This window comes from Mesorhizobium delmotii, assembly GCF_900149755.1.
Lineage (GTDB): Bacteria > Pseudomonadota > Alphaproteobacteria > Rhizobiales > Rhizobiaceae > Mesorhizobium > Mesorhizobium delmotii.
In genome coordinates, this window is the sequence record NZ_FUIG01000070.1 from 1 (window position 1) to 110,808 (window position 110,808).

The 110,808-nt window shown below is 61.2% G+C and carries 115 protein-coding genes, 1 tRNA gene and 3 pseudogenes; 52 read left to right on the forward strand and 67 right to left on the reverse strand.

All coding sequences use genetic code 11. From position 1 onward, the window contains the following. Positions 1–301: 301 nt before the first annotated feature. The 6 genes from BQ8482_RS32680 to BQ8482_RS32705 are packed head-to-tail and all read right to left on the reverse strand — an operon-like array spanning position 302 to position 5,861. Entirely contained in the window at positions 302–994 is a 693-nt protein-coding gene (locus BQ8482_RS32680; protein ID WP_123151305.1) for an amino acid ABC transporter permease, read from the reverse strand. A 19-nt stretch (positions 995–1,013) separates the two neighbouring features. Next, on the reverse strand, positions 1,014–1,721 hold the full coding sequence (locus BQ8482_RS32685; RefSeq protein ID WP_123151306.1) for an amino acid ABC transporter permease: 708 nt from the start codon (positions 1,719–1,721) through the stop codon (positions 1,014–1,016). A 56-nt stretch (positions 1,722–1,777) separates the two neighbouring features. After that, positions 1,778–2,602, reverse strand: coding sequence for an amino acid ABC transporter substrate-binding protein (locus tag BQ8482_RS32690; RefSeq protein WP_123151507.1), 825 nt, complete (start codon positions 2,600–2,602; stop codon positions 1,778–1,780). A 16-nt stretch (positions 2,603–2,618) separates the two neighbouring features. Next, positions 2,619–3,359 carry an amino acid ABC transporter ATP-binding protein gene (locus BQ8482_RS32695; protein WP_123151307.1) on the reverse strand — a complete coding sequence of 247 codons (741 nt, stop codon included), beginning with the start codon at positions 3,357–3,359 and terminating at the stop codon, positions 2,619–2,621. After that, entirely contained in the window at positions 3,352–4,866 is a 1,515-nt protein-coding gene (locus BQ8482_RS32700; protein WP_123151308.1) for an NAD(P)-binding domain-containing protein, read from the reverse strand. Before BQ8482_RS32700 ends, BQ8482_RS32695 begins: the two co-directional genes overlap by 8 nt. Then, positions 4,863–5,861, reverse strand: coding sequence for a LysR family transcriptional regulator (locus BQ8482_RS32705; RefSeq protein WP_123151309.1), 999 nt, complete (start codon positions 5,859–5,861; stop codon positions 4,863–4,865). Before BQ8482_RS32705 ends, BQ8482_RS32700 begins: the two co-directional genes overlap by 4 nt. Before the next feature lie 161 nt (positions 5,862–6,022). Between BQ8482_RS32705 and BQ8482_RS32710 the strand changes: the two genes are divergently transcribed. Both BQ8482_RS32710 and BQ8482_RS32715 read left to right on the forward strand, forming a co-directional pair. Beyond that, positions 6,023–6,505, forward strand: coding sequence for a CMD domain-containing protein (locus BQ8482_RS32710; protein ID WP_123151310.1), 483 nt, complete (start codon positions 6,023–6,025; stop codon positions 6,503–6,505). Next, the gene (locus BQ8482_RS32715; RefSeq protein WP_123151311.1) at positions 6,502–7,077 is read left to right on the forward strand and encodes a peroxidase-related enzyme; all 576 of its coding nucleotides are present in this window, start codon (positions 6,502–6,504) and stop codon (positions 7,075–7,077) included. The genes BQ8482_RS32710 and BQ8482_RS32715 overlap by 4 nt, the downstream gene beginning before the upstream one ends. Positions 7,078–7,202: 125 nt before the next feature. Here the strand turns inward: BQ8482_RS32715 and BQ8482_RS32720 are convergent, their stop codons facing one another. Then, entirely contained in the window at positions 7,203–7,490 is a 288-nt protein-coding gene (locus tag BQ8482_RS32720) for a pyocin activator PrtN family protein (RefSeq protein ID WP_123151312.1), read from the reverse strand. A 98-nt stretch (positions 7,491–7,588) separates the two neighbouring features. On the opposite strand from BQ8482_RS32720, the gene dusA reads away from it, so the two are divergent. Beyond that, positions 7,589–8,584: a tRNA dihydrouridine(20/20a) synthase DusA gene (gene dusA / locus BQ8482_RS32725; RefSeq protein ID WP_165848810.1), complete on the forward strand. Its 996-nt coding sequence runs from the start codon at positions 7,589–7,591 to the stop codon at positions 8,582–8,584. 97 nt (positions 8,585–8,681) lie between these two features. On the opposite strand, the gene BQ8482_RS32730 is transcribed toward dusA, so the two are convergent. Continuing rightward, positions 8,682–9,617, reverse strand: a complete 936-nt coding sequence (locus tag BQ8482_RS32730) for an AraC family transcriptional regulator (RefSeq protein WP_123151313.1) — start codon at positions 9,615–9,617, stop codon at positions 8,682–8,684. Between the two features lie 260 nt (positions 9,618–9,877). Here BQ8482_RS32730 and BQ8482_RS32740 point away from each other — a divergent pair, with 260 nt between their 5' ends. After that, complete coding sequence (locus BQ8482_RS32740) at positions 9,878–10,621, forward strand: SDR family oxidoreductase (RefSeq protein WP_123151314.1); 744 nt, start codon at positions 9,878–9,880, stop codon at positions 10,619–10,621. A gap of 24 nt (positions 10,622–10,645) precedes the next feature. Here BQ8482_RS32740 and BQ8482_RS32745 read toward each other — a convergent pair whose 3' ends face one another. Beyond that, complete coding sequence (locus BQ8482_RS32745; protein WP_123151315.1) at positions 10,646–11,350, reverse strand: TIGR02281 family clan AA aspartic protease; 705 nt, start codon at positions 11,348–11,350, stop codon at positions 10,646–10,648. A gap of 7 nt (positions 11,351–11,357) precedes the next feature. Next, positions 11,358–11,591, reverse strand: coding sequence for a DUF1289 domain-containing protein (locus BQ8482_RS32750; protein ID WP_123151316.1), 234 nt, complete (start codon positions 11,589–11,591; stop codon positions 11,358–11,360). Between the two features lie 182 nt (positions 11,592–11,773). On the opposite strand from BQ8482_RS32750, the gene BQ8482_RS32755 reads away from it, so the two are divergent. Next, a complete protein-coding gene (locus BQ8482_RS32755; protein ID WP_123151317.1) occupies positions 11,774–12,769 on the forward strand; it encodes a nicotinate-nucleotide--dimethylbenzimidazole phosphoribosyltransferase in 996 nt (331 codons plus the stop codon). A 108-nt stretch (positions 12,770–12,877) separates the two neighbouring features. Here BQ8482_RS32755 and BQ8482_RS32760 read toward each other — a convergent pair whose 3' ends face one another. After that, positions 12,878–14,398 (reverse strand): sensor histidine kinase, encoded by a 1,521-nt coding sequence (locus tag BQ8482_RS32760; protein ID WP_123151318.1) that lies wholly within the window; start codon positions 14,396–14,398, stop codon positions 12,878–12,880. Between the two features lie 75 nt (positions 14,399–14,473). Here BQ8482_RS32760 and BQ8482_RS32765 point away from each other — a divergent pair, with 75 nt between their 5' ends. The 4 genes from BQ8482_RS32765 (at position 14,474) to BQ8482_RS32780 (ending at position 17,105) form a co-directional block, all read left to right on the forward strand. Beyond that, a complete protein-coding gene (locus BQ8482_RS32765) occupies positions 14,474–15,097 on the forward strand; it encodes a thermonuclease family protein (RefSeq protein WP_123151319.1) in 624 nt (207 codons plus the stop codon). Positions 15,098–15,247: 150 nt separating this feature from the next. Next, a complete protein-coding gene (locus tag BQ8482_RS32770; protein ID WP_123151320.1) occupies positions 15,248–15,859 on the forward strand; it encodes a glutathione S-transferase in 612 nt (203 codons plus the stop codon). A 16-nt stretch (positions 15,860–15,875) separates the two neighbouring features. Further along, positions 15,876–16,493 (forward strand): uracil-DNA glycosylase family protein, encoded by a 618-nt coding sequence (locus tag BQ8482_RS32775; RefSeq protein WP_165848811.1) that lies wholly within the window; start codon positions 15,876–15,878, stop codon positions 16,491–16,493. 120 nt (positions 16,494–16,613) lie between these two features. Then, the gene (locus BQ8482_RS32780) at positions 16,614–17,105 is read left to right on the forward strand and encodes an Lrp/AsnC family transcriptional regulator (RefSeq protein ID WP_006333679.1); all 492 of its coding nucleotides are present in this window, start codon (positions 16,614–16,616) and stop codon (positions 17,103–17,105) included. Between the two features lie 11 nt (positions 17,106–17,116). Here BQ8482_RS32780 and BQ8482_RS32785 read toward each other — a convergent pair whose 3' ends face one another. Further along, the gene (locus BQ8482_RS32785) at positions 17,117–17,683 is read right to left on the reverse strand and encodes a DUF3299 domain-containing protein (RefSeq protein ID WP_123151321.1); all 567 of its coding nucleotides are present in this window, start codon (positions 17,681–17,683) and stop codon (positions 17,117–17,119) included. A gap of 437 nt (positions 17,684–18,120) precedes the next feature. Between BQ8482_RS32785 and BQ8482_RS40445 the strand changes: the two genes are divergently transcribed. Both BQ8482_RS40445 and BQ8482_RS40450 read left to right on the forward strand, forming a co-directional pair. After that, complete coding sequence (locus BQ8482_RS40445; protein WP_342211002.1) at positions 18,121–18,984, forward strand: DUF7986 domain-containing protein; 864 nt, start codon at positions 18,121–18,123, stop codon at positions 18,982–18,984. A 110-nt stretch (positions 18,985–19,094) separates the two neighbouring features. Next, positions 19,095–19,358, forward strand: coding sequence for a hypothetical protein (locus tag BQ8482_RS40450; protein WP_342211003.1), 264 nt, complete (start codon positions 19,095–19,097; stop codon positions 19,356–19,358). A gap of 12 nt (positions 19,359–19,370) precedes the next feature. Here the strand turns inward: BQ8482_RS40450 and BQ8482_RS32795 are convergent, their stop codons facing one another. The 10 genes from BQ8482_RS32795 to moaA form a co-directional block, all read right to left on the reverse strand. Further along, on the reverse strand, positions 19,371–19,949 hold the full coding sequence (locus tag BQ8482_RS32795) for a GNAT family N-acetyltransferase (RefSeq protein WP_123151322.1): 579 nt from the start codon (positions 19,947–19,949) through the stop codon (positions 19,371–19,373). After that, positions 19,912–20,613 carry a DNA alkylation repair protein gene (locus BQ8482_RS32800; protein WP_123151323.1) on the reverse strand — a complete coding sequence of 234 codons (702 nt, stop codon included), beginning with the start codon at positions 20,611–20,613 and terminating at the stop codon, positions 19,912–19,914. Before BQ8482_RS32800 ends, BQ8482_RS32795 begins: the two co-directional genes overlap by 38 nt. An 8-nt stretch (positions 20,614–20,621) precedes the next feature. Further along, positions 20,622–21,491: an NAD(P)-dependent oxidoreductase gene (locus tag BQ8482_RS32805; RefSeq protein WP_123151324.1), complete on the reverse strand. Its 870-nt coding sequence runs from the start codon at positions 21,489–21,491 to the stop codon at positions 20,622–20,624. Positions 21,492–21,555: 64 nt separating this feature from the next. Next, positions 21,556–22,389 (reverse strand): ABC transporter permease, encoded by an 834-nt coding sequence (locus tag BQ8482_RS32810; RefSeq protein ID WP_123151325.1) that lies wholly within the window; start codon positions 22,387–22,389, stop codon positions 21,556–21,558. Then, the gene (locus tag BQ8482_RS32815; RefSeq protein ID WP_123151326.1) at positions 22,386–23,099 is read right to left on the reverse strand and encodes an ABC transporter permease; all 714 of its coding nucleotides are present in this window, start codon (positions 23,097–23,099) and stop codon (positions 22,386–22,388) included. Before BQ8482_RS32815 ends, BQ8482_RS32810 begins: the two co-directional genes overlap by 4 nt. A gap of 116 nt (positions 23,100–23,215) precedes the next feature. Next, a complete protein-coding gene (locus BQ8482_RS32820; protein WP_123151327.1) occupies positions 23,216–23,998 on the reverse strand; it encodes an ABC transporter substrate-binding protein in 783 nt (260 codons plus the stop codon). A gap of 215 nt (positions 23,999–24,213) precedes the next feature. After that, positions 24,214–24,723, reverse strand: a complete 510-nt coding sequence (mobB, locus tag BQ8482_RS32825; RefSeq protein ID WP_123151328.1) for a molybdopterin-guanine dinucleotide biosynthesis protein B — start codon at positions 24,721–24,723, stop codon at positions 24,214–24,216. Beyond that, positions 24,720–25,355: a molybdenum cofactor guanylyltransferase MobA gene (mobA, locus tag BQ8482_RS32830; RefSeq protein ID WP_123151329.1), complete on the reverse strand. Its 636-nt coding sequence runs from the start codon at positions 25,353–25,355 to the stop codon at positions 24,720–24,722. The genes mobB and mobA overlap by 4 nt, the downstream gene beginning before the upstream one ends. A gap of 40 nt (positions 25,356–25,395) precedes the next feature. After that, positions 25,396–26,316, reverse strand: a complete 921-nt coding sequence (locus BQ8482_RS32835; protein ID WP_123151509.1) for a DMT family transporter — start codon at positions 26,314–26,316, stop codon at positions 25,396–25,398. A 150-nt stretch (positions 26,317–26,466) separates the two neighbouring features. Next, positions 26,467–27,462: a GTP 3',8-cyclase MoaA gene (moaA, locus tag BQ8482_RS32840; protein ID WP_123151330.1), complete on the reverse strand. Its 996-nt coding sequence runs from the start codon at positions 27,460–27,462 to the stop codon at positions 26,467–26,469. 199 nt (positions 27,463–27,661) lie between these two features. Between moaA and BQ8482_RS32845 the strand changes: the two genes are divergently transcribed. Beyond that, positions 27,662–28,015 carry a gamma-butyrobetaine hydroxylase family protein gene (locus tag BQ8482_RS32845; protein WP_095492986.1) on the forward strand — a complete coding sequence of 118 codons (354 nt, stop codon included), beginning with the start codon at positions 27,662–27,664 and terminating at the stop codon, positions 28,013–28,015. Between the two features lie 69 nt (positions 28,016–28,084). After that, complete coding sequence (locus BQ8482_RS32850; protein ID WP_123151331.1) at positions 28,085–28,696, forward strand: pyridoxamine 5'-phosphate oxidase family protein; 612 nt, start codon at positions 28,085–28,087, stop codon at positions 28,694–28,696. A gap of 84 nt (positions 28,697–28,780) precedes the next feature. Here the strand turns inward: BQ8482_RS32850 and BQ8482_RS32855 are convergent, their stop codons facing one another. Further along, positions 28,781–29,233: a MarR family winged helix-turn-helix transcriptional regulator gene (locus BQ8482_RS32855; protein WP_091590958.1), complete on the reverse strand. Its 453-nt coding sequence runs from the start codon at positions 29,231–29,233 to the stop codon at positions 28,781–28,783. Positions 29,234–29,280: 47 nt separating this feature from the next. Between BQ8482_RS32855 and BQ8482_RS32860 the strand changes: the two genes are divergently transcribed. Continuing rightward, positions 29,281–30,192: an alpha/beta hydrolase gene (locus BQ8482_RS32860; protein WP_123151332.1), complete on the forward strand. Its 912-nt coding sequence runs from the start codon at positions 29,281–29,283 to the stop codon at positions 30,190–30,192. A gap of 63 nt (positions 30,193–30,255) precedes the next feature. On the opposite strand, the gene BQ8482_RS32865 is transcribed toward BQ8482_RS32860, so the two are convergent. Further along, positions 30,256–30,870 carry a TetR/AcrR family transcriptional regulator gene (locus BQ8482_RS32865; RefSeq protein ID WP_123151334.1) on the reverse strand — a complete coding sequence of 205 codons (615 nt, stop codon included), beginning with the start codon at positions 30,868–30,870 and terminating at the stop codon, positions 30,256–30,258. Between the two features lie 99 nt (positions 30,871–30,969). On the opposite strand from BQ8482_RS32865, the gene BQ8482_RS32870 reads away from it, so the two are divergent. Then, positions 30,970–31,716 carry a 3-oxoacyl-ACP reductase family protein gene (locus tag BQ8482_RS32870; RefSeq protein WP_123151336.1) on the forward strand — a complete coding sequence of 249 codons (747 nt, stop codon included), beginning with the start codon at positions 30,970–30,972 and terminating at the stop codon, positions 31,714–31,716. Between the two features lie 213 nt (positions 31,717–31,929). Beyond that, entirely contained in the window at positions 31,930–33,810 is a 1,881-nt protein-coding gene (locus BQ8482_RS32875) for a L,D-transpeptidase family protein (protein ID WP_123151338.1), read from the forward strand. Positions 33,811–33,922: 112 nt separating this feature from the next. Here BQ8482_RS32875 and BQ8482_RS32880 read toward each other — a convergent pair whose 3' ends face one another. The 9 genes from BQ8482_RS32880 to BQ8482_RS32920 all read right to left on the reverse strand — a co-directional run bounded on the left by BQ8482_RS32880 (position 33,923) and on the right by BQ8482_RS32920 (position 40,843). Next, positions 33,923–34,399, reverse strand: a complete 477-nt coding sequence (locus BQ8482_RS32880) for a hypothetical protein (RefSeq protein ID WP_123151340.1) — start codon at positions 34,397–34,399, stop codon at positions 33,923–33,925. Between the two features lie 232 nt (positions 34,400–34,631). Beyond that, positions 34,632–34,889 (reverse strand): PepSY domain-containing protein, encoded by a 258-nt coding sequence (locus tag BQ8482_RS32885; protein WP_123151342.1) that lies wholly within the window; start codon positions 34,887–34,889, stop codon positions 34,632–34,634. A gap of 121 nt (positions 34,890–35,010) precedes the next feature. After that, a complete protein-coding gene (locus BQ8482_RS32890; protein WP_123151343.1) occupies positions 35,011–36,081 on the reverse strand; it encodes an ABC transporter ATP-binding protein in 1,071 nt (356 codons plus the stop codon). Next, on the reverse strand, positions 36,074–36,223 hold the full coding sequence (locus tag BQ8482_RS38525) for a hypothetical protein (protein WP_165848812.1): 150 nt from the start codon (positions 36,221–36,223) through the stop codon (positions 36,074–36,076). The genes BQ8482_RS32890 and BQ8482_RS38525 overlap by 8 nt, the downstream gene beginning before the upstream one ends. Before the next feature lie 4 nt (positions 36,224–36,227). After that, positions 36,228–37,103, reverse strand: coding sequence for a carbohydrate ABC transporter permease (locus BQ8482_RS32895; RefSeq protein WP_123151345.1), 876 nt, complete (start codon positions 37,101–37,103; stop codon positions 36,228–36,230). A gap of 1 nt (position 37,104) precedes the next feature. Further along, positions 37,105–38,172, reverse strand: coding sequence for a carbohydrate ABC transporter permease (locus tag BQ8482_RS32900; RefSeq protein ID WP_123151347.1), 1,068 nt, complete (start codon positions 38,170–38,172; stop codon positions 37,105–37,107). A 69-nt stretch (positions 38,173–38,241) separates the two neighbouring features. Further along, complete coding sequence (locus tag BQ8482_RS32905) at positions 38,242–39,504, reverse strand: ABC transporter substrate-binding protein (protein ID WP_123151349.1); 1,263 nt, start codon at positions 39,502–39,504, stop codon at positions 38,242–38,244. Between the two features lie 454 nt (positions 39,505–39,958). Further along, positions 39,959–40,033 (reverse strand) — tRNA-Val (locus BQ8482_RS32915). Between the two features lie 126 nt (positions 40,034–40,159). Further along, positions 40,160–40,843: a phosphoglycolate phosphatase gene (locus BQ8482_RS32920; protein ID WP_123151353.1), complete on the reverse strand. Its 684-nt coding sequence runs from the start codon at positions 40,841–40,843 to the stop codon at positions 40,160–40,162. Between the two features lie 147 nt (positions 40,844–40,990). On the opposite strand from BQ8482_RS32920, the gene rpiA reads away from it, so the two are divergent. The 3 genes from rpiA (at position 40,991) to gor (ending at position 43,822) form a co-directional block, all read left to right on the forward strand. Then, positions 40,991–41,719 (forward strand): ribose-5-phosphate isomerase RpiA, encoded by a 729-nt coding sequence (gene rpiA / locus BQ8482_RS32925; protein WP_123151354.1) that lies wholly within the window; start codon positions 40,991–40,993, stop codon positions 41,717–41,719. Then, positions 41,706–42,281 (forward strand): DUF2059 domain-containing protein, encoded by a 576-nt coding sequence (locus BQ8482_RS32930; protein WP_123151356.1) that lies wholly within the window; start codon positions 41,706–41,708, stop codon positions 42,279–42,281. Before rpiA ends, BQ8482_RS32930 begins: the two co-directional genes overlap by 14 nt. 152 nt (positions 42,282–42,433) lie before the next feature. Then, positions 42,434–43,822: a glutathione-disulfide reductase gene (gor, locus tag BQ8482_RS32935; RefSeq protein ID WP_123151358.1), complete on the forward strand. Its 1,389-nt coding sequence runs from the start codon at positions 42,434–42,436 to the stop codon at positions 43,820–43,822. 157 nt (positions 43,823–43,979) lie between these two features. On the opposite strand, the gene BQ8482_RS32940 is transcribed toward gor, so the two are convergent. The 3 genes from BQ8482_RS32940 to BQ8482_RS32950 form a co-directional block, all read right to left on the reverse strand. Continuing rightward, complete coding sequence (locus BQ8482_RS32940; RefSeq protein ID WP_165848813.1) at positions 43,980–45,866, reverse strand: ABC transporter ATP-binding protein/permease; 1,887 nt, start codon at positions 45,864–45,866, stop codon at positions 43,980–43,982. A 502-nt stretch (positions 45,867–46,368) separates the two neighbouring features. Next, positions 46,369–47,049: a DsbA family oxidoreductase gene (locus BQ8482_RS32945; RefSeq protein WP_123151511.1), complete on the reverse strand. Its 681-nt coding sequence runs from the start codon at positions 47,047–47,049 to the stop codon at positions 46,369–46,371. A 23-nt stretch (positions 47,050–47,072) separates the two neighbouring features. After that, on the reverse strand, positions 47,073–48,893 hold the full coding sequence (locus BQ8482_RS32950) for an extracellular solute-binding protein (protein ID WP_123151360.1): 1,821 nt from the start codon (positions 48,891–48,893) through the stop codon (positions 47,073–47,075). Positions 48,894–49,124: 231 nt separating this feature from the next. On the opposite strand from BQ8482_RS32950, the gene BQ8482_RS32955 reads away from it, so the two are divergent. Then, the gene (locus BQ8482_RS32955; RefSeq protein WP_095493006.1) at positions 49,125–49,754 is read left to right on the forward strand and encodes an invasion associated locus B family protein; all 630 of its coding nucleotides are present in this window, start codon (positions 49,125–49,127) and stop codon (positions 49,752–49,754) included. A 123-nt stretch (positions 49,755–49,877) separates the two neighbouring features. Here the strand turns inward: BQ8482_RS32955 and hspQ are convergent, their stop codons facing one another. Together hspQ and BQ8482_RS32965 are read right to left on the reverse strand one after the other, a co-directional pair. Further along, the gene (gene hspQ, locus BQ8482_RS32960) at positions 49,878–50,201 is read right to left on the reverse strand and encodes a heat shock protein HspQ (RefSeq protein WP_029352484.1); all 324 of its coding nucleotides are present in this window, start codon (positions 50,199–50,201) and stop codon (positions 49,878–49,880) included. A gap of 228 nt (positions 50,202–50,429) precedes the next feature. Further along, a complete protein-coding gene (locus BQ8482_RS32965; RefSeq protein ID WP_123151363.1) occupies positions 50,430–51,641 on the reverse strand; it encodes a UbiH/UbiF family hydroxylase in 1,212 nt (403 codons plus the stop codon). 104 nt (positions 51,642–51,745) lie between these two features. On the opposite strand from BQ8482_RS32965, the gene BQ8482_RS32970 reads away from it, so the two are divergent. From BQ8482_RS32970 to BQ8482_RS33005, 8 genes are all read left to right on the forward strand, one after another. After that, positions 51,746–52,642 (forward strand): DUF2182 domain-containing protein, encoded by an 897-nt coding sequence (locus BQ8482_RS32970; protein ID WP_165848814.1) that lies wholly within the window; start codon positions 51,746–51,748, stop codon positions 52,640–52,642. A gap of 12 nt (positions 52,643–52,654) precedes the next feature. Then, positions 52,655–53,269, forward strand: a complete 615-nt coding sequence (locus BQ8482_RS32975; protein ID WP_123151365.1) for a DUF1326 domain-containing protein — start codon at positions 52,655–52,657, stop codon at positions 53,267–53,269. A 35-nt stretch (positions 53,270–53,304) separates the two neighbouring features. Then, entirely contained in the window at positions 53,305–54,072 is a 768-nt protein-coding gene (gene pcsA / locus BQ8482_RS32980; protein ID WP_246684285.1) for a phosphatidylcholine synthase, read from the forward strand. A gap of 35 nt (positions 54,073–54,107) precedes the next feature. Beyond that, positions 54,108–55,085: a quinone oxidoreductase family protein gene (locus BQ8482_RS32985; protein WP_123151367.1), complete on the forward strand. Its 978-nt coding sequence runs from the start codon at positions 54,108–54,110 to the stop codon at positions 55,083–55,085. 229 nt (positions 55,086–55,314) lie between these two features. Then, positions 55,315–56,892 carry an ABC transporter ATP-binding protein gene (locus BQ8482_RS32990; protein WP_165848816.1) on the forward strand — a complete coding sequence of 526 codons (1,578 nt, stop codon included), beginning with the start codon at positions 55,315–55,317 and terminating at the stop codon, positions 56,890–56,892. After that, positions 56,889–58,001: an ABC transporter permease gene (locus BQ8482_RS32995; RefSeq protein ID WP_065010037.1), complete on the forward strand. Its 1,113-nt coding sequence runs from the start codon at positions 56,889–56,891 to the stop codon at positions 57,999–58,001. Before BQ8482_RS32990 ends, BQ8482_RS32995 begins: the two co-directional genes overlap by 4 nt. Then, a complete protein-coding gene (locus tag BQ8482_RS33000) occupies positions 58,001–58,921 on the forward strand; it encodes an ABC transporter permease (protein ID WP_029352466.1) in 921 nt (306 codons plus the stop codon). The genes BQ8482_RS32995 and BQ8482_RS33000 overlap by 1 nt, the downstream gene beginning before the upstream one ends. 51 nt (positions 58,922–58,972) lie before the next feature. Continuing rightward, positions 58,973–60,040 carry a BMP family ABC transporter substrate-binding protein gene (locus BQ8482_RS33005; protein ID WP_123151369.1) on the forward strand — a complete coding sequence of 356 codons (1,068 nt, stop codon included), beginning with the start codon at positions 58,973–58,975 and terminating at the stop codon, positions 60,038–60,040. Positions 60,041–60,160: 120 nt separating this feature from the next. On the opposite strand, the gene BQ8482_RS33010 is transcribed toward BQ8482_RS33005, so the two are convergent. Continuing rightward, positions 60,161–61,465, reverse strand: coding sequence for a beta-propeller fold lactonase family protein (locus BQ8482_RS33010; protein ID WP_133254878.1), 1,305 nt, complete (start codon positions 61,463–61,465; stop codon positions 60,161–60,163). 112 nt (positions 61,466–61,577) lie between these two features. On the opposite strand from BQ8482_RS33010, the gene BQ8482_RS33015 reads away from it, so the two are divergent. After that, positions 61,578–62,486 (forward strand): LysR family transcriptional regulator, encoded by a 909-nt coding sequence (locus tag BQ8482_RS33015; RefSeq protein WP_123151373.1) that lies wholly within the window; start codon positions 61,578–61,580, stop codon positions 62,484–62,486. Positions 62,487–62,615: 129 nt separating this feature from the next. On the opposite strand, the gene rimO is transcribed toward BQ8482_RS33015, so the two are convergent. Both rimO and BQ8482_RS33025 read right to left on the reverse strand, forming a co-directional pair. Further along, positions 62,616–63,929: a 30S ribosomal protein S12 methylthiotransferase RimO gene (rimO, locus tag BQ8482_RS33020; protein WP_123151375.1), complete on the reverse strand. Its 1,314-nt coding sequence runs from the start codon at positions 63,927–63,929 to the stop codon at positions 62,616–62,618. A gap of 136 nt (positions 63,930–64,065) precedes the next feature. After that, positions 64,066–64,725: a TerC family protein gene (locus BQ8482_RS33025; protein WP_123151378.1), complete on the reverse strand. Its 660-nt coding sequence runs from the start codon at positions 64,723–64,725 to the stop codon at positions 64,066–64,068. A gap of 403 nt (positions 64,726–65,128) precedes the next feature. On the opposite strand from BQ8482_RS33025, the gene BQ8482_RS33030 reads away from it, so the two are divergent. The 6 genes from BQ8482_RS33030 (at position 65,129) to BQ8482_RS33055 (ending at position 68,756) form a co-directional block, all read left to right on the forward strand. Further along, on the forward strand, positions 65,129–65,926 hold the full coding sequence (locus tag BQ8482_RS33030) for a helix-turn-helix domain-containing protein (protein WP_208867923.1): 798 nt from the start codon (positions 65,129–65,131) through the stop codon (positions 65,924–65,926). Between the two features lie 68 nt (positions 65,927–65,994). Next, positions 65,995–66,393, forward strand: a complete 399-nt coding sequence (locus BQ8482_RS33035) for an SRPBCC family protein (protein ID WP_123151380.1) — start codon at positions 65,995–65,997, stop codon at positions 66,391–66,393. Between the two features lie 29 nt (positions 66,394–66,422). After that, positions 66,423–66,779: a VOC family protein gene (locus BQ8482_RS33040; protein ID WP_123151382.1), complete on the forward strand. Its 357-nt coding sequence runs from the start codon at positions 66,423–66,425 to the stop codon at positions 66,777–66,779. Between the two features lie 242 nt (positions 66,780–67,021). Continuing rightward, complete coding sequence (locus BQ8482_RS33045; RefSeq protein ID WP_133254879.1) at positions 67,022–67,630, forward strand: hypothetical protein; 609 nt, start codon at positions 67,022–67,024, stop codon at positions 67,628–67,630. After that, a complete protein-coding gene (locus BQ8482_RS33050; protein ID WP_123151387.1) occupies positions 67,627–68,220 on the forward strand; it encodes a hypothetical protein in 594 nt (197 codons plus the stop codon). Before BQ8482_RS33045 ends, BQ8482_RS33050 begins: the two co-directional genes overlap by 4 nt. Next, the gene (locus BQ8482_RS33055; protein ID WP_133254880.1) at positions 68,196–68,756 is read left to right on the forward strand and encodes a hypothetical protein; all 561 of its coding nucleotides are present in this window, start codon (positions 68,196–68,198) and stop codon (positions 68,754–68,756) included. Before BQ8482_RS33050 ends, BQ8482_RS33055 begins: the two co-directional genes overlap by 25 nt. 267 nt (positions 68,757–69,023) lie before the next feature. On the opposite strand, the gene BQ8482_RS33060 is transcribed toward BQ8482_RS33055, so the two are convergent. Beyond that, the gene (locus BQ8482_RS33060) at positions 69,024–69,989 is read right to left on the reverse strand and encodes a hypothetical protein (protein WP_244603089.1); all 966 of its coding nucleotides are present in this window, start codon (positions 69,987–69,989) and stop codon (positions 69,024–69,026) included. Between the two features lie 592 nt (positions 69,990–70,581). Between BQ8482_RS33060 and nuoH the strand changes: the two genes are divergently transcribed. The 3 genes from nuoH to BQ8482_RS33075 are packed head-to-tail and all read left to right on the forward strand — an operon-like array spanning position 70,582 to position 72,643. Then, on the forward strand, positions 70,582–71,568 hold the full coding sequence (gene nuoH / locus BQ8482_RS33065; RefSeq protein ID WP_123151391.1) for an NADH-quinone oxidoreductase subunit NuoH: 987 nt from the start codon (positions 70,582–70,584) through the stop codon (positions 71,566–71,568). 28 nt (positions 71,569–71,596) lie between these two features. Further along, positions 71,597–72,163: an NADH-quinone oxidoreductase subunit I gene (locus BQ8482_RS33070; protein ID WP_123151393.1), complete on the forward strand. Its 567-nt coding sequence runs from the start codon at positions 71,597–71,599 to the stop codon at positions 72,161–72,163. A gap of 39 nt (positions 72,164–72,202) precedes the next feature. Then, positions 72,203–72,643: a CBS domain-containing protein gene (locus BQ8482_RS33075; RefSeq protein WP_123151395.1), complete on the forward strand. Its 441-nt coding sequence runs from the start codon at positions 72,203–72,205 to the stop codon at positions 72,641–72,643. 19 nt (positions 72,644–72,662) lie between these two features. Here BQ8482_RS33075 and nuoG read toward each other — a convergent pair whose 3' ends face one another. The 15 genes from nuoG to BQ8482_RS33150 form a co-directional block, all read right to left on the reverse strand. Beyond that, positions 72,663–75,275, reverse strand: a complete 2,613-nt coding sequence (nuoG, locus tag BQ8482_RS33080; RefSeq protein ID WP_123151396.1) for an NADH-quinone oxidoreductase subunit NuoG — start codon at positions 75,273–75,275, stop codon at positions 72,663–72,665. Positions 75,276–75,306: 31 nt separating this feature from the next. Continuing rightward, positions 75,307–76,572 (reverse strand): NADH-quinone oxidoreductase subunit NuoF, encoded by a 1,266-nt coding sequence (gene nuoF, locus BQ8482_RS33085; RefSeq protein WP_123151398.1) that lies wholly within the window; start codon positions 76,570–76,572, stop codon positions 75,307–75,309. A 5-nt stretch (positions 76,573–76,577) separates the two neighbouring features. After that, positions 76,578–77,090 (reverse strand): NADH-quinone oxidoreductase subunit NuoE, encoded by a 513-nt coding sequence (locus BQ8482_RS33090; RefSeq protein ID WP_123151400.1) that lies wholly within the window; start codon positions 77,088–77,090, stop codon positions 76,578–76,580. 18 nt (positions 77,091–77,108) lie between these two features. Further along, complete coding sequence (gene nuoD, locus BQ8482_RS33095) at positions 77,109–78,323, reverse strand: NADH dehydrogenase (quinone) subunit D (protein WP_123151402.1); 1,215 nt, start codon at positions 78,321–78,323, stop codon at positions 77,109–77,111. Positions 78,324–78,351: 28 nt separating this feature from the next. Beyond that, the gene (locus BQ8482_RS33100; RefSeq protein WP_123151404.1) at positions 78,352–78,888 is read right to left on the reverse strand and encodes an NADH-quinone oxidoreductase subunit C; all 537 of its coding nucleotides are present in this window, start codon (positions 78,886–78,888) and stop codon (positions 78,352–78,354) included. Beyond that, a complete protein-coding gene (locus BQ8482_RS33105) occupies positions 78,885–79,388 on the reverse strand; it encodes a NuoB/complex I 20 kDa subunit family protein (protein ID WP_027152448.1) in 504 nt (167 codons plus the stop codon). The genes BQ8482_RS33100 and BQ8482_RS33105 overlap by 4 nt, the downstream gene beginning before the upstream one ends. Continuing rightward, complete coding sequence (locus BQ8482_RS33110; protein ID WP_123151405.1) at positions 79,376–79,741, reverse strand: NADH-quinone oxidoreductase subunit A; 366 nt, start codon at positions 79,739–79,741, stop codon at positions 79,376–79,378. Before BQ8482_RS33110 ends, BQ8482_RS33105 begins: the two co-directional genes overlap by 13 nt. 152 nt (positions 79,742–79,893) lie before the next feature. Next, the gene (locus tag BQ8482_RS33115; RefSeq protein ID WP_123151408.1) at positions 79,894–81,333 is read right to left on the reverse strand and encodes an NADH-quinone oxidoreductase subunit N; all 1,440 of its coding nucleotides are present in this window, start codon (positions 81,331–81,333) and stop codon (positions 79,894–79,896) included. After that, a complete protein-coding gene (locus BQ8482_RS33120) occupies positions 81,330–82,805 on the reverse strand; it encodes an NADH-quinone oxidoreductase subunit M (RefSeq protein ID WP_123151410.1) in 1,476 nt (491 codons plus the stop codon). The genes BQ8482_RS33115 and BQ8482_RS33120 overlap by 4 nt, the downstream gene beginning before the upstream one ends. Positions 82,806–82,812: 7 nt before the next feature. Then, positions 82,813–84,573: a Na(+)/H(+) antiporter subunit D gene (locus tag BQ8482_RS33125; RefSeq protein ID WP_123151412.1), complete on the reverse strand. Its 1,761-nt coding sequence runs from the start codon at positions 84,571–84,573 to the stop codon at positions 82,813–82,815. After that, positions 84,566–84,820 carry a hypothetical protein gene (locus BQ8482_RS33130; protein ID WP_123151415.1) on the reverse strand — a complete coding sequence of 85 codons (255 nt, stop codon included), beginning with the start codon at positions 84,818–84,820 and terminating at the stop codon, positions 84,566–84,568. Before BQ8482_RS33130 ends, BQ8482_RS33125 begins: the two co-directional genes overlap by 8 nt. Continuing rightward, positions 84,817–86,280 (reverse strand): monovalent cation/H+ antiporter subunit D family protein, encoded by a 1,464-nt coding sequence (locus BQ8482_RS33135; protein WP_123151417.1) that lies wholly within the window; start codon positions 86,278–86,280, stop codon positions 84,817–84,819. Before BQ8482_RS33135 ends, BQ8482_RS33130 begins: the two co-directional genes overlap by 4 nt. 4 nt (positions 86,281–86,284) lie before the next feature. Beyond that, positions 86,285–86,587: an NADH-quinone oxidoreductase subunit NuoK gene (nuoK, locus tag BQ8482_RS33140; protein WP_123151419.1), complete on the reverse strand. Its 303-nt coding sequence runs from the start codon at positions 86,585–86,587 to the stop codon at positions 86,285–86,287. Next, a complete protein-coding gene (locus BQ8482_RS33145) occupies positions 86,587–87,087 on the reverse strand; it encodes an NADH-quinone oxidoreductase subunit J family protein (RefSeq protein WP_123151422.1) in 501 nt (166 codons plus the stop codon). The genes nuoK and BQ8482_RS33145 overlap by 1 nt, the downstream gene beginning before the upstream one ends. A 279-nt stretch (positions 87,088–87,366) precedes the next feature. Then, positions 87,367–87,798: a CBS domain-containing protein gene (locus BQ8482_RS33150; RefSeq protein WP_123151424.1), complete on the reverse strand. Its 432-nt coding sequence runs from the start codon at positions 87,796–87,798 to the stop codon at positions 87,367–87,369. A 238-nt stretch (positions 87,799–88,036) separates the two neighbouring features. On the opposite strand from BQ8482_RS33150, the pseudogene BQ8482_RS39835 reads away from it, so the two are divergent. Continuing rightward, positions 88,037–88,234, forward strand: a pseudogene (locus BQ8482_RS39835) (hypothetical protein); the annotation flags it as partial. 210 nt (positions 88,235–88,444) lie between these two features. Here BQ8482_RS39835 and BQ8482_RS33160 read toward each other — a convergent pair. The 6 genes and pseudogenes from BQ8482_RS33160 to BQ8482_RS33180 all read right to left on the reverse strand — a co-directional run bounded on the left by BQ8482_RS33160 (position 88,445) and on the right by BQ8482_RS33180 (position 95,062). Continuing rightward, complete coding sequence (locus tag BQ8482_RS33160; protein WP_123151515.1) at positions 88,445–88,903, reverse strand: recombinase family protein; 459 nt, start codon at positions 88,901–88,903, stop codon at positions 88,445–88,447. Continuing rightward, a complete protein-coding gene (locus BQ8482_RS40455) occupies positions 88,852–89,070 on the reverse strand; it encodes a hypothetical protein (RefSeq protein ID WP_342211007.1) in 219 nt (72 codons plus the stop codon). Before BQ8482_RS40455 ends, BQ8482_RS33160 begins: the two co-directional genes overlap by 52 nt. Positions 89,071–89,318: 248 nt before the next feature. Continuing rightward, positions 89,319–89,762 (reverse strand): hypothetical protein, encoded by a 444-nt coding sequence (locus BQ8482_RS33165; protein ID WP_244603090.1) that lies wholly within the window; start codon positions 89,760–89,762, stop codon positions 89,319–89,321. A gap of 1 nt (position 89,763) precedes the next feature. Next, positions 89,764–90,687 (reverse strand): annotated as a pseudogene (locus tag BQ8482_RS40840) (ParB/Srx family N-terminal domain-containing protein). A 266-nt stretch (positions 90,688–90,953) separates the two neighbouring features. Beyond that, positions 90,954–92,540, reverse strand: a complete 1,587-nt coding sequence (locus BQ8482_RS33175) for an adenylate/guanylate cyclase domain-containing protein (RefSeq protein WP_123151427.1) — start codon at positions 92,538–92,540, stop codon at positions 90,954–90,956. Between the two features lie 476 nt (positions 92,541–93,016). Beyond that, positions 93,017–95,062: a family 16 glycosylhydrolase gene (locus tag BQ8482_RS33180; RefSeq protein WP_123151428.1), complete on the reverse strand. Its 2,046-nt coding sequence runs from the start codon at positions 95,060–95,062 to the stop codon at positions 93,017–93,019. A gap of 196 nt (positions 95,063–95,258) precedes the next feature. Between BQ8482_RS33180 and BQ8482_RS39840 the strand changes: the two genes are divergently transcribed. Together BQ8482_RS39840 and BQ8482_RS37895 are read left to right on the forward strand one after the other, a co-directional pair. Further along, positions 95,259–95,426, forward strand: coding sequence for a hypothetical protein (locus BQ8482_RS39840; protein ID WP_244603091.1), 168 nt, complete (start codon positions 95,259–95,261; stop codon positions 95,424–95,426). Between the two features lie 214 nt (positions 95,427–95,640). Next, complete coding sequence (locus BQ8482_RS37895; protein WP_133254881.1) at positions 95,641–95,970, forward strand: hypothetical protein; 330 nt, start codon at positions 95,641–95,643, stop codon at positions 95,968–95,970. Positions 95,971–96,071: 101 nt separating this feature from the next. Here BQ8482_RS37895 and BQ8482_RS40215 read toward each other — a convergent pair whose 3' ends face one another. From BQ8482_RS40215 to BQ8482_RS37905, 3 genes are all read right to left on the reverse strand, one after another. Further along, positions 96,072–96,197, reverse strand: coding sequence for a hypothetical protein (locus tag BQ8482_RS40215; protein ID WP_280178891.1), 126 nt, complete (start codon positions 96,195–96,197; stop codon positions 96,072–96,074). A gap of 361 nt (positions 96,198–96,558) precedes the next feature. Further along, a complete protein-coding gene (locus tag BQ8482_RS37900; protein ID WP_133254882.1) occupies positions 96,559–96,789 on the reverse strand; it encodes a hypothetical protein in 231 nt (76 codons plus the stop codon). Positions 96,790–96,887: 98 nt separating this feature from the next. Continuing rightward, complete coding sequence (locus BQ8482_RS37905; RefSeq protein ID WP_133254883.1) at positions 96,888–97,178, reverse strand: hypothetical protein; 291 nt, start codon at positions 97,176–97,178, stop codon at positions 96,888–96,890. A 229-nt stretch (positions 97,179–97,407) separates the two neighbouring features. On the opposite strand from BQ8482_RS37905, the gene BQ8482_RS33195 reads away from it, so the two are divergent. The 11 genes from BQ8482_RS33195 (at position 97,408) to BQ8482_RS33245 (ending at position 110,125) form a co-directional block, all read left to right on the forward strand. Further along, entirely contained in the window at positions 97,408–98,550 is a 1,143-nt protein-coding gene (locus BQ8482_RS33195) for a helix-turn-helix domain-containing protein (RefSeq protein ID WP_123151429.1), read from the forward strand. A 285-nt stretch (positions 98,551–98,835) separates the two neighbouring features. Beyond that, positions 98,836–100,578: a putative bifunctional diguanylate cyclase/phosphodiesterase gene (locus BQ8482_RS33200; protein WP_165848817.1), complete on the forward strand. Its 1,743-nt coding sequence runs from the start codon at positions 98,836–98,838 to the stop codon at positions 100,576–100,578. Positions 100,579–100,750: 172 nt separating this feature from the next. Beyond that, a complete protein-coding gene (locus BQ8482_RS33205) occupies positions 100,751–101,272 on the forward strand; it encodes a ubiquinone biosynthesis methyltransferase UbiE (RefSeq protein WP_123151430.1) in 522 nt (173 codons plus the stop codon). Further along, positions 101,269–102,447 carry a class I SAM-dependent methyltransferase gene (locus BQ8482_RS33210; protein WP_077383357.1) on the forward strand — a complete coding sequence of 393 codons (1,179 nt, stop codon included), beginning with the start codon at positions 101,269–101,271 and terminating at the stop codon, positions 102,445–102,447. Before BQ8482_RS33205 ends, BQ8482_RS33210 begins: the two co-directional genes overlap by 4 nt. Next, positions 102,444–104,828: a SpoIIE family protein phosphatase gene (locus BQ8482_RS33215; RefSeq protein WP_123151431.1), complete on the forward strand. Its 2,385-nt coding sequence runs from the start codon at positions 102,444–102,446 to the stop codon at positions 104,826–104,828. Before BQ8482_RS33210 ends, BQ8482_RS33215 begins: the two co-directional genes overlap by 4 nt. Positions 104,829–104,830: 2 nt before the next feature. Beyond that, positions 104,831–105,391, forward strand: coding sequence for a slr1658 superfamily regulator (locus tag BQ8482_RS33220; RefSeq protein WP_165848818.1), 561 nt, complete (start codon positions 104,831–104,833; stop codon positions 105,389–105,391). 18 nt (positions 105,392–105,409) lie between these two features. Next, positions 105,410–105,748 (forward strand): slr1659 superfamily regulator, encoded by a 339-nt coding sequence (locus tag BQ8482_RS33225; protein ID WP_123151433.1) that lies wholly within the window; start codon positions 105,410–105,412, stop codon positions 105,746–105,748. A 376-nt stretch (positions 105,749–106,124) separates the two neighbouring features. Continuing rightward, the gene (locus tag BQ8482_RS33230) at positions 106,125–106,712 is read left to right on the forward strand and encodes an ATP-dependent DNA ligase (protein ID WP_123151434.1); all 588 of its coding nucleotides are present in this window, start codon (positions 106,125–106,127) and stop codon (positions 106,710–106,712) included. A gap of 258 nt (positions 106,713–106,970) precedes the next feature. Then, entirely contained in the window at positions 106,971–107,189 is a 219-nt protein-coding gene (locus BQ8482_RS33235) for a DUF3072 domain-containing protein (RefSeq protein ID WP_123151518.1), read from the forward strand. Between the two features lie 520 nt (positions 107,190–107,709). Beyond that, positions 107,710–109,170 carry a phospholipase D-like domain-containing protein gene (locus BQ8482_RS33240; RefSeq protein ID WP_123151435.1) on the forward strand — a complete coding sequence of 487 codons (1,461 nt, stop codon included), beginning with the start codon at positions 107,710–107,712 and terminating at the stop codon, positions 109,168–109,170. Between the two features lie 154 nt (positions 109,171–109,324). Then, positions 109,325–110,125 carry an endonuclease/exonuclease/phosphatase family protein gene (locus BQ8482_RS33245; protein WP_123151436.1) on the forward strand — a complete coding sequence of 267 codons (801 nt, stop codon included), beginning with the start codon at positions 109,325–109,327 and terminating at the stop codon, positions 110,123–110,125. A gap of 371 nt (positions 110,126–110,496) precedes the next feature. On the opposite strand, the pseudogene BQ8482_RS39845 reads toward BQ8482_RS33245, so the two are convergent. After that, a pseudogene (locus BQ8482_RS39845) lies at positions 110,497–110,714 on the reverse strand (hypothetical protein); the annotation flags it as partial. Positions 110,715–110,808 lie beyond the last annotated feature (94 nt).

The window sequence follows — 110,808 nt, forward strand, 5'->3', positions numbered from 1 at the left end:
GAACTTGACGCACACAACTACAATCAGTCGTCCTGCGCGGCGGAAACCGCAGGAAATGCGGCGGCGGCGCAGACTCCGCGGGACGCCTCCGCGATAGCCGGGCTAAATCCCCTTGATGATAGCAGGCCGCGCTGGGTGGTCAGCTTTCGGATGACCTAGCCTTCTCGCTTTCGTGCACATTCAGGTGACCAATCCGGGCTCAAGCGCCGCTTCTCAGAAGCTTCCGTCGCTGCTAAGCGTGTTTTTGGTAGGATATGGGAACTTTTTTATCGGTCCGTCCAATGGGGCATGCGAGACTCCCTTAAGTTCGGGCCCTAAGGGCTGCTTCCACCCGATCGGCGCCGTGTGTGACGATATAGGCGATCACCATGTAGATGACGACAGCGATCAAGAAGGCTTCGAGGTAGTAGAAATTCAGCGCGGCGGTCAACTGGGACTGCGCAAAGATGTCAACGACCTCGATAGCGAATCCGAGAGAAAGCGCCTTCATGATCACCATGAACGAGTTGGCGAGGTCCGGGATTGCGGCTACGATCACCTGGGGAAGCATGACCCGCCGGAACAATTGGCTGCGTTTGTAGCCCAACGAGTAGGCCGCGTCCGCCTGACCGGTGTCAAAGGAGTTGAGGGCGCCCTTCACGACTTCCGCCTGGAAAGCGGCGACGCAAGCAGTCAACGCAACGATGAGCGTGACCCAGTTAGGCGTCAAGTGACCGTTGAATTCTATTCCAACAAGCGAGACCAGGAACTGGAGTGCGGGGGGAAGGCCGTAGTAGGCGAGGAAGATCACGATCACCATCGGGACGCCCTTGAAGGCGACCTTGTAGGCCACGACGAGTTCCCGCAGCACTGGTACCCGCCGATATTCGACCATCGCAAACAGGCTGCCTACGATCGTAGAGAGGACGAAGATCGCAAGCGCCATGGCGAGCGTCACAGGAACCGCGCCAAGGATGTCCCAGAGATCGGGAAGAAGAACTTCGGAATCGAACATGTGATAACCTCCTCTTCGATCAGACGCTTGCCATCATGGTATCCTTGGCCGGCGTGGCCGTTGGCGTGAACTTCGAGTTCCGCATTTCGAAGAAGCGGACGACGAGCCATGCCACGAGGCACAGCAGCGCATAGATCACTGCCAGCACGAGATAGGTTTCGAACTGGTACTGGTTGTAGTCCCTCTCCATGACCAGATGCGCGGTTGCCATCACGTCCGCCGCCCCGATGTACATGACCAGCGCAACGTTGTGGATCAGGTAGATGATGGAGTTGCCGTAGCCGGGCAACGCGATGTGCACCGCCTGCGGCCCGACGACGCGAAGGATCTTTTGACGGACCGTGTATCCGAGACTGTCTGCGGCGTCATGCTGGCCGCGATCGACGGCCAGGTATGCCGGCCGCATGACCTCAGACAGATAACCTCCGTGGTAGAGGCTGAGCCCCAACATCGCAGCCACGGTGGGCGAGACGAAATCCTCGACCTCGAACAGGTCGACTATCAAGGGAAGTCCGTAGAAGGCGACGAACAACTGGAGGACGACTGGGACGCTCCGGGCATAGGATACGTAGAGGTCGGCCAGGTGACTGATCCCCGGTATTCTGCGCACCCGGAATGTGGTCCCGATCAGCGCCAGGCAGAAGCCGACGATCATGGCCGTGAATGTGATCGCGAGTGTCAGCGGCAATGCCTTGAGCAGCTCGGAGATCATTATGGAAAGGTCCACAGTGGAACACTCCTTCTTTCAGTCTTGGGCCTGATCGCCGGTGTCTCAGCCGGGCGTTACTTCATATACGTGGTGATGTCCTCGCCGAACCATTTCTGCGAGAACTTCGCAAGCGTGCCGTCGGCCTTGAGTTCCTTCAGCGCCTTATCGATGTCTTCGGAGAGGGCCTTGTTCTCCTCAGAGCGGTGGATCAGGACGAAGGTGTTGTTGATAGCGACGGGCTCGCTCGCCTTGATGTCGAGCTTCTGCTGGTCGATGACCGTCTGCTCGCCAAGGTTGGACGGCAGAACCAGCGCGTCGTACTTCCCGTTCTGGACCTCCTTCAGGCGATCCGGGTACGGGATGCCCGCGCTCGATGCGGTGATTTCGATCTGGTAGTCTGGGTTCTGTTCCTGCCACTGGGTAGCGAACTTGTAGATGCCGCCGCCGGCCGTGACGGGCACGATCTTCTTTCCGACGAGATCCTTCATCTCGTTGATGCCGCTGTCCTTGCGGCTATAGATCTTGATCAAGCTGGCGCCAATCGGGCTCTCCGGAATGAGAAACTGCTTTTCGCGAGCGGGCGCACGGTAGTAGCCGCCGGTTGCGATGTCGTACTTGCCAGTGACAAGTCCGGTCTCCTGAGCGATGTCGGCTGCGCCTTCCATCTCGAACTTGTACTGGGGCAGCTTCGCGTTGATGGCCTTGAGGACGTCGGGCTCGTAGCCCTGCGGCTCGACGCCGATCGCACCCCAGGACAGCGGCTTGGATTCGGCTGCCGTCGCGATCTTGATGGTGCGCACATCCTGGGCGTGGGATACGCCAGCCGTTGCGAGGGCGAATGCGACGCCGGCTACGGCGAGGGCGAAAGTACGGCGGGAAGTTGACTTAATAGAAGGCATGTCAGGCATCCTTTCTCTACTGGATTGTAAGCTCGGAATTGAGGAATTGGGCAAGGCGTGGATTCGACGGCGCGTCGAAGATCTCGGTCGGGCTGCCGTCGGCGGCGACGACGCCCCGATCCATGAAGACGATGCGGTTCGAGATGTTCTTTGCGAACTGCATCTCGTGGGTGACGAGCAGCGAGGTGATCCCCGATGACGTGACGTCCTTGATTACCCTAAGAACTTCGCCAACGAGTTCGGGATCGAGCGACGACGTGGGTTCGTCGAAGAGCATCACGTCTGGTTTGATCGCGAGCGCCCGCGCGATGCCGGTCCGCTGGAGCTGGCCACCGGAGAGCTGGGACGGGTAGCTGTCCAACTTGTCGGAGAGGCCTACCCGATTGAGCTCCTTCAGGGCGATCGCCCGCGCCTCGTCCTTTGACTTGCGCTGCACGACCATCAGCGGATCCATCACGTTCTGAATGACCGTCATGTTCTTGAAGACGTTGAACTGCTGGAAGACCATGGCCGTCCGGAGCCGGATCGCCTGTATCGCCGTGTTGTCCGGGCGCTGGTAGTCCATCTTGAGCTTATCGAACGCGATAGTGCCGGACGCCGGCTTTACCAGGTAGTTGATACACTTCAGCAGCGTGGTCTTGCCGGTGCCGCTGGGGCCGATGATCGACACCACGTCCCCGCGCTTCACAGAGAGATCGACGCCGTTCAGAACCTGCGTGCTTCCGTAGGACAGCTTTAAATCTTTGAGCTCAAGCATTTCTGGTCGGTGTCCTTTCGGGAGATGGTTCGGGAAGCGTCAGGCAATCGCTCGCCTCGTCCGTCGCGGTTTCGTCATCTGCCCATTCGTCTCCGAGGAGTTCGAGCGTGTGGAAGGCTTGCAGATCGGCGAAATGGCGCTCGCGGTCGGCGACGAAGAGCGCCCTGACGATGCCACGCGCTAGCCGGTCGGCGCCTTCGCTGATGGCAGGAATGTCACCCGTGAGTTTGCCGTGGCTCAGCGTAGCTGGGAAGTTGAAGCAGTGTATCCGGGAGAGCGCCGGGCAGGCACCCGGCTCTGTTTCGAGGAATTCAAACGCGTTTCCAAGATCGGGCGAGGCTTCGAGTTCGCCGTTCGGCATGTCAGCCGGTACGGGGAAGCGGTCACGCCACTGGCGGATGTAGGGTGCGACGGCAGCGAATTCCGGCCTGCTTGTCAGATCGATCTTGAAGCCCGTGCCGAAGACCAGGAAGTCGACTGGATATCTGCCTTTCGGCGTCGTCACCACGAGGTGATCGCCGTCCTGCTCCAGCCCGGTAATTGGGCTTCCCAAGTGTAGATGAGCCTGCGGGAACGCGCTGACGCGCAGAACGCTGGGGCGGGGTGGCGGCGTCTGTGCCCGCATGGCGTAGTCGAGAAAGCGCCACTTCCATTCGTCGGGTAAGCCGGCGAAACCGTGCACCACGCCCTGGCTGCCGATGCCGGTGAACTTGTTGATCTGTGGCAAGTCTGTGCGGCGCACGAACATGTCGAGCCGAGCCGCCCCGGCCTCGAGAGCGGTGGCGGCGTTATCCATCGCAGAAGCGCCGGCTCCTACGACGCCGATCCGCTTGCCGCGTAGCGACGCGAAATCGATAACGTCGGCGGTGTGAGCCCAGTACTTGCGCTCGATGTCGTCGGCGATGGGAGGAACGAAGGGGCCGCCCAGGCCGTCGCGGCCCGTCGCGAGCACCACGTGGCGGGCGATCATCGTTTTGGTGCGGCCGTCCTGACGGCATACGATGTCGAGCATGTCGTCCGGGCGCGGGAGGATAGCGTCGACAGTTGTCGCGTTGCGCACCGGGAGGTCGAGCACACGGCGGTACCATACCAGGTAGTCCATCCACGTCTCGCGCGGCGCCCTGTCGAGCGCCACCCAGGCGTCGCGCCCATGCAAGGCTTCGTAGTAGGCGCGGAACGTCAGCGCCGGCAGCCCCATCGCAGGCCCTGTCAGTTGCTTCGGGGAGCGAAGAGTTCGCATCCGTGCGAAGGTGACCCATGGACCCTCTCGACCGGCGGGTGCCTTGTCGAGGACGATGTGGTTGGCGACACCGAGCCGCTTCAGCATGGCTGAGGCGACAAGCCCAGCCATGCCGGCGCCGATGATCACCACATCGATTACACGTTGTCCGTCGACGACGCGGGTCGGAACCCAGGCCTTGGCCGGCAGTTCCAGCCAAGCGAGGTCCTGCTGCAGGCGCGCCTCAAGAGCGTCGAGACTGCTCGGAAACGCTGACATGTCGCTCACGATGGCGCTTCCTCGGATAGCAAAGTTTGCCCGTAGACGGTGTCGGCCAATGCGTCGTCGCCGGACGAGTCGTGCAGGCGGCAGCCAGGCATCGCCAAGGCAACCGTGCGCGCCGCATCGATCACGGCGGCGACGGTCGGCGTCATCGGCAGTGCGGCAGGTGAAATTGCGCCGAACAGGAAGGGGATCGTGTGGTCAAGCACGCGCATTATGATACCCTCGAGTGGAACGCCGCAGACGGTCGCCGGCTCGACGATCGCGACCCCCAGTCCAGCGCGGGCCATCGTGAGGGCCGTCATCGAGGCGTTGACGTCGATGATCCGCTGCGGCGTGACGCCTGCACGTTCGAGTGCCTCGTCGACGCGGTGCCGCAAGCGGTAGGGGTTCGCCAGGGTGATGATGCGGCGGTCCGCGAGATCGGCAAGGCGCACCACGTCGTTTCCGGCAAGCCGATCGCTCACGGCGAGAGCGACGACGCATGGGGCGTCGGCGACCCAGTGGACTTCAAGGCCGGGGTGTTCCAGCGGAAGGCTTGCGATCCCGAAGTCCGCCGAACGGGCAAGCACGGCCTGCACCACGTTCTCGGCCGCCAGCGCCTGCACATGAAGATGACGCGGAAGCAGGTCTGGCGCGACGGCCGCGATCGCCTGGGGTAGAACGCCGGCCGCAAGTGAAGGCGTGGCCGCGATCGTCAGCGAAGCCGGCTCATCGAGACCGATAGCGTTTGCCCGTTCGCGGATGTGGGCTAGGCTGGCGAGATGGCGCTCTACCTCGGCGTGGAAGAGTAGACCGCGCGCGGTCGGGCTGATTCGCGGTCCGCTTCGATGCAGCAGCGCATAGCCGATATCGGATTCTAGATCCTGGATAAGCCGAGTGACCGCCGGCTGAGATCGGCCAAGCAGCCGTGCCGCTCCGGTCACGCTACCGGCGGACATCACGGCTGCGAACGCTTCAAGTTGTCGGATATCGAAAGAGTTAGAATGCATACTGGACATCAACCACTCTCTGTCATGTCATTAAAGCATGACATTTCCCAATTGACGATGGGTAATAGATAAATTTTCTGCATTGAAGGCCAGATATCATTCTTATTTGACATAGTGGCCCGTCGCGCCTACCTAGATCGCATGCCTGCTGACGTACCGAGGGGCTTGCTTTGAGACTCATCGAAAACCTTGCCCCCGCAGGGCCGGGTTCCGCGCTTGCGGAAGCCATGGAGAAACGTTCGGAGATTTTGCGCCTCAGCGAAGCGGCCCACGATGCCGTGCTACTGCCGCGCGAACCCGGCGGCCTGTCTCATGGCCTCAGGGCCGCGCTCGCCGCCCGGATGGCGCGCCTCAATCGCACCCCGGCGCTCGCAGGCCACTACGACACCCTGGTCGCCCGCGCCGACGAACCGACGACAGCCTCGCTCGTCAACCCCGGCACGAACGTGACGGACCGGCGTACCGCGGAGATAGTCCGTCACGCCGATCGGCTCACGCTCGCGCCACGCGAGGCCACGCGCGCCCATGTGGACGCGTTGCGCGAGGTTGGCGTAGCCGACGCTGATATAGTCCGGCTCTCGGAGCTCGCGGCCTTCGTCAACTACCAGGTGCGCGTCATTGCGGGTATCACGCTGATCGGAGGAATGCGTTGAGCGAGGTCGTCCACACTTTCACCACCACGATACCGCGCTGGCAACCCTATGTGGTTCCAGTCGATCTCGCGACTGCTACCGACGAGCAGCGTGCGGCGATGCAGGTGACGCCGTCCAGCAAGGGCATCTCCCCCTATGTGCTCACGCTTGCGCATGACCCAGAGTCGCTCGCGGTCCGCTCGCCCCTATTTAATCTGATCATGTACGGGCGCGACGGCCTGGCGGGCAGCGAGCGCGAGCTGGGCGCCGTCGCCGCTTCCGTCGTCAACCGCTGCGTATACTGCGCCGCGGTGCACGCCTCGCGGTTCAACCACCTGACGAAGCGCACGGACGTCATCGAGGCTGTCTTCGCCGATGGTCTTGAGGCAACGCTCGACGAGCACCTCCAGGCAATCTTCGACTTCTCGGCACGCCTGTCGACCACGCCGCCCGAGGCGACCGTCGCCGACGCGCAGGCGCTTGCCGACGTCGGGCTCAATGAGCTGGAGTGTCTCGACTTGGTCCTGTCCGCTGCCATCTTCGGCTGGGCGAACCGCTTGATGCATACGCTCGGCGAGCCGATGATGGATTGAATACTACAGACGGCCCCAGATTGAAGGCATGCAATCGATCATCTGCCACGATCGATCAAGCGCCTCCAACGCCGCCTCGCAGTGCCGGCAATGGCACAGCCGACCAGCGATGGGGGAGGAAAACTCTACCGGACTGGATAGGGACAAAAGCCGTGCAACGGCCTGCATTCCCGGGCTGCAGCTGCTTGCCGCTTGTCGATATAGCCGGCCAAGTCCTGCAGATGGATGCCTTTAGCACATTTCTGACTATTCTCGATCCGTACGACTGGTAGAGCGATGTCGCCTGAGCCGAGCTTCCTAAGCATCTTCTGTAGTGTCAAATGGGAGAAGATGTCGCGCCGGACATCTTCAAGCGGAATGATGACTTTGCAACTATATTGCGCCATGAGTAGGAAAGCAGTGTTTGGCGACATCTCGGTTTACCTTTGAAATTCGGCCAAATGCGCCACATATCATAAAAGTCAGCTATGTCGATCCGCCTGATAAGCTATAAGTTAGAAAGTATGTATAAGTGATTGATAATGCAAGTAAATTTGCCATTGCACCTATGATGGATTGGACGGACCGGCATTGCCGGTTCCTCCATCGCCAGTTGACGCGCCGGGCATTGCTCTACACCGAGATGGTCGTCGCCGACGCGGTCATCCACGGCGAGCGCGAGCGCTTGCTCGGCTTCGATGGTACGGAACATCCGGTGGCGTTGCAGCTCGGCGGCTCCGATCCGCAGAAGCTTGCCGAGGCGGCGCGCATCGGCGAGGCCTTCGGCTATGACGAGATCAACCTCAATGTCGGCTGCCCATCCGACCGCGTCCAGTCGGGTACGTTCGGCGCCTGCCTGATGAAAGCACCGGTTCTGGTCGCCGATTGCGTCACGGCGATGAAAGCCTCTGTCGGCATCCCCGTCACCGTCAAATGCCGCATCGGCGTCGACGAGCAGGATCCTGAGCCGGCGCTCGATGCGCTGGCGGACGGGGTTTTCGCGGCCGGCGCAGACGCGCTGTGGGTGCATGCCCGCAAGGCGTGGCTGGAAGGGCTGAGCCCTAGGGAAAACCGCGACATCCCGCCGCTCGACTACAACAGGGTGTATCGGCTGAAGGCCAAAAATCCAAACAAATTCATCGGCATCAACGGCGGCATTCAATCCCTTGAAGAGGCGCTCGACCACATTGATCATGTCGACGGCGCCATGCTCGGCCGCGCCGCTTATCATACGCCGGGCATTCTGGCAGGCGTCGACGCGGCGTTTTACGGCGACAAACCCAAAACGTTCGATTTTGCCGCGCTGATCGATGCCATGGCGGATTATGCGGCACGCCATATCGAGCGGGGCGGGCGGCTTGGCCATGTCACCCGTCACATGGTCGGCCTGTTCCACGGTCTGCCCGGTGCGCGCCGTTACCGGCAGATCCTTTCGACCGATGCGACAAGGCCCGGCGCCGGACCGGATGTGCTGAAGGCGGCTTTCGCTGCAGTCGATTTTAGCGGGACGGACGCAGAAGCAGCGTGACAGTCCAATCGCGCAGATCATGCGGTCGCTTGCGTGTCTTCCGCGGTCTGTTCAGCAAACCAGAGGACCGTCGATAGCTCGGGCAAACCTAGTCAAGCTAAGCAGCGCTCGCCCGCTCGGCGTCCTGCATTTCTTCTTTGATCGCGTGCGACATGGATCGAGTGCGCAGCGCATCGCGCTTCGGCGGCGCCTGGAATGTGCGGCGATATTCGTGGGTGAATTGCGAGATGCTCTCGTAGCCCACCTCGAACCCGGCGCTGGTTGCCGAAAAGCCTTCATCGAGCATGAGGCGGCGTGCTTCGATCAGACGAAGCCGCTTATGGTATTGTCCCGGCGTCAGCGATGTCATGTGCTTGAAGTGCTTGTGGAAGGCGGTGAGGCTCATCGCCGCTGCCGCCGCCAAGCGCTCGACGGGAATACGCGATCGATACTCGGCTCTAAGAATCGCGATGGCCGCAGCGAGACGGCTCGCGTGGCCGTCCGGATCCGCAAGCGACCGCAGAGCAGCGCCATGCTGACCGGAGAGGAGCCAATAATGCAGCTCGTGCATAATTCCGGGGCGCAGGAGCGAGGTAGCATCCGGTCGGTCCAGCAAGCGCATCAGCCGCACTGCGCAATCCAGAATTGCGGCATTGGTGTCTTCAGCGAACAAGGTGCGTGTCTCTGACGGGCGCTGCGCACGCACGCTGCCCAACTGCGCCGCGACCTCGCGCAGGAGCGTCATCTCGAGTTCGACCGCGACGGCCAGATAGGGCTCGCGTTGGCTTGCCTGCACAATCCGTCCGACGACCGGCATGTCCGCGCTCACGATCAAGGATTGCCCGGCGGTGAAGACTTGCTGTTCCCTGCCAACAGTCATGAGCTTGGCACCCTGCAGAACCAGACAAACCAGCGGCCGATAGATCGAATGCAAGTCGCCATGTGGTGACTCGACGCACATCATCCGCAGGCCCGGCACTGGCGTCAGCGCCAGGCCGTCCCGGTTTGCGTGGCGGGCGGCATAGGTGTGAACGGCATGTTTGAGGATGTCCATGCAATGTCTCCTGCAGCGGCGCGATGCTGACGATCCTAGCATGCGGGCGGACAAACATCACGTGGGCTGCAGGATCGAGCAAGTTTTGCGCATGCGTTGGCAAGCCGTCGACCGCATAGCTCGGTATGAAATGTCCGACATTGCCGACGCAATCGCGGCGCTCTGCAGCGGGGACGGTGCCTGGGTCAACGGGCAGACGGTATTCGCAAACGGCGGGATCGTTTGACCCCGATTGGCTGGAATAGATGGAGCACAGAACGATGAAAATGACCGGAAATACGATCCTCATCACCGGCGGCGGGTCCGGGATCGGGCGGGAACTGGCGCTGCGCTTCCATGCGCTTGGAAACACTGTGATCGTTGCGGGACGGCGCAAGGAGGCGCTCGAGCGGACGATCGCCGGGCGTGAAGGCATGCACTCCATGGTCGGGAATGTTGAAGATCCGGAAGCAATCGCAGCATTTGCCAACCGCGTAGTCGCCGAGCACCCGGCGCTCAACGTGCTCATCAACAATGCCGGCGTCATGCGCCGCGAAGATCTGACCAGAACCCGCGATCTGCGCGACGCGGAGGAGACGATCGTCACCAATCTGTTCGGGCCGATCCGCCTCACCAACGCGCTGATCGACCATCTGGCGGCCCGGCAAAATGCTGTGATCGTCAACGTCTCGTCAGGCCTGGCCTTCGTGCCGCTGAGTGGCACGCCGACCTATAATGCCAGCAAGGCGGCGATCCATTCCTATACGGTGTCGTTGCGCGAGCAACTCAGGGGCAGGGTCGAAGTGATCGAGCTTGCGCCACCCGCGGTTCGCACTGAACTCACGCCCGGCCAGTCGATGCGCGACGAGTATATGCCGCTCGATGCGTTCATTGACGAGACGATGGCGTTGTTCAGCCGGGAGCCGACGCCCAAGGAGATACTGGTGGAGCGCGTGGGGTTCCTGCGCTGGGCGGAGCGGGACGGCCGGTTTGATCAAGCGGTCGAGATGCTCAACGCTCATTGAGCAGCGCCGAAGCAGCCCGACTGTTCAATCGCGCAAGATCATGCGGTCGCCGCGCACGTCGAAACCGGACAGTGAGCCGATGAAATTCATGCCGAGCAGGCTCTGGCCGAGCATGCCGGGCGCGGCGATCATCACCGGCATGTCCTTGCGCACGATCCCGCCGATCGCCAATTCGTCGGTTCTGACGGCGGCGGCGCGCGCCATGCCGTTGGCGGTGGAAACCGGGATGGTGAAATTGAGAACGGCTGGATTGAACCCGGCCGCTTGCGCGTCCTGCGCGGTCAGCACGGTGCTGGTTGCGCCGGTATCGACCACGGCCCGGACCGGCGTGCCGTTGACCATGATGCGCGCTTCGAAATGGCCATTGCCGGCCTTGTCCAGGGTCACCGTGGCATGGCCGTCCTCAAGGCCCAATGCCAGCGGACTGCCGGGAACAAGGCCCGCCGTTACCCGGCTGGCGAAATCCTGCAATTCATAACGGTATTGGTAGCCGGCGATCAGTGCGAGCACGATGACGGCCCAGGTGCCCAGATTGCGGGCCATCGTGCCCAAGGGTCTGCCTGATCTGAGCAGGCCGGCGCCGATGAGCGCGACCAATGCGCCAAGCCAGATCAGCCGGCTAAAATCGTAATTCTCGACGCCGAATGTGCTGCCGGCGGAATCGTTGAGCATGAGCAGGGCCACACCTACCCCGATCAGGATCATCAAAACCCAGAAAAACCGGTTCATATGTGGCTCACGAGAGAGCGTCGCGTTCGCGCGCGAGGCGGGTTCGGCGGGTTTCCCGGCGCGGTCTGCGTTCAACTGTTTCCAGCCGGGCCGGCAGCTCGGCCATCACGTTGCGGCGGATTTCAGGGGTCATCTCGATCCAGGCGCCGATTTCCTCGCGCGTGCGGCCGCAACCGAAGCAGAAGCCGGTTTTCATATCGATCGAACAGACCAGGATGCATGGGGATTCGATGGCCGTCATAATATTCTCTCAGGGTTCCGTCAGGAATCCCTTGTCTCGCTTCCACATGGTGTAACGGCAAGGCCAATGCAAGCCCTCCGGAATGCGCCGCCGGCAACCGCTTTCGCGTCAATGCAGGCAGTTGTGCCGGCCGAGCAAGGCGGCTATGCCGCTCACCAAATCTGGAAACGATCACCAACGACATGACCAGCGCGCTGCCCTTCGACGATTTTCGCAATCTTCTGGCGACCCTGCCGCCGGCCGACACGGCGGCCGAAGCCCGCGTCCGTGCGCTGTTTGCCAAGGCCGACAAACCCACAGGTTCGCTCGGCCGCATCGAGGACATCGCCGCGTGGCTCGCTGCCTGGAGCGGCCGTGCGCCGCCGACAGTGAACCGGCCCCTGGTGGCGATCTTCGCCGGCAATCACGGCGTCGCTCGGCACGGCATTTCGCCACGGCCTGTCGCTGCCACGGCGAACGCCGTCGAGCTTTGCGCGGCCGGGGGTGCGGCGGTCAACCAGATCTGCATCACCAATGATCTCGGGCTGAAAGTGTTCGATCTAGCGCTGCACATTCCGACCGCCGACATCACCGAGGACGCAGCACTTGACGAGCGCGGCTGCGCCGCCACCATGGCCTTCGGCATGGAGGCGATCGCCGGCGGCACCGATCTGCTTTGCCTTGGCGACCTCGGCGTCGGCAATTCCACCGTTGCAGCGACTTTGTGTGCCGCACTGTTTGGCGGCAAGGGCGCCGATTGGGTCGGATCCGGATCGGGCGCCGATGCATCGATGCGGGCGCGCAAGGCGGAAGTGGTCGATGCCGCGCTAGCCTTCCACGGCACAGGTCTCAGGGACCCGCTGGAAGCGTTGCGCCGGGTTGGCGGCCGTGAATTCGCGGCGATCGCCGGCGCCATCCTCGCCGCCCGGATGCAGAAGATTCCCGCCCTGCTCGATGGGCTAGTTGCGACTGCCGCCGCCGCGACGCTGCATGCTGCCAACCCCGCCGCGCTCAACCATTGCCTGCTTGCCAGCCTGTCGCCAGAGCCTGCGCATGCTCGGGTCGCGGAGCGGCTCGGCTTGCGCCCGCTGCTTGATCTCGGCGTGAGCCACGGCGAGGGGGCAGGAGCGGCCCTTGCGGCGGGCCTGGTCAAAGCCGCTGCGCTCACCAGTTCGGGCATGGCGGCGGCGGTTCATTAAAGCGCGTCGCGTTCGACCCGCCTCATGCGACGCGCTTTAGGTTGTTGTTTTTACGCATGTCGTTATCGCAAAACCGCTGCACACTTTTGCGCGACATGCATTAAGCGTCTATCGCCGGCGCGCAGCAACGGCTTTAGTCGGCAGCGCCGGCAATTCCTCCATAACCCGGCTCAACGGGAAGATGGCGATAGCCTCGGTGCCTTCGCGCAGTTTGGAATGGAGTTCGAACTCGCCGCCATGCATGGCGAGCAGGCTCTGGACGATCGGCAGGCCAAGCCCGGTGCCTTGTTCGGCGCTCTTGATGGCGATCGAGCCCTGGCCGAAGGCGGACAGCACGACCGGAATCTCGTCTTCCGGTATGCCAGGCCCGTTGTCCTTGACGGAGAGGTATTGGCCGCCGCCCACCGTCCAGCCGACGCGCACGCGGATCTCGCCGCCAGTCCCGGTGAACTTGATGGCGTTCGACAAAAGATTGAGCGCGATCTGTCGCACCGCGCGTTCGTCGGCGAACAGGCGCGGCAAGGCGTTTTCGAAATCCTGGACGATCCGGATATCCTTGTTGCGCGCCTTCAGCTCCATCATGTGACAGCAATCCTCGACGACGGACAGCAGCATCATCGGCTCTTCGTTGAGCTGGTAGCGGCCGGCTTCGATGCGCGACAGGTCGAGGATTTCGTTGATCAGGTCGAGCAGATGCTGGCCAGAGTCGTGGACATCGCGAGCATAGTCGCGATAGGTCGGGTTGCTCATCGGGCCGAGCACCTCGTTCGCCATCACCTCGGAGAAACCGAGAATGGCGTTGAGCGGCGTCCGCAACTCGTGGCTCATCGAGGCCAAAAACCGCGACTTTGCCAGGTTGGCGTCCTCCGCCCGTCGCCGCGCTTCGTCCGACATCGATTTCGCGGTGTCCAATTCGGCGATCAGCGCATCCTTTTCGGAGCGGAACGACAGCAACATCAAGGACGAGCGATTCAGCTGGCGCGCCACATAGACGAAGAAGGGCAGCGAGACGATCAGCAACCCGGCCATGATCAGTTCGACCGGCATCCACTGCCTGGCGCCGGCATAGGCATAGGCCGCGACAGGAACGGCGAAGGTCGCCAGCAGTGCACCGCGCAGCGATGACGCCGTGATCGCGGTCGCCGCCATGGCAAGCAGCAGCACCACCGCCTTGATCAGCTGAAACTGGTCGACCTGGCAAGCATCGCAACCGAGCCAGGCGAACCAGGCCCAGCCCAGGCCGCAAAGGAAATGGCCGATCAGGAAATCACCGTGCGTTTGCAGCGGGTTGAGTTCGGCAGCTTCCGTTAGGTCGACGCGCCTCGCCATGAACACGACGATCGTGTAGCAGATGAGTGTAAAAAGGGCCCAGACGCCAATTTCCTGACCGACGCCAGCAAACAGACCGGTCGCGGCGGTCGCCAGGACGAGAAGCGGAACTATGATCGCGCCGCCTATCATCGCACCGGCGTGGAGTTTCAACAGCTCGCGGTCGAAATCAGGATTTCCGGCCTGCTGCGAAAGACGGTCGCGCGTCTTGCGCACCGCGCGCGCCACATCGCTGTTGCGATGGGGTTTCCGGCGGTCCACAATAAACTTGTCCGCTGTGGTCGAGCGTTGCGAGGGCATGGAGACTTCAATTTATGCGGGCAGCGGTTTCAAATTGTTAAGCTACGTTCGAATGATTAACCAACGGTTTGCCATATGAGCCGATCGTGGTCGCGGCGACCGCGACAGCGATACGTCCCGCCGCGGCCGCGAAGCCTTTGGCGCCGGCTGGTGGACTACGCACTGGCCGTGCTTGTCCTCGGTCTGCTGATCCTTCTGGCGGCGCGGCTTGATCGGATCGAGACCCGCAAGACCGAGGGTGCCGCCGTCGTCAATGACGGCGATACGATCACGCTCGGTATCGAGCGCATCCGTATGCGCGGCATTGACGCGCCCGAATATTCGCAGGTCTGCCGCAAGGGCGGCGCCGGCTATCCCTGCGGCAAGCTGGCGCGGCAGTCGCTGGTGCGTCTGATATCAGGCAAACCCGTCTCCTGCACCGGCTGGCAGCGTGATCGCTACGGCCGGCTGCTCGGCGACTGCAACGCCGGCGGCAAGGATCTCAACCGCGCCCAGGTCGAGGCTGGCTGGGCAGTTGCCTATGGCGATTTCGAAACCGAAGAAGCCACTGCCCGCTCCGGCAAGGCCGGCATCTGGGCCGGCACTTTCGACGAGCCGCACGATTGGCGCGAGAGCCACGATCACGAAGTGACCGAAAGGAAGCACGGCACTCTGGCTTCGATTGGCGATGCCTTGCGAGAAATTTTTCGCTTCCGGTGATGGTCAACCCTATAGTTTGTTGCAACAGACCTGGTCAGAGCGACGTGCGTCCATTCGGACGCACAAGGCATGCGCTGGGATTCTTGATTCGCATCGTGCTTTCCGGAAATCGGTTCCGGGTTTTCGGGCCGATCCGATAGGAGGAATGGAATGAAACTCTTCGACGGCGGCCGGGCGCCCAATCCACGGCGGGTTCGCGTCTTCCTTGCCGAAAAGGGGCTTGAGGTTCCTCTGGTGCCCGTCGACATGGGCGCGCTGGAGCACAGAAAGCAGCCGGTCAGTTCGCGCAACCCGCTGCAGCGCCTGCCGGTGCTCGAACTGGACGACGGCACCGTCATCACCGAATCCGTCGCCATCTGCCGCTATTTTGAGGAACTGCATCCGGAACCGGCTTTGTTCGGCCGCGGCGCGCTCGGCAAAGCGCTGGTCGAGATGTGGCAAAGACGCATGGAGCTCAACTTGCTCGGTTGCGTCACTGCCGCGTTCCGGCACATCCATCCGGCGATGAAGGAATGGGAGATTCCACAAATCCCCGAATGGGGCGAGGCCAACAAGCCGAAAGCCGTCGGATTCCTGAAACTCCTCGACGACGAGTTGGCGAACCGGGAATTCGTCGCCGGCGACGCCTATTCGATCGCCGACATCACCGGGCTGATTGCCATCGACTTCATGAAGCCGGCGCGTATCAAGGTGCCGGAAGACTGTGCCAACGTGCTGCGCTGGCATCAGGCGATCTCCAGCCGGCCGAGCGCTGCCGCCTGAGAATGAGTTCCCGAGAATGAGCGAAGAGCTGGAAAACTTCGCGGCGAGGGTACGCGCCTGCCGTATCTGCGTCGAAAACCCGGTCGGCCGCCCGTTGCCGCACGAGCCGCGCCCGGTGCTCAGGCCGTCATCGAGCGCCCGCATCCTGATTGCCAGCCAGGCACCGGGCACCAAGGTGCATATGTCAGGCATGCCGTTCACCGACGCTTCCGGCGATCGGTTGCGGAACTGGCTGGGCGTCAGCAGCGACGAATTCTACGACACGACAAAATTCGCCATCGTGCCGATGGGCTTTTGCTTTCCCGGCCATGACGCCAAGGGCGGCGACCTGCCGCCGCGCCGCGAATGTGCACCGGCCTGGCGTGCGCCGCTGATGGCGCTAATGCCGCATATCGACCTGGTGCTGACGATCGGCAGCTATGCACAAACCTGGCACATGGGCGCCGCGCGCCGGCCCTCGCTGACGGAGACGGTGAAGGATTGGCGCACCATCTGGGGTGCGCCCAGCAACCCGAAAGTGCTGCCGCTACCGCATCCGTCGTGGCGCAACACCGGCTGGTTGAACCGCAATCCGTGGTTTGAAATGGATTTGCTGCCGTTTCTGAGATCGGAAATCCGCTATCGCCTCGGCTGAAGCGTAAGCAAGAAATCACTCGCTTTTGCGCCATCTGGCAGAATTTCTTTCTTGTGAATGGCCTAAATAAGAAGGACTATAGCCAATCTATTCCTAGTCTATCCCCGTGGGAGCACCGAAATGGACCGCCTTGACAGAAAAATCCTCCGCCTCTTGCAGGAGGACGCGACGCTTGCGGTCGCCGATGTCGCCAAGAAAGTCGGACTGTCAACCACGCCCTGCTGGCGGCGCATCCAGAAGCTGGAGGAGGAAGGCGTCATCAAGCGGCGCGTCGCCATCCTCGATCATGAAAAGGTCAATGTGCGCGTCACCGTATTTGTGTCGATCCGCACCAATTCGCACAGCCATGAATGGCTGCGGCGCTTTTCGGAGGTCATCCAGGAATTTCCGGAAGTGGTCGAGTTCTACCGCATGAGCGGTGACGTCGACTATCTCCTGCGCGTGGTAGTGCCCGATATCGCTGCTTACGACGCCTTCTACAAGCGGCTGATCGCCAAGATAGAGATCCGCGACGTCTCGTCGTCGTTTGCCATGGAGCAGATCAAGTACACCACCGAAATGCCGCTGGACTACATGGTTCTGGACAAGGAATCGGGCGCCAACGCTGCCTGAGGATTTTTTGCTTAATTCTTCTTTTTGTTGAGGAAGCTCCAGGGCGAGTTTGCCGGTTGGGTGATGGTGTCCGGCACCACATCGACATCCACCATTTCCGCCTTGCGCACCGCGTAGCCCGATTGGATGACGCTGGCGCCGTCGAGGATGAAGAGCTGACTTTTCTCCATGCCCGGCTCTAGGACGCCGGTCACAGAAACCGGCTGATAGGCTTCCGACATCCTATAGGGGCGGGCGGGCGTGACGAGGACGATCTGATTGGGCGGCGGCGTCGGCATGTGGCTGCACGCACCTGTCCACGGCACCAGCAGGAACTGATAGACGAGATCGCCGTCCCGATCGAGCGGCAGTGCGTATCCCGCCAGTTGGACGGCCTTGTCTCGCAAATTGAGAGACAGCGTCTCGCCACGGTCAGGCATTTTTGCCGCGACCATCGGCAATCCGACACTTTCGGCAGCGGGCTGGTTCGCCGGGCGCAGGTCCTTCCAGAATATGCGCGTGGTTTCGGCGGAAGCGGTGGCAATGGAGAGGCCCAGTGCCACAGCCAAGGCCGAGCCTGATTTGAGACGATTGTTCATTGGCGTCATCCTTCGCCAGTCCGTGGCTGGATCGGGTAAACCCGTCGTGAAGTATCGGTAACGGAGTGATCCACTTGTTATTGCAGAATGCAACATCGAGTGCCATGCCCGTGGGGCTAACCGGGGCAAACCGTCGTTGAGGCTGCCGCCCACACTGAAGGGCGCGGCGGCGCCGGCGCGGGGAGTGCGGTCCGAAGAAAGGCGAGGAAATCGCCGAAAAAGTCTTGCCCAGTCGCCTCAGCGGCGCAGAATAACCCGACCCAGCGATGCCAGACGACAGAAACCCTATCTTCGAATATCGCCTGAACCTGGAGAATTCAATGCCGACCAGCCATGATCTCAACGGGCTGATGAAATTCCTCAGCCGTGACGAATGGAGCGAATGTTTCGCGGAAGTGTTCGACGATCATTTCGGCCCGATCCTCGGCGACGGGGACATGGAATTCGAAGAACTCGCCGAGGTCCTGGGTGACGACAGAGTAATGAATCTTTGGGGCTGCGCCTTCGAGGATTTCCTGACCCAGGATTTCGAGGGCGAACCCAGCAACATCGTCGATGAGTATCTCAAACGCAGAGGCTGGAAGGAAAATGCGCAAACGAGAGCCTATATAGGCGCGTTGCGTACCTCCGTCATGAGCTTGTATGAGGTAAGCGACGTCGTTCCGGGACAATCGCCCATGGCTCGCGATCTTCTCCGCGGTGGCGAACCGATCGCCGTCAAAGAGGGCACCGCCACCAAGACATTGAAGCAGTGGGACAAGATCGCGGCGAGAATCGTGCCTGTCCGCGGAAAGAATATCCTTGCCGGCGGTGTTCTTCCCTTCACCCGAGAGGCCACCCAATCCTTGTTCGATTGCCTGTTGGACGTGTTCGGCAAAAAGAACGCAAGAAAGCTGCCGGCCATGAGGGATGAAGACCTGCGGGCGGTGGCGTCCATGTTCACGCTCGTATGGGTGGTCGACGCCCTTGACAAGGTGATGAACATGCCGATGCTCCAAAATGCCGAAGGCGACGAATTCATGTTTCATGATGTCCGCTTTCCCTTGGCCGCCGGCGCGACGCAGGAGGACATCACCGCCCGGCTGAACGGCATAGCGGGCATGTCGCAGGAAAATGCACAATTCTGGAACTGGTTGGAATACATGCCGCAAGGCGAGGACAAACCCAAGGAGGCGGGCACGCTTTCCCTGGACACCGCAATGGACAACGGTTTGCGCGTGTTGGGCAATGTCGAGTTGAAAGGCGGTTTCTGTGTCTATCCGCCAATTCCGCCGAGCGGGCGGAAAAAGGGACGGCCCTGATCCAGCGAGCCCTCGGCGATCTGGTCCGAACACCTCTTACCGAAATCCGCACCATACAGCAGATGATGGCCGAACGGCCGGCCATGGAGGGCAGGACGCCCTCATCGGAGATGCCGCCGGAACTCGCTGAACAGGTCATTCACGAGTACCTGGATCAACACTATAGGGAAACCCTCGATCAGCCGGTCCAAATGCTTGGGGGCAAGACACCGCGTCAGGCCGTCAAGACCCAAACTGGCCGGCAAAAGGTCGCCGAGTGGCTAAAATATTTGGAAAACCAGACCGCGAGGCAGCCTGACCGCGCCCATCCTGTGGCCGTTTACAGTCTTGAGTGGATGTGGACGGAACTTGATGTTCACGACCTACGCCGGTAGCGTCTGGCATCCTCAACGCTCCAAGCGCACCACATGCCGACGCGAGCCGGCCATGCCGATCTCGTGGAATCCGCGGGCCACGAACATCTCTCGAAAGCCCATGAAACGGTAACTCGGCGACGCCTGGCCGACCGGATAGGCCTCGATGGTCCTGGCGCCTTTGGCGAAGGCGTGATCGATGGCCGCGTCGAGCAGGGCGCTTGCCAGTCCACGGCCGCGCGACGCCCTCGGCACATAGAAGCAGACGATCGACCATACGCCCGCCTCGCTGTCGTCCTGCGCCTGCGACAGCTTGCGATAGGTCTCGCGTGGCGCCACGGAGCACCAGCCGACGGTCTTGCCTTCGGCATGGGCGACGATACCGACCGGCGTGCCGGCGTCGATGAGCGCCATCATGGCCCGTCTCCGCTCATCGTTGGACGCATGCTCGCGGTTTTCAAGGTGGCGCCAGGCCATGCACCAGCAGTATTTTGGTGCGCCAGGCTGCTCGAACAGGTTCTCGAAATCGGCGCGCGTGGATCGCGTCACCTCAGTAAAGCGGATTTGCCTCCGGTCAGCCTTTCCTGGCGAGCCGCTCGAGCGTTTTGGCATCGGAAAGCTCCCTTGCAGCGTCCTTGCCGATCCAGCGCGCCGTCTTGTCGGTCGATCCGGCCAGCTTCTGTGCCAGGGCAAGGGCAGCGCCGTGCAATTTCACCGATCGCTTGCCGATAGAGCGAAGCGCCCAGTTCACCGCCTTCTTCACAAAGTTACGGCCATCGCCGGCGTGCGCTTCGATGATCGACAGGAAGTCGAGGAAGGTCGCCTCTGGCTCCTTCTTCCGGTGGACCACCGACCAGGCCATCATGGCAAAAGCCGTGCGTCGAACGAACTCCCGTTCGTCGGCCGCGAACTCCTCTATCAGTTCCTTCCAGCAATCCGTATCGACAAAGAGATCGGAGACGCCGTCGACGATATCCCACGAGTCGAAAGTCGCCGCCCATCGTCTTGCATCCGCGGCAGAAAACCGCTTCGGATCGGCTGTGACGGAAGCGATGAACTGCGCTTCCATGATGCCCGACTCCCATAGTTCGAAGGCACGCTCATGGTTGCGCTTGATTTTCTTGGCAATCTGCCGCTGCACGCCATGCGAGATTCCGAGCGCACGTTCGATCTTGATGCCGTAGCGCAGCATGCCAAGGCGGTTCTCTTGCGAGCCGATCGAGCGCAGATGGGCGACAATCTCCTCGGCGCTGGATTGAGGCGAAAGCTCGGCCACGACAAAACCTACTTTTCCAATCGCGCCAGCAGCGAGGACGTGTCCCAGCGTTTGCCGCCCATCCCCTGCACATCCTTGTAGAACTGGTCGACAAGTGCCGTCACCGGCAGCTTGGCGCCATTGCGATCGGCCTCCGCCAGGCAGATGCCGAGATCCTTGCGCATCCAGTCGACGGCGAAGCCGAAATCATATTTGCCGGCATTCATCGTCTTGTGGCGGTTCTCCATCTGCCATGAGCCGGCCGCTCCCTTGGAGATCACCTCGATGACTTTCTCGATGTCGAGCCCGGCCTTCTTGCCGAAATGGATGCCCTCGGCCAGCCCTTGGACAAGACCGGCGATGCAGATCTGGTTGATCATCTTGGTGAGCTGGCCCGAGCCGGCCGGACCCATCACCCCGACCATGCGGGCATAAGCATCGATGACGGGCTTTGCTTTGTCGAAGGCTTTCTGTTCGCCGCCGACCATGACCGTCAGCACGCCGTTTTCGGCGCCTGCCTGACCGCCGGAGACCGGTGCGTCGAGGAACGAGAAACCGCGCACTTGCGCCTTCTCAGCCAGTTCGCGCGCGACTTCAGCCGAGGCCGTGGTGTTGTCGATGAAGATGGCTCCTTTCTTCATCGACTGGAACGCACCCTCGGCTCCAATCGTCACCGCGCGCAGGTCGTCATCATTGCCAACACAGGAAAAGACAAAGTCCTTGCCGTCGGCCGCCTCAGCAGGCGTGTTGGCAACACTGCCGCCATGCTGGGCAACCCATTGCTCGGCCTTTGCCTTGGTGCGGTTATAGACGGTGACGTCGTGGCCGCCCTTGTTACTGAGATGTCCGGCCATTGGATAGCCCATAACGCCAAGACCGAGAAATGCCACCGATGCCATGTTTTCGAATCCCTTAGAAGTCTGTTTTCCGGCCTTCTTAGCGGATCAGGCAAAGCTATGGGAGTCAGCGGTGCAGATGTATGGTAATGCGCCGTTCTATCCACTCGACCGCGTGGCGGAGTACCTCGACAATGATCAGATAGATGATCGCCGCCCAGATATAGGACTGGAAGTCGAAAGTGCGCGAATAGGTGAGCTTCGTAATGCCCATCAGATCATAGACGGTGATGAGGGCCACGATGGCGGAGCCTTTGATCATCAGGATGATCTCGTTGCCATAGGGACGCAGCGCCACGATCAGCGCTTGTGGCAGGATGATCTTGCGAAGTGTTTGCAATTTGTGCAGGCCAAGCGAGGCAGCGCCTTCCCACTGACCTCTGGGGACGCTCTCGATAGCGCCGCGCAGGATCTCAGCCTGATAGGCTGCTGTATTGAGGGTGAACGAGAAAATGGCGCAGTACCAGGCTTCACGAAAAAAGCCCCACAGGCCGACAGCTTCAAGTGCCGGTCGAAACGAACCCACTCCATAGTAGATAAGAAAGACTTGGGTCAAAAGCGGTGTGCCGCGAAAGAAGTAGACATAAGCGTAGGCAACGCTGGACAGGATCCGGTTCCTGGACATCCGTGCGTAGGCGACCGGAACTGAAAGGACGGCTCCCAACACGATCGACACGGCGACAAGCGTGAGCGTCACGCCAAGGCCAGAGATGTAGCCCGGAGCGTATTTTTGGAAGAGTTCGGAATTCCAAGCCTCGACCAAGTATACAATCATGCCGATGCCGAGCACGATCCAGAGGCCGACCAACGCATATCCCAATACACGTTGCCGGGACCAGCCGCGCGGGATTGCTGGCGGTTTTTCGACCTTGGTCGCCACGTCGGCTGCTGCCGCGCTCATCGTTGCACCTGTTGTCGGCCAACCCTGCGTTCAATGGCATTGATGCCGAAGGACGAGATGATGGCGAGGAGCAGATAGATAAGAGCAGCGACCCCAAAAAACAGAAAGGCGTGCTTGGTCACGCGGGCCGCGACGCCCGCTTGCCGCAGTATGTCGGCAAGACCGATGGCGGATACCAGCGCTGTATCCTTGAGCAGGATGAGCCACAGATTGGCAAGACCCGGCAGGGCAATACGGATAAGCTGCGGCAGCACCACCAGTCGCATCGTCTGCCCACCAGACAGGCCAACCGAATAGCCGCCCTCATACTGTCCCTTCGGGATGGCGCGGAATGCCGAGAGGAAGACCTCGCTGGCGTAGGACGAGAAGACGACGCCGAGCGCGATCATGCCGGAAACAAATGCGTTCACTTCGACCGCGGCGGCCGGGTCATACAGGCGCATCAACTGCTGGATGCCGATTTGCGCACCGTAAAAGATCATGAACAGGGTCAGCAGCTCGGGCAATCCACGAAAGATCGTGGTGTAGACATTGCCGGCCAGCCGCAGCGACGGCTCGTTGGATTGCTTGGCCAGTGCAACCAGAAAGCCGATCACCAGACCGACAGGCAGGGTCGCGGCTGCAAGCGAAACGGTGATGAAAACACCATAGGCGATGTCGTCGAGCCAGCCTTCGGGTCCCCAACTGAGCAGCGTCCAAACGCTTTGCATCCGCCTGCCTGTTCTCCTTTATGGGCTCTCTTGAGAGCAGCGCGGCGTCACCCCTCGCGCGCCGCTCCTTGCGCAAACGGCGGGGCGTCCCGCCGTTCGCTGTCAATCCGGAAGGATTAGGACTCGCCGCCGTAGACGTCGTACTTGAAGTACTTGTCGTTGATTTCCTTGTACTTTCCGTTGGCGCGGATGGCGTCGATCGCCTTATTGAACTGATTGACCAACTCGGTATCGCCCTTGCGTACCGCGATGCCGGCGCCCGGACCATGGATCTCGATGTCGGGCGTGATCGCACCGATCAGCTTGCAGCAGGCGCCGTCCGGCGTGGCAAGCCAGCCTTCGAGAACAGTGATATCGTCGTTGACCGCATCAACGCGGCCATTGGCGAGATCGAGCTGATATTCCTGCGCGGTCGGGTACGGCTTGATTGTACTGTCGGTATAGGCCTTGGTTGAATAATTGAAGTGGGTGGTGGACGCCTGCACGCCGATCGTCTTGCCGGCCAGGTCCTCCTTGGTCACGCCCTTGATGTCGCTGTCTTTGGGCGCGGCGATCGCCGGCGGCGTGTTGTAGTATTTGTTGGTGAAGTCGACCTTCTCGGCACGCTCCGGCGTGATCGACATCGAGGCGACGATGGCGTCGAACTTGCCGGCCTGAAGCGCCGGGATGATGCCGTCCCAATCCTGCGCGACGAAAGTGCACTTCACCTTCATCTCGTCGCAAAGCGCCTTGGCGATATCGATGTCGAAGCCCACGAGCTGGCCATCGGCGGTCAGGTTGTTGAACGGCGGATAGGCTCCCTCCGTACCGATCCTCAAAGTTTTTTCCTGAGCCTGGGCAACGCCCAATGTCAGCAGCGCAGCCGATGCGGCGAGCGCTATACGCAGTGCAGTACGCATGATGGTCCTCTCTGTATGTTCCCGGCCGTCGTTCCAAACGGCTCTGTGGGCGGTTCTTTTGACCGCCCGCTGGCGCGATACTCCCATTCTTTCCCAAGAAAAAGCAACTGTAAAACCGTTGCTTGCGGGGTTTCGCATTCCCAGACAATGCTGACGCTGCGGCAGCCATACCAACGAGGAAATAGGGGCGGCCGAATGCTCCTTCGGCAGTGCCTTCAGCGTGTCAAACCTGCCGTGCGCTCGATGAAGTCGGCTATCGATTTCGTGTCGTCGAGATCGAAGACAGGCAGGCTTTGGCCCGCTATGGCGAAGTCGGCGGCGATGGCGACGATATGCGGATCATTTGCCGAAAGCGGTGCCCGGTCCTTAGCCTCCAGACGCCGCGTCTCGATCTTGCTGTGCGCCTCGCGCTTGTAGCCTTCGACCAGCACGATGTCGGAGGTGCCGAGCCGCGACAGGATCGCGTCCAGCGTCGGCTCGTCCTCGTCGCGCAATTCGTGCATCAGGGCCCAGCGCCTGTCCGACACGATGGCGACTTCCGTGGCTCCGGCCTGTCGGTGGCGAAAGCTGTCCGCTCCCGGCTTGTCGATGTCGAAATCATGATGGGCGTGTTTCACCGTCGACACCTTCCAGCCACGCCGAACGAGTTCGGCGACCAGCTTTTCGGTTAGTGTCGTCTTGCCGGAATTCTTCCAGCCGGTGATACCGAAGACGCGTCTCATCATGGCTTCATGCTCTGCAACAGACCCTCGGCCCGGGCAAGGTCGTCTGATGTATTGATGTTGAAGAAAGGGTCGTGCGTGTGATGGTCCCCCGACGTCAGCATCGGGAATTCCACATCGACAAAGTCATGCCGGTCGATGAAAGCGGAAACCCGCCTGATATCCTCGTCGACCAGAAAACGCCGCAGAGCCTCACGGAGCCCCAGCGGCCAGAGCGCGAATGTCGGATGCCGTTTGCCGCCGGAACAGGCAACGGCGATCGTGCCGGGACGTTCGTCGACCGCCGCGGCCAGCCGTTCAACCAGATTTTCGGGCAGGAACGGTGTATCGCCCGCAGTCGTGACAAGTGCCTCGCAAGTCGTGTTCGCGGCAGCCCATTCGAGGCCGGTCAGGATCCCGGCGAGCGGTCCGGCAAAACCTTTTACCGTATCGGCAACCACCGGAAGTCCAACCCCGGCAAACCGTGCCGGGTCGCCATTGGCGCTGAGCACCAGCGGACCGACCTGCGGAAAAAAGCGCGCAACGACATGGTCCAGCAGGCTGCCGCCGCCAAGCGCAAGCAGGCCCTTGTCGCCGCCGCCCATTCGCCGCGACTGGCCACCGGCCAGAATGACGCCGGCAATCTCTTTAGTCATCGTCTATCGTCCATGCGGTCACTCGCCGCGAACGGCAAGCCTATATGCCGTCCGGCGCCATATCAGGTCCAGCGCTTTCGGCGGCTGTCTTTCGCCGGCCGACGATCCGTTCGCGGTAAAGTGCGTAGAGGCCGGAGCCGATGATGACGATAGCGCCGAGGATCATCGGCAGGTCGGGGACGTCACCAAAGATGGACAGGCCAAGCAGGATCGACCAGAGCAGGGCTGTGTAGCGGAACGGCGCGATGAACGAGATGTCGCCCACCCGCATCGCCATGATGATGAACTGGTAACCGATGACCACGAGCACTGCCGCCAATGCCAGGAACGCCGTGCTTTCACCTGTCATCGGTGCCCACCCGCCCATTGGCAAAAGCAGCGCCGCGCCGAGCATTGTCATGGCGAGTGCCGTGGTGGTCGACACCAGCAATGTCGGAATGGCTTGCGGTATCCGCTTGGTGGCGAGGTCACGCACCGCACAACAGCCGACGCAGGCCAGCGCCAGCAGCGAATAGACGCTGAACCCCTCGAAGCCTGGCCGTACGATGATCAGCACGCCGGCAAAGCCGATGGCGATGGCCAGCCAGCGCCGCCAGCCGACGCCTTCGTTGAACACAAGTGCTGCGCCCATCGTCACTGCCAGCGGCAGCGCCTGCAGCACGGCCGAGACATTGGCAATCGGCAGATGGGCAAGAGCGACGAGAAACGACACCGTAGCACCGGCTTCGCCGGCGACGCGCACCGCAACCATCGGTTGCAGCATCGAGCCGGGCAGGGCAAGCGCACCGCGTTGCCAGGCAAGCAGGCCCACGAAAAGCGAAGCGAAGACGCCGCGGATCAGCATGACCTGCGCCATGTTCATGGATTCCGACGAGACTTTGGTGATCGCGTCGTTGAGGGTGAAACCAATCATGGCCACCACCATGAACAGTGCGCCGCGAAGATTTGGGGAAAGAAGCAAAGGCGTTACCGGTTGTGCTTTTGCATCAAGCCTGTAGCAGCCGGCCACAAGACAGCAACGTTAAAGGGCTGGGCCACAGCCTTTCGCGTGGCCCGTTACATCCTCCTCACAAGAGCGGCAGGATTTATTTCGGCGTTGTGACCGAGAAGATCAGCCGCCGGTGACGCTCATGTGCCGCGACACCGAGGGACGGTTGGTACGGCGGTCGATGATGAAATCATGGCCCTTTGGCTTGCGGCCAATGGCTTCATCGATGGCATCGGCGACCAGTTCATTGCCTTCGGATGCACGCAACGGCGCGCGCAGATCGGCGGCATCCTCCTGGCCGAGGCACATATAGAGCGTGCCGGTGCAGGTCAGCCGGACGCGGTTGCAGCTCTCGCAGAAATTATGCGTCATCGGCGTGATGAAGCCGAGCCTGCCACCAGTCTCGGCGACGTGGACGTAGCGGGCCGGACCACCGGTCTTGTAGGGGATATCGGTCAGCGTGAACTGCCGCTCAAGTGCTGCGCGCAGCAGCGACAGCGGCAGATACTGGTCGGTGCGGTCGGCGTCGATCTCGCCCATCGGCATGGTTTCGATGACCGTCAACTCCATGCCGCGGCCGTGCGCCCAGCGCAGCATCTCCGGCAGCTCGGCGTCATTGAAATCCTTCAGCGCCACCGCATTGAGCTTTACCTTCAGTCCCGCTGCCTGCGCGGCGTCGATGCCCTCCATGACCTTGTCGAGATTGCCCCAGCGGGTAATCTGGCGGAATTTTTCCGGGTCCAGCGTGTCCAGCGAGACGTTGATGCGCTTGACCCCGCAATCGGCGAGCTCAGCGGCAAAGCGCGAAAGCTGCGAGCCGTTGGTGGTCAGCGTCAGTTCTTCCAGAGCGCCGCTCTCGAGATGACGCGAAATCTGACGCACCAGATGCATGATGTTCTTGCGCACCAGCGGCTCGCCGCCGGTAAGACGCAGTTTCCTGACGCCCTTTTCGATGAAAACCGTGCATAGCCGGTCGAGCTCTTCCAGCGACAGCAGATCCTTCTTGGGAAGGAACGCCATGTCCTCGGCCATGCAATAGGTACAGCGGAAGTCGCAGCGGTCGGTGACCGACACGCGCAGGTAGCTGATCGTGCGACCAAAAGGATCGATCATGTCCATGCTGGTGCGTTTCCCGTGGCTGCGAACGGCTTCGTTATATATGGCTATGTGATACGATCCAACCTGCCATTCAAGATAAGAAGTTTCGATCCTAGGCAACATCGCGCCGCCGACAGATCGTGTCGGAAGTTTCGAAGCGGCCTTTTCCCGCTGCGCGAAGCGGCGTAGGGAAAGGACAGATGATGCGGAACTTATCACCATGACGGCGCCGAAGGAACTCAGGGTCTCGAAGGACCGCAGGCTGCTTACCGTGACATTCCCGGACCATCAGCCATTCGAACTGCCGGCGGAGCTGCTGCGGGTGGCCTCGCCATCGGCCGAAGTGCAGGGCCATTCGCCCGAACAGCGCGTGACCGTTCCCGGCAAGCGCAACGTTGCGATCCTGAAGATCGAACCGGTCGGAAACTATGCCGTCCGCATCACCTTCGACGATTTTCACGATACCGGCATCTTCACCTGGAATTACCTGCATACGCTGGGTCATGAGAAGGACGCACGCTGGGCCGCCTATCTCGCCGAGCTGGAAGAGAAGGGGCTAAGCCGCGATCGCTAGCTCGACTGGTGCTGTCGTCAAGACGTCACGGATATGGAGTAGCGGCCGCGGCTAGTCGGAGACGAAAACATGTCCGTCATCACCACGGTCGAACAGCTCGAAGCGCTCTATGGCCTGCCCGGCGAGACTTCGCTGGTCAAGGAACTCGACCATGTGAGCCCCGAGTACGCCGCCTTCATCGAGGCCTCGCCTTTTGCAGCGCTCGCGACCAGCGGGCCGGAAGGGCTGGATTGCTCGCCGCGCGGCGATCTCGCCGGCTTCGTCCGCATCCATGATCCGAAAACCCTGATGATGCCGGACCGGCGCGGCAACAACCGTGCCGATTCGCTCCGCAACATCCTTCGCGATCCGCGCGTCGGCCTGTTGTTCCTGGTCCCAGGCTCCGGCACGACGCTGCGCGTCAACGGCCGCGCCTACATCACCACGGATGCCGCGCTCTGTGCCTCGTTTGGCGTCGACGGCAAGCCGGCGCGTTCGGTCACGGTCATCGATGTCGATTCGGTCTATTTCCAGTGCGCTCGCGCCGTCCATCGGTCGGAACTGTGGAACCCGGCGAAGCATGTCGACCCGAAGTCGCTGCCGACACCTGGAAAAATCCTGGAAATCACCAGCCGGAAAGGCATCGACGGCGAGGCTTACGACAAGGAATGGCCGGAGCGCGCGAAAAAGTCGATGTGGTGAGCGGATCGCTGCACGAGCTCCATCCTTTGTTTGAGCATCGGATTTTCCCAAAACCGATTTCCACACTTGGGTCCGATGCTCCAGTCACGCTTCCTTGAGCACGTCGGCAATCTTGCGCATCTGCTCGCCGATCATGTCGCATTGCTCCGGCGTCGACTGGCTCATCGCTTTCTCGATCAGCGCCATATGGACCTTCAGCGCCTGCATCAGCAGTTCCGTGCCGGCTTCGGTCAAGGTCAGCCGCAGCACCCGCTTGTCTTTCTGATCGCCTTCGCGGCGCAGCAGGCCGCGTGTCTCGAGTTGCGGCAAAAGCATGGTGATGTTGGAGCGGCCGACCAGCAGCCGGCGGGCGAGATCGTGCTGCGACATGCCGGGATGGCGGTAAAGGTTCATCAGCACGTCGAGCTGCGCCGGCTTCAGGTCCAGCGGCGCGAGCTTCACCGCCAGCGTGCGCTCCAGCACATGGCAGGCGCGCGCCACCGCGACCCAGTTGCGAAAACGCGGGTTGTCCCAAGGTAGCTCTTGTTTAATGTTCATGTTTGAACTATTATGTTCATGCTTGAACGAATGGATGGATCGCCACTATGGCATCATTTGGATTGAAGGTCATCCGGAGCGTGTTTGCTGCCGCCGAACACGTGGCTCCTCGCCTTACAGGGCGCGCGGCGTTCGAACTGTTCTGCCGCACGCCGAACGCCAAGGTTCTCAGCGATGGCGAGCGACGGGCCGTCGACCGCGCCGCCGGCTTCATGGCCGAGGCGCGCCATCATCGGCTGAAGACCAAAAACGGGTGCGTCATGGTGCATGAATTCAGGCCAGAGCCGGGCAGGCGGGCCGCCGGCACGGTGCTCGTCATCCATGGCTGGCGTTCGCGCACCGAATATATGCGCACGCTGATCGAAGCCTATCGTGACGCCGGTTATAAGGTTGTCTCGCTCGACCTGCCGGGCCACGGCCAATCGCAGGGCCGCCGGCTCACACTGGTCAGCGCTGTCGAAGCCGCACGGCTGACCGGCGAATGGTTCGGCCCGTTCGTGGCGGTCGTCGGCCATTCCTTCGGCGGTGCCGTCGCCGCCAATGCCGTCGCCGGTTCGGTCAAGGACATTCCGCCGCTGGCGGCCGAGCGGCTGGTGCTGATCGCGGCGCCGAGCTCCCTGCCGGCGATCTTCAATGATTTCAGCCGCATGCTCAGTGTCGGCCCACGCTCGCAGGCCGCAATGGCCGACCGGGTCGAACGCATCGCCGGCCGGCCGCTGCACGAATTCACCGGCGACCGCCAGCTTGCCAGCACGCCGGTGCCAACGCTGGTCATCCATGCGCCAGACGACCGCGAAGTGTCCGCCGACCATGCAAGGCTCTATGCCGGCGCCGGCGACCATATCAGGCTTTACTGGGCCGATGGGCTCGGCCATCGCCGCATTCTCGCCGATAGGGGCGTGGTCGAGCGTGCGATCGGTTTCGTTGCCGAACACCGGGAACCGTCGCTGCTGCATTGACCTAAATATCTTGTTTTTGTCCCGGCCCAACCGGGAGTCCAGCCGCCATAGCGGTCGCGGTTGTCATGCCGCGTCCCTGCCGGCCATCACCTTCCACGCCGCCATGGCCCCGGCCACCGTCGCCAGAAGGGCGGCGCGCGATGCGCCGTCGCGCGCCTGGATCGACATGCCGTGCTGCACCGTCGCATAGAAGGTCGCAGCCGTGCGGCAGTCGAAATTTTCCGGCAATTCGCCTTCCGCCACGCCGCGTTCCAGCCGTCTCAGCAAGGCTGCGCGGTTTTCGGCGCGACGGCGGCGCAGGTCATCGCAGATGGCGCCGCGGCTTGAGTCCTGATGCAGCGCGCCGAGTGCGATCAGGCAGCCTTGCGGACGATCGGTCTGCGAATAGGCCTTGGCCGTCTGGCGCAAGAAGCGCTCGACCGCCTGGCGCGCCGTCGGCGACTTTTCCAGTGCGGACCAGATATCGGTGCCTTCGACCTGCGTGTAGAGCTCGACCGCTTCGAGGAAGAGCGCTTCCTTGCTGCCGAAGGCGGCGTAGAGGCTGGGCGAGTTGATGCCCATCGCCGCGGTCAGCTCGCTCATCGATGCCCCTTCGTAGCCCTTGGCCCAAAACACCTCCATTGCGCGCCGCAAGGCAGCGGTTCGATCGAAGGTGCGGGGACGGCCTCGTTCGGGCATGGCATCCTTTCTGTGTTGATTGATACATAAATCTATTGACGCACCCGGGCAAGGCTGGCAGACATTTATGTATCGATCATTACAAAAAAGGAGAAAAGAATGTCATCGCAAGGCTTGAACGGCAAGGCTGCGCTCGTCACCGGCGGCAGCCGCGGCATCGGCGCAGCGATTGCGCGAAGGCTCGCGGCCGACGGCGCCAGCGTCGCACTCACTTACGTGAATGGCGAGGAGCAGGCCCGCGCTGTCGTCGGGGAAATCGAGGCAGCCGGCGGTCGCGCCATTGCTCTCAAAGCCGACAATCGCGACGCTGCCGCGATCCAGGAGGCGGTCAGCGAGGCAGTGAAGACCTTCGGGCGACTGGACATCCTCGTCAACAGCGCCGGTATCTGGCGCGCCGCGCCGATCGATGAATTGCCGCTCGCCGACTTCGATGAAACCATGGAGGTCAATGTCAGAGCCCCGTTCGTGGCCTCGAAGGCGGCAGTCGTGCATATGGGCGAGGGTGGCAGGATCATCTCGATCGGCAGCAATCTGGCGGAGCGTGTCACCGACACCAGCCTCAGCGCCTACTCGGCCAGCAAGGCGGCACTGGTCGGCTTGACCAAGGCATTGGCGCGCGACCTCGGTTCGCGCGGCATCACCGCCAACGTCGTTCATCCTGGCTCGACCGATACCGATATGAACCCGGCCAGTGGCCCGCACGCCGAGCACCAGCGACAGAAGATGGCGACGCCCCGCTTCGGCAAGGCGGAAGAGATCGCCGGGATGGTCGCCTGGCTGGCCGGTCCCGAAGGGCGCTTTGTGACAGGCGCCGCACTGACGATCGACGGCGGCGCCAACGCCTGACCCGTGCACTATTTTCGGGAACCGGAGCGGGCCCAATTCGCTTTAGTTGTCACGGCGTTGTGAAACTGTTCTGCAACAGGATAGCCGAAATTTATGGAAGCTTAACGAAATCGGTATGAATCGGTGTGGTCGCGTCTTACATCCCGCCGTGCGGTGGGCGAGACCGTCAAGCGATACGGAACGGGAACCGGTTGCAGCCGGAGCGGGTGATCCATGAAATTCCTCGGAAACAAAGCAACCGTGATGCCGCTTGCAGTTGTCACGGTAATGCTGGCCTTCGGCATGCCGCAGGCGGACGCGCAAGGGCTTTTCGAGAGGCTTTTCGGCGGTGGTATCAGGCGCGCGCCCCACGGTGATTTCCCTCCGCCGCCGAGGCACAGACCGAGGCCGAGAGAATTCGCTGGTGGTGGCAGCAGGATCAACAGCCCGTCCTACTATACCTATAAGGCCGACCGGCTGGTGCGTGTCGATTTTGCGACATTGATGGCAGCACCACAGCCGGTGGCACCACAGGACGCTGCCTTTGTACCGTCGCTCACCAGCGACGCCTTTCGCGAAGCGATTGCCGGGCTCGGCGACTACGAGCTCTATGCGGAACCTGACATTGCCAAGGCGTTGATCGCTTATTACTCGGCCAATCCGGATTTCATCTGGGTGACCGGGACCGGCCCAAACGGTCGCGCGCAGGATGCGGTGCGGGTGCTTGGCGAGGCGACGAGCTATGGCCTGACGCCGGCCGACTATTCGGTTGAAGTGCCCGCCGCCGGCGCATCGACCGGCGGGGCCGATGCGCGGCTGCAGGAGCTCGTCCGCTTCGAGATGGCGCTGTCGGCGCGCGTCTTGCGCTATGTCCACGACGCGCAAAGCGGCCGCGTCGATCCCAATCGCATCACCGGCTACTATGATTTCCCGGCCAAGCCGCTCGACATCGAAGGCGTGCTGAAAACGCTGGTGCGCACCCAGCAAGTGCGCACCTATCTCGAATCACGGCATCCGCAGAATGCGGAATACCAGGCGCTGCGCGTCGAACTGGAATCACTTCAGGCCAGCGCCGAAGACGAGATCGTCGTTGACCCCAAGCTGTTGCTGAAACCTGGGCAGACCAGCCCCGAACTGCCGAAGCTTCTGGCGAAGATCGCGCGCAATCTAGACGACGAGATGGGCGGCGCCTATGGCGAGATATTGGCCAGGCTCGCCACCAGCGAGGTCTATGATCCGGAACTGGTGCCGGTTATCAAGGCAGTGCAGAAGAAGGCTGGCATGAAGGGCGACAGCGTCATCGGTCCGCGCACCGTCGCGGCGCTGGTCGGGACGTCCAAGGCCGACAAGATTCAAAAGGTGCAGGTCGCGCTGGAAGAGTTGCGTTGGCTGCCATCCGATCTCGGCAGTCCGCGCGTCTTCATCAACCAGCCGGCCTTCACGGCGAGCTACATCGAAAATGGCGAGGAGAAGCTGAAGACTCGCGCCGTCATCGGCAAGACCACCAACCAGACTTCCTTCTTCTACGATCAGGTCGAGCAGGTCGACTTCCATCCCTATTGGGGCGTGCCGCAGTCGATCCTCGTCAACGAGATGCTGCCCCGGCTGCGCAGGGATCCCGGCTATCTCGACCGCGCCGGCTACGAAGTGATCAACGCGCGCGGCAAGCGCATTCCCTCCTCCTCGGTCAATTGGGGTGCCTATGGCGCGAAAGTACCTTATGGCGTGCGCCAGCTGCCGAGCGAGGCCAATGCGCTGGGCGAACTGAAGATCCTGTTCCCCAACAAGCACGCAATCTACATGCACGATACGCCGCAAAAGTCGTTTTTCCAGCGTGACATGCGCGCGCTCAGCCATGGCTGCGTTCGTCTGCAGGATCCGCGCGGCATGGCGGCGGCCGTGCTCGGCACCTCGGTCGACTACATTGCGGAGAAGCTGAAGCACGGACATTCGACCGAAAAGGTGGCGCGCACGATCCCGATCTATGTCGCCTATTTCACCGCCTGGCCGGACATGTCCGGCAAAGTCGAATATTTCAGCGACGTCTATGACCGCGACACGCGGCTGCAGCAGGCACTCGACAGCACGGAAGCGGTGCGCTCGCCGGCAAGCTGAGATTCTAAAGCGCGTCGCGTTTGACCGGCCTCATGCGACGCGCTTTAGGTTGCTGTTTTGTTTTATGCATGTCGTTATCGCAAAACCGCTGCACACTTTTGCGCGACATACATTAGCGTAGGGAGAGCGGGAGCCGGAAGCCGGCCTCGCGCCCGGCAATCAGCCAGTAAGCCAGGCCGGCGACCAGACCGGCGGCGGCGATGATGCCGATATCGGCCCAGCGCTCGGGGCTCAGGTCCTCCGGCGCGCTCGGCCAGATCAGGAAGAAGCCGGCAGCCGCTGCTGCGGCGCCGAAGACCATATGCAGCCAAAAACTGCGCAGCGAAAACAATTCGGCGATCAGCGCGAAGATCAGCGTCTGCAGGCCGGTCATCATGATCGTCAGGAAATAGATCAACATGCCGAGCGGCGGCACGACCAGCGCCGCAATGGGGGAGACCCCCATGAGATCGAAATACGCCGGTGCATCAGGCAGCGAACTCAATGCACCATAGATCGTTACTACTGCGAACAGTCCGACCAGCACCGCAACGAAATAGCCGGCGAGCATCATCAGAACGCGTTTCGCCACATGCTTTGCCGTCGCCATGCCCACCCCCGTGCGGCTCAATGATCACGCCGCAGTCAGCCATCAAAGGCGCATCGGCGCAAGGGGATGCCGAAAAGCGTGCGGGAACCGTCGCCCCGCTCTTGGTGAAGCTACGCCGCCGCCCGCTTCCGAGGGATCGTCCCCAGGCTGCGCTGTAACCTGCCGGAATTGTTCCCGGTCCTTTAAGAGAAAGCCGGCCGCACGTATCGCCTGGAGGAAGGGTGGCCGCGATCTATTTCGGCTCGGCTGTCACCGGATCGTAGGTGATTTCGACCTTCGCCTTGTCGGTCGTGTAATAGGTGACGGTGTAGGAGCCGCTGTCCCAGCCGACCTCGTCGACGTAGCGAAAGTCGTCGCGCTGCTCGACCTTGGCGATTATTTCCGACAGTTTCCTGGCATTCTGCGGCGGCAGCTGGGTTCCGTCTGCGGCAAGGGCCGGTCCGCCGAGAAGGAGGACTACGACACCTGTCGCCAAAACACGTCTGGACATGGCTTTCCCTCACTCTTCAAGGAGTAGAAACTCGCGGCCATGCAGGTTTGTTCCGGGGTTCTGGAATGGACACTCGCGAATCGCGCCGCCGCATCGCGTTGTCGTTGCTCACGTCTGCAACTCACGCCTCGTCGGGGAAGAGATGGGCTAAGGCCGTGTCGAACGTGAGCTCCAGGGCGTCACCCGGTTCAAAGATCTTGTCTTCATCGAAGGCGGCAATGAGCTCGTGATCGTCGCGAAGTGTCAGGTCCACGACCGTCTCGCTGCCCAACCGCTCGGTATGTGCCACGACGCCATGCAGCATGCCTTCTCCAGGCTGCGCCGCCCGGAGGTACTGCGGACGGATACCCAGGATGGCCTTGCCGTCTTTCCGGAAGGAGCGCCTTCTGGTCGCTACCCTGATCGGCTCCAGGGATTGATTGCCAACTGTTGCCGCTTCGCCATCGAGGTCGAGGACGTCGACCTTCAGGAAATTCATCGACGGGGCTCCTAGAAAGCCGGCTACGAACCTGTTGGCCGGCTCGTGATAGAGTTCCATCGGCGCTCCTATCTGCATGACTTGACCGTCCTTGAGGACGACGATCCTGTCAGCCAGCGTCATCGCCTCGACCTGGTCATGGGTGACATAGATCATCGTTGTGCCAAGTTGCCTGCGCAGCCGGCCGATTTCCATACGCATGTCCATGCGCAGCGCGGCATCGAGGTTGGAGAGCGGCTCGTCAAACAGGAATACGGACGGTTTCCGGGTGATTGCGCGCCCGATAGCGACTCGCTGGCGCTGGCCGCCCGAAAGTTGACTTGGGCGGCGGTCGAGCAGATGTTCCATTTGCAGGATGCGTGCGGCCTCGGCCACCTTCTGCTCCTTTTCCTGCTTGGAAGCGCCCGCGATCGTAAGGCCGAACGCGATATTCTCGCGCACCGTCATGTGCGGAAAGATGGCATAGTTCTGGAACACCATCGCAACACCGCGTTCCTTGGGTGGGAGTTCGTTGACCACCCGGCCTCCGATCTCGAGGATGCCTTCGGTTATGTCCTCGAGTCCGGCGATCACCCGCAGCAAGGTGGACTTCCCGCAACCTGACGGTCCGACAAAGACGACGAACTCGCCATCGTTGATGTGGATATCGACGCCTTTGATGACGTCGACGCGACCATAGGATTTCTTGACGGCCTTGAGCGAGACCTCAGCCATAAGCAATGGCTCCCTGGTTCATGTGCGGCAATCCGGGATCACCGATCGATTGGTCGGCCTTGAGGAAATAGCCGTGCCCGCGCTTGCCGTCATGGGCGTACCAGTCGTCCCAGATCCACTGGCATTTGAGCGCGAGAACCATGCATTCAGCCCTTCACACCGGTCGAGGCGATCGATGCGATGAAGGCGCGCTGCAGGAAGAGATAGAAGATCAGCACCGGGACGGTGATAAGGGTGAGATAGGCCATGACTTCGCCCCAGGCGACGTTGAGTTGAAAGAAGTAGCCGAGACCGACCATGACCGGGCGGTAGTTTTCCTGCTGCACGACGATGAGCGGCCAGAGATATTGGTTGTACATCACGAGGAACTTCAGGATGGCGGCAGTCGCCAGAACCGGCCCTGAAAGCGGCATGACAACGCGACAGTAGACCTGCCACCAGCTCGCGCCCTCCACCCGGCTTGCCTCGATCAGCTCGCCCGGCAGTCCTTTGAAATACTGCACGAACAGGAAGATCGTCAGCCCATCGGCGATCCAGGGGATGATCTGTACCCTGTAGGTGTTGAGCCAGCCCCAGTGCAGCCCATCAAGCCCGATCCAGGGCAGTTTCGAGACCAGGAGCAGGAGCGGGATAGCGATGGTCTCGAAAGGGATGATCAGCGTGGCGATGACGATCGAGAGCACCACGTCGCGCCCCTTCCACCGCAGGAAAGCGAAGGAGAATGCGGCCAGCGAACAGATCAACAATGAGAGAAGGACGGTCGCCCCGGTGACCAGAACCGAGTTTAGGACGAACAGGCCGACAGGCGCCCGCCGGAACGCTCCGAAATAGTTGTTGAGGCTGATGTCCCCGACGGGCAGGAAAGCACGCAGGCTGGAGGTGTCCGCGAGGAGCTGACTGTCGGGCTTGAAGCTCGAGTTGATCATGAACACGAGCGGAAAGATGAAGATCAAGGCAATCAGGCACAGCACCAGATAGCGGACGAAGAGCCTCAGGCCGTAATTGTCAGGATTGAAGGCCATCTTAACGCTCCCGTGTCAGCCAGCGCTGAGTGAGTGAGATCGCCAGCACGATCGCGAACAGGATGACCGAGATGGTCGAGCCGCCGGAGATGTCCTGCTTGCCGTAGCCGCGCTCGACCGCCTGGAAGACGAGGGTCTGGGTGCTGTCGAGCGGACCGCCATTGGTCATCACGTCGATCTGGGCGAAAAGCGCGAAGCCCTGCATGGTGATCACGACAAGGACAAGCACGGCGGTGTTGCGCAGGCCCGGCCAGGTGACATAGCGGAAGGTCTGCCATATCGAAGCCCCCTCGATGGCGGCGGCCTCGTAGAGCGTCGGGCTGATCGTCTGCAACCCGGCCAGCCAGATGACCATATGGAAGCCGACGGCCTGCCAGATCGACATGGCCATGACTGCGGGCAGCGCGGTCGAGGGATTGCCGAGCCAGTCGACGGGCGGGAAGAGGCCGAAGGTGAGGGCCTGGAGGATGCTGTTCAACAGCCCGTTCTGGCCGTCATAGATGAACCGCCAAAGGAGCGAGACCACGACGATGGAGACCACCACCGGCATGAAGTAGATGGTCCGGAACAGGTTGATGCCCCTGACCTTGTGGTTGATCAGCAAAGCAAGCATCAGCGCGAGGCTGCCCTGCACCGGCGCCACGACCAGGACGAACAGGAAGGTGTTTACCAGCGCCTTCATGAACACAACGTCGCTGGCGATGACGATCATGACGTTCTCGCCGGACTGCCAGCGAAACCACTCGCGCATGCCGCGATACTGAGGATAGTCGTCGCTACGGGTGATCGCACGCAGGCGCGGATACTGGATTTCGCCGGCCTCGTTTCGGATCATTTCGCCAGCATCGTTGCGCTCTGGCTCAAGGGTCACCACCGCAAGGCCCAGGAGCTGCTGATAGTTTTCCAACCCGACGAACTGGGTGGGGTTCGGCGACAGCAGCCGCTGATTTGTCAATGACAGACCGATCGCGAAGAAAAACGGCAGGACGATGAATGTAAAGATGAGTGCGAAGCCCGGCAGGGCGAATGTCCAGCCCGCCCGGTTCGACAGGGTTAGTTTCGACGCCATTTGCCGTATCCGCCCAGCAAGCCAAAGAGGGTGGAGTCCGCGGCTGGCGAGGACCCCGGCGCGACAGATCTAGCGGTGGCCGTAGCCACCATTGCTTTCGATGTCGGCGTCGATCTCGTCGACCGCCGCGTCAAGCGTGTCGGCCACGTCGGCACCATTGGCGATATCGGCCAATGACTTGGTGAAGACCTTGGCCTGGACCACGTAACCCGGGGTGACCGGGCGCACCAGAGCTTGTGCTTTGGAGAGGTCGAAGAACACCGCGAGCGGGCCGCCATCCTTGTAGTTCTTCGTCATCTGCGCCGCCGAGGGCGTCGGCGGGATCAGGCCGATGCCGTCGGAGAAGGCGGCCAGGTACTTGTCCTGCGCGGCGAACTTGATGAACTCGGCAGAGCCTTCCGGATGCTTGGACTTGGCCGAGACGCCGAATTGCCAGGATCCCGCGCCGATCTTGTTGCCGGCGCCGAAATCGGGGGCTGGAAGGAAGACAACGTCATCCACGGCTTCCATCGTTGCCACCGCGCGCCAATTGCCGTTCCACTGGAAGGCGAACTTGCCGCCGATGAAACCGGTCTGCTGATCGGCCGGGTCCTCACTGGTGCCCGGCGCATAGCCTCCGGTGAATAATGATTGCCACCACTTGCCAAAGGCCTGCGCAGCCTCGCCGTTCAGCGCGCCTTCCGCGGTCTTGTAGGTCGAACGGTCGACAATGTCGCCGCCGAAGCTCTGCAGGAACGGCGAGAAGGCATAGGAGTACCACTCGGCCTGGTCGTTCATGCCGAGATCAAGGGCGAATTCATATTTGCCGGAGGCCTTGGCGGCATCGAGCGCGGCCATGAATTCCTCTCTCGACCAGGGCTTGTCGAGGGTCGGGGTGCGCAAGCCCAATTCATCCAGCGTCGATTGGCGTGCAAAAAGCGCCACCGCCGCCTCCCACAGACCGACCGAATAGAGCTTGCCATCCCACACGCCTTTGGTGCCGGGCAGGAAGTCGGCGAACTCGCTCTCGTCGATCGGCAGCGGCTGCAGATAGCCGGCCCAGGCCCAATTGGGCATGACGGGCCCGTCCACATCCAGGATGTCGGGCAGGTTGCCCGCCAGGGCCGCCGCCGCAACGGAATCGTTGTAGCTCTTCTCGGGGAAGCTCTCGATGGTCACCGTCCAGTCGGACTGGCTGGTGTTGAAGTCGGAGATGATCTGGTTGAGGATTCGCGACTCCACCTCATTGCCGGCGCCGTGATACCACATGGTCAACTTGGTCTGCGCCAGCGCCGGCACACACAGACAGGTCGACGCGATCACCACACCGGCAAGGTGTTTTGTCAGGTTCATCGGTTATTCCTCCCTTTTGACTTTAAGGTCGCTGGCTGGATCCAGGGTCATCCCCGAGGCCGCCATGACAGCGGGCTGGGAAGCCAGGGCTCAGTTTCGGGTCGGCCGCTACGGGCCCTTGATGGGGTCCAGCAATGTTCGCGGAAGCCGGACGCATTTGCAATTGCGCAGTTTCATCTGGTCGGAGCAGGAGGTCGACGGCGATTCCCCTCGTCAGTTCGCGGGCCACTGAGATAGCAGTTCACCTAGGACGATTTTATCGTCCGTCAACTTTCTCCCGGCCGCGTTCAATGTGCAGCTTGAGCGATTCCAAGGGTAGACAGCGCTTAGTGATGTGTACCCAGCTGCCTGGCGAATCGCATGAACCGGGTCATGGCAAACCTGGCCATGAGGCGGAAGTTCGAAGCGTAGGCGGCTGCGAAGCGGATGGTAGCTTTGTACCGGAAGCGGGTATTGGTGGGCGATGCAGGGATTGAACCTGCGACCCCACCCGTGTGAAGGGTGTGCTCTCCCGCTGAGCTAATCGCCCGCTCGTTGCCCGAAGGCCAAGCGCGCCGCGATATAAGGGAGGCCGGCCGGGGAAGTCAAGGCGATGTCCGGGCGTTCCGACGAAGACCGAATGCAACTCCGCCGGGAGCGACCCGGTCGCCGTCGTTCAGTGCCCCGCAGCGGCAATCAGGCGTTCGGCCAGACCAAGCGTCAGCGCATCGAAATGCGAGATCACCGCCGACGGTTCGAATTCGCGCACATGGCGGTCGGTGTAGCCGAAATCGACCGCCACCACGGGAATGCCCGCGGCTTTCGCCGTATCGATGTCGGTCTGCGAATCACCCACCATCAGCGCGCGGTGCGGATCGCCGCCGGCCAGCACGATGGTTTCGGTCAGATGGCGCGGGTCGGGCTTGCGGAACGAAAACGTGTCCTGACCGCAAATCGCCGCGAAATGCTTCGCCAGGCCGAGCGCCTCGATCAGCGCCACCGAGTTGGCTTCGTACTTGTTCGTGCAGACGGCCAGGAGATAGCCGGCTGCTTCGAATCGGGCGATCGTCTCGACGACGCCGGGGTAGGGGCGCGATTTGCCCGGGATGTTGTCGGTGTAGTGATCAAGGAACAGCTTTAGCAATCGGTCGTGTTCCTCCACTGCCAGCGATCTTTGCTGCGCGGCATGCGCGCGCTCGATCATCACCCGCCCGCCATGGCCGACGAAACGCTTGAAGCCGGCCTCGTCGACGGCTACCAGTTCGCTGGCGGCAAGGCTGTGGTTGAGGCTGTCGAGCAGGTCTGGCGCTGTATCGATCAGCGTCCCGTCGAGGTCGAACACGATGATCGGTCGGGTCATGGCCTGTCCTGTGACGATTGCGCTGCCGGCAGGCGATAGCCGCTTCAGCCCATCCAGGCAAGCAGTGCTTGGTCAATCCACAGGGCAAAGTCTTTGACCGGACGGGCAAAGATGCTAGGAGCGCCGATACAAATTTTGGGGCGCGACATGGATGCGAGACAATTGAAGGTCGAAGCCGCACGGGCAGCGCTCGCCCATGTGAGCGACGGCATGCGGCTCGGCATCGGCACCGGCTCGACGGCCGAAGAGTTCGTTCGGCTGCTCGCCGAAAAGGTCGCCACCGGCCTCACCATTATCGGCGTGCCGACCTCGGAGCGCACCGCCATCCTTTGCGGCGAGCTTGGCGTGCCGCTGTCGACGCTGGAAAAAACGCCCGAACTCGACCTTACCATCGATGGCGCCGACGAGATCGATCCGGCGCTGACATTGATCAAGGGCGGCGGCGGTGCGCTGCTACGCGAAAAGATCGTAGCGGCGGCTTCCGCTCGGATGATCGTCATTGCCGACCGTTCGAAGATGGTCGAGACGCTCGGCCGTTTTCCACTGCCCATCGAGGTCAACCCGTTCGGCCTGCGTGCCACGGAAATCGCGGTCGCCGCGGCGGCCGAAAGGCTCGGCCTTTCCGGTCCCGTCACATTGAGGATGACGGGGGGGCAGCCTTTTGTTACAGACGGCGGCCACTTTATCCTCGATGCATCTTTTGGCCGCATTCCGGATACAAGAGCGCTTTCGAATGCTCTCCATGCCATTCCGGGCGTGGTCGAGCATGGTCTTTTCATCGGGCTGGCATCAGCGGCCATCATAGCCGGCGACGGCATCCAAACCGTCCATGCCGCCCGAAAACCAGGGAGTTCTATCGATCATGACGTTGCATAACCGGGTTCGCCGTTTTTCTGCCATTCTGGCAGCTTCAGCCGTCTTTGCGTTTTCATCGCCGGCGTTCTCGCAGGACGTCACCGACGGGCATCTGAAGGCGGCCCGCGCCGCCGTCGCGGCGATCCACGCGACGGACCCGTTCGACAACATCCTGCCGCAAGCCGCCGCCGCGCTTCAGCAGCAGCTTATCCAAAAGAACCCGGATATGCAGGAACTGATCGGCAGGACCATCAGCGAAAAGGCGCTGGCGCTGGCCTCGCGTCGCGCCGATCTGGAGAAGGAAGCAGCCATGGCCTACGCCAAGGTATTTTCCGAAAAAGAGCTTACCGAAATCGCCGCTTTCTACAATTCCGATTCCGGCAAGAAGCTGCTCGACAGCGGCCCGGCCGTGACACGTGACCTGCTCAAAGCGGCCGACATCTGGCAGAACGGCGTCGCTCGCGATCTCGCCCAGCAGGTCGGCGAAACGCTGGCCGCGGCAGCGAAGGCCGCCGCGCCGGCCGCACCGGCGAACGCCGCGGCTCCTGCGGCTGGTACGGAGCCGGAAGCACCGAAGAACTGAGCATATTTCCCGGCGGCGTTATCGCTGCTGGACCGGAAAGCCCGGCGTCCGTTGCGCGTCCGACAGCATGCGCAGCGTGGTGGTCCGGGCTTTTCTTTCGGTGGTTTGCAGCCTACCTGTCTCAAACATTTTGAAGGGCAAGGAGCCGCACCATGGCCGGTTACGACTACGATCTTTTCGTCATCGGCGGCGGCTCCGGCGGGGTGAGGGCGGCGCGCATGGCGGCGGCACTCGGCAAGCGCGTCGGCATTGCCGAGGAATACCGTTTTGGCGGCACCTGCGTCATTCGCGGCTGCGTGCCGAAGAAGCTCTATGTCTATGCCTCGCAATTTCCCGAACATTTTGCCGACGCCGCAGGTTATGGCTGGACCGTGCCGCAGGCGAGCTTCGACTGGCAGACATTGGTTGCCAACAAGGATCGCGAGATCAGCCGGCTGGAAGCCATCTACAGGAAGAATGTCCAAGGTGCCGGCGGCGAGACGTTTCAGTCGCGCGCCATGCTGGTCGATCCGCATGTGGTGCATCTTCTCGGCGACGACCGCACCGTCACCGCCGACCAGATTCTCATCGCCACCGGCGGCCGCCCAGCGCCGCACCCGGCTCTGCCCGGCCACGAGCACTGCATCTTTTCCAACGAGGCCTTCGACCTCAAGGAATTACCGAACGCGATCATGATCGAGGGCGGCGGCTATATTGCCGTCGAATTCGCCAACATCTTTCACGGCCTCGGCGTCGACACAACGCTGGTCTATCGCGGCAAGGAGATTCTCTCGCGCTTCGATATGGATCTCAGGCGCATGCTGCACGAGACGATGGAAAAGAAGGGGATAAAAATCCTCTGCCATGCCGTATCCGAATGGATCAGGAAGCGCCCGGACGGTCGCCTCGATGCTGTCGTCACCGGCGGCAAGATACTGACGGTCGATCAGGTCATGCTCGCCATCGGGCGTCTTCCCAATACCGAAAACATGGGTCTTGAGGGCGTCGGCATCGAGATGACCAAGACCGGCGCTATCAATGTCGACCAATATTCGCGCACCAACATCGACAACATCTGGGCGATCGGCGACGTCACCAACCGCGTGCAATTGACGCCGGTGGCGATCCACGAGGCGATGTGTTTCGTCGAGACCGCCTTCAAGGGCAACCCGACCGCGCCCGACCATGATACAATCGCCACCGCGGTCTTTTCGCAGCCCGAGATCGGCACGGTCGGCCTGTCGGAAGACGAGGCGATAAAACGTTTTTCCGATATTGAGATCTACCGCGCCACCTTCCGGCCGATGCGGCACACGCTGTCGGGCCGCGACGAAAAAATGCTGATGAAGCTGGTGGTCGACGGCGCCTCGAAAAAAGTGCTCGGCGCCCATATCCTTGGGCCGGATGCCGGCGAGATGGCGCAGCTTCTCGGCATTCCGCTGAAGGCGGGGCTGACCAAGGATGATTTCGATCGCACGATGGCCGTGCATCCGACCGCAGCGGAAGAACTCGTCACCATGTACAAGCCGACCTACCGGGTGAAGGACGGCGAGCGCGTCTGACGTTTTGCTTTCGCCCGGACGGAACAGCCGCCGATGTCCTCAAGCTCCTCGAAACACTGCCAACCTGGGGGCGAGCCGGTGATCCGCCCCGACACTGCCGGCTGCAGCGGGCAGGGCAGGATCACCAGCGACACTGGGCAGCGATGTTGTGTCGCCGCTATTTCTGCCTGATGCGGCGAGGGAAGCGCAGCCATCTTTCCTCGACCGGCCTTGGGTGCTCGAGGATGGTGGTGAGCTCGACCGGCAGGCTCGGCGCCAGCGGCTTTTTGGTCGCGACGCCATCCGCGATGGCAACGATGCTGTGGTAGAATTCGGCGCCTGAAAGCGACCTTGGCGGCACGGCCTCGTGCATGATCGAGATCACCGTGACGTCTGGACAATTGTCCTTGATTGCCTGATGGAAGGCGATCTTCCCTTCGGGGTCGAGCGCGCCGGTCGCTTCGTCGAGAAACAGCAGCCCAGGCTGCTGCAGCACGATACGAGCGACAACCAGCTTCTGTTTCTGGCCGCCCGAAAGCACCTGGTCCCAGTTCATGCCCTCGCGGCTTTCATCGGCCATGTGTTCGATGAAATCGCCAAGGCCCGCTCTGTGCAAAGCCGATGCAACCTGCGTGTCGGTGTAATCGCGCTCTGAGCCGGGCAGGCAGACCAGTTGCTTCAGCGAGACCTGCTGCAGCTTGACCTCCTGGGCGGCATAGAAACTTTCGACCCCTTCCGGGAAGACTATGGTACCGCGGCCATAGGGCCACAAGCCGTTGATTGCCTTGATCAGCGATGTCTTGCCGCAACCCGATTCGCCCTTCAGGAACGTCCACTCACCGCGTCGGAAACGCAAATTCGCAGCGCTCAGGAAGGGCGTGGCGTCCTCGCCCTGATGGGTCAGCTCGAGCTTCTGGATGGTCAAGCCGAAAACCGGGTTCTGGCGATCATAGCGGAAATCGGAGCAGCCGGTGAGACTGTAGAATTCCTGCGGGTGCTGGACGTTTTCGATCGCGTTGGCGAGTTCGGTCACGCGTTGGCTGTTGGCCCGCAGAGCCGCAATGGAAGGCATGACATGGATGAACCACGAACACTGACTGATCAGCGAGTTGACCATCTCGGAGCCGGTTATGTAGCCCTTGAGATCGAAACGGTTGTGGATGTAGGGCACGAGGCCCGGCCCGTAGGCGACAATGCGGGCGCCGATGAAATTGTAGACCAGCTCGAACGAACGGTAGCTGGTGTTGACGATGTTCAGCCGCGCCCAAGTGCGGTCGATGTCGACATAAAGCCGGTCGTGCATCGTCTTTTGCACGTTCTCGCCCTGTGATGCGGCGACGTGGAAACTGCGACGCAGGAACGTCGTCAACTCGCCGCGATAACTGCCTTCGGACTGCTGCATCCGGATGTTGAGCCGCTCCAGCAGTCTGCCGAGCTTCACCGCGATCCAGGTGTTCAGCGGCACGTATATGGCGACCGCCAGGAAAGCCAAGACCGCGCTGCCATAGCTGCCGAGGAACTCCAGCCCTTTCACCTCCGCCGAGGTTTCAAGCAGTTTCCGGCCGACGAAATAAAGCGATGTGGCGACAGCCATGACCCCCATGGCGAGGCCGATGGCTCCGCCGGTCATGTCCTTGATCGATTCCTGGACGCGCTGGTCGATGTTGTCGGGAGCAGCAGTGCCGGACGAACCATGCTGGGCATGGAAGTGCGTGTGATTGGTGTCGAGAAGCGCTTCGTTGAAACGGCTGTCCAGCCAACCGCGCCATTTGCGATGCAGCGTTGCGGAAACAAAGGTGCGGATGCCGGTAAAGCCCGCGTCCTTGAGCACGACAAGAAGGATGAGCATGCCGGCATTGGTGAGCAGCGATGCGAGCGGCGTGGTGTTCGCGGCATCGTGGTAAAAGGCGATCGAGTTGACCAGTTCCCCGGATGCTTCGGCGAACCAGACGCCGGCTTTGCTGGAGAGCGCGGTAAACAGCGCGATGACCAGCGTCAGCGTCCAGGCCTCCACCCAGCGGTCCGAGAACCAGTAGGCCCGCATCAGTCCCCAGAAGCTGCGCATCGAGGAAACCGGTGTCAGGAGCGGCGGCCTTGCGGCACCGCGGAGCCATTTTTCCGATATTGAATGTCGCTCTGGTCTACCGACCCGAATCACAATCCCGCCCAAACCTCTTTTAGTTTTGTTACAGACAGTAACACCAATTGATCATTTTCCATTATCTTTTCTCGGTCTGTGGAGGATTGAACCCCTAGCCGTTGCCATTAAGCAACAGCGGCAGCGCCATGCGGTGTCGTTCTCGAAGCAGATTATCTCTATAATTTCAATTAGTTGGTGGTTCATGCGGGCGGGCGCCAGCACCTTCCCCAAGGGAAAGCTTTTTGCACAGTTTTGTTAAGCAAGAGCGTGGTCGATCAGCCGATTTTTATGTCGCGGAAGACGAACGGACGCAAAGACGAGTCGTCATCTTTGTTGCCATATCGACCCTGGCGGCAGCCGGAAATGTGACCGGAGGGCGTTCGCTGCTGTGGCAATGTCGCCAAACGCGCCTATGGAATGGCGTCTATCAGTTCGCTTTCTCCAACTCGCCCCGCGCCTTGGCCGCCGCAACCTGGCGAATGGCGTCGGTGAGCGTGTCGGCGTCCTGCGCGCCCATCACCGCATACTTGCCCTCAAGCAGGAAGCACGGCACGCCCGTGATACCCATGCGCGAAGCGGTGGCGATTTCGGTGCGCACCGCCTCGACATCGGCGTCAGTCGGCAAAAGCGTCTCGACCACGGATGCATCCATGCCGGCCTCGCGGGCGGCGTTGATCAGAACGGCATGATCGCCGAGATTGGCGCCTTCCTCGAAATTCAATTGGAACAGACGTCGCACCAGCCGGTTCTGCATGACCTCGCCGGCGGCACCAGCCCAGCGGATGACGCGGTGCGCGTCCAGCGTGTTGGGCGCGACCTTGATGGCGGCGAAGGCGAAGTTGATCCCCTCGGCTTCGCCCAGTGGCTCGATGCGGGCGTGGATCTCGCGGACGCGTTCGTCGCTGCCGAACTTGGCCACCATGTATTCGCGGCGATCCTTGCCTTCAGGCGGGATGGTCGGGTCGAGCTGGAACGGCCGCCAGCGTATGTGCACGTCGACATCGCTTGCCGCGGCGATCGCCTTGTCGAGCCGCTTCTGGCCGATGAAGCACCACGGACAGACGACGTCGGAGACCACATCGACGGTAATCGACTTCTCGTCGCTCATCTTGATCTCCTGTTCCGAAGAGGTCACTTCGGCTTGCGCCACCATGTCGGCAGTCTATAGCCGGATATGGGAGTCTTTCGCGGATGTTCCAGATAGCTCCAGTAGGCGAGCCATTGCTGCGTGTTGTGCTGCATCGGAACCATGTAGTGGCCGGAGATCAGCAACCTGTCGAGGACCCGGACGGCGGCAACATAATCTTCGCGGCTGCGGGCGTCGAGCATCGCCTCTAGTGCGGCATCTATCGCCGGATCGGCGACGCCGGCAAGGTTGAATGACCCTTCGGCATTGGCGGCAGCTGATCCCCAGCGCCCGAACTGCTCAATGCCCGGCGACAGCGAGTTCTCGAAGCCGCTGGCGCCGATCAGCACATCGAAATCGAAACGTTGCTTGCGCGACTGGATTTGGTCGCCGTCAAGGCTGCGGATGGTGACAGCGATGCCGATCTTCGCCAGCGTGCGCTGGTAGATGGCGGCAAGGCGCTCCTCGTTCTGCGAGGCGGTCAGGATCTCGAAGCCGAAGGGTTTCCCCTCGGGATCGAGCATCACTCCATCCTGCAAGGTATAGCCCGCGCCCTTCAATATGTCGAAGGCAGCTTTCAGCACCTTGCGGTCCTGGCCCGAGCCGTCGGTGACGGGTGGCCGCCAGGTGCCGTCCATGACATCGGCTGGCACACGACCCGGGTAGGGTGCCAGAAGCGCCTTTTCCCTGTCGTCGGCCGGATGGCCGAGCGCGGAAAGCTCGGAATTCTGCCAATAGCTCATGGTGCGCATGTACTTGCCGCCAAACAAGTTCTTGTTGGCCCATTCGAAGTCGTAGAGCATGCCGAGCGCGCGTCGAACGACCGGATTGGAAAACTTCTGCAGCCGTGTGTTGAACAGGAACCCCGTCACCACTGGCGGGATGCCGGTGTCGAACGTTTCGGCAATCACGTCGCCCTTGTGGAAGGCCGGGAAGTCGAGATCGCGCTCGCGCTTTACCGGATCGCTGTCGTCGTCGATGGCGCAGATGCCTTTCTTGAAAGCTTCCAGCTTGGCGTTGGCATTGAGGAAATATTCGATGGTGATCTGGTCGTAATTGTCGAAACCGCGCTTGGCGGGGATGTCCTTGCCCCAATAATATGGGTTGCGCTTGAACACGATGCGCTGGCCAGGCGCCACGTTCGCCACGGTGTACGGGCCGCTGCCGATCACAGGTTTCAGCGTGGTTCTGTCGAAGGTCTCCTTGTCGAAAGCGTGCTTCGGTACGATTGGCGTCATCGCGATAACCAACGGAGTCTCGCGGTTGGCCTTGTCATTGAATGTAAAGCGCACGCTGCGGTCGCCGATTTTTTCGAGTTTGGCGACCATGCTCATACGGGCGCTGTAGGGTGGCCGGCCTTTCTCGGTAAAGACGTCGTAAGTGAACAGCACGTCTTCCGCAGTCACCGGTTGGCCATCAGACCACTTGGCGCTCGGATCGAGGTGGAATTCGATGCTCTTGCGCTCCGGATCCATGTCGGCAGTGTCGGCAAGCAGGCCGTAAAGACTGAAGGCTTCATCGTCATTGCGCTGCATCAACGGCTCGAAGACGAGATTGCCGAAGATCCTATCGATCATGCCGCGCGCCGTCGTGCGCAGGCTTTTCAGGATGAACGGGTTGAGATTGTCGAAGCTGCCGACGACGCAATAGGTGATGCTGCCGCCCTTCGGCGCATCGGGATTGACGTAGTTGAAATGCGTATAGTCGGCAGGCAGCGCTGGCTCGCCTTGCATGGCGATCGCGTGTTTCGGCTCCGATACAGCTGGCTGAAGCGAAAGTGTGATAGACGAGATCGCGGCGATCAGCCAAACAAGAACGCGGCCCATGACCGTCTCCTTACCGGGTCGGCTTGATGATTCGGAGCGCACCCTAGCATGAGCCGGCCGCCTCCCGGTCAATCACGCGTTCAAGAATTGCGAGTATCGGGCTGGATTCGGCACCGCTGGCGGTGTAACACGCCGTCCGAGTCATTCTGTTGCCTCATTTCGGCAACAGGTAGCTGGACCACACGGCGCGAAGAAGCCGGTCCTGGGATCATTTGAGAGGAAGTTCACGATATGACGAGCCTGAACAGCAACGCGTACCGCCTGTCGGTCCTGGCCGCTGGCGTGGTCGGCTTTCTGGGCGCACAACTTCCAGCAGCTCTTGCGCAGCAGCAACAGCAGATTCCGCAGGGTTGGTTCAAAGCCTGCACCAAGCAGGAAGACGTCGACATTTGCAATGTCCAGAACATCACCACTGCCGGTAACGGCCAGCTCGTCACCGGCGTCAGCCTGATCGAATTGAAGGGCAAGATAAACCGCAAGGTGTTCCAGGTGACGGTTCCGACCGGTCGCCTGGTTCCTCCCGGCATTGGCCTTCAGATCGATACCGGGAAGACGCAGAAGCTCGATTATGTGATCTGCTTCCCCGACCGCTGCGTGGCGGAAGTGCCGCTGACCGACCAGCTCGTCGCCTCCTTTAAGAAGGGTTCGAACCTGACGCTGACCTCGGTCAATTTCCAGAACCAGCCGAACCCGATCAAGATCGCGCTGACCGGCTTCAGCGGCGCCTTCGACGGGCCGCCGCTGCAGCAGTCGGACATCGAGGATCGGCAGAAGAAGCTTCAGGATTTCGTTGCCAAGAACAATCAGGACTTCGCCAAGAAGCTCAAGGAAGAGCAGGACAAGGCGAAGACCGCCAACTGATCGCCCCTCGGGGCAAATAAGACAATTTCTCAAGCCAACAAAAAAGCGGGGTCATGCCCCGCTTTTTTGTTCCGGCCGGCCATTTCTTGATCCCAATCCCATCAGGGCCCGCAATCCGTCAGGTCAATGTCTTGACTGGCGTCTCGGCTCGTAGCGGCCGTCCGGCCTCTTGTCGAACATCTCGCCGATCTCCGGATGCCGCACCGGTTCGCCAGACTGATCCTCGAGCAGGTTCTGCTCAGACACATAGGCGATGTATTCCGTTTCCGAATTCTCGGCGAGCAAATGGTAGAAGGGCTGGTCCTTGCGCGGCCGCACATCCGCGGGGATCGCCTCATACCATTCGTCGGTGTTGGCGAATTGCGGGTCGACATCAAAAATGATGCCGCGGAACGGAAACAGCCGGTGGCGAACCACCTGTCCGATCGAGAATTTGGCTGTTTTCATCATCGTACTCACCACTAAGTCCTAGGAGTGCCGCGCCCTTGGAATGCGCAAAGACTCTCTAAGACTTTGAATTTACGCATTACGCTTCAAAAAATCGAGCCCGACTTAGGGCTGATGCCTGACCCTCCTTGACGCAGACGCCGCATCAATTCAATGTCGAAGTGCCTGATCAATGCCGAAGCGCTTGACGGCACATCAAGCTACAGACCAGCCCGCGCGAGGGGCGTGCTACCGCCGGACTTGTTTCCTTAAGCCACCGGCGAGCGCGGTAAAACCACTGCCGGGCCGCAGCCCCTCGCGCATGAAAAAGGCGCGAAGCGGCGCGAAGCCGCCGAGCACGCCGAGGCCGGCGCTGCGCGCGATCTGTGCCGGCAGCATGTCCGAGAGCAGCGACTTGTTGAGCAGGTTGACCGCGCCGCTGCGTGCCAGAATGTCGGGCCGCCGCCTGAAATCGTAAGCCGCGAGTGCCTTGACGGCACCTGGATCGATTCTGTTTTCGCAAGCAATCCCAACAAGATCGTCGATATCCCTGATACCAAGGTTGAGACCTTGCGCGCCGATCGGCGGGAACACATGGGCGGCTTCGCCGACAAGTGCCACCCGGTTGCGCGCGAAGCACCGCGGCGACACGCCCGAAAGCGCGTAGATCTGCCGGCCGGGCTCGACAGACACCCGGCCCAGCATCGATTGCATCCGCTGTTCGACCCGCATCGAAAGCGTCGCGTCGTCCAGCGCCACAAGTTCCTTCGCGGTTTCCGGTTCTACCACCCAGACAAGGCTGGACCGGTTGCCGGGCAGGGGAACCTGGGTGAACGGGCCGGTCTCGGTGTGGAATTCGGTCGAGGTGAAAGCGTGGTCGCTGCGGTGGCCGAAATTGAGAACCAGTGCCGCCTGCGGATAGGACCGGGCGGATGTCGAGATGCCGGCAGCCTCGCGGGCCGGCGACAGACGCCCGTCGGCAGCGACCGCCAGCGATGCTGCAACCTCGCTGCCGTCAGACAGGATCGCATGGGCATGATCGGCGTCGAGGCGCCAGGTCGCCACCATCGATTTTCGCCATTCGATGCCTGAATGCGCGGCTACCGCCCCGGCAAGTGCGGGATTGAGCGCGCTGTTAGGTAAATTCAGCCCGAACTGCTGCTCGCCGATTTCGCTGGCGCGAAAAATGACCACCGGGCTGCGGATCAGCCGGTTGGTTGCATCGATGATGCGCATAACCTTCAGCGGTGCGGCTTTGGACCTCACCTCATCGAGGGCGCCCAACCGTCCGAGGATCTTCAGGGCTGGGTTCATCAAAGCCGTCGTTCGGCCGTCTTGGCCATTTGCCTCAGGTCCGACGAGCGTCACGGGAAAGCCGGCATCCGCGAAGCCAAGCGCTGCGATCAGCCCTGCCGGGCCACTGCCGGCGACCAATATCCGTGCTGTTTGCTGATGGTCCAAGTTCGCTTCCGGATTGTGATGCGAGGCGGTCGGTCCGACCTGATAAGCATATAGGTCAGATCATACGGCTTGATCAACGCGGCGATTCGGCCCATTCGATTGCCATGATCGGCCAAGACCATGATTTCAGCCATCTCGATCGTGTCGGCCGCGCCATGGCGAGCGTCTCGCGCAATCCCCGACTGGCGGTGAACATCACTTTGGGCGCAGGCGTCCTCCTGGCCTGGCTGCTTCTCGGCGCGATGGCGATTCGCGGCGCCGAAAGCCGGGTTCCGGGCATCGATGCACCCGGCGACATGATGCTCAGATATCTGCCGCAGCTGCCGCTGCCGGATTTTCTCGAGCGCTTCTTCACCCTTTGTCTTGCACCCGCGCCGCTCGACGGAGGCGTCGGCGCGCAGGCCGGAGCGCTCATCGTCATGTGGTTCCTGATGGCGATCGCCACCATGCTGCCCTCGGCGGCGCCGATGATCCGCACCTATTGCGAGATTGCCGATACTGCGCGGATCAAGGGCGAACCGGTCGTCCATCCGCTGGTCCTGGTCGCCGGTTACCTCAACGTGTGGTTGGCCGCGTCGGCAGTGTATGCGGCGCTGACGCTCATCGTCCACGCCTTCGCCTCACCTGTGCAGATGCTCGATCCGGTGGTCGGCGCGACCGGAGCAGTCGCGCTTTTGGTTGCCGGCCTCTACCAGTTCAGCGGCCTGAAGGAAGTCTGCCTGACGAAATGCAAAAACCCGTTCTCGATCCTGTTTTCGAACTGGAGCGCGAGGCCCGGCCGCATTTTCCGGCTCGGCGTGGAGCAGGGCGTCTGGTGCCTCGGCTGCTGCTGGGCGCTGATGCTGGTGATGTTCGTGGTCGGTGTGATGAACGTGTTCTGGATGGCGCTGATCGGCTTGTTCACCTTGATCGAAAAACAGACGGCGGGCAGGCTGCCAACCCGGATCGCCGGTGCGATACTGCTTGTCTGGGCAGCCGCCCTGCTAGTAATCTCGGCATAGGGAGAGAATTCGATGGCAGATCAAGACTGGGCAATGAAGGGAGAGCTGGTGCTCTCCTGCAATTGCACGGTTTTTTGCCCTTGCGTGCTGTCTCTCGGCAGTCATCCGCCGACCGAGGGCTATTGTCAGACCTGGGCGGGGTTCCGCATCGATGCCGGCCATTTCGGCGAGGTCGACCTGTCCGGCCTCAACCTTGGGCTGGTCATGGAAATCCCCGGCTATATGAGCCGCGGCAACTGGACCGCCGGACTGTTCATCGACAAGCGCGCCTCAGTCTACGCGGTAAAGGCGCTGACCAGGATTTTCACCGGCAAGGCTGGCGGAACCACCTCGCTGCTCTCCATCCTGGTCGGAAAGTTCCTCGGTGTCGAGCAAGCTCCGATAACCTATGAGACGCGCGACAGGACGCGGATCTTCCAGATTCCGAAGATCATCGATGGGGCGGTGACGCCGATTGTCGGCAAGGACCGCGACAAGGATACGGTGATCAGCAATTCAGAGTACTGGATCGCACCGGAAATCATTGTCGCCCGGTCCGACAAGAGCAAGATGCGGGCCTTCGGCCGCAACTGGAATTTTGCCGGCCGCTCGGCCGAAATCTGCAAGCTGGACTGGCGGGGCCCGTGAGCAAAAAAACAACGGCCAGGAAAATCACGGACAGGATTCCGAGGCCGAAGAAGAAAGTCACCTGGCCGCAGGCGCGCGCGTTTTCGGTCCATCTGCTGACCGCGTCGGGCTCGTTCCTGGCATTCCTGTCGCTGGTGGCGGCAAGCGAGCAGCGCTGGACGGCGATGTTCTGGTGGCTGGGACTGGCACTGTTCGTCGACGGTATCGACGGGCCGATCGCCAGGAAACTCGAGGTCAAGGAAATCCTGCCGACATGGTCGGGCGAGCTCCTCGACAACATCATCGACTACGTCACCTACGTGCTGATACCGGCCTTCGCGCTTTACCAGCGCGGCTTCATGGGTGAGGGCCTGTCGTTCCTGTCGGCGGCGATCATCGTCGTGTCGAGCGCGATCTACTATGCCGACACCGGCATGAAGACCAAGGAAAATTTCTTCAAGGGGTTTCCGGTGGTCTGGAACATGGTGGTGTTCACGCTGTTCGTCATCGATCCGGGACAATGGGTTTCCTTCGCCGTCGTGGTGGTGGCCGGCATTCTGACGTTTGTGCCGATCAATTTCATCCACCCGGTACGGGTGGTGCGGCTGCGCCCGATCAACCTTGGCATGACGCTGCTATGGTGCGCTTTTGGAGCGCTGGCGCTGGCGCAGGCAGCTCTTGCCGCCTTCTACGACCAGATCGGCGTCCTGGGCGAGCAGGTGAGTGTCTTCACCAAGATCGGCATCACGGTCACCGGACTTTACCTCGCATGCATCGGCGGTATCATGCAGCTCTTTCCAACGCTCGGCGCCAAGAAAACCTGATCCCAATAGAGTCTGGTCCCAAGAGAGCCTCATCAATGTCCAAAGCAATACGCATCCACGCCAATGGCGGTCCGGAGGTTCTGACCTATGAGGACACCGATCCGGGCCAACCCGGCTCGGGACAAATCCTGGTCAAGCATACGGCGGTCGGCCTCAATTTCATCGACGTCTATCATCGCTCCGGCCTTTATCCGCCGCCAGGCGGTTTCCCGCTGATCCCCGGCAGCGAGGCGGCCGGGGTGGTGGTGGAAGTGGGCGCGGATATCGACTGGCTGAAGCCGGGCGATCGCATCGCCTATGCCGTGACGACTGGCGCCTATGCCGAGCAGCGCGTGATCGCCGCCGACCGCGTGGTGAGAGTGCCGGACGGCATCAGCGACGAGCAGGCGGCCGCCATGATGCTGAAAGGGATGACGGCGGAGTATCTGCTGCGCCGTACCTTCAAAGTGAAGGCGGGCGACACGATCCTGTTTCACGCGGCGGCCGGGGGCGTCGGACTGATCCTCGGCCAATGGGCCAAGCACCTTGGCGCAACCGTGATCGGCACCGCCAGCTCCACCGACAAGATCGAGCTCGCCAAGGCGCATGGCTTCGACCATGTCATCAACTACCGCGAGCAGGACTTCGTCGCCGGCGTCCTCGCCATCACCGGCGGCAAGAAATGCGACGTCGTCTATGATTCGGTAGGCAACGACACCTTTCCGGCCTCGCTCGACTGCCTGAAGCCGCTCGGCATGTTCGCCAGCTTCGGTCAATCGTCAGGACCGATCCCGCCGTTCAGCTTGTCGTTGCTGGCCCAGAAAGGTTCGCTGTTCGCAACCCGTCCGACGCTGTTCGTCTACAATGCCAAGCGCGAAGATCTGGAGGCGTCCGCCGCCGCGCTGTTCGAAATCGTGCTCAGCGGCGCGGTCAAGATCAAGATCAACCAGCGCTACGCGCTCAAGGATGCCGGCAAGGCGCATTCCGACCTTGAAGGCCGCAGGACGACCGGGACAACCATTCTTATCCCCTGAGCCTTGCTATCGCTTAGAGCGACGCGCGTCCACTTGGACGCACAAAAGCACGCTCTAACAGTTTGAATCTACGCATCGTGCTTTCCGAAAATCGATTTCGATTTTCGGGCCGATGCGTTAGGTTTCCGCTGAAATTCTTGAAGCTCTTTCAAGACGGGTGCCGCTTTGCGATGACAGCAGGCCGCGCATACCATGCCTGCGGGAACACAGAACATATCTGGCAAACCAGATGGGAGGCACTGTGAGTGCAAATCAGGACGACGCAGACCTGCTTGAGGTTCGTGGCCTTACCAAGACGTTCGGCACGCTGACAGCGTGCGACCATATCGATCTCAACGTCGCAAAAGGCGAAATCCACGCATTGCTCGGCGAGAACGGCGCCGGCAAGTCGACGCTCGTCAAAATGCTGTTCGGAACACTGGAGCCCAATTCGGGCGAGATTTTCTGGAACGATCAGGCGGTCACGATCACCAATCCCGGCTTTGCGAAGAAGCTCGGCATCGGCATGGTGTTCCAGCATTTTTCGTTGTTCGAGGCACTGACGGCGGCCGAAAACATCGCGTTGTCATTGGACGACGGTTCGCCGATCAGCACGATCGCCGCGAAGGCGAGGGCGCTTTCCTACAGCTACGGCCTGCCGCTCGATCCGCAGTCGCTGGTCGGCGATCTGTCGGTCGGTGAGCGCCAGCGTATCGAGATCATCCGTTGTCTTCTGCAGACGCCGCAGCTCATCATTCTCGACGAGCCGACTTCGGTGCTGACGCCGCAGGAAGCCGACAAGCTGTTCGAGACGCTCGAACGGCTGCGCTCGGAAGGAAAGTCCATCCTCTACATTTCGCACCGGCTGGAAGAGGTCAAGCGCATCTGCGACCGCGCCACCGTGCTGCGCCACGGCAAGGTGGTTGGCCATTGTAACCCGCGCAAGGAAACTGCGGCATCGCTGGCACGCATGATGGTCGGCAACGACGTTCAGGCTGTGGTGCGCGCGCCGGTTCAGGGTATTGAGACCGCGCAGCCGCTGCTTGAAATCCGTGCACTCAGCCGCAGGCCGGCAACGCCGTTCTCGATCCCGCTCAGGAACATCAACCTGACGGTACGCGCCGGCGAAGTGATCGGCATTGCAGGCGTTGCCGGCAACGGCCAGGGCGAGTTCTTCGAATCCGTTTCCGGCGAGGTGCGGCAGCAGGATGCCGCCTCGGTGCGCATCCGTGGCAAGGATGCCGGCGGCCTCAGCATCACCGGCAGGCGGCTGATGGGCGCTGCCTTCGTGCCGGAAGAGCGGCTCGGCCACGGTGCAGCACCCCGCATGAAGCTTTCGGAAAACCTGCTGCTGTCGCGCCATGCCACCGACGGCAAGGTGTTTGTCGGCGCCGGCGGAATGGTCAAAAGCGATGCGATCTATGCCGCTGCCCAGCGCATCATCAAGGCGATGGATGTGCGCAAGAGCGCCCTGGACCCGGAGGCGGCAGCGCTTTCAGGCGGCAATCTGCAGAAATTCATTGTCGGCCGCGAACTCGACCGCAGGCCAAGCGTCATGGTCGTCAATCAGCCGACATGGGGCGTCGACGCCGGTGCCGCCGCCCACATTCGCCAGACGCTGATCGAATTGGCGCGCAGCGGCTCGGCAGTGCTGGTCATCAGTCAGGACCTCGACGAATTGTTCGAGATATCCGACGCGATCGCGGTGATGCACAATGGCGAATTGTCGAAGCCATTGCCGATCGCTGAGGCCACGTTCGAAAAGATAGGACTGCTGATGGGCGGGGCCGAGCCAGGCCACGCCGAACACGCTCTGGAGACGTCATGATGCGCCTCGAACTCGTCAAACGGCCGCAGCGCTCGATGCTGTTCTCGGCGCTGTCGCCCTTCATTGCATTCGTGTTGACGATCATCGCCGGCGCCATCCTGTTCGCACTGCTTGGCGTCAATCCTTTGAAGGCGTTCCAAATTTATTTCCTCGAGCCGGTCAGTCAGGTCTGGCAGCTGCATGAGCTGGCGATCAAGGCGGCACCGCTCATCCTGATCGGGGTCGGCCTGTCGGTTTGCTACAGGGCCAACATCTGGAACATCGGCGCGGAAGGCCAATTCATCCTGGGCGGCATCGTCGGCTCGAGCATTCCGGTGCTGTTTCCGCAGTTTGAAGGGCCGCTGGTGCTGCCGCTTATGCTGCTGTTCGGCATGGTCGGCGGTGCCGCCTACGCCGCCATTCCCGCCTTGCTCAAGACGCGCTTCAACACCAACGAGATCCTGACCAGCCTGATGCTGGTCTATGTCGCGCAGCTGTTCCTCGACTGGCTGGTGCGCGGGCCGTGGCGCGATCCGAAGGGTTTCAATTTCCCGCAGACGATACAGTTCAACGATTCGGCCATTCTCCCCGAACTGATGCCGGCCTCCGGCCGTGCCAATTGGGGTTTCGTGTTCGCGCTGGTCGCGGCGGTGCTGGTCTGGATCCTGATGAGCCGCATGCTGAAAGGCTTTGAGGTTCGCGTGCTCGGCTCAAGCCCCAGGGCAGGGCGCTTCGCCGGCTTCGGTATCAACCGGATGGTGTTCTTCGCCTTCATGCTGTCGGGTGCACTGGCCGGACTTGCCGGCATCTCGGAAGTCTCCGGCGCCATCGGCCAGCTGCAGCCGGTGATTTCACCCGGCTACGGCTTTGCCGCCATCATCGTGGCGTTCCTCGGCCGGCTCAATCCACTAGGCATCGTCGCGGCGGGCCTGGTGCTGGCGCTGACCTATCTCGGCGGCGAAGCGGTGCAAAGCGCGCTCGGCATCTCCGACAAGGTGGCGCGCGTGTTCCAGGGCATGCTGCTGTTCTTCGTGCTCGGCTGCGACACCCTCATTCACTACCGTATTCGTCTGATCGGCTTTGCCGCGCCGAAGCTTGAATCCGCGCCGAAGCTCGAGGAGGCCCGCTGATGGACATCACCGTCAACATTCTTTTGACCATCGCAACCGCGGCGACGCCTTTGCTGATCGCGGCGATCGGCGAGTTGGTGGTCGAACGTTCCGGCGTGCTCAATCTCGGTGTCGAAGGCATGATGATCATGGGGGCGGTCGGCGGTTTCGGCGCCGGCTATCTCACCGGATCGCCGTGGATCGGGTTGTTGGCGGCGATCGCCCTGGGTGCGGTGTTTTCGCTGCTGTTCGCCGTCATGACGCTGTCGCTGGCCACCAACCAGGTGGCGACCGGCCTGTCGCTGACACTGCTCGGCCTCGGGCTTTCCGGCATGATGGGCACCAGCTTTGTCGGCCAGCCCGGCGCCAGGCTGCCAAACCTCGACATTCCCGGCCTGACAGCGATCCCCGTCATCGGCAGGTTGTTGTTCGGCCAGGACCCGATCTTCTACATCTCGATCGCGTTGACCGCCGCTGTCATGTGGTTCCTGTTCAAAACCCGCACCGGGCTCACTCTGCGTTCGATCGGCGACAGCCACACATCGGCCCATGCGCTTGGCATCCAGGTCATCCGCTACCGCTATCTGGCAGTGATCTTCGGCGGCGCCTGTGCAGGCCTTGCCGGGGGCCACCTGTCGCTGGTCTATACGCCGCAATGGGTGGAGAACATGACCGCCGGGCGCGGCTGGATTGCGCTGGCGCTGGTCGTGTTCGCATCATGGCGGCCATGGCGCGTGCTGGCTGGCGCCTATATCTTCGGCGCGGTATGGATCGGCCAGCTTCATGCACAGGCTTTTGGCATTCCGGTTCCCTCGCAACTGCTTTCTTCGTTACCCTATCTGGCAACCATCGTGGTTCTCGTTCTAATCTCGCGCAACAAGCGTTTGACGATGATGAACACACCGGCTTCCTTGGGGCAGCCATTCGTTCCGGATCGTTGACAATAAAAGACAAACGGGAAGCTCCAAGGCTTAACTCAGAGAGGTAACACGATGAAAAAACTGCTTATTGCGCTGATGACCGCGGCGGCAGCATTGTCGCTGGCGGCGACCGCCGAAGCACAGGAAAAGCTGAAAGCCTGTTGGGTCTATACCGGCCCGATCGGCGATTTCGGCTATTCGTACCAGCATGATCAGGGCCGCCTGGACGTAGAGAAGGCACTCGGCGACAAGGTCGAGACCGCATATCTGGAGAACGTCTCCGAGGGTCCCGATGCCGATCGTGCCTTCGAGCGCCTGGCGCGCGAAGGATGCAAAATCATTTTCGGCACGTCCTTCGGCTTCATGGACCCCGAAGTAAAGGTCGCCAAGAAGTTCCCCGACGTGATGTTCGAACACGCGACCGGCTACAAGACGGCCGAAAATCTCGGCATCTACAACGCACGTTTCTACGAAGGCCGCTACATCCTCGGCCAAATCGCCGCCAAGCAATCGAAGTCGGGCGTCGCCGGCTACATCGTTTCGTTCCCGATTCCCGAGGTGGTGATGGGCATCAATTCCTTCATGCTCGGCGCCCAGTCAATCAAGCCGGATTTCAAGGCGAAGATCGTCTGGGTCAATTCATGGTTCGATCCGGGCAAGGAAGCCGATGCCGCCAAGGCTCTGTTCGACCAGGGCGCCGACATCATCGTCCAGCACACCGACTCGACCGCTCCCCTGCAAGTCGCCGAAGAGCGCGGACTGCAGGGCTTCGGCCAGTCTTCGGACATGATCAAGTTCGCTCCCAAGGCACAGTTGACCTCGATCGTCGACGATTGGGGGCCGTATTATATCGGCCGGGTGAAGGCTGCACTCGACGGCACCTGGAAGCCCGGCAACGTCTGGCTGGGCATCAAGGACGGCGCCGTTAAGATGGCCCCTTACACCAACATGCCCGACGACGTGAAGGCGATGGCGGAAGCCACCGAGAAGAAGATTATCGACGGATGGAATCCTTTCACCGGGCCGATTGCCAAGCAGGACGGAACGCCGTGGCTGAAGGATGGCGAAGTCGCCGACGACGCCACGCTGCTCGGCATGAACTTCTACATCAAGGGCGTCGACGACAAGCTGCCGCAGTAAGCGCAAGCCTTGGCTCGGCCGGCTTTCGCCGGAACAGGAGAGGGCGCCTTTGGGCGCCCTCTTTTCATCTGCAGAGCTTCGAAGGTTAACCTGCCCGACGCGAATCCCACTCACGAAAGTTCAGCGGGCGACTATCGTGTGAACGCCCGTAGGCAGCCTGATACGATCCGATGTGGGAGCGAGCGCCGGGCGCCCATCCGTTGTGATCTGCCATATCTCGACGGCGCCGCCAAGCGGCGCTTCCTCATTGCGGTAACGGTTCACGCCAACGAAGAGCTTTTGTCCCGTGCGATCAAAAGCGAGTCCTTGCGGCAGCACGCCTGCGAGCGGCCATTCGCCGTGCGGCGATAGCCGTCCTGTTTCAGTGTCCAGTTGATAGAGGCTGAGCGACGCGTGCTCCGTCCAGTCGCGCGAGCCATCTGGCTTACCGGTGCCGCGAAGATTGGACGTGACAAGAAAGCGGCCGTCGGGGCTGAAGGCGATCGTCTCGGCGCCCCAGCCACCAAGCGCGATGTGAGGCACGGTGTGCCTTGCTGCGTCGCCCGTCGTCCCGACATCGGCAAGCCGGACTGTGGTGAGAATGCCCTCCTGAACGCCATAGAAACCAGCCGTATCGATTCCCCATTGAACATCGGAGGTGATGTAGTTGCGGCCGTCCGGCGAAAAGCGGCCGACAAAGGGGAACTTGTTCGTCTGGATGCGATTGCCCCAGGAGCGAATGGCAGAAACCGCTCCGTCCTCTCCGCGCAGCACCTCGTAGAAGGCAACCTGACCACGGTCGACGAGATTGACCCCGACATACCGGCCGCTTGGATGCCACTGCACCCAGGTCGCCTTCAATGGAATGAAACCCGTTGACGGCTCAAGACCGAGACCGAAGCTGGATGCTTGGCCGAACCGACCCTCCCTGACCGGAACGAAAGTGAGTTCGTGTTCGGCGTCGGCAGTAATTGCGGCGATGAGATCGCCAGCAGGATTGAGATGAATCGCCTGCGGCTGGATTCCGATCCTCACGCTGTCGACCACCGCCGAGTGGCCGCCGCCGAACTGGAGCGATCGGATCGTGTCGCCTTGCTGCAACTCGTCGAGGCGGGTCGCCCGTTCGGAGCGTTGACGGAAGGTTTCGGCGACGAAAACGAACCGGCCATCCAGGGAGATGTCTAGTGCTCCGGGTGGCCCATAGGTCGAATTCGAAACCTCCGTCATCGCAACAGAGCGAGACCGCTCTGTCGGCGAGGTGATGATGGACAGCGTATCCCGATTGTGAGGATCTGGAGGCCCAAGCTCGCCCGTCTCGTAGACGGTCGGCACCATATCGACATCCGACAACGCGAAGACGGTCCCTCCGCGACTTTCGGCCGGCTGAGCGCTTGAGAGGTTCGGCATCAGGAATAGAACAATAGCAGCGAGAGAACAGCGTCGCATCGATGTCTCCATATCGATTGAAGGCGCCTATTTTCGGGGTTCGCTTTCAGTCGTCAAATCGATATTTGACATCTCAATATTCCTCTCAGTAATAAGAGCCCGGAGGTCCAGCATGAATCTGGCTTCGATCGATCTGAACCTGCTTGTCGCCTTCGACGCTCTGCTCAGTGAAGGCAGCGTGAGCGGGGCGGCAGCCCGTATCGGGCTCAGCCAGCCGGCGATGAGCAAGCGCCTCGCCCATCTGCGTCGGCTCTTCGCCGATGATCTCTTCGTTCGTCATGCCGATGGCGTGCGGCCGACCGAAAAGGCGCTGGACCTCGCCGATCCGATCCGGGCCGCGCTACGCCAGATCCAGGATGCGCTGGGAGGATTCGGCCAGTTCTCGCCCGAGCGATCGGGTCGCATCTTCAGGGTCGCGACCACCGATCACATCGCGGCGACGTTAATGCCCAGACTGATGCCGGTGCTTCGTTCAGCGGCGCCGAGAATTTCGATCGTCTTGCGCAGCTTACACCGACAGGAGATCGTTGATAATCTCGATAAGGGCTCGATAGACCTTGCGATCACTATCCTGCCCGATGCGCCGACGACGATCAAACGTGCACCGCTCTTCCACGTGAACTGGCTATCGATCGTCTCGGCCGAGCATCCTGAGATCCGCGACGCGATGACGCTCGAACTCTTTTTGAAGTATCCGCACTTGCTGGTCACTCATGTCGGCGATCTGAAGGGCTACATCGATCGTCTGCTGGACGACCGCGGCCTGAAGCGTACCGTTGCAATGAGCCTGCCTTATGCGCTCGCCGTGCCGGCAATCATCGCCCAGACGGACATGATCTGCACCTTGTCGGCAAATGTGATCCGGCTGACGAATTGGCCGCGCGTGCGCTCTTTTCCGCTGCCCTTCGACTACTTCGGTTATCAGGAAACTCTGCTGTGGCATCGGAGGAACGACAGCGATCCCGGTCACGCCTGGCTCAGGCGGATGCTTATCCGTGTAAGCGAAACAGTCACGTCTTAGAGCGCTTTGCGTTTTGGTCGAACCAAAACCGCGCTCTAACTCTCTATTTTAACGCATTTTGTCGGACGCCAAACGAAGACGTTTGGCTGCAAAATGCTCTAGCAGAAGGGGTCTTCCCCCCGCCGGCGATCAGACCGCCGAACCGTAGAGATCGTAGGCGTCGGCGCGGTCGATCTTGACCGTGACGATGTCGCCGGCGCGCAACGGGCGCCGCGACTGGATATGCACCGAGCCATCGATTTCGGGTGCGTCGTATTTGGTTCGGCCCTTCGCCGAGGTACCATGGGCCTCGTCGATCAGGACTGGCAGGCGCTTGCCGACCTTCCTTGCGAGCTGCGTCGCCGAGATCTTCTGCTGGCGCTGCATGAAGCGGTGCCAGCGCGCTTCCTTGATCTCCTGCGGTACCTGTTCGAGGCCGAGATCATTGGAGCGGGCGCCCCTGACCGGCTCGTATTTGAAACAGCCGGCGCGATCGATCTTGGCTTCGTCCAGCCAGTCGAGCAGCATCTCGAAATCGTCGTCCGTCTCGCCGGGAAAGCCGACGATGAAGGTGGAGCGGATGGCAAGATCCGGACAGATTTCGCGCCAGCCGCGAATGCGGTCGAGCGTCTTTTCGCCATGGGCGGGCCGGCGCATGTTCTTCAGCACCTGCGGCGAGGCGTGCTGGAACGGGATGTCCAGATAGGGAAGGATCTTTCCTTCGGCCATCAACGGGATGACATCGGCGACATGCGGGTAGGGGTAGACGTAGTGCATGCGTACCCAGACGCCGAGCTTGCCGAGTTCCTCCGACAGATCGAGGAATTTCGCCCGCACTTCGCGATCGCCGAACATGCTGCTCTGGTACTTGATGTCGATGCCGTAGGCGCTGGTGTCCTGCGAAATGACCAGGATTTCTTTGACTCCGGCATTGGCCAGTTTCTCGGCCTCGCGCAGCACGTCGGCCGCTGGCCGCGAGACGAGATCGCCGCGCAGCGCCGGGATGATGCAGAAGGTGCAGCGGTTGTTGCAGCCCTCCGAAATCTTGAGATAGGCATAGTGGCGCGGCGTGAGCTTGACGCCATGCGGCGGCAACAGGTCGACATAGGGATCGTGGCTCGGGGGCGCGGCCTCATGCACTGCAGCCATCACGCTCTCGTAAGCCTGCGGACCGGTGATGGCGAGAACGTTGGGATGTTTTTCGCGGATGACGTCCGGTTCGGCGCCGAGACAGCCGGTGACGATGACCCTGCCGTTCTCCGAAAGGGCGGAGCCGATGGCATTGAGCGATTCATCGCGAGCCGAATCGAGAAAGCCGCAGGTGTTGACGACGACCAGATCGGCGCCGTCATGCTTGCGCGCGATCTCATAGCCCTCGGCGCGCAGGCGCGTGATGATGCGCTCCGAATCCACGAGGGCTTTCGGGCATCCAAGGCTGACGAAGCTGACGCGAGGAGCGGACATAAAGGTTTTCCGGCTTTTCGGGATTGGCGGCGCAGTACCACACTTATTGCGGCATTGGTATGGGCCCGCGGCAACCGCGACGAAACGCACGATGAATGTATCGGTGCCGACGACGGAAGCGGCGGGGCAGGCGGCGTTAGCTCACCGCGTTGTTCAGATGTGGCCAGACTTCCAGCGCGCCTCGATAGACCATATCGAGCGCGACATACAGGATGATCAGCAGGCCGATATAGGCAATCCAGCGGTGGCGGTGCAACAGCCTGGCGATAAAGCTCGCTGCCAGACCCATCAATGCAATCGACAGCACGAGGCCGATGATCAGCACGGAGAAATGGTCGCGTGCGGCACCAGCGACCGCCAGCACATTGTCGAGCGACATCGAAACGTCGGCGACGACGATCTGCAGTGCTGCCTGGCCAAGCGTTTTGCGCGGCGACTTGCCAGCCACGGCATTGTCCTTGTCGAGATCGGCATTCGCCAGCGCCTCGGTCGCTTCCAGCTCGTCGGCATGGGAGGTGCGCAGTTCGCGCCACATCTTCCAGCAGACCCACAAAAGCAGGATGCCACCAGCCAGCAGCAGACCGACGATCAAGAGCAGTTGAACGGTTACTGCTGCAAAACATATGCGCAGCACGGTCGCCGCCAGCACGCCAATGAGGATGGCTTTCTTGCGCTGTTCGGCCGGCAGGCCGGCCGCAGCGAGGCCGATGACGATGGCGTTGTCGCCTGCAAGTACGAGGTCGATGGCGATAACCTGGAGCAGGGCCGAGAAGCCTGCGGCGGTAAAAATTTCCATCGGCTGAAATTTCCTTGCTTGGTCGCCAATCGTTCGCGTGGAGTGCCCGGACGCCCTAACGTGTATGGTTCCCGCGCGTCAAGAGACACGCTTGAGGACAAGGCCGGCAAACTGCCCTGATCGCGGTGGAAATCGCCGGCAGCCGGTGAAGACCGCCATGATCGAGATACGTTAGTGCATGACCCCGGAAACCGGAACCGGTCTCCGAAAGGGATCATGGGCCGATGTCGCGGGCGCCGACATTGTCGACGAGGTACCAAGCCGACCGCGGGTCTTGCAGATATCAGCGATCACGGTGCGGCCGGCGGAACCACAACAGGGGTTGAAGCGCGCCGCCATCGCAATAGATTTCGGGGACCGAAGAGTACGATGCCTTAGAAAGTGTTCCTCACAGGAGAGGCTCGTGACGTCTGACGACAACACACCCGTCCTTTCCGGGGCGCCAATCCTTTCCGGGGCGATTGGGGAATACCGCGAGTTCGATCCTCCGGCCGCACTCGAAGGGCATTTCCAGTGTGTCTGGTCCAATACATTGCGACCGGACGCGGGGAGCTTATCGGCCGTGGTGCCCGATGGCTGCGTCGACATCACCTGGATCGACGGCGAACTGGTCGTAGCGGGCCCCGACGTGGCCGTTGCCCTTTCAACGCCGACACCCGGCTCTACCGTAATCGGCACCCGCTTTCGACCGGGTGCAGCAAGCCGGTGGCTCGGCCTGCCGATGTCGGAGATCGTTGGCGGCCGGGTGGCACTCAGCCATTTCTGGGGAGCGCCGGCGCGCGAAATCGCCCAGAGAATTGGCGATGCGTCCTCCACGGCGGAGCGGATGCGGGCGATGCAAGCGGCACTCTCCAGGCTTGCGCGCGATGTCGAGCCGCCGCCTCCGGACATGGGATTTGCCTTCAACGCGCTGAAAACGGAATCCGCCGGTCCGGGAATGGCAGTGATTCTCGACCGGCTCGACGTCAGCCCGCGAACGCTTCGCCGCCGCTGCCAGGAGGCTTTCGGCTATGGCCCGAAGACGCTCGACCGCATTCTCCGCTTCCAGCGGTTTCTGAACCTGGCGCGGCAGTCCGCCGAGCCGCGCCTAGCCGATCTTGCGTTCGAGGCGGGTTATTCCGACCAGGCGCATCTCACGCGCGAGGTGCGGCGCCTGTCGGGATTCTCGCCCGCGACGGTTCTGCGACAGCTCGGCGCCTGAGCTGGCCGTTTCGTTCAATACGCCACCGCCAACTCCGCCTAGTCTGCCTTCGTTGAAAGGAGGCAGATATGACGACCTACAAATCCCGCATCATCACCGTGTCCATCGACCGGGACTGGCGCGAAGTCTATGACTTCGCCTCCATCCCTGAGAATTTCCAGCGCTGGGCGGCAGGCCTCGGCAGGCGCTTCGAAAGATCGGGCGAAGAATGGACTGCGGAGGACCCCGACGGCCGGCTCATCCGCATCCGTTTCTCCCGGCCCAACGAACTCGGTGTCCTCGATCACATCGTCTTCGCCGAGGGCAAGGAAACCCGCAATGCGGTGCGCGTGGTTCCCAATGGGACCGGCGCGGAGGTCATGTTCGTGCTCTTGAGGACGCCGGACATGACGGAGGAGACATTTGCTGCCGACGCCGAAGCGGTGCAGCGCGACCTCAACACCCTGAAGGCAATGCTCGAACGCTGACCTTCCAAAGACCCCGAAAGGAGAAGATCATGGCCAAATCCAGCAACGACAAGCGCATCGACTATGTCGAGTTTTCCGTCGGCGACATCGCGCGTTCGCGCGGCTTCTACGGCAAGGCCTTCGGCTGGTCCTTCAAGGACTATGGGCCGAGCTATTGCGAGTTCAACGACGGCCGCCTGACCGGCGGCTTCGCTCTCGGTGGCCAGAGCAAGGCGGCAGGCGGGCCGCTGGTGATCCTCTATGCCGACAAGCTCGACGAGACCCAGCGCCGCGTCGAGGAGGCCGGCGGGAAGATCGTCAAGCCCGCCTATTCCTTCCCGGGCGGCCGCCGCTTCCACTTTTCCGATCCGGACGGCTACGAGCTGGCGGTGTGGTCGGATAAGTGAAGAAGGTGAGGGGGCGCCGAGCCGAGCCCGGTGCCTCTTTCGAATGGTTGGGCGGGGCCATCGGGACTAATGCCGCTCCTAGCGCCAGCAGCGAATATTGAACACTGACTCGGCGAGCCACCAAGGTCCGATTGCGCGGCTGGTTGTCCCTGCACTGAACCCCCCTTAAGATGACAGCGCTGCTGTTTAAACGATGTAACAATTATTGTCCGATGGCGTAGCTCGCATCGTATAAGGCTGGCTTGAGGACCATCGCATACCGTACCGCGCATGACTGGACAGACACGAACGACAGTACGGCAAAGGCTGTATGCTTTTTGATTGCAGGCCTGGGCGGGCTGGCCGCATTGGCAATCTCGTTTTCGATGACGCTCTACGAAGCTGCCCATCCGCCAAAGGTGCCGGTTGTGCAAGCGGGCCAGCAGATCGATACCGGTCGCTGGTTTGTGACCTTGCGAACGGCACGTGTCGGAACAGTGCCGCCGACAGGCGTTCCCCCATCACAACCTGTACAGCTTGTGATGGTGGATCTGGATGTGGTGAACCGTTCCGCCACACCGAACAACGTGCTCTACCGCGTCGTCACGCTCAGTGCGCCGGCGCAAGAGCTGCCGATGCCAACGGTTTATCTCGATCGCGACAAGTATCTGGCGGGATACTTCAATCCCAACATGCCGGAACGCCTGACGATGGCTTGGGAGTGGCCGGCCGGTGTGCCCGTGCCGGACAAGGTGACGGTCACTGTCACCGGCCAGATCTACAAGCTGCGCGACAATCTTTACGGCGCAAGCGGGTGGTACGACCGTGATCCCGTTGCAACGGTCGATCTACCGGTGGAGAAGGCGCCATGATGCGCATAGTGCGTTCGGCGCTTGCGATACTGTTCGCTGCCGCCGTGCTCTACGGCATGCAGCATACGCGTCCGCTGTACAGCGACATTACATCGCCGATCGTCTCTTCGGGCGGCATGAACAAGCGTGTGGAGGCCAGCGCCTTCGCGCTTTCGGTGGAAAGCGCCAGGGTGGCGCGTGTTCTCAACGTCGAGTCCTTCGGGAAGTCAAAGACCTACACGAGTTCCGGCGTATGGATTGTGGCCGAAGGCGAGGCCGAGGCGAAATTCCAGACCTTGGGTCTCACATCGGGCGAGTGGCTGAGCCGCAGCGGCGTCCGTTATGTCCTGACCGACCGGGTGCCGGCGACGATCGACATGATGCCGGGCAATGCCTACCAGCCCGGCCTCCCACGCCGCGTCCTTCTGGTGTTCGAAGTGCCGGAGGATGCCGTCGCCGGCGGGACCGTGGTGGTCGCACGCACAAAATTGCTGCCGCTCGACGATGAGATCCGCATCACCGCGGATGTTTCCGGCAAAGACATCGAGCCCGCGATCACCATCCGCCGCAACGAAGAGAGCCCGCCATGGACAGTTCTCCCGCAAAGGTGACGTCAACGCGGCGAGTCTACTGGCTGAGCATGATGGCGCTGGTGGTCGCACTGCCTGCCGCGCTAGCCGCGCAGACGTGGGGAAGCATCAAGGACTGGCGCTCCCAACATTTGCGCCAGCCGCTATCTGGGACGTTGGGGCAACCGATCGATTATGCCGGCGCAAGCTGGACCGTGACGCGCCTCACCAGACTGGCAGGCAGCGACGGAAGCGCCATCGTCCTTGCCGAATTCGAAGCTCTCGCTGCTGACCCGAAAGCGCTCGGCGCCGTTCCCTGCGAGGTGCGGCTTTCCGATGGGAGCGGTCGCGAATGGCGGCCAACCCTGTTTGCCGATCCGGTGGTCAGGACGCAATTTCCGGAGGCCGAGCAACGGTCTCTGTGTGGCGGCATGGCATTCGCGGCGACGGAACCCGGCAAACCGGCACGGATGGCCGCCAGCTTTTCGATCCCACATGCGGCGAGCAGCCTCACGCTATCGATTGCCCTCTACTCGGCACTGCCGAATTATCTCAGCGTCAGCGAGCCGCAGACCTGACGCCACGCGCCTCGCCAGCCATGGCGACTGTAGTCTCGAGCACGGCTGCAAGCAGCGCGACCCGGACCGCGTCGAGCAGGATTCCTCCGTCGAGTTCGCTTGGGCTGCCGATGAACAGGCTGATGGTATCGGCGAAGATCTGCCAGGTCCCGAGATCATGCGCTCCGATCAGCCTTGTCAGGCCATACCATATCCAGGCGCCGGCCCAGGAGATCGCCTGATAGGCGATGACGAAGGTGACAAGCGTGGCAAGGCCGGCACTGAGCGTCAGCTTGAGGCAAGTCCAGACCGGCGAGTAGCGGCTGCGGTAGCCGCCAACGAAGTGAGCCGTGAAATCCTTGAGCCACTTCTGCCAGGAGGTCGCGCGCGCGAGGGCGCAGGACCGGGAGCGGCCGGCGCGGAAAGTTCATAGCCGTTGATGATCGCCGCCATCACCAGCCAGACAATCGCCAGCAACGCGAAAAAGAAAAGATTCTGAAGCTGCTCGCCAAAGGAAAGCGGCCGGAATTCCACGGGAACGAGCTGGCCGGCCGCAGCCGCCTGGCTTACCGGCGCAAGCAAATCGAGGCTGAGCTGTTGCAGCGCGGCGCATGCGCCGAGCCAGCGGATGAGCTGGTCTTTCCATACGCCGAGCGCGTAGAGACCGATGAAGATCCAAGTTGCGTCCGTCGCTACGATCAGCAGCCGCCAGTAGGGGTGCGAGGCGCGCGCATTCAGTCGCTTGGCGGCAAAACGCACCAGCCAGCATATGACGATCGACAGTACCACGCCGCTTGACTGAAGAATGGCGAAGATATCGACGCTTTTGCCGAGATCGGCCTGGGCCAGCGCCATGCGCGAATATTCGCGAACCGTATCGCCAAGGAAACCCCAGGCGGCATAGTAGGCGAAGAACGGCAGGATCGCGGCCGCGGTAATCGCCAGGACCGGCTCGCGTTTTGTTTCGTCCGCTTGCTTTTTCGCTTTTTGTCTCAGTGCCGCCACCGCCGGCATGTGCGGCCGGAGCACCACGAACATCATGACCAATACCGTCAGCTTAGCGAGAACCACCAGCGACAGTATGACCATCCCGCCTAACGGGAATTGGAGGCCGATCCTCACGGCGCCCTGAAGCAGCAGATCATGAGCGATCATACCGAGGCAGCCGACAAGCAACAGCTGCGGCCAGCACTGGGCAAGCAACCGCGCGGTTAACGCCAGCGGCCGGTATATGTCTTCAATCGTCGTGGTCATCGCGTCGGGGTGGCTTTCGTGCTCCGGTCCTGGACTTTAAGACCGCGTTCGCCAGACGGTCCTCCTCCATTCCTTTAGGCGGTTGCGTCAAAATTCAAACCACCTGAGGTTGAATTTGATCGGAGGTAACGCAAGTTTACCTCATCCGCTTTTCCGGGCCTGACCCGACGGGCATGTCCCAAAACCTGTGCAGGGTGCAAATGGCGGAGGGGAGGGAACTGCAATCCAACATTCTCCGTGCGCCGGCAAAACCGGCGGGCGGTAGCACTTCCACTCGGCGCGCCAGCACACCGCATCGCCGAAACCATCGCCCTTGGAGCGAATTTCTTCATCCCCCTGCCAGCCGTGGCGCGCGGATCATTTCGGCTTCGCCGGAGAGCGTGGCGACCCACGCCGTCAGCTAACCACTTCTCGCGACGCGATAGAGCCCGTTTGGGTCCCACGCGACACACACCGTGGCCAGCAACGGTAAGACTGTGATACCATTGCACAAGTTGCGTCGCCGCCGGCAGACTGCCGTTCCCGCGAAGCCGGACAAGCGCAAGTGCTCAGTGTCGTAAGTCTCAACCCGTTGAACAAGTAGCTACGGATTATGGAACTTGTCTTCGCCCTTGGCCTGATCGCCTTCAAGGTCGCGTTGCTGATTGCGATCCTGCTGCTGCTGCCCTTGCCGCTGACGTGGCTCGAACGCAAGATCGCCGGGCACATCCAGCAGCGGATGGGGCCGATGCGCGTGGGGTGGCACGGGCTGCTGCAGCCGGTGGCGGACGGCATCAAGCTCTTGACCAAAGAGGACCACATCCCGGCCGAAGCCGACCGCTTCCTGTTCAAACTGGCGCCGATCCTGGCGCTCGCCCCGCCCTTCGTGGTGTTCGTCGCGATCCCCTTCGGCGAAAGCGTCTCGGTCCTCGGCGCCGAGATCACGCTCTACGTCTCCAATATGAACGTGGCGCTCCTTTTCGTCTTCGCGGTGATCGGGATCGAGGTCTATGGCGTCATCTTCGGCGGCTGGGCCGCGAACAGCAAATACGCGGTCCTGGGCAGCCTCAGGACTTGCGCGCAGATGATCAGCTACGAGATCCCGATGGGGTTCGCGGTCATCGGCGTGGTAATGCTGGCGCAATCCATGAGCCTGCTCGAGATCGTACGGGCGCAGGCCGATGTCTGGAACATCGTCTACCAACCGGTCGGGTTTTTCGTATTCTTCGTCGCCGGGCTGGCCGAAGCGCAGCGCATACCTTTTGACTTAGCGGAGGCGGAAGGCGATCTGGGGGCCGGGTTCCATACCGAATACAGCGGCATCCGCTTTGCGTTCTTCATGGTCAGCGAATACGCCGTCATGCTGCTGGTGTCGGTCCTGTCGGTCATCCTGTTCTTCGGCGGCTGGAACGGCGTGCTGATCCCGTTGCCGCCGCTCCTCTGGTTCGCGCTCAAGGTCGCGTTCTTCCTCTATGTGTTTATGTGGTTCCGCTTCACCTTCCCGCGCTATCGATACGACCAACTGATGGCGATCGGTTGGAAAGTCTTGCTTCCACTGTCACTGGGGAACATAATTATAACTGGTGTTGCTTTCCTTTAGGGATAGCAGCGGCTCGTAGCGAGGCGCTATGTCGCGCGCACTGGACAGAAGTGGAGCATGGATCGGCTGGGCGTTCTTCGCCGATCTGGCGGGCGCCTTGGCGCTGACCTTCGGCTACATGTTCTCCAGATCCGTGACCATGCAGTATCCTGACAAGGAAAAATGGTTGCCCTATTCGCGTTACCGCGGGCATCACTTCCTGACGCGCGACGAAGAGGGCGAGATCAAGTGCGTGGCCTGCGAGCTCTGCGCGCGGATTTGTCCCTGCGACTGTATCGAAGTCATTCCCTACGAGGACGAGAAGGGCAACCGGCATCCAGCAAAATTCGAGATCGACATGGCCCGCTGTCTGTTCTGCGGGCTGTGCGAGGACGCCTGCCCGGCCGACGCGATCGCGCTTGGCCAACAGTACGAATTCTCGAGTTTTTCCTCGCGTGACCTGGTGGTCGGACGTGACGATCTGCTCGGCAAACCGGGCAAGGCGACGACCGGCGGCGGTGTGGTCGCGGCGCGCCTGAACACCGAGCAGGACGTGCTGGTCGAGACGAGTGAGCCGCAGGGATACAACTGGTGGCGGAATATCCGCCGAACGTGAACGCGCGGTAGCCGTCAAGCCGGAGCACAGGAGGCTCAGATGCTTGTCTGCCAAATCTTGAAGACCAAATCTCCCGAGCTCATCTCGGTCACACCAGATCAGACGGTCGTAGAAGTCCTGCGGCTGTTTCGGGACAACAACATCGGATTCGTGGTCGTCAGCCGTTCGCCCGGGGAATGCCTGGGCACGCTGTCGGAGCGGGACTGCTGCTATGCGGTGGCTGAATACGGAATCGAGGCGCCCACAATGCGGGTCGCCGACATCATGAACCGCAGTGTGGTGACCTGTTCGACACAGGATTTGCTGCCCTTTGTGATGTCGCTCATGACCGACCGACGCACGCGCCATGTGTTGGTCATGGACGGCGACACTTCTGTCGGCGTGGTGAGCATCGGCGACGTGGTCAAGCACCGGCTCGACGAATTGCTCCGTACCGAGCAAGCGTTGAGCGATTACATTGCCGGGAGCCCTTATCACTGAGGATACCCGGGGGAGCCGATTAGGGTGAACTGCCCGGAAGCTCGGCAATGCCTCGGCCGCGACTTTCAGGGCGCGCCTCGACTCCGGTGGCGAAGGCAGCGTGCGCCTTTTGAACCTCCACCGGACAAGGGTATTCGCCCCGCCGCATAAGGCTGTTGAGACGCAGGTCTCTATAGTTTTCCGGCACGAACACGAGCCCCCCGGGAAAATGCCTATTGACCTTGAGCTGCGCCCTCAGTTCGCCCTTGGTGGATCGTACGATCACCTGATCGCGATCCGAAAGGCCAAGCTGCGCGGCGTCCCACGCGCTCATCTCAACATATGGGTCATCCGCCACCGTATTTAGGATCTCCGAGCGTTCGGAAAGATATCCATTGTGGAACAGGCAGTTGCCGGTGACCAACATGAGCCGGTCGGCCGCATTCGGGTTAGGCGGAGGGGCGAAGAACTCGCCAGCCGGCGGCGTCGGGTCCGCCGTGGTGAATGCTCCGTCGGCGCCAAGCCCGTCCTGCGTCAGCCCTTGGTAGGCCGGAACCAGCCGGGCAATCTCGCGGAAGATTTCGCCTTGCATCGACGGTTGCATTGCTTGGTTGCGGAGCGCTGCGACGAAGTCCAAGATCGCCAGATTGCCCCGCGCCTCGAAGGCGGGTTCGCGGAACTTGCGGACCGCCTGGATCCGGCCCTCGTTGTTGGTGAAGGTGCCGGATTCCTCTCCATAACCCGCCGCAGGCAGGACGACATCGGCCAGACCCACGGTATCGGTGAGGAAGGTGTCCTGCACGATCAGGAGATCGGTGGCATCAAGCGCCCGCTTGACGAATCCCCGGTCGGGATAGGTCATCAGGGGGTCGCTTCCGACGATATAAAGCGCGCCTACCCGCCCCTTGTCACAAAGCGCCAGCATTGCGTCGAGATCCGCGCCCGGCTCAGGCGGAATTTCGGCGCCCCACGCCCGTATGAGAGCTGTGCGCGCCGTGGGATCGCCGACCGGGCGCAGCCCCGGCAGGGCCGCCGGCAGAACCCCCATGTCCCAGGCGCCCAGCTGGTTGGCTCGGTCGAAGAGGAACTGCATCGCCGGGCCCTTGCCGAGCACGCGGAGAACCCGCAACAGGTTGGTGAGCTGCTGCAGCGTTGCGCGCGCTTCGGAAAGCCTCAGGAGGTCGGCGCTGACAAGCACAGCGACGCTCCCGCCGTCCAGCAGCGCAGCGGCTAGACGGTCCGGCCCGTCGCTGCCGGTGGTCGCTGCTGCCCAGCCGGTTGCCGCGCCGACGCCCGCAAGAACCTCGCTCGGCAAGGCTTGGCCGGCCGCCGCCACCAGCCCGGCCACTACCGCGGCAAGGCTCGCTGCCTCACCGCCCGGCCGAACGCGAACGACCACCCGGGCATCGGCGTCCAGACGGGATGGCCGCGCCGAGAGCATGAGCAACCCGGTCTGCCGCCGCCGGGCGCTGTCTCGCAGCAGGTATTCAGTGACCGGGTTCTCGTCGGTCACGTTGCCACCGACGACAAGCACGCAGTCGTTGCCGATCACCTCCTCCAGCGGCGCGCGGGTGTAGAAGCCCGCCACCAACGGGTCGAGCGTCTCGAAGGGCGTGGACCAGCGCGACGAGCAGTCGATGTTGTTGGTCCGGAATACCGTCCGCATCAGCTTCTGGAACTGATAAAGCACCTCGTTGGGCAGGCGCGGCGAGGCCAGCCCGCCCGCAGCCTTGCTCTCGACGGCCGACAGGCCTCGGCGCAGGTAGTCCCCGGCTTCGTCCCAGGAAACCGGAACCAGTGCGCCGTCACGACGGATCATCGGCCGCTTGATCCGGTCCCGGCTCCCGACGAAGTCGAGGCCGAAGCGCCCCCGAACGCAAAGCGTTTCGCGATTGACGCCATGCTCCCACTTCGAGCGGACCCGCATGAACTCGCCCTTGCGCGCGCCGACGGTGAGCTGGCAGCCGGTGCCGCAGTGCGGGCAGACCGTGTCGGTCTCGACCAGATCCCAGGGCCGTGCCTTGTAGCGATAGGGGAAGCTCATCAGTGCGCCGACCGGGCAGACCTCGACGCAATTGCCGCACTGGTCGCAACTCGCGAGACTGCCCTCGAAGCCGGTGACGGCGGTGTCCATGCCTTTTTCGATGGTGCCCAAGGCGACCGCGCCGACCACGTCCTCGCACATCCGGACGCAGCGCTGGCACTGGATGCAGCGGTTGACGTTCATGATGATGACCGGGCTGAGACGGATGTCCTCGGAGTGGAACACACGTTTGGCATCGCGGAACCGGCTTTCCCGGGGCCCGTATGCCATCACCATGTCCTGAAGCTCGCACTCGCCGCCCTTGTCGCAGATCGGGCAGTCGAGGGGGTGGTTGGCGAGCAGCATGTCGAGCATGGAAGAGCGCGTTTCGTCGATCAGCGGCGTGTTCGTCCGCACTACCATGCCGTCGGTGACCGCGGCGGCGCAGGACGGCTGCAGCCGCCGCTGCCCTTCGATCTCTACCAGGCACATGCGGCAGGAGGCCAGCGCCGGCAGCCGCTTCAGATAGCAGAAGGTCGGGATTTCGATGCCCAAACGCTCGGCGGCCTGCAGCACCGTAGAGCCTGCCTCCACTTCCAGCGTTTGTTCATCGATCGTGACGCTAACCATGACTTCTTGCGGCCTTCTCCCTGCGCGCTCCTTAGTGAAACGAGCACCTCCGCTCCTCGATATGGGCGACGAATTCATGCTCGAAATGCGCCAGTGCCGCCCGCAGCCCCATAGCCGCACCGTCGCCAAGAGCGCAGAACGTGTTGCCGAAAATGCCCTTGCAGAGCGCCTCCAGCTGTTCCAGATCGTCCGGCACGCCCTGTCCCGCCTCGACCCGGCGCAGCACTTTCACAACCCAGTTGAGCCCTTCGCGGCACGGCGTGCACTTGCCGCAGGACTCGTGGTGGAAGAACTCGATGATCCGGGTGGCGACCTTGACCATGCAGGTCGAGTCGTCGATCACGATCACCCCGGCCGAGCCAAGCATCGAGCCGACCGCAGCCAGCGAGTCGAAGTCCATCCCGACATCCAGCCCGCGCTCCGGGATCAGCGGCGCCGAGACCCCGCCGGGGATCACCGCCTTGATCCTGCGCCCCGGCGGCGGCCCGCCCGCGCGGTCCTCGACCAGTTCACGCAGCGATATGCCCATCGGCAGTTCGTAAAGGCCCGGTTTCCGCACGTGCCCGCTGAGGCAATAAAGCTTCGGACCGGGGCTCTTGTCAGGGCCGATGCCGCGAAACCAGTCCGGCCCCCGCGCCACAATATGCGGCACGCAGACCAGCGTCTCGACATTGTTGATCACGGTCGGGCTGGCGTAGAGCCCCGCGACCGCCGGAAATGGCGGTTTCAGACGGGGCTGCGCCCGCTTGCCTTCGAGCGAGTCGAGCATCGCCGTCTCCTCGCCGCAGATATATGCGCCGGCGCCGCAATGGATGTGCACGACGAAATTGAAATCCAAGCCCAGAATCCGTGTTCCCAGATAACCCTTCGCATGGGCCTCGGCGATCGCCTGCTCCAGCCGGTGGATCGCCAGCACGTATTCCCCGCGGATGTAGACATAGGCGGTTTCCGCCCCGATCGCGTAGGCGCTGATCGCCATGCCCTCGATTAGCTGGTGCGGATCACGCTCCATGATGATCCGGTCCTTGAACGTGCCGGGCTCGCCCTCATCGGCGTTGCAGCACAGGTATTTCGGCTTGTCGGCCCGTTTCGGCACGAAGCTCCATTTCAACCCCGTCGGGAATCCGGCGCCGCCGCGACCGCGCAGGTTCGATTGCTTGACGAGGTCGATGATCTCGTCGGGCGTGTGCTCGCGCAGCGCCTTCGCCAGCGCCTGGTAGCCGCCGCCGGCCTCATAGCTCGAAAGCAGATGGGCATCCGGCACGTCCATGTTTCTGAGAAGGACCGGTTCAAACATGGCGGCTACTCTCCCGGCGGTTCTGCGGCGGCGAGTTCGGCGCCGGTCGCTTGCCCCGCCGCCGCGCGCAGCCTGTCCACGAGCGCGTCGATCCGCGCGATGTCGAGGTCGCCGTGATAGTCGTCGCCGACCTGCATCACCGGGGCCATCTCGCAAGCGCCGAGGCATTCGACGGTCGAAAGCGTGAACAGCCCATCCGGGGTCGTGCCGCCCTTTTCGATCCCCAGCACCGTCTCCAGATGCCTCAGCAGGTCGTCGGATCGGCGCAGCATGCAGGAGAGGTTGTCGCAGAGTTGCAGGTGGAACAGACCCACCGGCTCGGTATGGAAGAGGGTGTAGAAGGTCGCCAATTCATAGACCCAGACCCGCTCGACACCGAGGATGTCGGCGACCTCTTCCAACACCGGGCCGGGCAGATGGCCATGTTCCTTTTGCGCGATCAGAAGCGCGGGCATGATCGCCGAGCGCTGGTCGGGATACCGCGCCGCCGCCGCCTCGATCTGTTCGCGCATGTTCATCGCGTCCAAAATCTCCTGCTACTTGTCCACCTCGGCCATCACAGGGTCGAGGCTGCCCAGCACGGCGATCATGTCCGCCAGGTAGCGGGCATTGCCGACCCCGAACAGTCCTTGAAGGTTGACGAATGACGGTGCCCGCACTTTCATCCGGAACGGTTTTTGCGACCCGTCGCTGATGATGTAGAACCCGAGCTCGCCCTTTGGCGCCTCGATCGCCGAATAGACCTCGCCCTTCGGCACCTTGAAGCCATAGGCCGATAGGTCGAAATGCTGGATCAGCGCCTCCATCGAGCAGTGCACTTTGTCCTTGTTCACCGGGAAAGCGATGGTCGGCATATCGATCTGGAACGGCCCCTCGGGCATCTGGTCGAGGCATTGTTCGATGATCCGGACGCTCTCGCGCATCTCCTCGACCCGGCATCGCCAGCGCGCGTAGCAATCGCCCTCGTCGCGGGTGATGACGTTGAAGTCGAGCCGGTCGTAAATCTCGTAAGGCTCGTCGCGGCGGATGTCCCAGTCGACGCCTGAAGCGCGCAGGTTCGGGCCGCTCAGGCCGAGATCGATACCGTCCTCGCCCGAGATCACGCCGATCCCCTGCGTGCGCTTCAGGAACACCCGGTTGTTCTCGACCAGCCGTTCATAGTCGCGGATCCGATTCGGGAAGATGTCGCAGAACTCCCTGATCTTGGGGAAGAACCCGTCGGGCAGGTCCTCGCGCACACCGCCGACCCGGCAGAAGGAGGTGTGCATCCGCGCCCCGCTGATCATCTCCAACAGGTCCATGATCATTTCACGCTCGCGCATGGCGTAAACCAACGCGGTCATGGCGCCCAGGTCCATCGGCAACGCGCCGGTGATCAGGAGGTGACCGGAGATCCGCGCGAGTTCGGCCATCAGCACGCGGATATATTGCGCGCGGATCGGCGCTTCGATGCCCAGGAGCTTCTCCACCGCTAGCGCGAAAGCGAGGTTGTTCGAGGGCGGGCAGAGGTAGTCGAGCCGGTCGGTTAGCGGAAAAATCTGGGTGTAAGTGAAGCTCTCGGCCAGCTTTTCGGTGCCGCGGTGGAGGTAGCCGATGTGTGGGTCCACGCGCGCGACATACTCGCCGTCCAGCTCAAGGACGAGCCGCAGCACCCCATGCGTGCTGGGATGCTGCGGGCCGAGGTTGAGAAGCACCTCCTTTGTGTCGAGCGCTTCACCTGCCGACCTGCTCAGTTCCGTGACTTCGGTCATCTCACTTCCCGGCGTCGAACGGCCTCCCTTATGGAATGTCCTTGGTGGCGAGATCGGGCTGCGTCGGCGGCGGGCCTTCCGCGCCAAACGGGTTCAGCGTGTCCTTGTAGCCCCGGAGCGGAAAGTCCTTGCGCTGCGGAAAGCCCTCGAAGCCTTCCCACATGTAGATCCGGCGCAGGTCAGGATGGCCCTCGAACCGGATGCCATACATGTCCCAGGCCTCGCGCTCGTGCCAGTTGGCGGTCCGCCAGACCCCCGTCACCGACGGGACCCGCGGCGGATCGCCGAGGCGGCATTTGATCCGAACGCGCCATTTGTTCGGCAGCGAATAGAGGTGGTACACCGCCTCGTAGCGCAGCGTTTCGGGATAATGGTCGACCCCGCAGATGTCGGACAGGAAATCGAACCGCAGCGCCGGATGGCCCTTCAGGAATTGGCAAAGCTCGATGATCATGTCAGGCGGTGAGGCGAAAGCGTGAACCCCACGCGAGAAGCCAAGCCCCTCGATTTCCCCCCCGAAACGTTCCGCGATCAGGGTGCGGATGAGGGACGTCTCCACGCTCATGAGGCTGCAACCCGATCCAGAGGCGTCCCGGCCAGCGCGCGGGACCTCTTGATCTTCTCTTGGAGCAGAAGGATGCCATGCATCAGTGCCTCGGGCCGCGGCGGGCAGCCGGGCACATGCACGTCCACCGGCACGAAAGTCTCCGCCCCCTGTACCACGGCGTAGGTGTTGTAGACCCCGCCCGAGATCGCGCAGGTGCCCATGGCGATGACCCAGCGTGGCTCCGGCATCTGGTCGAAGAGCCGGCGCACGACCGGAGCGAACTTCCGCGTCACCGTGCCGGCGATGATCATCACGTCGGACTGGCGCGGCGAAGGTCGAAACACCACGCCGAAGCGGTCGAGGTCGTAGCGGGCGCAGCCGGCCGAAATCATCTCGATGGCGCAGCAGGCAATCCCGAAGGTCTCGGGCCAGAGCGCCGACCGCCGGCTCCAGCTGATGACGCTGTCGGCGGTGGTGAACAGCACGCTGTCGCGGATCGTTTCGCCTACTCCTCCCATTCCAGCGCTCCTTTCAGCCAGGCGTAGGCCAAGCCCACGATAAGCAGCAGCATGAAGACAAACATCTCGACATAGCCGACGAGCCCGATCTCCTTCAGCACGACCGCCCAGGGAAACAGGAACATCGCCTCGACGTCGAACACCACCAGCAGGATTGCGAGGATGAAGAACTGCACCCTGAAGCGGCCCCCGGCGGCCTCGCCGGCCGGGTCCATGCCGCACTCATAGGGCATGTTCTTCGCGGGATAGGGGTTGGACGGGCGCAGGAGCGAGGAGACGAACAGCGTCGCCACGGCCACCAGCACAATTCCGGCGACCATGAAGAGAACCGGCAGGAATTCCATTCCAGTCATGTCGCGCTGCCCCGGTCACCCACCGAGGGCTTGCTCAAGCTGCGACCGACCAATCTTCTGGCCGGCGGTGCGGCCCTCGTGCAGCGACTAGGGCATCCTTTCGTAGCGCCAAGAGTATTCGGTTGGCCGGTTCATTGCAAATCCAATCGTAGTCAACCGCCGAACACGGAACTCTGGGCAAGCCTCAGAAACCACGCCGGAAACAGTCCGATGCCGATGGTGCCGGCGGCGGTCAAGGCGAGCGTGGCGCGGACGGACGGCGTCAGGGCAGGCTCGAACGCGCGCTCCGGCTCGCGCATGTAGATTACCATGACGATGCGGATGTAGAAGTAGGCGGCGACGGCGCTCAGCAGCACCGCGATCACCGCCAGCGTGACGAAACCCCGCTCGACGAGCGCCACCAGCACGTAGAACTTGGCGAAGAACCCGGCTGTCGGCGGAATGCCGGCGAGCGAGAACAGGTAGAGCAGCATCAGAAGCGCCAACCCGCGATGCGACTTGGCGAAGCCGGCGTAGTCCTCGATGACCTCGCCGGAGAAATCGCCATTCCGCATCATGATGACGATGCCGAAGATACCGAGATTCATGAAGGCGTAGATCAGCAGGTAGAGCATCACGCCGGCAATCCCGTCGGCGCCACCCGCCACCACGCCGAAGAGCGCGAAGCCCGCATGGGCGATGCTGGAATAGGCGAGCAGGCGCTTGAAATTGTCCTGCACCAGCGCCACGAAGCTGCCGAGCGCCATCGTCACCACCGCGATCACTGCGACGATGATCCAGGCGTCGGAAGCGGCGACCAGCGGGTTGAGGAACACGCGCAGGATCACCGCGAACCCCGCCGCCTTGGGGGCGACCGACATGAAGGCCGTGATTGTCGTCGGCGCGCCTTCATAGACGTCCGGCACCCACATGTGGAACGGCACCGCGCCGACCTTGAAGACCAGCCCCGCGACGATGAAGACCACCGCCAGGAGCAATCCGGGATCGAGCGGGTCGCCGGTCACCGCCGCAGCCATCCCGTCCAGCTGCGTCGTGCCGGTGATCCCGTAGATCAGCGAGACGCCGTAGAGGAAGATTCCCGTCGAGACCCCGCCGAGAACAACGTATTTCAGCGCCGCCTCGTTCGACCGCCGCTCCTTCCTGAGGAAGCCGGTGAGCACATAGGTCGAGAGCGCCATCAGCTCGAGGCCGACATAGATCGACAGAAGATCGGTTGCCGAGGCCATGATCATCATGCCGGAAAGCGCAAAGAGCAGCAGGACATAGTATTCGCTCAACGCGATCTCCTCGATCTCGGCATATTTTCGCGACAGGAGGAACGTCAGGATGGTCGAAAGGTAGAACACCATCTTGAAGAAGACCGCGAAGCGGTCGGCGATAAACATGCCCGAATAGGCCGGCCGCACCTCGCCCGCCAGTAACAGTGTCGCCAAGGCCGCAACCAGCACGGTTGCAGCGGAAGCGCAGACGAGGAAATACCCCTGTCCCTTTGGCACAAGCTGTCCCAGAATCAGCAAGATGCAGGCCCCAGTGACCACCACGATCTCGGGCAGGCTCGCTAGGATCGACTGGAAAAGCGTGGCAGCGGTCATTGGCCGCCCCCGTTAGAATGCACCTGCGTGAGCAGATGCCTCACCGAAGGCCCGATGATGTTGAGAAAAGGTTTCGGATAGAGCCCGACCCAGAGCACGAAGACCGCCAGCGGCAGGATCGCCACCAGTTCGCGGGCGTTTACGTCGCGAATCTTGAACCGCACGCCGATGCTGGCTGGACCAAGCGCGACTTTCCTGTACATGCCAAGCAGGTAGGCCGCGCCCAGCAGAGCCCCCAGAACGGCGGCGGCGCCGACAGCCAGATTGGCCGCGAACGCGCCTGACAGCACCAGCAACTCGCCCACGAACGAATTCGTTCCCGGCAGCGCCATCGACGACAGGGTGAACAGCGCAAGAAACGCGGTATAGACCGGCGCCGCCTTCATCAGCCCGCCATAATCCGCGATGCTGCGGGTATGGGTCCGCTCGTAGATCAGGCCGACGAACAGGAACAACGCGCCCGTCGTTACGCCATGATTGAACATTTGCAGGATGCCGCCCTCGAGCCCGCGGAGGTTCAACGTGAAAATCCCCAGCGTCACGAAGCCCATGTGGCTGATGCTGGAATAGGCCACCAGCTTCTTGAGGTCATCCTGCGCCAAGGCAAGTAACCCGCCATAGACGATCGCAAGCGCCGAAAGGGCCAGCATCAGCGTCGAATAGTGCACCGACGCCTCCGGCAGCATCGGCAGCGAGAACCGGAGGAACCCGTAGGCGCCCATCTTCAGGAGCACTCCGGCGAGGATGATGCTGCCCGCCGTCGGCGCTTGCACATGGGCGTCCGGCAGCCATGTATGGACCGGGACCATCGGCACCTTGACTGCGAAAGCGATCAGGAAAGCAAAGAACAGCCAGGACTGAACCCGGAACGGCAAATCCTGCGCCGTCAGGGCGAGGATGTCGAAGGTCTCGCCGCCGTGGAGATAGAGCACGATGACCCCGATCAGGAACAGAAGGCTACCCGCCAGCGTGTAGAGGAAGAATTTGAACGCCGCATAGACCCGGCCGTCGCCGCCCCAGACGCCGATGATCACGTACATCGGGATCAGCATCGCCTCCCAGAAGACGTAGAACAGGAACAGGTCGAGCGCGCAGAAAACCCCCAGCATCAGCGCCTGCATGGTGAGCAGGCTGACCATGAACTCCTTCACCTTGCGGTCGATCGCCACCCACGAGGCGAGCACGCAGATCCAGCCCAACAGCGCGGTCAGGAACACAAAGAGCGCGCTGATTCCGTCGATGCCAAGCGAGTAAGTGATCCCGAGCGCGGGCACCCAGGGGCGCGTCTCGGTGAACTGCATCTCGTGGGTAGTGGTGTCAAAGCCGGCCAGCATGACGATGCAGAGAGCAAAGTCGAGGAAGGTGACGCCCAGCGCCGTCCACCGCACCGCATCGTCGTTGCGGAGAAACATCAAAACCGCTGCCCCGGCGGCGGGCATGAACACGATGAGGCTAAGCAGCGGGAACGCCATCGCACCCTTACCGCCACACCACGGCGAAGACGGCGATGGCTGCGATCACACCGACGATCATGGCCAGCGCGTAATGGGTCACGACGCCGGTCTGCAACTGTCGCAGCGCGCCGCCACCGCGCAGGATCGAGCGGGCGACGCCGTTGACGACCGCGTCCACACCGTTGAGATCGATCCGCAGTCCGGCCCGTGCGGTTCCGTGCAGGAAGGGCAGCACCGCGGTCTCGGAGATGTCGCTCACCGCCTTCTCGTAACGCGCCAGCGGTTTTTCGGCGAGCCACATGAAGTACCGCGCGCCTTTGCGGTAGAACCAGTCGGTGTCGATGCTGATCGTGTTCTCGGGGTCGAGCGCCCTGAGGAACAGCACGAAGCCCAATGCGGTGAACATCAGTATGCCGAGGCTCTCGGTGATATGGACGCCGGTGTAGGGTTCGAAGTCGACCGGATGGGGCAGCAGCGCGTAAAGTGGCTGGGGGAACACCCCGATCGCGATGCACAGCACCGCAGCCATTCCCATCGCAACCAGCATGTTGCGGGGCGGCTCCCGCGCCTCCAGTTTCCGGTCCGTGCCGAAGAACATGTAATACGGGAGCTTGAGCCCAGTGTGCAGGAAGGTCCCCGACGACGCCATCGTCAGCGCCAGCACCACCAGCGCGCGGTGATCCTGCCCGGCGGCGGCCACCACCATCGATTTGGTCACGAAGCCCGAGAAGAACGGAAATGCCGAGATTGCGAAGGCGCCGACCATGTAGAGCGCCACGGTCAGCGGCATGGTCCTGTAGAGCCCGCCGAGCTCGGTGAGCTTGCGCCGCCCGGTGACGTAGATCACCGCCCCCGCACCCATGAACAGGAGCGCCTTGTAGAGGATATGCGCGAAGGCATGGCTGGAAGCCCCGTTCACCGCCATCTCGGTACCGATGCCGACGCCCGCCACCATGTAGCCCACCTGGCTGACGATGTGATAGGCTAGGAGCCGCCGGCAGTCGTTCTCCAGCACCGCGTAGATGACGCCGTAAAGCGCCATGATGGTGCCGAGCCAGATCAGAAGTTCGGTCCCCGGAAACGCCCGCGCCAGCACGTAGACGGCGGTCTTGGTGGTGAAGGCGCTCATGAACACCGCCCCGGTGACGGTCGCCTCCGGGTAGGCGTCAGTCAGCCAGGCGTTGAGCGGCGGCACCGCGGCGTTGAGCATGAACCCGGCAAGGATCAGGTAGGCGGCGACGTCCATCCCCCCCTCGATCGGGCCGAAGAGCAAGGAGCCGGTGGCGAGCCCGTGGAGAATGACGCCGCCGAGCAGGGCGACGCCGCCAGTGATATGGACCATGAGGTAGCGGAACGCGGCGCGGATCGCCTGCTCGCCTCCCTGGGCGAAAACCAGATAGGCAGAGGCAAACGCCATGGCTTCCCAGAACAAGAACAGGGTCAGGTAGTCGCCAGCAAACACCACGCCGAGCGCGCTGCCAGCATAGACGAACGCCGCCACATGCTCTCCGGCGCCCGTCAGGTGCAGCGCATAGACCATGCCGATCAGCGCCATGATGGTGAAAACGGTGGCGAAGACGATGCTCAGCTTGTCGACCTTCGCAATCAGGATTTCCTGCCCGATGAACTCCGCCGCACCGTAGCTGCCCGGCTGCACGGTGAGCACGGCGAGGATCGCCAGCGCGGGAATCAGCATCAGATAGGCCTTGCGGATTGATCCTTTCAGGAAAGGGATCGGCAGGGCGCCAAGAATGAACAGCAGGGCGGGATGGACGAAGTCAATCATAAAAGTCCTCGCGCCGCATCAACCCGCCCTGATGGCCGAGGAACTTGGAGACGAAGACCAGCAGGACGCAGGACAAGAAGCCATAGACGGCCGACCAGCCCGGCAAGCGGTCCCACAGGTATTCAGCGTGTTCGCGGGGGACCAGAAAATCGGCGATGACGATCAGAACGAGCGCCAGATAAAACAGCCGGCGGCGTTGCTCCGCGTATCTCGCCTCACCAAAGAAATCGACGACACGCCTGATCATCTGACCACTCCTTCCGCCAGGGTGAGAAAATAGCCGGGGAAAATACCCATCGACACCGACAGGATCGCGGTCGCGACCAGCGGGATCGTCACCATCGGAATTTCACGGACCGTCGCCGGACTTTCCTGTGTCTCCGTCCCGAAAAAAGCGACATAGCTGACCGGCAGGAAGTAGGCGGCGTTCAGGACCGAGCTCACCAAGAGCACGACCAGGAACGCAATCTCCCCCGCCTCCACCGAGCCCAGCGCCAGATACCACTTGCTGACGAAGCCCGCGGTCGGCGGCACCCCGATCATGCTGAGCGAGGCCACGAAGAACGCGCCCATCGTCCAGGGCAGCCTGCGGCCGATGCCGGCCATGTCGCTGATGTTCCGCTTGCCGGACGCGCAATAGATCGACCCGGCGCAGAAAAAGAGCGTGATCTTGGAGAACGCATGCGCCGCAATGTGGATGATCCCGCCGACCATCGCGACCGGCGACAGCAGGACCGCGCCCAGCACGATGTAGGAGAGTTGGCTGACCGTCGAATAGGCGAGCCGAGCCTTCAGGTCGTCCCGCGTCAGGGCGTAGACCGACGCCATCAGGATCGTGAACGAAACCAGATAGGCCGTGGCTACGCCAAGGCCCAACTCCCCGACCAGCCCTGTGCCGAAGACATGGAAAACCATCCGCAGCACGCAGAACACGCCCATCTTGACCACGGCCACTGCATGCAGGAGCGCGCTGACCGGCGTTGGCGCCACCATCGCGGCAGGCAGCCAGGCGTGCATCGGCATCACCGCGGCCTTGGCGAAGCCGAACAGATAGCAGAAGTAGACCACGGTCAGCAGTGCCGGCGAGGCATCGACCCCGGCCAGCAGCCCGCCTGGCACGAAGTCGAGCGACCCCGCCAGATGGTAGGTCAGCGCCAGCGCTGCGAGCAGGACGCTCTTCGACGCGCCCATCAGATAGACGAGGTACTTCCGGCTGCCCGTCCATCCCTCTTCGTCCTCGTGGTGATAGACGAGCGGATAGGTGACGAGGCTGAGCACCTCGTAGAAGATCACCAGCGTGAACAGATTGGCGGCGAAGGCGCCTCCGACGGCCGCCGCGAGACTGGCGGCAAAGCAGGCGAAGAACCGGGTCTGCGCGTGCTCGTTCAAGTGGCGCATGTAGCCGATGGAATAGATCGCCGCCACGATCCACAGCAGCGACGAGACGGTGGCAAACACCATGCCGAGCGCATCGACCCGGAAAGCGAAGTCGATCCCCGGCAGAATCTCGAACAGGCGAAAATCCACCGTGCCGCCCGCCAGCACCGTAGGCGCCATTGAGGCGACAATTGCAAACATGGCGATCGCGGCCAACGGCGAGACGACATCGCGGAGTTTTTCGCGGTTGTTCAGAAGGAGAACGGCCAGGGCCGCCAGGCCTGCAACGGCGACGGCAAGCAGCGGCCGGATCGATATCACCGGTTCCAAGCCGCTATCCTTTCATCATGGTCACGTCGTCGACCTTGAGAGTGGACTTGTTCCTTACGAGGGCAACCAAGATGCCGAGGGCGACGGCAACCTCCGCCGCGGTGATTGCGATGACGAAGATCGCGAATATCTGCCCGCGGAAATCGTCGTCGTAATGCCCGAAAGCGATGAAATTGATGTTGACCGAGTTGAGCAGGAGCTCCAGCGACATCAGCACGACCAGGATATTGCGCCTGAGCAGTACGCCTGCTGCTCCGATCACGAACAGGACCACTCCGAGCAAAATATACCACGAGAGCGGAACCATCACCCCTGCTCCTTCCGCGCCAGCACGATGGCGCCGACCAAGGCGGCCAGCAGGATGACCGAGGCGGCTTCAAACGGCAGGAGATAGTCGGCGAAAAGTGTCGTGCTGAGTTGCCTGATCTGATCGCCGCCGCGCACAACGACGGGCTCCGTGACCGAAAAGCGGTCGCTCCAGAGCACCAGCACAAGCATCTCGACCCCAAGCAGGACGAGCAGCACCATGGCCGGCAGGTTGCCGCCCGGCAAGAACCGCTGCAACACCGCTTCGCGCACATCGATCATCATGATCACGAAAAGGAACAGGACCATGATCGCGCCGACATAGACGAAGATCTGGATGACCGCGAGCAACGGCGCCTCGAGCAAGACGAAGATCGCCGAGATCTGCAGGAAACACGCCATCAGCGCCAATGCGCTGTGAACCGGATTCCGCGCCAGGACCACGGTCAGTGCCGTGATCACGGACGCCGCAGCGAACAGAAGAAAGAACGCCTGATCCATCCGACGCCGACCCTCCGCCGCGATCTGTCGCTCGGCGCAAGACGGCCGGGTTTGAGATAGCTGCGCACTTCAGATGCGTCTACAAATTGTGCCCTAGTATCGAATTTTTCTCAAGATTACATGGTTTGGCGCTACGTTATGCCCAAGTCTCGGCATCTGATACGGTGTGCGATCCCGCAGCCTGCCTATCCGTTATTCAGGCTGCCGAAGGAGGTTCGGCACGGGATCAGAAACCCTGAAAAAAGGACGTCGCGGCCAGACGGCGGGCCTTTGGCGAGCTTACCCCGCCCAGATGTAGTGAATAATCTCTTCGGCCTCGCGCTCGACCTCCTCGATGCGCTTCTTCACCACGTCGCCGATCGAGACGATGCCGTCGAGTTGGCCGTTCTTTACCACGGGCAGGTGGCGGAATCGGCCTGTGGTCATGATCTCCATGACCTGGTTGATCGTGTGGTTCTCGGTGCAGAGGTTGACCTTGGCGGTCATTGCGTGACGGACACTCTGCTGCAGGGCCGCAGCCCCATACTTGTCCATGGCGCAGACGATGTCGCGCTCGGACACGATGCCGACCACCTTGCGATCACCATTGGTAACGACCAGTGCGCCGATCCTGTGTTCGGCGAGCCTGTTGATCGCCACGGCGAGTGTCTCGTTCGGGCCGATCGTCTCGACGGCTCGACCCTTGTCCTCGAGAATCGCTTTGACGTTCATGGCTTCCTCCAAGCGCTGCTACGCTCCAGCCCTCCGCCCCGTCTCCCTCTCGGTGCATTTCTGCGCCATCGTGCGCCGCGCGCCTTCATATTTCAAGTCCGATTTGCGCGCTCAGGCACCAGTGCTTCCTGGCGGTAGGCCTTCATGATTGGCTCACACAAACCGCCGCCTGCTACAGGGGTCGCCTTGCCGGCGCCGATGCTCATCGATCAGCCGAGAGCGCCGAGCGCCAGACTCCTTCCTCGATGCCTACAACTTCGCAAAGCGACTAAAGACCCTCAGGGGCCTCACACCCTACGAAACCATCTGCAAAGCATGGGCTGACCAGCCGCGCCGCTTCACATACGATCCAACCCACCTCACTTCGGGACTGAGGAGTGAGAGCAGGATTACGCAGGGGATGGAACCCTGTCGGGTCCATCGGCGCGGAGAATGAAAACATTCTACACCCGATTGAACCCGGGTGGCTGCCTGACAGGATTGTAGCAGGTTACTCAACCCTGGGAATGTCGCGAATGGCTCGGTTCGAGCCCTTTGCGCGACGACGCCGACTAGAGCCCGCACGACCCTGCGAGGGTGCGCAACGGCTTTGGAACGGTTATCAAAGACCGCTTCCATGGGGACATGCTGGTCAGCAAATTCCCGCTTATAAAAGCAAGTTCGCAGAAGCTTGCCGCCCCAAACTGTTGCGCACGTTCGACACCTGCCATTGTCCATTGCGCGCTGTTCGAACGCCGCGGTTGTTCAGGGCGATAGCCAGGCCACGCAGGCTTGTGATGCCGGACTGCCGGATGGAGGCGATGATCGGGAGCACGGTCTGGGAAAATCTGTCAGCCTCCCGGATCGAGATCTTCCGACCTCTCGCGGTAGCTTCCGCTGTGTTGGTCGGATTACCGAGTTTTATGCCAGTGATCTTGCGCGAGGCGAGGGCGGCTTTGGTGCGCTCCGAGATCAATCGCCGCTCCTTCTCTGCCAAAGCGGCATAGAGGTGCAACATGAACGGATCGGCATCAGCACCGAGTTCGGCGACGATGATTGGCACGCGCTGGACCATCAGTCCGGCAATGAAGGCGACATCGCTCGAACGTCGGTCGAGCTTCGCCACAACGACTGGGCATTTGAGCTGCGGGGCAAGGGCGAGGCGGCTGTCAGTTGCGGACGTCGATCAAGAGCATCCGCGCCCTTTCCGGTTTCGATCTCGGTGAATTCCTGGAGGATGATCATTCCCTCGGCCTCGGCAAAGCGGGCGACCGCGGCACGCTGGGCCTCGATGCCTAAACCTGAACGTCCTTGCCGCTGTGTGGAGACACGATAGTAGCGACCGCGCGCGGCATGTTGCTAATCCCCGGGGTGTTCAAACTGCAAACCACCGTTGCAGTTTGCTCACAAGAGCCGAACAGGCAAGTCTTCGCTTCGAAAATCGAACAGAATCAGCAGTTTGACTTTGGTTCTTCGAGTCCGACTCTAGTACCCAGTAGTCACTGCCGAGCGCGACTGATGGTGTACAGGGCGGCGCTCGGTCAGTTGGCCAAGGCGCGGGTTGGCGACAGCGAGTCCCGGCCCGGCAGTTCCGCCTGATCCGCCGGGCCTGCGATTTGGCCGGAACTCCGCTTCAGCTTTTCGGAATCAGGCGGCGACAGGATGATGCGGGTGATGGTCTGGACCGGGTCGCCGCCGTGCTGATTGACGATGGTCTCCTTCCAGTCCATGCGGGTCTTGGCCCAGAAGATCGCAGCGGTGACCGACTGAGGGCCTTCTCCCGTGGCTTTGCGAAAGAGGCTTTGCGCCACAGCCGAATTGGCCTTGGTGTGGCCGATCCTGAGTTCCTGTCTGTAATGTTTGCGCAGCGTCTTCGGATCAACTCCGATCATGTCGGCAATGCCGGTCTCTGGAACGCCGTAGCCGGCAAGGGCTTCAACCTGGCGGCGCGAGGCCTCATCTGGCTTGTGACCGGGTCTTGCCATCTCATGCGGCCTCCTGGCGGCGCTCAGCGGCAACAACGGCATAGCTGCGGCCATCGCCCTCCAGGATCGCCATGCTGCCGGTAAACGCCTGCCAGCGGAGCACCGCGACATCGACATAGGCTGGGTTCAGTTCGATGGCGTGACAGCAACGGCCAGTGATCTCGGCTGCTATGATGGTGGTGCCGGAGCCGCAGAACGGCTCGTAGACCGCCTGTCCGGACGAGGAGTTGTTCTCAATCGGGCGGCGCATGCATTCGACAGGCTTCTGCGGGGATGCCGAGCCTCTTGCGCCAGGCCGGATCGTAGCTGACGCGATAAGGCGGGTCTGTGACCAGCAGATGCGGCATGACTCCGGCGAGAACGCGCTCGACATCCTTCGCATTGGTGCTATCGCCGCAAATCAGCCGATGCTTGCCGAGCGTCCAGACATCGCCGGGGAGGGTGGTTGGCTGCTCCGGCGGGTCAGGCACGTCATCTGGATCGGTAAGGCCAGGTTTACCAATGTTGGTCAGGCGGCAATTTCCAAATCGTCGAAGCCGGTGAGGGACAGATCGAAGCCAAGCTCGCCCAGGTCGGCCAGTTCGAGACCCAGCAGCTCGGTGTCCCAGCCGGCATTGAGCGCCAGCTTGTTGTCGGCTATGACCAAGACTCTTTTCTGCGCCTCGCTCAGGCCAAGGAGTTCGATAACGGGTACTTGCTGCAGGCCGAGCTTTCTCGCTGCCAGGAGGCGGCCGTGGCCAGCTATGATACCGTTCGCGCCGTCGACCAGGACCGGGTTCGTCCAGCCGAATTCCCGGATCGAGGCGGCGATCTGCGCCACCTGGGCATCGGAGTGGGTGCGGGCGTTCTTCTCGTAAGGGATCAGAGCCACCGCCGGACGGTACTCCACTGCGAGGCGAGGAGGAGCATTCTCGACGCCGCCGATTTGACCGACAGCAGACGGAGAGATAGCAGCCCCACCCGCCACAGGCGCGAAATTATAAGGGCTTCATCGCCGTGGTCCACCTGCATCGGAGTTCCTTTCCGTGCAGGCTCATCGGCCAAGTACGTCCGCCTGCTTCAAGTCCCGATTATAGCAGGGCCGCTATGTGTCTGTAATCTCTGCTGTTCTCGTGGGAGAACAATTGTTTGCGAAGAACTTCGATCGGCCCATGCAACGGGGAGTCCTGCGCCAGTCCCGCCGCTTCAAATTTATAAAGCCGCGGGCTTGTTTCGGATGGTTAAGGCCAGGAGCGCCTCCGAAAGTCGTTTCTTCGCCCGCTCGACCCCGTTCTCGTCGATTGCCTCGACATCGAGGAACAAGTCGAGGCCAGTCGCGTGCTCGCTGATGACCTGAGGGCGCTGGGCCAGTTCACCCAGGAGGCCCTCGACTTCGTAGGGGACGACCTCCCGGCTGATCCCCTTCATGGCAATCGGTGCTAACGGACGCGCCCGGACAAGGTCGCGGACGAGCGCGTAAGTCTCATAGCTGAGGCAGATGCCGCCGGGCTCGGCAATCGACTGCAGACGGGCCGCCAAGTTCGCTTCGGCCCCAATGATCGTGTAGTCCATCCGATCATCGGAACCAAAGTTCCCAACATTGCAATAGCCCGTGTTGATGCCCATGCGAACTCGGAAGGGCCGTTCAACTCCGCGGTCATGCCACACCCTGTTCAACTGCTCCAGCCGATGCTGCATGTCGACAGCCATGCGCAAGCAGGCTCTCGCGTCTTCCTCGACGCCTTGCGTCTCGGGGTCTCCGAAGAACACAAGAAGCGCGTCGCCGATGAACTTGTCGATGGTGCCGCCGTGCTTGAGCGCGATTGTCGACATCTCGGTGAAGTACTCGTTGAGGAGAAGCGTCAAGTCCTCAGGCTGGAGCCGTTCCACGATCGCGGTGAAATCCTTCACGTCGGAGAAAAAGATCGTGAGCTTCTTGCGCTCGGTCGCGATGGTGACGTCCTTCTGGCCGCTGAAGATGCTTTTGTAAATTTGAGGCGAAAGATATTTGGCGATCTTCAATGAAATCGCGGCCAGGAAGTCGTTTGCCTCGGAAAGCTCCTTATTGATGCCCTGAACCAAGGCGGACTGCCGACGCTGCAGGAGAATGAACGTCAGGCCCGCCGCCGCCGCGAAGCCGAAATATAGGAGCAGATACTTGAAGGTGAGGACGTTCGCAGCGATAGGCTGATTGACTGATATCTCCTGGATCCCTCGGACATCCCCTACCTTCCAGTCCGTCTTGGGGCTGTCCGGGTGTGAGTTATGGCAGGTCACGCAGACTTGTCCCATTACAACAGGGGCCGCGGCGCGGACGTGCCGGTCAAACAGCGAACCCGAGACTTCGATGATCGGCTCCCTCGGGTTGGCGCGCAAAGCAAGGATTGCATTCCGCTCGAATACATCGAGTTGGTGGGGGTCGCGACCTTTGAAAGGTAGATCCGAGACGAACCGATATTTGACGGATCCGTCGTGAGCGCTGATGCGCTTGCCGAGTTCGATCGAGAGGGTTGCTGGAATAGGGATCGCACCTGGTACGTCCCGGTAGTTGTGCGTCGCGGTCACGGCGTCGTCTGCTTGCAGCACGCGTCCCACAACGTCGCTGCCGTAGAATCCGCGCATTTCGTCGATGATCCGGCTGATTTCGCTGGCTTGCGTGCGCAGCATCCGTTCCGATAGATCTCGGAGGTCGAGCCAGGCTGCGACGGGCAGACCTATAAGGCCGATGACCACTGCCGCCACCAGGAGCGGCCCCATGGTTCGCTGCTGACGCGCAATCTGTTCACCCAGTCCGGCCATTATCCAAGCGCCCGGCAGTCATTAGCATCTGAATTATAGCTCATTCCCGGCACGGTACTAGCGTCAGTCTTGGCTCGATGAAAACACGTCAGCCCTGCAACGACGGATCGACCTTGAGCGGTTGTTGCTAAGCCCCCACCGTCACAGCGGATTTCGCATTCTGGCACTAGACGGGCCGTGAATCAGTGAAGGGGATGTCGCAAAGTCGGTTGTGGCCCGGAATGCGCTCCGGCAAGGTTGAGACTTCTGCGGCCGGAAAGCGCGTCGGAAAAGAAAGTGTCCCGCGAAGCGTATCCTTCGGCGCCCCGGCCAACTGCGGACTGTTCTCACGCTTGGAGAAGGAACGCTCAAAGCCACTGTCCGAGACCATCGCTCGAAAAAGAGGTCACCGGTTTTTCGAACAAAGCGATGCACAAACAAGAAGTTACAGCGCTGCGCTTGATCTCTTTTTCACGTGCACCGCTGTAGGCGCCGGATCAGATCACGAAAAAATCGTCGGCCAGCAGCGTCGGCCTGTTCGTCAGCGTCGCGAGCTGTGTCACGCCGCCTGCGACGTTTCCGTTGGAATCGTAAAACAACGCACCCGTAACCTTGTCATAGACGATGTGGTCGTCGGCGTCGTGCGCGCCAGTCCCAGCGAAGAAGTACCTTGGCTCGAGGGCTCCGGTGGCTCCAAGCCCCTGCATTACCGAATTCTGAAGCCTGAATGTATCGTCCGTATGGTCGAAATCCGTGATGATGTCGCGGTTGGCCACTGAGAGCGGCGCGCTGAAAACGAAGGAATCGTTGCCGGCGCCACCAGTAAGCCGGTCAATGCCCAGGCCGCCCGTTAGTGTATCGTTGCCACCCCACCCAAGCACGGAATCATTGCCTCGGCCGCCGTCCAGTTTGTTGTCGCTGTCGTTGCCGTCGAGCACGTTGTCGAGGGAATTTCCCGTGGCTCCGACGTTGGCGTTTCCGGTCAGACGCAGATTTTCTACCAGCCGGCGATCGACCGCCAGTGAGTACGTGACCAAGCTGAAAATCTGGTCGAGGCCCGCTTCGTCGATGACGTTGTCCAGTACATTGTCCACATAATAGGTATCGTTGCCGGCACCGCCATTCATCAGGTCGGCCCCGGTCCCGCCATCGAGAAGGTCGGCGCCATCATAGCCCGCTAACCGGTCGCTACCCGCCCCGCCCCTTATGGTGTCGTTGCCGGCAAGGCCGTCCAGCGTGTTGTTCCCATTGTTCCCGGTCAGCTCATTGTCGGAAGAATTGCCGCGACCATTGATAGCGCCAAGGCCGATGAGGGTCAGATTTTCGACATAGGATGGCAGTGAATAGGTGCTCGAGCTGAACACCCAATCGTTGCCCGCCGCATCGCCCTCGACCACGCGGTCGAGCGCATGGTCGACATAGTAGGTATCGTTGCCTGCGCCGCCCTCCATCTTGTCGATTCCGACCCCGCCGTCGAGCAGGTTGCTGCCAGCGTTGCCGACCAGCGTGTTGTCGAGTTCGTTACCAATCGCGTCGATGTCGGCAACACCGGTGAGTGTGAGCTGCTCTATTTGCTGGCCGGACAGCGAATACGTCATCGACGTGATGACCAGATCGATGCCGGCGCTGTCAGCCTCAATGACTACGTCGAATGCGTTGTCGACGCGGTAGGTATCGTTGCCGAAACCGCCGGACATTTTGTCAGCACCAGCTCCGCCGTCCAGAACGTCATCAAAGCTGCCGCCGTTCAGGATATCCGCCGCATCCGTCCCGGTCAGGTGCTGCTCCATCACGTCCGGCGCGGCATAGGCGCGGACGTAGTCGATGACCATCTCGTAGGTGCCGGACGCCCGCTCGACCTCAAGGGGATTCATGGCAAGCGAGGCCAGCATATAGAGCGGCGTGCGGAAGGACTCGCTCATTGGAAAGCGGCTCAGCTCCTTGCCGTCATAGTACACGGTGATCCAGTCCGTCGTGATCCTCGCGCCGTAAGTGTGAAACGCCCCGTCGAACATCGAACCGGCGAGGCCCGTATAATTGCCTTTCGAAACGTGGCTTTCCTTATTGCTCAAGTGCACCGCCTGGTGATGACCATCGGGATCGCCCCCATACGCTTCAACGATGTCGACCTCGACGCGTGGCACAGTCTGATCGGGCGACAGCATCCAGAAAGCCGGCCAGGCTCCCGCCCCGCCGTGAAAGGCTGCGCGCATCTCGAAGTACCCGTACTCTTGCGCGAAACCCTGGCCGGCACTGTTAACCGTTTGCATCGTTCCCGACTGCCAGACGCCGTCCACCTGCTTCATGGTAATGGTCAGCTTCCCGTCAGAGACGGAGAACGGATTCGTTGCCCCCACCGGCGACATGAACGTGGCGGCCCCATAGGGGGCATGCACAGGCGCGAACCACTTGCCGGTGCCGTTGTTCGGCACGACATCCATCGTATTGAACTCGTCAGAAAAGGAGAGGTTGAAACCGGAGAGGTTCAGCTCCGATCCCTTGTACTGTCCGGTCCAATCGCCAGGAAGAGCAATCGCAGCCATTGATGGGCTCCTCGTTCGCGCAACATTTTCGCGGTGACCCCACCAAGATCTAATCGTCCATTTGTTAACGGAACGGAAATGGACACCGATTCCGCCGCAAATGGGGTCAGTGCGGTTATCCCCAACGCTTCACGAGAAATTTGGGAGAAGTCGCAAATCGGTTGACGTAGCCGGCACACGATACTGCGAACCCTCCATGGCGCATGATCCGATCGACACGCTGGGCAAGGCGACCCGGCACAACATGCTCGTCAAAGCCGAGTGCAGCTGCGGGAACGTGCGCTACTGCCGTTCCGCCGATCTGATAATGGTCTATGGCGGAGGCGCCGACCCGCTGAAACTCAAGTTCGATTGCAGCCGCTGAAAGCCCGAGATTAAATCACATCGCTAGAGGTGCATCCCGAGCACCTGCCCAAATGATTGATGATCCACAAGCCGATGAAAGGTCCTGACGGCAAGATCCACTGATCCACTGGCACGCGGAAAGATTCCGAGGGTGAGCCCCATCAGTGCAACATTCCTTCTGTCCGCATGTTGGTTTGTGAGCGCGTCGTGCGCTTAAGACAGGAGAAAGGAATATGAAACGAATCCTTTTGACGTCGGCCGTGTTGGCGCTTTCCGCCGGGCTTTCCTTTGCCCAGACGACGAGCGGAACTTCGGGCGGAACCTCCACGACCACAACCACGACCACGCCCAGCACCGATCAGGGGACTGACACCACCACCACCAGCGGCACGAACCCGAACTCTGCCAAGGATTGCGCGCCTGGCCAGCAGCCCGGCAACGCGGACGCCAAGACCCGCCGCCCCCAGGCAAATGAAGAAGACCACCGAAGATTGCTGATTGGCAACGCCATACAAGGGGAAGGCCGGCGCCGCTTGGGGGGCGTTGGGGTAGAATGCCTGTAGGGCGCCGGCCTGGCGGATTGGGGTCCGCCGTTGGATAGTATCAAACTTGGCGATTCGAGTAACTCCGTGATCGCGGAATGTGAGGAGGCGGTCGACGACGCTCAGTCCTTTGCATCATCACCGTCTTGCACAGAGCCATCGTTTTTATCTGCCGGGCTTTCTAACCCGGCCAGTTGCCGGTCGGCCATTTCTTTAGCGAGGCCCACCAGGGCATCGACCTTTTGCATCTGGCCCACGTGACCGCTATTGGCGACGCGTTTCCGGATCGTCGCATCGCAATGCCCCTTGGGCGGCTATTAGCCTGTACTTTTCGAAGATCGCTAGCTTCTGCGGATAGGTGATCCGTACCTTGGCGTTGCACCCGTCGCATCTGAAGTGCGCGATCGTTCTTAGCGCAGAGCCCTTCCTTACCGCCGGATGCGAGCAACCCGGACAATCGAAAGTGAGCGCAACATCAGACAAGTCTTGGGCTAAACCCATTTCCATCTCTTTCGCAAGCGCTGTGGCTACACTCTGGCGGGACTCAATGGGGCAATGCAGATGCCAATCCGGCTGTGCCAACGCGGGACGCCTCGGAACGCCGCCAAGCTAGCGCGCCTTCTCTGCTCCCTTTGAAAGACGAAGAGACCTAACTTCATCCAGCAGTTCGCGCTCCTTGGTAGTAATGTTTCGGAAGATTGCGACAATCGCCACCGCTAAGGCCTCGGCATCCCGGCTTGAAGAGTCAATGTGTTCATCTGCGCAAACCTGATCGAACACGCGTTCGCAAATAGCCAGATCATGAGGGCTGAGGCAGGTGCTATTGAAACGACGCAGCATCTGTGCGAACCTTTCAGGGCCCGTTGCCCGTGTTTGCGGCGGGCTTTTTTTGCCGATGAACCGCTGAGGCGTGTATTGGAATAAATTTACTCACTGACTTATAATTGGTCTTTCAATAGTCCCAAAATCAGCGCGCACTCGCGAGCTCGATACTGTCCAGCAATCATAAGTTGTCGGTAATCTCGCAGTTTTTGTTCTGGGACATGAAATCCTCGCCGAAATTCGGCCGCCTCTTTCGGAGTTCGAGTGCAACCGAGTTTACTGGCGGTGACTTTCAAACTCGCCAGTGAACATCCGACCTTGGCTGCAATATCTTTCAAAGGTTCGTTATTAAAATATCCATCAAGAATTATCTTGCGACGAGCTTCTGCTTTGAGCTTTGCGTTCATTTCGTTGTCTCCCCAACTACGCTTTCACCGTGCCAGACTCTATACGAGCCAGGTTGAAGAGTGTCGTTATCGTCGCATCCAGAAACTTATCTCGGAATGCATTTCTTGCTGTAACCCAGCGTGATGGCGCTCTGTGGACTCGCGTTCCGCTGGTCTTGCCAGATGCCTGTGATACACCACATGATTGAGGTGGAGATGGGCATACCGGAATCGGATACGGCACTACGCGATGGACGCTAAGAGGCAGGAGAAGGCGCTTGCGAGGCAGGCGCTTGAGCGCGATCGACGTCGTTGGCCGCGCGAAGCTCAACCTTACAACGAGGCTGCCCCGTCACTTGCGCCGGCGCTCGAACCTTTGCCCTTTTCGACGCTCGAACTGGCGCCAGAGGATCAATTCGTCGCCTGGCAGGCGCATATGGCTCCGCTTGTCGAGATCAAGTTGCCGGATGACAAATCGCTCGACGATGGCTTTCCCGCCGACCACACGGCTTGGAACCTCGGCGGCATGCTGATCGTTCAACAGCGCGCACCGGCACATAGTTATATGCGTTCTGCTGCGAAGCTTCGGTCCAGCTCGATCGATCACTGGTATATCGCTTTGCCGCATACTGGCCGGTCGTGGACGGAGGTCGATCGCCGCGTAGCGGAAAACCAACCGGGCAAATTGGAGATTAGATCGCTTGGCTACCCGTTTCGCGGGAGGGCAACGGAATCCCAAAGTCTCTTTCTCTATTTGCCGCGTGATTTGTTCGCCGATGCGGCGGCAACCCTGGACGCAAAGAATAATTCAATTCTGTCCGGCAACTTTGCCAACCTTTTGGTCGACTACCTCAACAGCATCGAAGCAAGACTGCGCAGTCTCACGGCTGACGATCTGCCCCGCATCGTGCACGCAACACGCAGCATGATCATTGCCTGCCTCTCGCCCCCGGCAGAACATGCCGCGGCCACCGAACAATTGGTGAGTGTCGCGCTGATGGAGCGAGCCCGTCGATACGTCCACAACAATCTGGATGCGGCTCATCTGACGCCGGATTCAATGTGCCGGGCGCTCGGCGTCTCGCGCTCTCGTCTTTATCAGTTGTTCGAACCGAGCGGTGGTGTTCTCCACTACATACAAAGTCGCCGACTTCTGGCGGCCCATATTGCGCTTAGCGATCCGGCGGACAGCCGGCGCATTGTTAATATTGCCGAAGCCGTCGGGTTTAGTTCAGCGGCTAATTTCAGCCGAGCATTTAGCAAGGAATTCGGTTACAGCCCCCGCGAAGTCCGAAGTTCCGTGGTGTTGCCGCGCCCCGCCCACGCTGTTTCGCATGCCGGGCACGAGGAGGCCTCATCCTTTGAACATTGGCTCAAAGCGCTCGGAAGCTGAGTACAAGAACGGGGATGGTTGAAGTGGGGCGGGCTTAAAACAGGGCGGGGAAGATCAGCCGCCTCATGGACCAGAATACTTCGTGTCGCGTCCACCGCGCCATCAATTATAGCCAATCCCCGATTTATGAACCGACTGTTCATCGATGTCGCTGCCAATCACAGCGGAGCATACATTGCAACTACGCAGCATGAGACACTTGTTGAGACTGCGAGTTGTATGTTTGCCAAGCTTGACAGTTATGCTATTTCTGGCGTGGATTCTCACCGCCTATGGAGGTGGCTATTGCACCCGGAGGCATCAGGCGTCGGCACGGAGAGTGAGGGGCCTTCCTCAAGCGATGCACCACGTCCCGGCGAAGCGCTGCTCGCTGACCTTTTGGCGAACACGACCGAACTTTTGTCGTTCTATGATCGCGACTTCTGTCTGACGCACTACGCAACCAAGCTCAAAGGCGTATACGGAGGCGCGGTGGTGCCGGGTGCCGCCGTTTGGGAGATCTACCCGAGCTTCCTCGATGCGAGGTATCGCGACGAATTTCTTCGTGTGTTCCGCGGCGGCTCACCGGCAAGCATCGATTTGCCGCGATCATCGGGCGAAGCGCCGCGGTCCGCTTTCGTTTTCGCCACTGCAAATGGTGTGGGAATCATTGAATCAAGGGGGCGCGATGGGCGGAGCGTAGCGGAGGAGCAAGAGCATGTAATTCTGCTCCATCAGGCGACGCACGACGTGCTGACCGGACTGCAGAATCGGCGGCGATTCGGCGAGCGGCTGCAGCAGGCAATGGCGGCCCTCGGCGGATCAAAGCCGAAAGCCGCCCTTCTGCAGATCGACCTTGACGATTTCAAAGCGGTCAACGACACGCTCGGCCATGGAGCAGGCGACACTCTTCTTCAACTCGCGGCGGGTCGTATTCGCGACGCGCTGCAGGACGGCGAATCGGCATACCGGTATGCCGGCGATGAGTTCGCTGTCATCCAATTGGGAAAGGAGCAGCCGGCAGAGGCTGAGCGCCTCGCCGGATCGCTAGTCGACGCTTTCAAGAACCCGTTCGTCATTAACGGCATTCCCGTCTTCGTCGGCTCGAGTATCGGAATTGCTTTCGGGCCGGAGCACGGGACCGATGGCGAACAGTTGATGAAAGCCGCTGACATTGCTCTTTATGCGGCCAAGACAGATGGACGCGGTTGCGCTCGAACATTCAACCGTTCGATGCTGCTCTTGCTCGAGCAACGCGAGAATCTGAGACGCAGCCTTCGAACCGCGCTGGAGCGCGGCGAACTTTATCTGGAATATCAGCCGCTCATTCGGCCTCCCGCGTCGGTGATCGGTTTCGAAGCGCTGCTGCGGTGGCGGCACCCCGAGGTCGGAGTCATTCCACCCAACGTGTTCATACCGATCGCCGAAGCCGACGGTCTGATGGAAGAGATTGGACGATGGGTACTCGAGGAAGCCTGTCGCCAGGCATTGACGTGGCCCTCCTCGCTGACAGTCGCAGTAAACCTGTCACCAGCTCAGTTCCTTAGCGGTTCGCTGACGGACACCGTCGCTCAGATCATCGATGCAGTTGGAATCGAAGCCGACAGACTTGAACTTGAGATAACCGAGACGGTCCTGCTTGAAAAGACGATCGACAATATCGACACGTTGAACACTCTGAACGTCTTGGGAATACGAATTTCTCTTGACGATTTTGGAACATACTACTCGTCGTTGAGCTACCTTAAGAACTTTCCCTTCGATACTTTGAAGATCGATCAGTACTTTATTGCGGACCTGGAGACCGATCTCAAAAGCCAAACGATCGTGCGATCGATCATGAACCTGGCACACGGCCTGGGAATAAATGTCACTGCCGAGGGGGTCGAGACGTCGGCACAGGCACGGTGGCTGATCAAGGAAAACTGCGATTGCCTGCAAGGCAATTTCCTGGGGCGGCCGCTTGGAGTCGAGGCGATCGGCGATTTCATAAGGCGGTCCCCGCTGAGGGTGGTACGAGCGATGGAGGAATCAAATCGGGCGCTCTAGCGCCGTGCACCCTTTGTTAACCGTGAAGTGGAGATTTGTAGAACGATCAAGGCAGATACCGCGCAATTTTTCGAGTCGGTGCGAGACTGACCCATCAGGACGCGGTGACATTTTTTGTCGCGGAGGTCATCACCCCGCGAGGGCTCAATACGATGGAAAAGTGAGGATGCCGATGGGAACTGTTCATCATCACCTGGCTGGCGAGCCGACTTTTGAACCGATGATCCAGATCGACATGGAAATCAAAGCTTTCGTCTCCGCCTGGAAACATTGCGACTATGTCTCGACATACATGGCCCGGATGATCAGCCGAAACAGGTCAGACTCGGTTCGGCATTCAAATCTCTTTTCTTCCGCCTTTAACGAATTGCTGGAAGTCGCCTTTCGTACGCGCCATGCCGACGGCGAATTGGCATGCAGGGTGTCTCGCCATGGCGCGACGGACAGGATCGAGTTGACATTCCCTTGCGTGCCAGAGGAGCGTCAATTCTACGAACAAGCCGTGTCGCTGGTCGCAGGATCCGAGGTCCGGGAGCGATATCTCAATTCGGTATCCGGGGATCTCGCCCCGAGCCGGGAGGTGGTTCTTTTGGAACTGGCCATCGACTACAACGCGACACTCAGGGTCGAGGAAGCCGACGGTGATGCGATCAAGCTTGTCGTGGATCTCCCGCTCGAGGGCTTGCAAAATTGAACCCTTACGACCTTCTCCCGCGTTTCAAGGCGCAATACGACGCCAACAATCAGGAGTTCTCCATATCGGGGGTGGTCCGGCCTCAGGCAATCGATGAACTTGGACCCAGCATAGCATTGCTTCGCGATGCGATCGGCCGTGTGCGCGGCGTTCTCTACGTCAATGTCAGACGTCTGACTCAGATGAACAACGCTGCGTTTCACGCCTTTTCGAGGATCATTCTCGACGCTTGTCGGGCTCGACCCGATCTCAAATTCATCGTCATCACGTCAAGCGTCGTCGGATGGACGTCACGAAAGTTCGGCCGCTTGAGCGGAATCGAACCGAACATCACGGTCGAGGAGTATGACAGCGAATTCTATCCGGGGCAGGGCTTCCTTGAGGAAGGCGGGTTCGTGCCGATCCTGCGCACACAAACAAAGATGACCTGGCGCCACGAGCGCGCAATCTTGCCCCGACACGGCATGAGGCCCGGGATCGTGATGGCCGACATCTGTTGCGGCATAGGTGATTTCGCCGTGCTCGTGCAGAAGGAGTTCCAGCCATCGCGGATCGTCGCCCTCGACCACTCCAGGTCGAGCCTCGCCTATGCGCGAAACGTGGCTGCGGAGTTCGATATCAAGGGCATCGAGTACACTTATGGCGATGCATCAGAAATGCTGCTCGAGGAAAATCAGTTCGACCTCGTCACGTGCCGCCATTCGCTGCAGGTGTTCAACAAGCCCGAACTGATCCTCAGGGAACTGTTTCGCATCTGCAAGCCGGGCGGACGTGTCTACATCACCAATGAAAAAAATTCGCACTGCCTGGGCGAACCACGCGCCGACAGCATCCAGTGGACCTATAACGAGGTCGCCAAGCTGTGGGCGCACTTCCAGATGGATATTGAGCTCGGCCCGAAGAGCAAACGCTACCTGACCGAAGCGGGGCTCGAAGACATTCGGGTCGAGTCCTTCATGGTCACCAACCACGACGGCGATCCACAGGACTTCGCGGACGTCATAGCGGCATGGGAGAATGTTTATGCAGGCGAGATGGCTACCAAGCGAGGTGACACACCGGCGTTTATCAGGCGGTTCCGACAGGGCTTCCAGGACCACATCTTCGCTGCGCTCCACTCCAAGGGCTATGCCGGCTGGCCGATCTGGGTTGCATCGGGACGCAAGCCGCTATGACCGATTTGGATGCAACACCGCCCAGACCCTGGCCTGTCCTCCGGCTTAACAGCTTCCGCGCTAAATTCTTGATCGTTGTGGGTGGGGCGGTGCTGTTCGACCTTCTCGTCGGCGGCGGCGTCGCGCTGTGGAATGTGAACCGGCTTTCCCGGGACGCGACGCACCAGATCGAGAGCGGCCTCACCAAGGCAAGCCAGGAATACCTCCAGAACTATATCGAGACGACGGCGCTGCGCGCCGATCTCCTGTTCGGCCGCATGCACTCCGAGGTGACCGCACTTGCAGCCTCCATGCAGAGACTAATAGATTATCCGGAAGCAAAAGATGCGATCGGCAAGGCGTTGGCGAAGAACCCCTATTTTAATGCGCCGCTTGCATATGACGCCACGGGAAACTGGGTACAGACCCGGCAAGGGTCACCTTCGGTCATGAGTGTCTGGGGATATCTCCTCTCCGCTGATCACCAACCGAAGCCCGAAATTCTCCGCGACATTCAGGAGAGTGCGATCTTCGATATTTTTGGCACAAGCCAGATGTCAACTGGCGCCAAGAAGCTGCAGGTCTACTACGTAGGGCCGAAGGCAGGGCCGATCATGCGCACGATTCCTTATTCCGATCAGGCGCAGACCTTCGACAAGCTTTATCCAGGCCACGACAAAGCGAATTTCTGGGATTTCTTCTTTCCTGGCGTCTATGAAGGCTGGGAAGGCTGGATCAGGGAGCCCGATTCGCGCCCCGTAAAGGGCGATGACATCACTGCGACTGCTCCTTATATCGACGCGATTACCGGCAAGCTCATAGTGAGCTTCTTCCACCCACTCTGGACGAAAGACCGCAGTAATGTCGCCGGCATGGTCGCTGCCGACGTTACGCTCGATCAACTCGCTGACATCGTCGAAAGCGTGAAGGTCGCCGATACGGGCTTCGGTTTTCTCACCATGTCGAACGGCAATGTGCTCGCGATCAAGCCTGAAGGCGAGAAAATGCTCGGGCTCAAGATCGCAAGTGGTGCGGCAGGTCAAGGCGTTACCGGCCTCGATCGCTCGCTCAAAAAGAGTACGCACGCGACCGTCGCAGCGCTCGAACTTCCCGCCGACGACAAGACAGTCATTAAGCATATTTCGATTGAGGAAAACGGCAAAGCCCAACCGTACATCGTCGCACTTCGCCGACTAAACCCAGTCAATCTCTGGAATAGTACGGGGTCCATCACGGCCGAAACCCTGATGCTTGGCTTCGTCGTCCCCGAACGGGAAATTTATGCTTCCCTCCTTGCAGCGCAGCAGAGCATTTCCAGCGCAACCAACCGGATCCTGATAACCCAGGTCATCGCAGTTATCGTTTCGCTCCTGATCGTCTTTGCGGCTGTCTTCGGAATTTCAAAGCGGATCACTGCAGGCCTCAGTGCGCTTGCCGGGGCCGCCAAGCGGTTGCAGGCGAAAGACTATTCAGTCCGGGTAAGCATTCCGACGCGCGACGAGGTTGGAGCGGTGGGGGTCGCTTTCAACCGGATGGCTGAGCAGATCAGCTTTCACACGGAAAACCTCGAGCAGCTCGTCGACGAACGAACCAGGGAGCTCGGGGACGCCAACCAGGAGATTTCGGCACTCAACGAAAAGCTGCGAGACGAGAACGTCCGCCTCGGTGCCGAGCTCGCGGTTGCCAGGCAGATCCAGATGATGGTCCTGCCGAAACAATTCGAACTCGAAGCGATTCCTGGGCTGGAGATCGCAGCCTACATGCGTCCGGCTGACGAGGTCGGCGGCGACTACTATGACGTCCTGCAGAACGGATCACGGGTCAAGATCGGCATCGGCGACGTGACCGGTCATGGTCTTGAGAGCGGCGTGCTGATGCTGATGGTCCAATCCGTTGCACGCGCGCTGCAGGAGACCGACGAAGCGAATCCGCACCAGTTTCTGGATCGGCTGAACAGAGCGATCTACAAGAACATCGAGCGGACGAACACCGACAAGCATCTCTCGCTGGCCTTTCTTGACTTCGAAGATGAGCGGGTAACGCTATCCGGCCAGCATGAGGACGTTCTTGTCGTGCGTGCGGATGGGGAAGTCGAACGTATCGATACGATTGATCTGGGTCTGCCGGTTGGCCTGGAGAATGACATCTCGAAGTTCATTGCCACGCGTGACATCCTGTTCGGAAGCGGCGACGTGATCGTGCTGCACACCGACGGTGTGACCGAGGCGGAAAACCACGAAAGAAAGTTGTTCGGGTTCGAGCGCCTCAGCCAGAGCGTACAAAGACGTCACGGCAGCAGCGCCGAGGACATCAAGACTGGGATCATCGACGATCTGATGGCCCATATCGGGATCCAGAAGATCCACGATGACATCACCCTCGTGATCATAAGGCACACATAGCAATGACAACGCTGTTCGGTACCCCTGATATTGCGATAGGGATGAAGGAGAGCGTCAGTCGCGTGCGGCTGTTCGACGGACCTCTCGATTTGAGTTGGCGTCATTGTGCCACGACCTCGGACTTCATCGCCGATCTTTTCGCGTTGCGCTTCCGGTCGTCCCGCAATGATTACATGGAAGTGCGGCACAGCATCGGATATCTGGTCAACGAGCTCATCGAAAATGCCGTCAAGTTTCGCGCACCGGGTGAGATCGTGATCGAGGCGTCGATGGATTCGGAGTGCTTCAAGCTCAAAGTGTCGAATGACGTCGATGGGGAAGATGCGTCTGAGTTCCAAGGTCTGCTGGCGGACATCACGGTTGGCGACCCCATGGACCTGCTGATACAGCGAATTGAAGCCAATGCCGCCAACCCCGACGTAGGAGGCTCCGGACTTGGATTGCTGACGTTGATGTGCGACTACGGCGCACGCCTGGCTTGGATATTCAGCGCCGCCGACGAAAGCGATCTGATTTGCGTGGAGACATATGCCTCCATTCCGATCTCGCAAATTCACAACTAAATGAAACGAAGCCAGGCTATGGAAATCAAGACAGACGATTACCGCGTGTGGACTGAAGGAAGCGAAATTTTCTTCGACGGTGCAATGCGGCTTGCCAGTTCCGACGCCGGTGCGCCTATCACGGCGTTGGCGACCCGTGTTCTTGCCTCGAATCCCGCTTCCATTACGCTCAATCTGAAGGACCTTCACTTTCTCAACTCTTCCGGCATCAACCTGCTGGCGAAATTTACCATTGAGGTGCGCAAGCATCCCGATGTTCGACTCGTCGTGCGTGGAACGCCCGACATACCCTGGCAGTCGAAATCATTGCCGAATCTGAAGAAGCTGCATCCCGCTGTGGTGCTTTTGATGGACTGACCAAGGTCGTCCGCAATCAGAGCAATTCCAGGAAAAGTGTGAACGGTTTTCCGTCCGGAATTGCAGTCAAAAAATAAAGAGATAGAGCGGTTCTGCGGTTCCGTGAAATGACGAACCCTCTAGCCAAGGGCTGCGTAGGCTGGCGGCAATTCCGGACAGCAATAAGCCGGTCGGGAACGGTGCAGGAGCGCCGCGCCGAGCAAGATATGTACGCCAGGATAAGTATTAGGATGCAAAGCTAACGACAGATCGGCCTCGTGCGTAGATGCTTGCAATGGCTTGGCGGGGGCTCGGCACAGGTGGCAGGCATCCTGTTGGGGTGATGTCGTGCTGCCTGTGCCGATTAGCCGCCGCTGCGCGGTCAAAGGTGGCGTCATTGAGTAAGCGTGCCAAGGTCAATGGCGGCCGGCTGGAGTTTCTTCCGCCGCAGATCCCGACTCGGGTCGAGCGGCCGCCTGAAGATGAGGGCTGGGTCCACGAGGCCAATCTCGACGGCTATCGAACCCAGATCATCATCGATAATGGCGGCGTGCGTCTTTACAGCAAAAACGGCCGTGACTGGACCACGAAATACTGGCCCATCGCACTGGCCGTCGATCTGCCATGCCGGACTGCCATTCTCGACGGCGAGGTCATTGTTCCCGGCGAGCAGGGCGCTTCCGATTGCCCTGCGCTGGAAGCCGCGATCTGGAACGAGCCGAGCCGGCTGGTGTTCGTCACTTTCGATATCCTCCATCTCGACGGCCGCGATCTAGGCTCCTTGCCGCTGCTGCAGCGCAAGCAGGCGCTATGGCAACTGGTTGAGCCTGGCCTCGGCAAGATCCAATACAGTGAGCACTTCGAGGGCAGTGCGCTGGCGCTCTTCCGCACCGTCGAGAAGATCGGGCTCAATGGAATTATCTCGAAGCGCGCCGACAGCCGCTACAGGAGCGGACTATCGAACACATGGCTGAAGGCCAAATAATTCGAAGAAGCCGACTCCCGAGTTGGGGGTTGTTTATGAGCCAGGTACGGCTCCAATGGCCCTGATCGCTGCTCAAGGGGCGTCCTCACCGATTTGAGGATCGTGCAAAATTACAACCATAGGTATCCACGCTATGAAATAGCCAAGAAGAGATTCGCTCCGCTTGCGCGTAACCGGCCTGGGGGGCGGACGCGACACAATCTGGCGGAACAAATCATGATTCATTCTCATTATGGCGATCATCAAGGGAGATTGATCATGGGCGACCGGCACAACCCAAAAATCGAGGCACCGGCAAATGTCAAAAAGGACCCGGAAGATTGGATCAGCGGAGATGACCCCATGACCCCCGCACAAGCCTCCTATTTGAAAACTTTGGCCGAACAGGCCGACGACCCTGACGCCTATGCTGACGGCCTCAGCAAGGCGGAAGCCTCTAAACGCATTGATGCACTCCGGGAGAAGTTGGGCCTGTAGTGCCCGCTCGTGGCTCTTGGTCTCCAGCGACGGGGGGCCGTTCCATCGAACCAGGCAGCGGCTCTGTCCAGTTTGTTACCGTGGTGTGGACGCTTGCGGTGCTCTGTATTACGAATTGGGTAACTGCGGCGGCAAGCGTGGCGACGCCGAGGGAGATCAGCCCCAAGAGCGGTCGCGGCAGCCGCCGTGACGGCATTCTAATGGCGGCGCGCCTTCGCCACCGGTTAGCCTGATATCGGTGGCCTTTGCCCACGCCCCTTCTCCCGAAATAGAGAATGCTACCATTGCGGGCCAGAGTGCAGCTTGCTCGGGCTTTACCGCGGGCCTTACGCGATCCGATTTCTGTTCGACTGAACTCGCGCCTGGCATCGCTATCAACCGCACAGCGGCGAATACGGCCAAAACTTAGTCAAGAGGTGCTAGTATGCGAGACAGCGCTCTTCGCTCTGGGTCTGTTGAGTATCAACGCCGGGAATGAGCTGCATTGCGTTCTGCAACCGCTCGCTGGATAGTCCTGGCGATGTTGCAGACCTTTATGACTCATTGGCCCCAGATCCTCGCGATCATTCCCGTGGTGATGGCGGCCATCGGCATCGTCCACGCCATAATGACGAAGGAAGACGTCCGCGCCGCCACAGGTTGGGTCGGCGTGATGTTCCTGTCGCCATTCCTTGGCGCGATCATCTACGCCGTTGCCGGCATCAACCGCATCCGGCGTGCAACGATCAGCGCCATGCGGCCCCTTTCCAGCGAGGCAGCTTCCGCAAAACATGAGCGCAACATTGCCGCCGAGGAATTGATTGCCGAGCGGTACGGCCAACGCTTCACCGGCCTGAAGACATTGGGCGACAGGGTGGCCCGGCGTGCCCTGACCTCGGGAAACGCGATTGCGATATTGGAGACAGGTGACGGGGCCTATGCCGCAATGTGCCGAGCGATTGATGGCGCTCAACGCACTATCCTTCTCGAGACCTACATCTTCGACAATGACGATGTCGGGCGGCTTTTCGTGGAATCTCTCTCCGGAGCCGTCCAGCGGGGTGTCAGCGTTCGCGTGCTGATCGATGCCGTCGGGGCGCGTTACTCCGTCCCCAGCATTCTTGGGCGTCTGCGAGAGGCAGGAATCACAGCAGACCTCTTCAACGGCAACATTGTCATGGGCCTGCGTCTTCCCTACGCCAACCTCAGAACGCACCGGAAGATCCTGGTCGTCGATGGCACGATTGCGTTCACCGGAGGGATGAACATCCGAAAGGGATTCTCAGCCGAGTTCGCCGGCTCCTCCAGCGCGAGGGACACGCATTTTCAGGTCACCGGGCCGGTCGTAGCCGACCTTCTTTCGGTTGCCGCCGAAGATTGGCGCTTCGTGAGCGGCGAGCTCCTGAAAGGCGACACCTGGCAAGTGGCCACGCTTCCCGCGGCTCCCGGTCAACCGATGCTGGCGCGTGCGGTTGCATCCGGGCCGGATGCCAGCATCGAAACGAACCACAACTTGCTGATCGGGGCATTTTCCGTCGCCCGCAAATCGATCCGCATCATGTCGCCCTATTTCCTGCCGGATCGGGAACTGATCAGCGCGCTGACGACCGCGGCCAGGCGAGGCGTCGAGATCGACATCGTGGTACCGGCGGTGAACAATCTCTTCCTTGTCGACCGGGCGATGACGGCGCAATTCGATCAGGTCCTGAAGCACTATTGCCGCGTATGGCGCACGGAGGGCTCGTTCGATCATTCGAAGCTGCTGTCGGTCGATGGAGTTTGGGCTTATATAGGATCCTCCAATCTTGATGCCCGGTCCCTGCGGCTGAATTTTGAGATTGATATAGAGGTTCTTGATGCAGGCTTTGCCGCGGAGATTGAAGCGCGGATCGGATCGGCAATCGCCTCCGCCGCGTCTGTAACGATCGAAACCTTGAGAGCCCGGCCATTTATCGTCCGCCTGTTCGACCGATTGTTGTGGCTGGGATCGCCCTACCTTTAGAGGCTTTCTCGTTCTGCCGGGGGGAATTCGGGTGACGCAGCCATCGCTCCTTTTAGGCGCCGCATCTCGTCAGGGCAGGGAAGCAGCGATTGCAGATCCTATTTGAGTGAGACAAAGCTAAGTCTTGAAGGTAGTGAGGACGAGCAGCAGACTGATGCAAAGAACTGGACATAGCTTTCCTGCAAGTGTGCTCAAATCCATTCGCGACAGAAAAAAGCAGAAGGCGATGGCTGCGCCGTCCGAAGGGACACGCCCCGCGGGGACTCTGGTCGCATCTTACAACGTTCACAAATGCGTGGGCGTCGACAGAAAGTTTGATCCCGAACGAATCGGTCGCGTCATCCGGGAAATCGCCCCGGATGTCATTGCGTTGCAGGAAGCGGACAATCGCTTTGGAGATCGTGCCGGCCTTCTGGATCTGCTGCGTCTCGAATTGGAAACGGGCCTGGTGCCGGTGCCGGTGTCCGGAAACGGCAAAGGGCACGGCTGGCACGGCAACGTTCTGCTTTTCAAACGGGGCATCGTTCGCAATGTCCATCAGATAAAGCTCCCGGGGCTGGAGCCGCGCGGAGCCCTGGTTGCCGAAATCGATCTGGACGAGAAACGAACTCTGCGCATTATCGCAGCCCATCTCGGCTTGCTGCGCCGATCGCGCTCCGAACAGGCCCGTGTCGTGCTCGAAATCATGAACAGACCGGACGAAAAACCAACACTGCTGCTCGGCGATTTGAACGAATGGCGACTCGGAAACCGTTCCGCGCTGAACACGCTGCACACGACTTTCGGTCCCGCGCCGCCGGCGGTCCCCACCTTTCCATCGAGCCTGCCGCTGCTGTCGCTCGACCGGATCATGGCAAATCGACACGGAATGATCTCAACCGTCGAAGCCCATGACACGCCGCTTTCGCGGGTCGCCTCCGATCATCTACCGCTTATAGGATTCGTTCGCCTATGATGTAGCTGCCCAGCCCCATGGATGGAGATCGGTTCAAAGGGAAGCTCTAGTCTAGACTAGCGGGGCGGGGGCGGCCCAGCGGCTTTGGTTGCGGGGGGAGGCCGCTGGGCCTGACCAGCGAGCCTTCGGGGGGCGTGCTCACGTGGCTGGTGAATACGTGAGTTAAGGCTAATGCAATCGAAACATGCGAACGAAGTACGTGTCGGTAATTCCGCCGCACAGAAGCCATAAGGTGCGCCGCAATGGGTCAATAAGTCTGGCACGGCAGTTGCTTGGTCAGGTATGGGGGAAATGGGGCGGAGGCCCGTCGCTTCGCAAATGTAGCGGCGGGTCTTCTGCATAGAGGTCGCGTCCCAGCTACGCGCTGCCGTCTCGCTTTCCTCATCGATCGTTCGGACTGGCAGATAGGCGTTGGTTTCCAGCCACTCGCGCGGCACGATCTGAATGAGGTCGGACCGGCCAATTTTCATCTCGGCCGCGATGGAGTTTAGAGCGTCCTCCGTCGCGGGCTCCAGCGGGCGCGCCGGCAACGTTTCTGAGCATCAATGCGGCGCGGCGCAGGATGATCTGCAGATCCGCCCCGCGACATAGCTGCGATGCGGTCGGCGGCGCTTTCAAGCTCTCCCGCAAAAGACAGGCGACACGCTTTCCCCCAGCCGGGGTGGGTCCCTCCGAAGGTGTCC

Excerpts from the sequence above, each read along its gene's own strand:
- BQ8482_RS33070 (WP_123151393.1), top strand. The coding sequence starts at position 71,597 with ATGTCGCGCGCACTGGACAGAAGTGGAGCATGGATCGGCTGGGCGTTC.
- BQ8482_RS33050 (WP_123151387.1), top strand. The coding sequence starts at position 67,627 with ATGATGCGCATAGTGCGTTCGGCGCTTGCGATACTGTTCGCTGCCGCC.
- BQ8482_RS32920 (WP_123151353.1), bottom strand. The coding sequence starts at position 40,843 with ATGACCCGACCGATCATCGTGTTCGACCTCGACGGGACGCTGATCGAT.
- BQ8482_RS32690 (WP_123151507.1), bottom strand. The coding sequence starts at position 2,602 with ATGCCTTCTATTAAGTCAACTTCCCGCCGTACTTTCGCCCTCGCCGTA.
- BQ8482_RS32860 (WP_123151332.1), top strand. The coding sequence starts at position 29,281 with ATGGCATCATTTGGATTGAAGGTCATCCGGAGCGTGTTTGCTGCCGCC.
- BQ8482_RS32695 (WP_123151307.1), bottom strand. The coding sequence starts at position 3,359 with ATGCTTGAGCTCAAAGATTTAAAGCTGTCCTACGGAAGCACGCAGGTT.
- BQ8482_RS32770 (WP_123151320.1), top strand. The coding sequence starts at position 15,248 with ATGAAACTCTTCGACGGCGGCCGGGCGCCCAATCCACGGCGGGTTCGC.
- BQ8482_RS33240 (WP_123151435.1), top strand. The coding sequence starts at position 107,710 with ATGTTGCAGACCTTTATGACTCATTGGCCCCAGATCCTCGCGATCATT.
- BQ8482_RS32760 (WP_123151318.1), bottom strand. The coding sequence starts at position 14,398 with ATGCCCTCGCAACGCTCGACCACAGCGGACAAGTTTATTGTGGACCGC.
- BQ8482_RS32905 (WP_123151349.1), bottom strand. The coding sequence starts at position 39,504 with ATGAACCTGACAAAACACCTTGCCGGTGTGGTGATCGCGTCGACCTGT.
- BQ8482_RS33010 (WP_133254878.1), bottom strand. The coding sequence starts at position 61,465 with ATGCGACGCTGTTCTCTCGCTGCTATTGTTCTATTCCTGATGCCGAAC.
- nuoK (WP_123151419.1), bottom strand. The coding sequence starts at position 86,587 with ATGGTTCCGCTCTCGTGGTATATTTTGCTCGGAGTGGTCCTGTTCGTG.
- rimO (WP_123151375.1), bottom strand. The coding sequence starts at position 63,929 with ATGTCCGCTCCTCGCGTCAGCTTCGTCAGCCTTGGATGCCCGAAAGCC.
- BQ8482_RS33015 (WP_123151373.1), top strand. The coding sequence starts at position 61,578 with ATGAATCTGGCTTCGATCGATCTGAACCTGCTTGTCGCCTTCGACGCT.
- BQ8482_RS33055 (WP_133254880.1), top strand. The coding sequence starts at position 68,196 with ATGGACAGTTCTCCCGCAAAGGTGACGTCAACGCGGCGAGTCTACTGG.
- BQ8482_RS40215 (WP_280178891.1), bottom strand. The coding sequence starts at position 96,197 with ATGCAAAAGGTCGATGCCCTGGTGGGCCTCGCTAAAGAAATGGCCGAC.
- BQ8482_RS32780 (WP_006333679.1), top strand. The coding sequence starts at position 16,614 with ATGGACCGCCTTGACAGAAAAATCCTCCGCCTCTTGCAGGAGGACGCG.
- BQ8482_RS32795 (WP_123151322.1), bottom strand. The coding sequence starts at position 19,949 with ATGCCAAAACGCTCGAGCGGCTCGCCAGGAAAGGCTGACCGGAGGCAA.
- BQ8482_RS32880 (WP_123151340.1), bottom strand. The coding sequence starts at position 34,399 with ATGGCGACGGCAAAGCATGTGGCGAAACGCGTTCTGATGATGCTCGCC.
- BQ8482_RS32900 (WP_123151347.1), bottom strand. The coding sequence starts at position 38,172 with ATGGCGTCGAAACTAACCCTGTCGAACCGGGCGGGCTGGACATTCGCC.
- BQ8482_RS33195 (WP_123151429.1), top strand. The coding sequence starts at position 97,408 with ATGGACGCTAAGAGGCAGGAGAAGGCGCTTGCGAGGCAGGCGCTTGAG.
- BQ8482_RS33225 (WP_123151433.1), top strand. The coding sequence starts at position 105,410 with ATGGAAATCAAGACAGACGATTACCGCGTGTGGACTGAAGGAAGCGAA.
- BQ8482_RS37905 (WP_133254883.1), bottom strand. The coding sequence starts at position 97,178 with ATGAACGCAAAGCTCAAAGCAGAAGCTCGTCGCAAGATAATTCTTGAT.
- BQ8482_RS33075 (WP_123151395.1), top strand. The coding sequence starts at position 72,203 with ATGCTTGTCTGCCAAATCTTGAAGACCAAATCTCCCGAGCTCATCTCG.
- BQ8482_RS32765 (WP_123151319.1), top strand. The coding sequence starts at position 14,474 with ATGAGCCGATCGTGGTCGCGGCGACCGCGACAGCGATACGTCCCGCCG.
- BQ8482_RS33220 (WP_165848818.1), top strand. The coding sequence starts at position 104,831 with ATGACAACGCTGTTCGGTACCCCTGATATTGCGATAGGGATGAAGGAG.
- BQ8482_RS33180 (WP_123151428.1), bottom strand. The coding sequence starts at position 95,062 with ATGGCTGCGATTGCTCTTCCTGGCGATTGGACCGGACAGTACAAGGGA.
- BQ8482_RS40450 (WP_342211003.1), top strand. The coding sequence starts at position 19,095 with ATGCCGCCGGAACTCGCTGAACAGGTCATTCACGAGTACCTGGATCAA.
- mobA (WP_123151329.1), bottom strand. The coding sequence starts at position 25,355 with ATGACTAAAGAGATTGCCGGCGTCATTCTGGCCGGTGGCCAGTCGCGG.
- nuoG (WP_123151396.1), bottom strand. The coding sequence starts at position 75,275 with ATGGTTAGCGTCACGATCGATGAACAAACGCTGGAAGTGGAGGCAGGC.
- BQ8482_RS38525 (WP_165848812.1), bottom strand. The coding sequence starts at position 36,223 with ATGGTTCTCGCGCTCAAATGCCAGTGGATCTGGGACGACTGGTACGCC.
- BQ8482_RS33245 (WP_123151436.1), top strand. The coding sequence starts at position 109,325 with ATGCAAAGAACTGGACATAGCTTTCCTGCAAGTGTGCTCAAATCCATT.
- BQ8482_RS33120 (WP_123151410.1), bottom strand. The coding sequence starts at position 82,805 with ATGGCGTTCCCGCTGCTTAGCCTCATCGTGTTCATGCCCGCCGCCGGG.
- BQ8482_RS32680 (WP_123151305.1), bottom strand. The coding sequence starts at position 994 with ATGTTCGATTCCGAAGTTCTTCTTCCCGATCTCTGGGACATCCTTGGC.
- BQ8482_RS32720 (WP_123151312.1), bottom strand. The coding sequence starts at position 7,490 with ATGTCGCCAAACACTGCTTTCCTACTCATGGCGCAATATAGTTGCAAA.
- BQ8482_RS32815 (WP_123151326.1), bottom strand. The coding sequence starts at position 23,099 with ATGCAAAGCGTTTGGACGCTGCTCAGTTGGGGACCCGAAGGCTGGCTC.
- BQ8482_RS32975 (WP_123151365.1), top strand. The coding sequence starts at position 52,655 with ATGGCAGATCAAGACTGGGCAATGAAGGGAGAGCTGGTGCTCTCCTGC.
- BQ8482_RS33145 (WP_123151422.1), bottom strand. The coding sequence starts at position 87,087 with ATGGATCAGGCGTTCTTTCTTCTGTTCGCTGCGGCGTCCGTGATCACG.
- BQ8482_RS32810 (WP_123151325.1), bottom strand. The coding sequence starts at position 22,389 with ATGAGCGCGGCAGCAGCCGACGTGGCGACCAAGGTCGAAAAACCGCCA.
- BQ8482_RS32995 (WP_065010037.1), top strand. The coding sequence starts at position 56,889 with ATGATGCGCCTCGAACTCGTCAAACGGCCGCAGCGCTCGATGCTGTTC.
- BQ8482_RS33215 (WP_123151431.1), top strand. The coding sequence starts at position 102,444 with ATGACCGATTTGGATGCAACACCGCCCAGACCCTGGCCTGTCCTCCGG.
- BQ8482_RS33150 (WP_123151424.1), bottom strand. The coding sequence starts at position 87,798 with ATGAACGTCAAAGCGATTCTCGAGGACAAGGGTCGAGCCGTCGAGACG.
- BQ8482_RS33175 (WP_123151427.1), bottom strand. The coding sequence starts at position 92,540 with ATGGCCGGACTGGGTGAACAGATTGCGCGTCAGCAGCGAACCATGGGG.
- BQ8482_RS33060 (WP_244603089.1), bottom strand. The coding sequence starts at position 69,989 with ATGACCACGACGATTGAAGACATATACCGGCCGCTGGCGTTAACCGCG.
- BQ8482_RS33115 (WP_123151408.1), bottom strand. The coding sequence starts at position 81,333 with ATGACCGCTGCCACGCTTTTCCAGTCGATCCTAGCGAGCCTGCCCGAG.
- BQ8482_RS32990 (WP_165848816.1), top strand. The coding sequence starts at position 55,315 with ATGGGAGGCACTGTGAGTGCAAATCAGGACGACGCAGACCTGCTTGAG.
- gor (WP_123151358.1), top strand. The coding sequence starts at position 42,434 with ATGGCCGGTTACGACTACGATCTTTTCGTCATCGGCGGCGGCTCCGGC.
- BQ8482_RS33165 (WP_244603090.1), bottom strand. The coding sequence starts at position 89,762 with ATGGCAAGACCCGGTCACAAGCCAGATGAGGCCTCGCGCCGCCAGGTT.
- nuoF (WP_123151398.1), bottom strand. The coding sequence starts at position 76,572 with ATGTTTGAACCGGTCCTTCTCAGAAACATGGACGTGCCGGATGCCCAT.
- BQ8482_RS32940 (WP_165848813.1), bottom strand. The coding sequence starts at position 45,866 with ATGCGCAGCTTCTGGGGACTGATGCGGGCCTACTGGTTCTCGGACCGC.
- BQ8482_RS32775 (WP_165848811.1), top strand. The coding sequence starts at position 15,876 with ATGAGCGAAGAGCTGGAAAACTTCGCGGCGAGGGTACGCGCCTGCCGT.
- BQ8482_RS33040 (WP_123151382.1), top strand. The coding sequence starts at position 66,423 with ATGGCCAAATCCAGCAACGACAAGCGCATCGACTATGTCGAGTTTTCC.
- moaA (WP_123151330.1), bottom strand. The coding sequence starts at position 27,462 with ATGGACATGATCGATCCTTTTGGTCGCACGATCAGCTACCTGCGCGTG.
- BQ8482_RS32885 (WP_123151342.1), bottom strand. The coding sequence starts at position 34,889 with ATGTCCAGACGTGTTTTGGCGACAGGTGTCGTAGTCCTCCTTCTCGGC.
- BQ8482_RS33025 (WP_123151378.1), bottom strand. The coding sequence starts at position 64,725 with ATGGAAATTTTTACCGCCGCAGGCTTCTCGGCCCTGCTCCAGGTTATC.
- BQ8482_RS39840 (WP_244603091.1), top strand. The coding sequence starts at position 95,259 with ATGGCGCATGATCCGATCGACACGCTGGGCAAGGCGACCCGGCACAAC.
- nuoH (WP_123151391.1), top strand. The coding sequence starts at position 70,582 with ATGGAACTTGTCTTCGCCCTTGGCCTGATCGCCTTCAAGGTCGCGTTG.
- BQ8482_RS33125 (WP_123151412.1), bottom strand. The coding sequence starts at position 84,573 with ATGATTGACTTCGTCCATCCCGCCCTGCTGTTCATTCTTGGCGCCCTG.
- nuoD (WP_123151402.1), bottom strand. The coding sequence starts at position 78,323 with ATGACCGAAGTCACGGAACTGAGCAGGTCGGCAGGTGAAGCGCTCGAC.
- BQ8482_RS33100 (WP_123151404.1), bottom strand. The coding sequence starts at position 78,888 with ATGAGCGTGGAGACGTCCCTCATCCGCACCCTGATCGCGGAACGTTTC.
- mobB (WP_123151328.1), bottom strand. The coding sequence starts at position 24,723 with ATGATGAGACGCGTCTTCGGTATCACCGGCTGGAAGAATTCCGGCAAG.
- BQ8482_RS32895 (WP_123151345.1), bottom strand. The coding sequence starts at position 37,103 with ATGGCCTTCAATCCTGACAATTACGGCCTGAGGCTCTTCGTCCGCTAT.
- BQ8482_RS33110 (WP_123151405.1), bottom strand. The coding sequence starts at position 79,741 with ATGACTGGAATGGAATTCCTGCCGGTTCTCTTCATGGTCGCCGGAATT.
- BQ8482_RS32865 (WP_123151334.1), bottom strand. The coding sequence starts at position 30,870 with ATGCCCGAACGAGGCCGTCCCCGCACCTTCGATCGAACCGCTGCCTTG.
- hspQ (WP_029352484.1), bottom strand. The coding sequence starts at position 50,201 with ATGAAAACAGCCAAATTCTCGATCGGACAGGTGGTTCGCCACCGGCTG.
- BQ8482_RS33000 (WP_029352466.1), top strand. The coding sequence starts at position 58,001 with ATGGACATCACCGTCAACATTCTTTTGACCATCGCAACCGCGGCGACG.
- BQ8482_RS32755 (WP_123151317.1), top strand. The coding sequence starts at position 11,774 with ATGACCAGCGCGCTGCCCTTCGACGATTTTCGCAATCTTCTGGCGACC.
- BQ8482_RS33035 (WP_123151380.1), top strand. The coding sequence starts at position 65,995 with ATGACGACCTACAAATCCCGCATCATCACCGTGTCCATCGACCGGGAC.
- BQ8482_RS33205 (WP_123151430.1), top strand. The coding sequence starts at position 100,751 with ATGGGAACTGTTCATCATCACCTGGCTGGCGAGCCGACTTTTGAACCG.
- BQ8482_RS33105 (WP_027152448.1), bottom strand. The coding sequence starts at position 79,388 with ATGGGAGGAGTAGGCGAAACGATCCGCGACAGCGTGCTGTTCACCACC.
- BQ8482_RS32850 (WP_123151331.1), top strand. The coding sequence starts at position 28,085 with ATGTCCGTCATCACCACGGTCGAACAGCTCGAAGCGCTCTATGGCCTG.
- BQ8482_RS33005 (WP_123151369.1), top strand. The coding sequence starts at position 58,973 with ATGAAAAAACTGCTTATTGCGCTGATGACCGCGGCGGCAGCATTGTCG.
- BQ8482_RS32970 (WP_165848814.1), top strand. The coding sequence starts at position 51,746 with ATGATCGGCCAAGACCATGATTTCAGCCATCTCGATCGTGTCGGCCGC.
- BQ8482_RS32870 (WP_123151336.1), top strand. The coding sequence starts at position 30,970 with ATGTCATCGCAAGGCTTGAACGGCAAGGCTGCGCTCGTCACCGGCGGC.
- BQ8482_RS32950 (WP_123151360.1), bottom strand. The coding sequence starts at position 48,893 with ATGGGCCGCGTTCTTGTTTGGCTGATCGCCGCGATCTCGTCTATCACA.
- BQ8482_RS32745 (WP_123151315.1), bottom strand. The coding sequence starts at position 11,350 with ATGAACCGGTTTTTCTGGGTTTTGATGATCCTGATCGGGGTAGGTGTG.
- BQ8482_RS32805 (WP_123151324.1), bottom strand. The coding sequence starts at position 21,491 with ATGGCATCGGTGGCATTTCTCGGTCTTGGCGTTATGGGCTATCCAATG.
- BQ8482_RS32845 (WP_095492986.1), top strand. The coding sequence starts at position 27,662 with ATGACGGCGCCGAAGGAACTCAGGGTCTCGAAGGACCGCAGGCTGCTT.
- BQ8482_RS33130 (WP_123151415.1), bottom strand. The coding sequence starts at position 84,820 with ATGATCAGGCGTGTCGTCGATTTCTTTGGTGAGGCGAGATACGCGGAG.
- rpiA (WP_123151354.1), top strand. The coding sequence starts at position 40,991 with ATGGATGCGAGACAATTGAAGGTCGAAGCCGCACGGGCAGCGCTCGCC.
- BQ8482_RS40445 (WP_342211002.1), top strand. The coding sequence starts at position 18,121 with ATGGAATTCGAAGAACTCGCCGAGGTCCTGGGTGACGACAGAGTAATG.
- BQ8482_RS32785 (WP_123151321.1), bottom strand. The coding sequence starts at position 17,683 with ATGAACAATCGTCTCAAATCAGGCTCGGCCTTGGCTGTGGCACTGGGC.
- BQ8482_RS32820 (WP_123151327.1), bottom strand. The coding sequence starts at position 23,998 with ATGCGTACTGCACTGCGTATAGCGCTCGCCGCATCGGCTGCGCTGCTG.
- BQ8482_RS32955 (WP_095493006.1), top strand. The coding sequence starts at position 49,125 with ATGACGAGCCTGAACAGCAACGCGTACCGCCTGTCGGTCCTGGCCGCT.
- BQ8482_RS32985 (WP_123151367.1), top strand. The coding sequence starts at position 54,108 with ATGTCCAAAGCAATACGCATCCACGCCAATGGCGGTCCGGAGGTTCTG.
- BQ8482_RS37900 (WP_133254882.1), bottom strand. The coding sequence starts at position 96,789 with ATGCTGCGTCGTTTCAATAGCACCTGCCTCAGCCCTCATGATCTGGCT.
- BQ8482_RS32730 (WP_123151313.1), bottom strand. The coding sequence starts at position 9,617 with ATGGACATCCTCAAACATGCCGTTCACACCTATGCCGCCCGCCACGCA.
- BQ8482_RS32750 (WP_123151316.1), bottom strand. The coding sequence starts at position 11,591 with ATGACGGCCATCGAATCCCCATGCATCCTGGTCTGTTCGATCGATATG.
- BQ8482_RS32740 (WP_123151314.1), top strand. The coding sequence starts at position 9,878 with ATGAAAATGACCGGAAATACGATCCTCATCACCGGCGGCGGGTCCGGG.
- BQ8482_RS33090 (WP_123151400.1), bottom strand. The coding sequence starts at position 77,090 with ATGAACATGCGCGAACAGATCGAGGCGGCGGCGGCGCGGTATCCCGAC.
- BQ8482_RS32890 (WP_123151343.1), bottom strand. The coding sequence starts at position 36,081 with ATGGCTGAGGTCTCGCTCAAGGCCGTCAAGAAATCCTATGGTCGCGTC.
- BQ8482_RS32855 (WP_091590958.1), bottom strand. The coding sequence starts at position 29,233 with ATGAACATTAAACAAGAGCTACCTTGGGACAACCCGCGTTTTCGCAAC.
- BQ8482_RS32705 (WP_123151309.1), bottom strand. The coding sequence starts at position 5,861 with ATGTCCAGTATGCATTCTAACTCTTTCGATATCCGACAACTTGAAGCG.
- BQ8482_RS32930 (WP_123151356.1), top strand. The coding sequence starts at position 41,706 with ATGACGTTGCATAACCGGGTTCGCCGTTTTTCTGCCATTCTGGCAGCT.
- BQ8482_RS32875 (WP_123151338.1), top strand. The coding sequence starts at position 31,930 with ATGAAATTCCTCGGAAACAAAGCAACCGTGATGCCGCTTGCAGTTGTC.
- BQ8482_RS33235 (WP_123151518.1), top strand. The coding sequence starts at position 106,971 with ATGGGCGACCGGCACAACCCAAAAATCGAGGCACCGGCAAATGTCAAA.
- BQ8482_RS32945 (WP_123151511.1), bottom strand. The coding sequence starts at position 47,049 with ATGAGCGACGAGAAGTCGATTACCGTCGATGTGGTCTCCGACGTCGTC.
- BQ8482_RS37895 (WP_133254881.1), top strand. The coding sequence starts at position 95,641 with ATGAAACGAATCCTTTTGACGTCGGCCGTGTTGGCGCTTTCCGCCGGG.